This is a genomic window from Pseudoduganella violacea, from assembly GCF_014191875.1.
Taxonomy (GTDB): Bacteria; Pseudomonadota; Gammaproteobacteria; order Burkholderiales; family Burkholderiaceae_D; genus Rugamonas; species Rugamonas violacea_A.
In genome coordinates this window covers 1-115,343 of sequence record NZ_JACHXD010000017.1, presented here as the reverse complement: position 1 = coordinate 115,343, position 115,343 = coordinate 1, and the positions used below count along the sequence as shown (strand labels likewise).

General features: G+C 64.4%; 98 protein-coding genes and 2 pseudogenes (1 of these 100 running past the window's edge). 74 read left to right on the top strand and 26 right to left on the bottom strand.

The annotated features are described in order from the left end of the window. The 14 genes in view from FHS03_RS23080 to FHS03_RS23015 are tightly spaced (at most 4 nt apart) and all read left to right on the top strand, a layout consistent with a single transcriptional unit that may run on beyond the window. A protein-coding gene (locus FHS03_RS23080) for an energy-coupling factor ABC transporter permease (protein WP_229426362.1) crosses the window boundary here: on the top strand, positions 1-309 show its end. Its footprint begins 363 nt before the window's first position; 309 of the gene's 672 nt are visible here — the last part of the coding sequence; the start codon falls outside the window, past its left edge; its stop codon occupies positions 307-309. Continuing rightward, positions 306-668: an energy-coupling factor ABC transporter substrate-binding protein gene (locus FHS03_RS23075; protein ID WP_183443266.1), complete on the top strand. Its 363-nt coding sequence runs from the start codon at positions 306-308 to the stop codon at positions 666-668. The genes FHS03_RS23080 and FHS03_RS23075 overlap by 4 nt, the downstream gene beginning before the upstream one ends. Then, on the top strand, positions 658-1,392 hold the full coding sequence (gene cbiQ / locus FHS03_RS28280; RefSeq protein WP_183443265.1) for a cobalt ECF transporter T component CbiQ: 735 nt from the start codon (positions 658-660) through the stop codon (positions 1,390-1,392). The genes FHS03_RS23075 and cbiQ overlap by 11 nt, the downstream gene beginning before the upstream one ends. After that, positions 1,389-2,252 (top strand): energy-coupling factor ABC transporter ATP-binding protein, encoded by an 864-nt coding sequence (locus FHS03_RS23065; RefSeq protein ID WP_371871761.1) that lies wholly within the window; start codon positions 1,389-1,391, stop codon positions 2,250-2,252. Before cbiQ ends, FHS03_RS23065 begins: the two co-directional genes overlap by 4 nt. After that, the gene (gene cobM / locus FHS03_RS23060) at positions 2,249-3,052 is read left to right on the top strand and encodes a precorrin-4 C(11)-methyltransferase (RefSeq protein ID WP_183443264.1); all 804 of its coding nucleotides are present in this window, start codon (positions 2,249-2,251) and stop codon (positions 3,050-3,052) included. The genes FHS03_RS23065 and cobM overlap by 4 nt, the downstream gene beginning before the upstream one ends. Continuing rightward, a complete protein-coding gene (locus FHS03_RS23055) occupies positions 3,049-4,092 on the top strand; it encodes a sirohydrochlorin chelatase (protein ID WP_229426361.1) in 1,044 nt (347 codons plus the stop codon). The genes cobM and FHS03_RS23055 overlap by 4 nt, the downstream gene beginning before the upstream one ends. Continuing rightward, entirely contained in the window at positions 4,089-4,778 is a 690-nt protein-coding gene (locus FHS03_RS23050) for a precorrin-8X methylmutase (protein ID WP_183443263.1), read from the top strand. Before FHS03_RS23055 ends, FHS03_RS23050 begins: the two co-directional genes overlap by 4 nt. Beyond that, positions 4,775-5,980 carry a cobalt-precorrin-5B (C(1))-methyltransferase gene (locus FHS03_RS23045; protein WP_183443262.1) on the top strand — a complete coding sequence of 402 codons (1,206 nt, stop codon included), beginning with the start codon at positions 4,775-4,777 and terminating at the stop codon, positions 5,978-5,980. Before FHS03_RS23050 ends, FHS03_RS23045 begins: the two co-directional genes overlap by 4 nt. Before the next feature lie 4 nt (positions 5,981-5,984). Beyond that, positions 5,985-7,322, top strand: a complete 1,338-nt coding sequence (gene cbiE, locus FHS03_RS23040; protein WP_183443290.1) for a precorrin-6y C5,15-methyltransferase (decarboxylating) subunit CbiE — start codon at positions 5,985-5,987, stop codon at positions 7,320-7,322. Then, positions 7,315-8,121 (top strand): precorrin-2 C(20)-methyltransferase, encoded by an 807-nt coding sequence (gene cobI, locus FHS03_RS23035; protein ID WP_183443261.1) that lies wholly within the window; start codon positions 7,315-7,317, stop codon positions 8,119-8,121. Before cbiE ends, cobI begins: the two co-directional genes overlap by 8 nt. Next, positions 8,118-8,879, top strand: a complete 762-nt coding sequence (locus FHS03_RS23030; RefSeq protein WP_183443260.1) for a cobalamin biosynthesis central domain-containing protein — start codon at positions 8,118-8,120, stop codon at positions 8,877-8,879. Before cobI ends, FHS03_RS23030 begins: the two co-directional genes overlap by 4 nt. Further along, the gene (locus FHS03_RS23025; RefSeq protein ID WP_183443259.1) at positions 8,876-9,280 is read left to right on the top strand and encodes a cobalamin biosynthesis protein; all 405 of its coding nucleotides are present in this window, start codon (positions 8,876-8,878) and stop codon (positions 9,278-9,280) included. Before FHS03_RS23030 ends, FHS03_RS23025 begins: the two co-directional genes overlap by 4 nt. Further along, a complete protein-coding gene (gene cobJ, locus FHS03_RS23020) occupies positions 9,277-10,278 on the top strand; it encodes a precorrin-3B C(17)-methyltransferase (protein ID WP_183443258.1) in 1,002 nt (333 codons plus the stop codon). Before FHS03_RS23025 ends, cobJ begins: the two co-directional genes overlap by 4 nt. Continuing rightward, complete coding sequence (locus FHS03_RS23015) at positions 10,275-10,646, top strand: (2Fe-2S) ferredoxin domain-containing protein (RefSeq protein WP_183443257.1); 372 nt, start codon at positions 10,275-10,277, stop codon at positions 10,644-10,646. The genes cobJ and FHS03_RS23015 overlap by 4 nt, the downstream gene beginning before the upstream one ends. Positions 10,647-10,702: 56 nt before the next feature. On the opposite strand, the gene FHS03_RS23010 is transcribed toward FHS03_RS23015, so the two are convergent. Further along, positions 10,703-11,551: an AraC family transcriptional regulator gene (locus tag FHS03_RS23010; protein WP_183443256.1), complete on the bottom strand. Its 849-nt coding sequence runs from the start codon at positions 11,549-11,551 to the stop codon at positions 10,703-10,705. A gap of 203 nt (positions 11,552-11,754) precedes the next feature. Between FHS03_RS23010 and FHS03_RS23005 the strand changes: the two genes are divergently transcribed. Next, positions 11,755-13,281, top strand: coding sequence for a jacalin-like lectin (locus FHS03_RS23005; RefSeq protein ID WP_183443255.1), 1,527 nt, complete (start codon positions 11,755-11,757; stop codon positions 13,279-13,281). Between the two features lie 49 nt (positions 13,282-13,330). Further along, on the top strand, positions 13,331-13,924 hold the full coding sequence (locus tag FHS03_RS23000; RefSeq protein WP_183443254.1) for a hypothetical protein: 594 nt from the start codon (positions 13,331-13,333) through the stop codon (positions 13,922-13,924). A 22-nt stretch (positions 13,925-13,946) separates the two neighbouring features. On the opposite strand, the gene FHS03_RS22995 is transcribed toward FHS03_RS23000, so the two are convergent. Together FHS03_RS22995 and FHS03_RS22990 are read right to left on the bottom strand one after the other, a co-directional pair. Then, entirely contained in the window at positions 13,947-14,411 is a 465-nt protein-coding gene (locus FHS03_RS22995) for a DUF2269 family protein (RefSeq protein ID WP_183443289.1), read from the bottom strand. Continuing rightward, on the bottom strand, positions 14,411-15,685 hold the full coding sequence (locus tag FHS03_RS22990) for an SDR family oxidoreductase (RefSeq protein ID WP_183443288.1): 1,275 nt from the start codon (positions 15,683-15,685) through the stop codon (positions 14,411-14,413). The genes FHS03_RS22995 and FHS03_RS22990 overlap by 1 nt, the downstream gene beginning before the upstream one ends. Positions 15,686-15,732: 47 nt before the next feature. Between FHS03_RS22990 and FHS03_RS22985 the strand changes: the two genes are divergently transcribed. The 8 genes from FHS03_RS22985 (at position 15,733) to FHS03_RS22950 (ending at position 25,314) form a co-directional block, all read left to right on the top strand. Next, positions 15,733-16,197 (top strand): hypothetical protein, encoded by a 465-nt coding sequence (locus FHS03_RS22985; protein ID WP_183443253.1) that lies wholly within the window; start codon positions 15,733-15,735, stop codon positions 16,195-16,197. A gap of 100 nt (positions 16,198-16,297) precedes the next feature. Further along, positions 16,298-16,519: a hypothetical protein gene (locus tag FHS03_RS22980; protein ID WP_183443252.1), complete on the top strand. Its 222-nt coding sequence runs from the start codon at positions 16,298-16,300 to the stop codon at positions 16,517-16,519. Between the two features lie 87 nt (positions 16,520-16,606). Next, complete coding sequence (locus tag FHS03_RS22975; RefSeq protein WP_183443251.1) at positions 16,607-18,367, top strand: glycoside hydrolase family 2 protein; 1,761 nt, start codon at positions 16,607-16,609, stop codon at positions 18,365-18,367. Between the two features lie 12 nt (positions 18,368-18,379). Continuing rightward, positions 18,380-22,153: an NAD(P)-binding protein gene (locus FHS03_RS22970; protein ID WP_183443250.1), complete on the top strand. Its 3,774-nt coding sequence runs from the start codon at positions 18,380-18,382 to the stop codon at positions 22,151-22,153. Positions 22,154-22,160: 7 nt separating this feature from the next. After that, the gene (locus FHS03_RS22965) at positions 22,161-22,931 is read left to right on the top strand and encodes an SDR family NAD(P)-dependent oxidoreductase (RefSeq protein ID WP_183443249.1); all 771 of its coding nucleotides are present in this window, start codon (positions 22,161-22,163) and stop codon (positions 22,929-22,931) included. A gap of 24 nt (positions 22,932-22,955) precedes the next feature. After that, the gene (locus FHS03_RS22960; protein ID WP_183443248.1) at positions 22,956-23,834 is read left to right on the top strand and encodes a 2-dehydro-3-deoxygalactonokinase; all 879 of its coding nucleotides are present in this window, start codon (positions 22,956-22,958) and stop codon (positions 23,832-23,834) included. Beyond that, positions 23,834-24,448, top strand: a complete 615-nt coding sequence (locus tag FHS03_RS22955) for a 2-dehydro-3-deoxy-6-phosphogalactonate aldolase (RefSeq protein ID WP_183443247.1) — start codon at positions 23,834-23,836, stop codon at positions 24,446-24,448. Before FHS03_RS22960 ends, FHS03_RS22955 begins: the two co-directional genes overlap by 1 nt. Beyond that, on the top strand, positions 24,445-25,314 hold the full coding sequence (locus tag FHS03_RS22950) for an SMP-30/gluconolactonase/LRE family protein (RefSeq protein WP_183443246.1): 870 nt from the start codon (positions 24,445-24,447) through the stop codon (positions 25,312-25,314). Before FHS03_RS22955 ends, FHS03_RS22950 begins: the two co-directional genes overlap by 4 nt. Positions 25,315-25,326: 12 nt before the next feature. Here the strand turns inward: FHS03_RS22950 and FHS03_RS22945 are convergent, their stop codons facing one another. Next, positions 25,327-25,992, bottom strand: coding sequence for an O-methyltransferase (locus FHS03_RS22945; RefSeq protein WP_183443245.1), 666 nt, complete (start codon positions 25,990-25,992; stop codon positions 25,327-25,329). A gap of 36 nt (positions 25,993-26,028) precedes the next feature. On the opposite strand from FHS03_RS22945, the gene FHS03_RS22940 reads away from it, so the two are divergent. The 6 genes and pseudogenes from FHS03_RS22940 (at position 26,029) to ampC (ending at position 30,554) form a co-directional block, all read left to right on the top strand. Beyond that, on the top strand, positions 26,029-26,706 hold the full coding sequence (locus FHS03_RS22940) for a TetR/AcrR family transcriptional regulator (protein WP_371871760.1): 678 nt from the start codon (positions 26,029-26,031) through the stop codon (positions 26,704-26,706). A gap of 86 nt (positions 26,707-26,792) precedes the next feature. Further along, positions 26,793-27,044, top strand: a complete 252-nt coding sequence (locus FHS03_RS22935; protein WP_183443243.1) for a hypothetical protein — start codon at positions 26,793-26,795, stop codon at positions 27,042-27,044. A 135-nt stretch (positions 27,045-27,179) separates the two neighbouring features. Continuing rightward, positions 27,180-27,563 (top strand): BlaI/MecI/CopY family transcriptional regulator, encoded by a 384-nt coding sequence (locus FHS03_RS22930; protein WP_183443242.1) that lies wholly within the window; start codon positions 27,180-27,182, stop codon positions 27,561-27,563. Further along, positions 27,560-28,462 (top strand): annotated as a pseudogene (locus tag FHS03_RS28680) (M56 family metallopeptidase); the annotation flags it as partial. The gene FHS03_RS22930 and the pseudogene FHS03_RS28680, both read left to right, overlap by 4 nt. A 105-nt stretch (positions 28,463-28,567) precedes the next feature. Beyond that, positions 28,568-29,356: a class D beta-lactamase gene (gene blaOXA / locus FHS03_RS28675; RefSeq protein ID WP_371871763.1), complete on the top strand. Its 789-nt coding sequence runs from the start codon at positions 28,568-28,570 to the stop codon at positions 29,354-29,356. Positions 29,357-29,423: 67 nt separating this feature from the next. Beyond that, positions 29,424-30,554, top strand: a complete 1,131-nt coding sequence (ampC, locus tag FHS03_RS22920; RefSeq protein ID WP_183443287.1) for a class C beta-lactamase — start codon at positions 29,424-29,426, stop codon at positions 30,552-30,554. 119 nt (positions 30,555-30,673) lie between these two features. Here the strand turns inward: ampC and FHS03_RS22915 are convergent, their stop codons facing one another. Further along, on the bottom strand, positions 30,674-30,946 hold the full coding sequence (locus FHS03_RS22915) for a LysR substrate-binding domain-containing protein (protein WP_221208234.1): 273 nt from the start codon (positions 30,944-30,946) through the stop codon (positions 30,674-30,676). Between the two features lie 141 nt (positions 30,947-31,087). On the opposite strand from FHS03_RS22915, the gene FHS03_RS22910 reads away from it, so the two are divergent. Then, positions 31,088-32,005, top strand: a complete 918-nt coding sequence (locus FHS03_RS22910; RefSeq protein ID WP_183443240.1) for a DMT family transporter — start codon at positions 31,088-31,090, stop codon at positions 32,003-32,005. Between the two features lie 18 nt (positions 32,006-32,023). Here the strand turns inward: FHS03_RS22910 and FHS03_RS22905 are convergent, their stop codons facing one another. After that, the gene (locus FHS03_RS22905) at positions 32,024-32,959 is read right to left on the bottom strand and encodes a LysR family transcriptional regulator (protein ID WP_183443286.1); all 936 of its coding nucleotides are present in this window, start codon (positions 32,957-32,959) and stop codon (positions 32,024-32,026) included. Between the two features lie 104 nt (positions 32,960-33,063). Here FHS03_RS22905 and FHS03_RS22900 point away from each other — a divergent pair, with 104 nt between their 5' ends. Both FHS03_RS22900 and FHS03_RS22895 read left to right on the top strand, forming a co-directional pair. Then, on the top strand, positions 33,064-34,245 hold the full coding sequence (locus FHS03_RS22900; protein WP_183443239.1) for an FAD-dependent oxidoreductase: 1,182 nt from the start codon (positions 33,064-33,066) through the stop codon (positions 34,243-34,245). Between the two features lie 62 nt (positions 34,246-34,307). Next, complete coding sequence (locus tag FHS03_RS22895; RefSeq protein WP_183443238.1) at positions 34,308-36,674, top strand: DNA polymerase II; 2,367 nt, start codon at positions 34,308-34,310, stop codon at positions 36,672-36,674. Positions 36,675-36,755: 81 nt separating this feature from the next. On the opposite strand, the gene bcaP is transcribed toward FHS03_RS22895, so the two are convergent. After that, positions 36,756-38,150, bottom strand: a complete 1,395-nt coding sequence (gene bcaP, locus FHS03_RS22890) for a branched-chain amino acid transporter BcaP (RefSeq protein ID WP_371871759.1) — start codon at positions 38,148-38,150, stop codon at positions 36,756-36,758. A 396-nt stretch (positions 38,151-38,546) separates the two neighbouring features. On the opposite strand from bcaP, the gene FHS03_RS22885 reads away from it, so the two are divergent. Genes FHS03_RS22885 through nagZ form a run of 4 tightly spaced genes read left to right on the top strand, consistent with a single transcriptional unit; the run spans position 38,547 to position 44,444 of the window. After that, entirely contained in the window at positions 38,547-39,755 is a 1,209-nt protein-coding gene (locus FHS03_RS22885) for an MFS transporter (RefSeq protein WP_183443237.1), read from the top strand. Positions 39,756-39,797: 42 nt separating this feature from the next. Further along, positions 39,798-41,897 (top strand): GNAT family N-acetyltransferase, encoded by a 2,100-nt coding sequence (locus FHS03_RS22880; protein WP_183443236.1) that lies wholly within the window; start codon positions 39,798-39,800, stop codon positions 41,895-41,897. After that, on the top strand, positions 41,894-42,856 hold the full coding sequence (locus FHS03_RS22875) for a phytanoyl-CoA dioxygenase family protein (RefSeq protein ID WP_183443235.1): 963 nt from the start codon (positions 41,894-41,896) through the stop codon (positions 42,854-42,856). Before FHS03_RS22880 ends, FHS03_RS22875 begins: the two co-directional genes overlap by 4 nt. A 46-nt stretch (positions 42,857-42,902) precedes the next feature. Beyond that, the gene (gene nagZ, locus FHS03_RS22870; protein WP_183443234.1) at positions 42,903-44,444 is read left to right on the top strand and encodes a beta-N-acetylhexosaminidase; all 1,542 of its coding nucleotides are present in this window, start codon (positions 42,903-42,905) and stop codon (positions 44,442-44,444) included. A 206-nt stretch (positions 44,445-44,650) separates the two neighbouring features. On the opposite strand, the gene FHS03_RS22865 is transcribed toward nagZ, so the two are convergent. After that, a complete protein-coding gene (locus FHS03_RS22865; RefSeq protein ID WP_183443233.1) occupies positions 44,651-45,535 on the bottom strand; it encodes a hypothetical protein in 885 nt (294 codons plus the stop codon). A gap of 234 nt (positions 45,536-45,769) precedes the next feature. Here FHS03_RS22865 and FHS03_RS22860 point away from each other — a divergent pair, with 234 nt between their 5' ends. From FHS03_RS22860 to FHS03_RS22800, 13 genes are all read left to right on the top strand, one after another. Then, complete coding sequence (locus tag FHS03_RS22860) at positions 45,770-46,318, top strand: hypothetical protein (protein WP_183443232.1); 549 nt, start codon at positions 45,770-45,772, stop codon at positions 46,316-46,318. Positions 46,319-46,346: 28 nt separating this feature from the next. Continuing rightward, positions 46,347-46,844: a hypothetical protein gene (locus FHS03_RS22855; RefSeq protein WP_183443231.1), complete on the top strand. Its 498-nt coding sequence runs from the start codon at positions 46,347-46,349 to the stop codon at positions 46,842-46,844. Between the two features lie 7 nt (positions 46,845-46,851). Then, positions 46,852-49,173, top strand: a complete 2,322-nt coding sequence (locus FHS03_RS22850) for a secretin GspD/PilQ domain-containing protein (protein WP_183443230.1) — start codon at positions 46,852-46,854, stop codon at positions 49,171-49,173. Next, entirely contained in the window at positions 49,170-49,646 is a 477-nt protein-coding gene (locus FHS03_RS22845) for a type II secretion system protein (protein ID WP_183443229.1), read from the top strand. The genes FHS03_RS22850 and FHS03_RS22845 overlap by 4 nt, the downstream gene beginning before the upstream one ends. Next, a complete protein-coding gene (locus tag FHS03_RS22840) occupies positions 49,633-50,016 on the top strand; it encodes a type II secretion system protein (RefSeq protein ID WP_183443228.1) in 384 nt (127 codons plus the stop codon). The genes FHS03_RS22845 and FHS03_RS22840 overlap by 14 nt, the downstream gene beginning before the upstream one ends. A 5-nt stretch (positions 50,017-50,021) precedes the next feature. Beyond that, positions 50,022-50,474 carry a type II secretion system protein gene (locus FHS03_RS22835; RefSeq protein WP_183443227.1) on the top strand — a complete coding sequence of 151 codons (453 nt, stop codon included), beginning with the start codon at positions 50,022-50,024 and terminating at the stop codon, positions 50,472-50,474. A gap of 8 nt (positions 50,475-50,482) precedes the next feature. Next, positions 50,483-50,923 carry a type II secretion system major pseudopilin GspG gene (gene gspG / locus FHS03_RS22830; protein ID WP_183443226.1) on the top strand — a complete coding sequence of 147 codons (441 nt, stop codon included), beginning with the start codon at positions 50,483-50,485 and terminating at the stop codon, positions 50,921-50,923. An 8-nt stretch (positions 50,924-50,931) separates the two neighbouring features. Beyond that, positions 50,932-52,107, top strand: coding sequence for a type II secretion system F family protein (locus tag FHS03_RS22825; protein WP_183443225.1), 1,176 nt, complete (start codon positions 50,932-50,934; stop codon positions 52,105-52,107). A gap of 5 nt (positions 52,108-52,112) precedes the next feature. Next, complete coding sequence (locus tag FHS03_RS22820) at positions 52,113-53,765, top strand: GspE/PulE family protein (RefSeq protein WP_183443224.1); 1,653 nt, start codon at positions 52,113-52,115, stop codon at positions 53,763-53,765. Continuing rightward, positions 53,746-54,504 (top strand): hypothetical protein, encoded by a 759-nt coding sequence (locus FHS03_RS22815; protein ID WP_183443223.1) that lies wholly within the window; start codon positions 53,746-53,748, stop codon positions 54,502-54,504. Before FHS03_RS22820 ends, FHS03_RS22815 begins: the two co-directional genes overlap by 20 nt. Continuing rightward, positions 54,501-55,109 (top strand): PilN domain-containing protein, encoded by a 609-nt coding sequence (locus FHS03_RS22810; protein ID WP_183443222.1) that lies wholly within the window; start codon positions 54,501-54,503, stop codon positions 55,107-55,109. The genes FHS03_RS22815 and FHS03_RS22810 overlap by 4 nt, the downstream gene beginning before the upstream one ends. 237 nt (positions 55,110-55,346) lie before the next feature. After that, positions 55,347-64,433 carry an NBR1-Ig-like domain-containing protein gene (locus FHS03_RS22805; RefSeq protein WP_183443221.1) on the top strand — a complete coding sequence of 3,029 codons (9,087 nt, stop codon included), beginning with the start codon at positions 55,347-55,349 and terminating at the stop codon, positions 64,431-64,433. A 14-nt stretch (positions 64,434-64,447) separates the two neighbouring features. Further along, complete coding sequence (locus FHS03_RS22800) at positions 64,448-64,750, top strand: DUF5076 domain-containing protein (RefSeq protein ID WP_183443220.1); 303 nt, start codon at positions 64,448-64,450, stop codon at positions 64,748-64,750. A gap of 79 nt (positions 64,751-64,829) precedes the next feature. On the opposite strand, the gene FHS03_RS22795 is transcribed toward FHS03_RS22800, so the two are convergent. The 4 genes from FHS03_RS22795 to FHS03_RS22780 all read right to left on the bottom strand — a co-directional run bounded on the left by FHS03_RS22795 (position 64,830) and on the right by FHS03_RS22780 (position 69,178). After that, positions 64,830-65,453, bottom strand: a complete 624-nt coding sequence (locus FHS03_RS22795) for a PEP-CTERM sorting domain-containing protein (protein ID WP_183443219.1) — start codon at positions 65,451-65,453, stop codon at positions 64,830-64,832. A gap of 15 nt (positions 65,454-65,468) precedes the next feature. After that, on the bottom strand, positions 65,469-68,165 hold the full coding sequence (locus FHS03_RS22790; protein WP_183443218.1) for a phosphocholine-specific phospholipase C: 2,697 nt from the start codon (positions 68,163-68,165) through the stop codon (positions 65,469-65,471). Positions 68,166-68,364: 199 nt separating this feature from the next. After that, a complete protein-coding gene (locus FHS03_RS28560; RefSeq protein WP_183443217.1) occupies positions 68,365-68,925 on the bottom strand; it encodes a BrnA antitoxin family protein in 561 nt (186 codons plus the stop codon). Further along, the gene (locus FHS03_RS22780) at positions 68,906-69,178 is read right to left on the bottom strand and encodes a BrnT family toxin (protein ID WP_183443216.1); all 273 of its coding nucleotides are present in this window, start codon (positions 69,176-69,178) and stop codon (positions 68,906-68,908) included. Before FHS03_RS22780 ends, FHS03_RS28560 begins: the two co-directional genes overlap by 20 nt. Before the next feature lie 178 nt (positions 69,179-69,356). On the opposite strand from FHS03_RS22780, the gene FHS03_RS22775 reads away from it, so the two are divergent. Both FHS03_RS22775 and pbpC read left to right on the top strand, forming a co-directional pair. Continuing rightward, entirely contained in the window at positions 69,357-74,435 is a 5,079-nt protein-coding gene (locus tag FHS03_RS22775) for an alpha-2-macroglobulin family protein (protein WP_183443215.1), read from the top strand. 12 nt (positions 74,436-74,447) lie between these two features. Beyond that, the gene (gene pbpC, locus FHS03_RS22770; RefSeq protein ID WP_371871762.1) at positions 74,448-76,808 is read left to right on the top strand and encodes a penicillin-binding protein 1C; all 2,361 of its coding nucleotides are present in this window, start codon (positions 74,448-74,450) and stop codon (positions 76,806-76,808) included. 132 nt (positions 76,809-76,940) lie between these two features. Here pbpC and FHS03_RS22765 read toward each other — a convergent pair whose 3' ends face one another. From FHS03_RS22765 to FHS03_RS22735, 7 genes are all read right to left on the bottom strand, one after another. Further along, positions 76,941-78,440 (bottom strand): DUF3526 domain-containing protein, encoded by a 1,500-nt coding sequence (locus FHS03_RS22765; protein ID WP_183443213.1) that lies wholly within the window; start codon positions 78,438-78,440, stop codon positions 76,941-76,943. Next, positions 78,437-79,918 carry a DUF3526 domain-containing protein gene (locus FHS03_RS22760; RefSeq protein ID WP_183443212.1) on the bottom strand — a complete coding sequence of 494 codons (1,482 nt, stop codon included), beginning with the start codon at positions 79,916-79,918 and terminating at the stop codon, positions 78,437-78,439. The genes FHS03_RS22765 and FHS03_RS22760 overlap by 4 nt, the downstream gene beginning before the upstream one ends. After that, positions 79,869-80,570 (bottom strand): ABC transporter ATP-binding protein, encoded by a 702-nt coding sequence (locus FHS03_RS22755; RefSeq protein WP_183443211.1) that lies wholly within the window; start codon positions 80,568-80,570, stop codon positions 79,869-79,871. The genes FHS03_RS22760 and FHS03_RS22755 overlap by 50 nt, the downstream gene beginning before the upstream one ends. 9 nt (positions 80,571-80,579) lie before the next feature. Beyond that, the gene (locus tag FHS03_RS22750; protein WP_183443210.1) at positions 80,580-82,883 is read right to left on the bottom strand and encodes a TonB-dependent receptor; all 2,304 of its coding nucleotides are present in this window, start codon (positions 82,881-82,883) and stop codon (positions 80,580-80,582) included. Between the two features lie 146 nt (positions 82,884-83,029). Continuing rightward, positions 83,030-83,464, bottom strand: coding sequence for a Fur family transcriptional regulator (locus tag FHS03_RS22745; RefSeq protein WP_183443209.1), 435 nt, complete (start codon positions 83,462-83,464; stop codon positions 83,030-83,032). Between the two features lie 73 nt (positions 83,465-83,537). Next, positions 83,538-84,908 (bottom strand): amino acid permease, encoded by a 1,371-nt coding sequence (locus tag FHS03_RS22740; protein ID WP_183443208.1) that lies wholly within the window; start codon positions 84,906-84,908, stop codon positions 83,538-83,540. A 160-nt stretch (positions 84,909-85,068) separates the two neighbouring features. Continuing rightward, positions 85,069-86,097, bottom strand: coding sequence for a hypothetical protein (locus FHS03_RS22735; RefSeq protein ID WP_183443207.1), 1,029 nt, complete (start codon positions 86,095-86,097; stop codon positions 85,069-85,071). 299 nt (positions 86,098-86,396) lie between these two features. Between FHS03_RS22735 and nosZ the strand changes: the two genes are divergently transcribed. From nosZ to FHS03_RS22695, 8 genes are all read left to right on the top strand, one after another. Next, positions 86,397-88,334 carry a TAT-dependent nitrous-oxide reductase gene (gene nosZ / locus FHS03_RS22730; RefSeq protein ID WP_183443206.1) on the top strand — a complete coding sequence of 646 codons (1,938 nt, stop codon included), beginning with the start codon at positions 86,397-86,399 and terminating at the stop codon, positions 88,332-88,334. 49 nt (positions 88,335-88,383) lie between these two features. Continuing rightward, on the top strand, positions 88,384-90,603 hold the full coding sequence (locus FHS03_RS22725) for a 4Fe-4S binding protein (protein WP_183443205.1): 2,220 nt from the start codon (positions 88,384-88,386) through the stop codon (positions 90,601-90,603). Further along, positions 90,600-91,895, top strand: coding sequence for a nitrous oxide reductase family maturation protein NosD (locus tag FHS03_RS22720; RefSeq protein WP_183443204.1), 1,296 nt, complete (start codon positions 90,600-90,602; stop codon positions 91,893-91,895). Before FHS03_RS22725 ends, FHS03_RS22720 begins: the two co-directional genes overlap by 4 nt. After that, a complete protein-coding gene (locus tag FHS03_RS22715; protein ID WP_183443203.1) occupies positions 91,876-92,799 on the top strand; it encodes an ABC transporter ATP-binding protein in 924 nt (307 codons plus the stop codon). The genes FHS03_RS22720 and FHS03_RS22715 overlap by 20 nt, the downstream gene beginning before the upstream one ends. Beyond that, a complete protein-coding gene (locus tag FHS03_RS22710) occupies positions 92,783-93,607 on the top strand; it encodes an ABC transporter permease (RefSeq protein WP_221208233.1) in 825 nt (274 codons plus the stop codon). Before FHS03_RS22715 ends, FHS03_RS22710 begins: the two co-directional genes overlap by 17 nt. Next, a complete protein-coding gene (locus tag FHS03_RS22705) occupies positions 93,604-94,116 on the top strand; it encodes a nitrous oxide reductase accessory protein NosL (RefSeq protein ID WP_183443202.1) in 513 nt (170 codons plus the stop codon). The genes FHS03_RS22710 and FHS03_RS22705 overlap by 4 nt, the downstream gene beginning before the upstream one ends. A gap of 93 nt (positions 94,117-94,209) precedes the next feature. Then, entirely contained in the window at positions 94,210-94,518 is a 309-nt protein-coding gene (locus tag FHS03_RS22700) for a c-type cytochrome (RefSeq protein WP_176349893.1), read from the top strand. 182 nt (positions 94,519-94,700) lie between these two features. Next, positions 94,701-95,732 (top strand): FAD:protein FMN transferase, encoded by a 1,032-nt coding sequence (locus FHS03_RS22695; RefSeq protein ID WP_229426359.1) that lies wholly within the window; start codon positions 94,701-94,703, stop codon positions 95,730-95,732. A gap of 2 nt (positions 95,733-95,734) precedes the next feature. Here FHS03_RS22695 and FHS03_RS22690 read toward each other — a convergent pair whose 3' ends face one another. After that, a complete protein-coding gene (locus tag FHS03_RS22690; RefSeq protein ID WP_183443201.1) occupies positions 95,735-96,145 on the bottom strand; it encodes a type II toxin-antitoxin system PemK/MazF family toxin in 411 nt (136 codons plus the stop codon). After that, on the bottom strand, positions 96,142-96,435 hold the full coding sequence (locus tag FHS03_RS22685; RefSeq protein ID WP_183443200.1) for a hypothetical protein: 294 nt from the start codon (positions 96,433-96,435) through the stop codon (positions 96,142-96,144). Before FHS03_RS22685 ends, FHS03_RS22690 begins: the two co-directional genes overlap by 4 nt. Before the next feature lie 272 nt (positions 96,436-96,707). On the opposite strand from FHS03_RS22685, the gene FHS03_RS22680 reads away from it, so the two are divergent. Genes FHS03_RS22680 through FHS03_RS22670 form a run of 3 tightly spaced genes read left to right on the top strand, consistent with a single transcriptional unit; the run spans position 96,708 to position 99,719 of the window. Continuing rightward, positions 96,708-97,730, top strand: a complete 1,023-nt coding sequence (locus FHS03_RS22680) for a phospholipase C/P1 nuclease family protein (protein ID WP_183443199.1) — start codon at positions 96,708-96,710, stop codon at positions 97,728-97,730. 4 nt (positions 97,731-97,734) lie between these two features. Continuing rightward, complete coding sequence (locus tag FHS03_RS22675; protein WP_183443198.1) at positions 97,735-99,138, top strand: peptidylprolyl isomerase; 1,404 nt, start codon at positions 97,735-97,737, stop codon at positions 99,136-99,138. Further along, positions 99,135-99,719: a hypothetical protein gene (locus tag FHS03_RS22670; protein WP_183443197.1), complete on the top strand. Its 585-nt coding sequence runs from the start codon at positions 99,135-99,137 to the stop codon at positions 99,717-99,719. Before FHS03_RS22675 ends, FHS03_RS22670 begins: the two co-directional genes overlap by 4 nt. 16 nt (positions 99,720-99,735) lie before the next feature. On the opposite strand, the gene FHS03_RS22665 is transcribed toward FHS03_RS22670, so the two are convergent. Both FHS03_RS22665 and FHS03_RS22660 read right to left on the bottom strand, forming a co-directional pair. After that, on the bottom strand, positions 99,736-99,987 hold the full coding sequence (locus FHS03_RS22665; RefSeq protein WP_229426358.1) for a hypothetical protein: 252 nt from the start codon (positions 99,985-99,987) through the stop codon (positions 99,736-99,738). Between the two features lie 3 nt (positions 99,988-99,990). Further along, positions 99,991-100,698, bottom strand: coding sequence for a YjjG family noncanonical pyrimidine nucleotidase (locus tag FHS03_RS22660; RefSeq protein WP_183443196.1), 708 nt, complete (start codon positions 100,696-100,698; stop codon positions 99,991-99,993). Positions 100,699-101,226: 528 nt separating this feature from the next. Here FHS03_RS22660 and FHS03_RS22655 point away from each other — a divergent pair. The 5 genes from FHS03_RS22655 (at position 101,227) to FHS03_RS22635 (ending at position 106,973) form a co-directional block, all read left to right on the top strand. Continuing rightward, complete coding sequence (locus FHS03_RS22655; protein WP_221208232.1) at positions 101,227-103,656, top strand: DUF8189 domain-containing protein; 2,430 nt, start codon at positions 101,227-101,229, stop codon at positions 103,654-103,656. Beyond that, a complete protein-coding gene (locus tag FHS03_RS22650) occupies positions 103,653-103,961 on the top strand; it encodes a hypothetical protein (protein ID WP_183443195.1) in 309 nt (102 codons plus the stop codon). Before FHS03_RS22655 ends, FHS03_RS22650 begins: the two co-directional genes overlap by 4 nt. 236 nt (positions 103,962-104,197) lie before the next feature. Beyond that, entirely contained in the window at positions 104,198-104,557 is a 360-nt protein-coding gene (locus FHS03_RS22645) for a hypothetical protein (RefSeq protein WP_183443194.1), read from the top strand. A gap of 58 nt (positions 104,558-104,615) precedes the next feature. Beyond that, positions 104,616-106,121, top strand: coding sequence for an AMP nucleosidase (locus tag FHS03_RS22640; protein WP_183443193.1), 1,506 nt, complete (start codon positions 104,616-104,618; stop codon positions 106,119-106,121). 102 nt (positions 106,122-106,223) lie between these two features. Beyond that, on the top strand, positions 106,224-106,973 hold the full coding sequence (locus FHS03_RS22635) for a transposase (protein ID WP_221208231.1): 750 nt from the start codon (positions 106,224-106,226) through the stop codon (positions 106,971-106,973). A gap of 67 nt (positions 106,974-107,040) precedes the next feature. Here the strand turns inward: FHS03_RS22635 and FHS03_RS22630 are convergent, their stop codons facing one another. Genes FHS03_RS22630 through FHS03_RS28270 form a run of 3 tightly spaced genes read right to left on the bottom strand, consistent with a single transcriptional unit; the run spans position 107,041 to position 109,940 of the window. After that, entirely contained in the window at positions 107,041-107,898 is an 858-nt protein-coding gene (locus FHS03_RS22630) for a PaaX family transcriptional regulator (RefSeq protein ID WP_183443192.1), read from the bottom strand. Beyond that, on the bottom strand, positions 107,892-109,190 hold the full coding sequence (locus FHS03_RS22625) for a permease (RefSeq protein ID WP_183443191.1): 1,299 nt from the start codon (positions 109,188-109,190) through the stop codon (positions 107,892-107,894). Before FHS03_RS22625 ends, FHS03_RS22630 begins: the two co-directional genes overlap by 7 nt. Before the next feature lie 6 nt (positions 109,191-109,196). Further along, positions 109,197-109,940 (bottom strand): hemerythrin domain-containing protein, encoded by a 744-nt coding sequence (locus tag FHS03_RS28270; RefSeq protein WP_229426357.1) that lies wholly within the window; start codon positions 109,938-109,940, stop codon positions 109,197-109,199. Positions 109,941-110,099: 159 nt separating this feature from the next. Between FHS03_RS28270 and ubiU the strand changes: the two genes are divergently transcribed. The 6 genes and pseudogenes from ubiU to FHS03_RS22585 all read left to right on the top strand — a co-directional run. Then, positions 110,100-111,143 carry a ubiquinone anaerobic biosynthesis protein UbiU gene (ubiU, locus tag FHS03_RS22610; protein WP_443094323.1) on the top strand — a complete coding sequence of 348 codons (1,044 nt, stop codon included), beginning with the start codon at positions 110,100-110,102 and terminating at the stop codon, positions 111,141-111,143. Positions 111,144-111,156: 13 nt separating this feature from the next. Beyond that, positions 111,157-112,059, top strand: coding sequence for a U32 family peptidase (locus tag FHS03_RS22605; protein WP_183443190.1), 903 nt, complete (start codon positions 111,157-111,159; stop codon positions 112,057-112,059). Beyond that, positions 112,056-112,514 carry a ubiquinone anaerobic biosynthesis accessory factor UbiT gene (gene ubiT / locus FHS03_RS22600; RefSeq protein WP_183443189.1) on the top strand — a complete coding sequence of 153 codons (459 nt, stop codon included), beginning with the start codon at positions 112,056-112,058 and terminating at the stop codon, positions 112,512-112,514. The genes FHS03_RS22605 and ubiT overlap by 4 nt, the downstream gene beginning before the upstream one ends. A gap of 24 nt (positions 112,515-112,538) precedes the next feature. Further along, positions 112,539-112,940, top strand: coding sequence for a putative zinc-binding protein (locus FHS03_RS22595; protein ID WP_183443188.1), 402 nt, complete (start codon positions 112,539-112,541; stop codon positions 112,938-112,940). 1 nt (position 112,941) lies between these two features. After that, positions 112,942-114,579 (top strand): indolepyruvate/phenylpyruvate decarboxylase, encoded by a 1,638-nt coding sequence (gene ipdC / locus FHS03_RS22590; RefSeq protein ID WP_183443187.1) that lies wholly within the window; start codon positions 112,942-112,944, stop codon positions 114,577-114,579. A gap of 105 nt (positions 114,580-114,684) precedes the next feature. Continuing rightward, positions 114,685-115,250: pseudogene (locus FHS03_RS22585) on the top strand (transposase); the annotation flags it as partial. Positions 115,251-115,343: the final 93 nt, after the last annotated feature.

Genomic DNA, 115,343 nt, shown 5'->3' with positions numbered 1-115,343 from the left:
GGCATATTCCGCATGCTGTCTGCGTTCGGCCTGTCGCGTTCCCTGGCCGTGTTCCTGGCGGCCTGCCTGGGCGATCTGGCGACCTATGTGACTACCTCGCTGCAACTGGCCTGGGCATTTCCCGATCCGGTCGGCGGCATCCAGGTTTCCTTCGCCAAGTTCGCCGGCATTTTCGCCCTGACCCAGGTGCCGATCGCCATCAGCGAAGGTCTGCTGACGGTGCTGGTGGTGAACGCCATGGCACGCTTTAACGAACATGAGCTGCGCGCCTTGCCGGTGATGGCGCTGCGCAAAGGAGAGGGCGCATGAAGGCGCGCACCTGGATGATCTGGGCCGCCATCGTGCTGCTGACCGTACTTCCCCTGTGGCTGGTCAGCGCGCCGCCAGCGGAACCGGGCGCCGAAGCGCCCTCCGTTTTCGGCGGCGCCGACGAGCGCGCGCAGCAGGCAATCGGCAGCATCGCGCCGGATTACAAGCCCTGGTTCTCGCCCGTGGTCGAACCGGCCAGCGGCGAGATCGCTTCGCTGCTGTTTGCCCTGCAGGCGGCGCTCGGCGCTGGCGTGATCGGTTTCTGGCTCGGCATGTCGGTGACGCGCGAACGCGCGCGCCGCGCCGCCACGCCGAACCCGCCGCCGGCCTCCCTGCCTCAGGACCAGCGTGCTGATTGAGACGGCGGCCTACGCCAGCCGCTGGCGCGGCGTAGCGCCCACTGCCAAGGCGCTATTCGCGCTGGCCGGCATTCTTGCGGCCTGGCTGGCGCAAAGTCCCGCCGTGCTGGCCGCTCTTGCCGCCGCGCTGGCGCTGGCCGCGCTGCTGGGCGCGCGCGTGCCGCTGCGTACCTATCTGGCGGTGGCCATGCCGCCGCTGGGTTTTTTACTGCTGTCCTGCCTGACCATGCTGGTCGGCCCCGGCCCGGATGGCGTCTGGCATTGGAGCGCCGCCTTGCTGCCCACGGCCGGGCGTACCGCCCTGCGTTCTCTGACCATACTGGCGGCGCTGCTTGGCCTGGTGCTGACCACGCCCTTGCCGGATCTCTTGAATTTGCTGCGCCGCCTGCGCACGCCGGAGCTGCTGCTCGATCTGATGGTGCTGTGCTACCGCATGCTGTTCGTGCTGCGCCAAGCCTGGGACGAAGGCGTCACCGCGCAGAGCGCGCGCCTCGGCTATCGCGGCTGGCGCCATGCGTGGCGCTCGCTGGGACTGCTGGCGGGCCAGATGGCGGTGCAGGTATGGCAGCGCGCGGCGGCCCTGCAAATGGCGGCCGAGGCGCGCGGCTATCAGGGCACGCTGCGCTTTTTGCCTGCCGCGTATCCGCAGGCGCGTCGGCAGACCGTCTGGGCCGCGCTGGCCGGCGGGCTGCTGCTGGCCGTGGCGGCGGGGGACCGCTGGTGAGCGCTGTGCTGGAATTGCGGGCGGTCGATCATGTCTACCCGGACGGCAGCGCCGGCCTGCGCGATTGCAGCATGGCGCTGGGCCGCGGCCGGCGCCATGGGCTGCTGGGCGCCAACGGCGCGGGCAAGACTACCGTGCTGCAGCACTTGAATGGCTTGCTGCGCCCGACTGCCGGTCAATTGCTGCTGGATGGACAGGCTTTCGACTATGGCCGCGCCGGATTGGTGGAGCTGCGCCGCCGCGTGGGCCTGGTGTTCCAGAATCCGGAGCGCCAATTGTTCTCGGCCCAGGTCGAGGAGGATGTGTCCTTTGGGCCGCTTAACCTGGGCCTGGACGACGCCACCGTGCGCGAACGCGTGGCCGCCGCCCTCGATGCCGTTGGCCTGCGCGGCCATGCGCGGCGCGCTGTGCACCATCTGAGCTTCGGCCAGAAGAAGCGCGTCTGCATCGCTGGCGTGCTGGCGATGGAGCCGGAAGTGCTGCTGCTCGACGAACCGATGGCCGGGCTGGATGCGCCGATGCAGGCCGAATTGGCGGCGCTGCTGGACCGCCTGGCGGCGCGCGGCGTCACGGTGCTGCTGTCCACGCACGATGTCGATTTCGCCTTCCGCTGGGCCGACGATATCCATGTGATGGCGGCGGGCCGCTGCGTCGCTTCCGGTCCTGCGGCGCAATTGGCGGCCCAGACCGAGGTACTGCGCGCGGCTGGCCAGCATCCGCCGCTGGCCTTGACCCTGCATGCCGAGCTGGTAAAGCGCGGCGTGCTGCCGCCAGGACCGGCGCCGCGCAGCACCGACCTATTGCTGGAGGCGCTGCGCGCGCTGCCAGTGCTTGAATACCCAGGAGAGATAAACGTATGACATCCAACCCAGGCGCCGCGTCGCTCGGCAAGGTCTGGTTCGTGGGCGCAGGCCCGGGCGACCCGGAACTGATCACCGTCAAAGGCCAGAAGCTGCTGTCGCAAGCGGGCGCGGTGCTGTTCGCCGGTTCGCTGGTGGACCGCGCCGCCACGCTGTACGCGCCGGCCGGCTGCGAAATCCGCGATTCCAAGGATATGACGCTGGAAGAAATGACCGCGTGGCTGATCGAGCAGACGAGCAAGCACGCCACCGTGGTGCGCTTGCAGACCGGCGATCCGGGCCTGTATGGCGCGCTGATCGAAATGGCGCGTCCGCTGACGGCGGCCGGCATCGAATGGGCCGTGGTGCCGGGCGTGTCCTCGGCCATGGCTTCGATGGCGGCGGCGGGCGAGTCGATGACGCTGCCCGAAGTCACCCAAAGCGTGATCTTCACCCGCGTCGAAGGCCGCACGCCGATGCCCGAGGGCGAGGATCTGGCCAGCCTGGCGGCGCACCGCACCACGCTGTGCATCTTCCTCTCGATCACGCTGATGTACAAGGTGGAAGCCGCGCTGCGCGCCGCCGGATGGCCGGAAGACGCGCCCATGCTGGTGGTGCATAAAGCCAGCTGGCCGGGCGAGGAGAAAATCCTGCGCGGCACCCTGGCCGATATCAAGCAGCGCTGCCGCGAGGCCGGCGTCGCCAGCCAGGCCATGATCGTTGCCAGCCCCACGCTTGGCGCGCTGCACTGGGAAAGCCTGGTGCGTTCCAAACTCTACGACCCTACATTCACTCATCGTTTCAGAAAGGCCAGCGCATGACCCAAACCATCATGATGCCAGCGAGCGACACCATCCTGATCGTCGGACACGGTTCCCGCGAAGATTCCGGCAACCAGGAAATCCGCGAGTTCGCGGCCCAGTGGCGCGCGCAGCGTCCCGGCTGGCGCATCGAGCTGTGCTTCATCGAATTCGCGCCGCCGGAATTGAACGCCTCTTTGCTCAACGCCGCGCGCAGCTCGCGCCGCGTGCTGGTGGTGCCGCTGATTCTGAATGCGGCCGGCCACGTCAAGATGGAGATTCCGGAAGCGGTGGAGCAGGCGCGCGCCGCCTGTCCGCAGACTGAAATCCTGCTGGCGCCGCACCTGACGGCCTGCGATCCTATTCTGGCGATCCTGAAGCGCCGCCTGCGCAAGGCCATGGGCGCGCTCGACATGCCCGATCCGACCACCACCGGCGTGGTGGTGCTGGGACGCGGTTCTTCCGATCGCGGCGCCAACGGCGAAATGGCCAAGATGGCGCGCTGGCTGTTGGAAGAGGGCGATCACGAGCTGGTTGATCTGGCCTTTACCGGCATTACTTGGCCGCGCCTGGAAAAAGTGGTGCAGCGCCAGGTGTTGCTGGGCATGCGCCAGATCGTGGTGCTGCCGTACTACCTGTATACCGGCACGCTGATGCAGCGCATCCACCGCCAGGTCGAGCATCTGCGCGGCCAGTATCCGCAGATACGCTTTACCTGCTCAGAGCATTTCGGCTTCGAGCCGGAGATTTTCGCGCTGATGGACCAGCGTGTGGAAGATTTGCGTGGCGGCGTGCCGGATAGCCGCCTGCCATGCGACGGTTGCAGCTACCGCGAAATCGCCCACGATCTGGGCCACGGCCACTCGCACGCGCACACCCATGACCATGCGCATGATCACGCGCACGGCCATGAACATGGACACGACCACGCTCATGAGCACGCGCATGAGCACGGCCACCACCATGACCACGAGCATGGCCATGCCCACCACCACGATCATCACGATCACGCGCATGACCACGGCCATGCCCACAGCAAAGCGGAGGATCAGCCAGCATGAGCACCGTCAACACCGTCACCGAGCAGCTGACCCGAGCCGGCCAGGTTATCGAGCATGACAGCTTTGCGATCATCGATGCGGAAACCGGTCCGCATGCCTATACCGAGGATCAATGGCCCATCGTGCGCCGCATGATCCATGCCAATGCCGATTTCGACTTCAATGGCCTGACCGACTTCCATTCGGCAGCCGTGGGAGCCGGCATCCAGGCCATGCTGGCTGGTGGCACGCCCGTGGTGGCCGATGTGGAAATGATCTGCTCCGGCCTGTCGCAGCCGCGCCTGGCGCACTTCGGCATGAAGACCCACCAGTTCATCAGCGACGCCGACGTGATCGAAACCGCCAAGGCCGAGGACACCACGCGCGCCGTGCAGGCCATGCGCAAGGCTCACCGCCTGGGATTGCTGGATGGCGCCATCGTCGGCATCGGCAACGCGCCCACCGCGCTGATCGAGCTGGTGCGCCTGATCCGCGAAGAGGGCGTGCGTCCGGCCCTGGTGGTCGGCATGCCGGTCGGTTTCGTCTCGGCCGCCGAATCGAAAGACCTGATGGCGGAAGTGAACGAAGTGCCATGGATCGTGATTCGCGGCCGCAAAGGCGGTTCGACGCTGGTGGTGGCGGCGCTGCACGCGCTGCTGGCGCTGGCCGAAGCACGCCAGAAGACCCAGCAGGCGGAGCGTCCATGAAGGAAAAGGCCGAACGCGGTACGCGTACCGGGTTCAGTACCGGCGCCTGTTCCGCCGCCGCCGCGCGCGCGGCGGTGCTGGGCCTGGCCACCGGCCGCGTGCCGGAGGAAATCGAAAGCCTGCTGGCGAACGGCAGCCGGGTCAACTTCGCCATCCACGATGGGCGTTGCGATGCGCACAGCGCGCACGCCATGGTGGTGAAGTTTGCCGGCGACGATCCGGATTGCACCGACGGCGCCCACCTCACGGTGGACCTGCGCCTGCTGCCCGGCCAGGCGGGCGTCGTGACCTATGTCGCCGGCGACGGCGTCGGCACGGTGACGATGCCGGGCCTGGGCCTGGAAGTCGGCGGCCCGGCCATCAACCCAGTCCCGCGCCGTAATATCGCCGACAACCTGCTCGAAGCCGCGCCCGAACTGCTGGCCGAGCATGGCATCGAAGTCACCATCAGCGTGCCGGACGGCCAGGTGATGGCAAAGAAGACCACCAATGCGCGCCTGGGCATCCTGGGCGGCATCAGCATTCTTGGCACCACCGGCATCGTCAAGCCGTATTCGACGGCGGCCTGGCGCGCCAGCGTGGTGCAGGGCGTCCAGGTGGCGGCCACCGCCGGCCACAATATGGTGGCGCTGACCACCGGCGGACGCACCGAGACCTTTGCCATGACGACGCTGCGCGAAGAGCGTCCGGAACTGCCCGCGGCCTGCTTCGTGCAGATGGGCGACTTCCTTCGCTACGCCCTCGATGAAGTGGTGGCCCAGGGTATCGGCCTGGTGGTCATGGCGGTCATGGTGGGCAAGCTGACCAAGATCGCCCAGGGCGAAACCATCACCCACGCCAACCGCAGCGAGGTCGATACCGACCTGGTGGCGCGGATCGCGCGCCAGATCGGCGCCTCCGAGGAAGACTGCGTCGCTATCGCCGCCGCCGAAACCGCGCGCTTCGGCGCCGAGCTGATGGTCGAGCGCGGGCTGGGCGACGCCTTCCACCATGCGCTGGCCCAAGCCGCGATCGACACCCTGACCGCGCCCGACCGCTATGGTCGCAACTTCCGGCTGCGCGTGCTGGTGTGCGACTTCACCGGCCAGAAGGTGGCCGATGTGTGGTCGGCGCCAGCCTTGCCGCAAGAGCGTCCCGCCAGCGCCGGACGCACCGGCATCGACCATATCGTCGATGTCGATCCAGAACCTGAACCCGAGTGAATCCATGGACACCTGCGTGAAAGATCCCAACCCCTGCCGCGTGATCGGCGTGCTCGATGACGGCGTCGCCAGTCTGAGCCCGACCGCGCTGGCCTATCTGCGCAGCGCCGATGTGGTGATCGGCGGCGCCCGCACGCTGGCCCTGCTGGGCGGCGAATTCAAATCCGGCGCCGCGCGCCATGACCTGACCGGCAAGCTGAAAGAAGTGCCCGAATGGGTGCGCGCCGCGCGCGCCGACCACTTGTCCTGCGTGGTGCTGGCTACCGGCGACCCGCTGTGCCACGGCATCGCGCCCTATCTGGCCCAGCACCTGTGCGTGCAGGCGCTCGATATCCTGCCCAACCTCTCCACGCTGCAACTGGCTTGCGCTCGCATCGGCCTGCCCTGGCAGGATGCGCGCATCGTCTCGGTGCATGCGCGCGATGCGGGCGAATGGATGCGCGGCAGTGCGCCCAGCCACGGCCTGTACGCGCTGGCCCAGGCGGCACGCCAGCATGCGCGCCTGCTGGTGCTGACCAGTCCCGACAACAGTCCCGACCGCATCGCGCGTCTGCTGCTGGCCGAAGGCCTGGGCGAGGACTTCCATATGGCGGTGGCGGAGAACCTGCTGCAGCCGGAGGAGCGCGTGCTGGCCGAACTCAGTCCGCAGGAGGCGGCGGAGATGCGCTTCGCCGAGCTGAATGTGGTGCTGCTGTGGCGCGTGACGCCGGCCCCGCGCCCGGTGCGATTCGGTCTGGCCGACAGCGAATTCGTGCAACGCCAGCCGGAAAAGGGTTTGATCACCAAGCAGGAAGTACGCGCCGTCAGCCTGGCGCGCCTGCAACTGCGCGCCGACAGCGTGGTATGGGATATCGGCGCCGGTTCCGGCTCGGTGGGCCTGGAAGCGGCGCGCCTGTGCCAACAGGGCCACGTCTATGCCATCGAGAAGAATGAGGCCGACCACGCCATCGCGGGCCAGAACCACGCAGCTTTCGGCGTCAGCAACTACAGCCTGTTCCACGGCAAGGCGCCGGAGGGACTGGATGCCTGGCCCGATCCGGACGCCGTCTTTGTCGGCGGTTCGGGCGGCGAGCTGTCCACGCTGATCGAAGGCGTGATGCGCCGCCTGCGACCCAATGGTGCGCTGGTGATGAATTTCGTCACGCTGGAAAACCTGGCCACCGCGACCGCCGCCTTGCAGGCGCTCGAAGGCGAGGGGGTGAGCTGGGACGTGCTGCAATTGCAGGCCGCGCGCAGCAAGCCTATCCTGCACATGCACCGCATGGCGGCCGAGAATCCGGTGTGGATCGTCTGCGCGCGCCGCGATGCGGCCGCGTTGAAAACGGAGGCTGCCGATGCGTGACGCCACCGTACGCGGCACCCTGTGGGGCATCTCGCTCGGTCCGGGCGATCCCGGTCTGATCACGCGCGCCGCCTGGGAAGCCTTGCAGCGCCGCGACGCCGTCTGGGTCTACCCGGCGCGCAGCGGCAAGACGCCAAGCTATGCCTTCGACATCGTGCAGCGCGCCGGACTGGAACCGCCCGAGGAACACGCCTTGCTGCTGTTCCCGATGACGCACGATGGCGAGAAGCTGGCGCGCGCCTGGCTCAAGGCCGCCGAAACCATCTTGCCCTGGCTGCGCGCCGGGCGCGACGTGCTGTTCCTGGTCGAAGGCGACGCCAGCACCTACGCCACCTTCGGCCATCTGGCGCGCACCGTGCGTAGCATCGATGAACACGTTCCGGTGCAGATCATCGCCGGCGTGAACTCGTTCACCGCCGCCTGTGCCGAGGTGCCGATTCCTTTCGCCGAACAGGACGACACCGTCGCCATCGTGCCCGCCGCCTATGGCGTGAGCGCCGTCGACCGCCTGCTGCCCGACTTCGATACCCTGGTGCTGATGAAGGTCAAGCCCATACTCGACGAATTGATCGACTGGCTGGAGCGGCGCGACCTGCTGGCCGGCTCGTATTTCATCGAGCGCGTCGGCGCGCCGGACGAGCGGCGTTTCAGCGCTGCCGAAATCCTGACGCTGCGCGGCACCAAGGTCAGTTATCTGTCGCTGCTGATCGTCAAACACCCGCACCGCATTCGCGGCGAACGCATCAAGGGCTGTCTCAAGAAGAGCGGCCCGCAACCCTTACTAACGGAGACTGAATGAGCAGCGCACCTATCCAAAACCCAGCCAGCCCGCGCCTCTGCCTGGTCGCCATCACCAAGCATGGCGCCGGCTTGGCCGCGCGCCTGGCGGCCGACCTGCCGGAAGCCGATATCTGCACCTCGGCCAAGTTCGCCGCCCACTTTGCCGGTCTGGCCAACACCGTGCGCGCCTATGAAGGCGCCTTGCGCGACGAAATCGGCCCGCTGTTCGAAGGTTACGACCAGATCGTGTTCTTCGTTTCGCTCGGCGCCGTGGTGCGCCTGATCGCCCCGCATCTGCGCAGCAAGGACGAAGACCCGGGCGTGATCGTGGTCGACGACGCCGGCCAGTACGTGATTCCCGTGCTCTCGGGCCACGTCGGCGGCGCCAATGAATGGAGCGAGCGCGTGGCCGATCTGATGGGCGCCGCGCCGGTGCTGACCACCGCCTCCGATGTCGGGCGCACCATCCCGGTCGATATCCTGGGCCGCCACCTGGGCTGGCGCGTGGAAGCGCCGAAGATCAACATCACGCGCGTTTCGGCGCACGTGGTGAACGGCGAACCGATCGCCTTCGTGCAGGAAGCGGGCAGCCCGGATTGGTGGACCCGTCCCACGCCACTGCCCGACAACATCCACCGTTTCAGCCGCTTCGATGAAGTGGATCTGGAGCGCTTTGCTGCCCTGCTGTGGGTGACGCATGCCGACGTGCCGGCCGAGCGCTGGGACGCGCTGCATGAGCGCCTGGTGGTCTACCGCCCGCCGCAGGACGCTGCATGACCACCTTCACCGTAGGCCTGGGCTGCGACCGCGGCGTGCTGCTGGAAACCGTGCGCGAGGCCGTGCAAGCGGCGTTGGCCGAAGCCGGCGCCACGCGCGGGCAAGTGGTGGCCGCCGCCACCATCACGCTGAAAAAGGACGAAGCCGCGCTGCTGGCATTGGCCGAGGAATACGGCTGGCCGCTGCATTTCTATGAAGCGGAGCAGTTGGCCGCTGTGCAGGTGCCGCATCCCTCCGAGACGGTGCTGCGCTATACCGGCACGCCATCGGTGAGCGAAGCGGCCGCGCTGCTGGCCGCCGGACCCGATACGCCGATGAGCGCACTGCTGGTCGAAAAACATAAACTCCGGGGCGCCGATGGCCGCAATGCCACCGTCTCGATCGCAAGGAAAAATCCATGAACGAAGAACTCGAACAAGCCGCCATTGGTGCGGGCAAGATCATGCTGGTGGGGATCGGCCCCGGCAGCGTCGACCACATGACCCAGCGCGCCCGCGCCGCCATCGCCGAAGCCGACGTGGTGATCGGCTACGTCACCTACATCAAGCTGGTGGCCGATCTGATCGAAGGCAAGGAGATCATCCGCAAGTCGATGACCGAAGAACTGGACCGGGCCGTCAGCGCGCTCGAAGCGGCGCGCGCCGGCAAGAAAGTGGCGCTGATTTCCTCCGGCGACGCGGGCGTCTACGGCATGGCCGGCCCCACCTACGAGGTGCTGTTCCAGGCCGGCTGGACGCCGGACGATGCGGTGGCGGTGGAAATCATCCCCGGCGCCTCGGCCCTGAACAGCTGCGCCGCCCTGGTGGGCGCGCCGCTGACCCACGATTTCTGCGCCATCTCGCTGTCGGACCTGCTCACTCCCTGGCCCACCATCGCGCGCCGCCTCGACGCGGTCGCCATGGCGGACTTCGTGGTCGCCCTGTACAACCCCAAGAGCGGCCGCCGCACGCGCCAGATTCTGGAAGCGCAGCGCCTGTTCCTGCGCCACCGCCGTCCCGACACGCCGGTCGCCATCGTGAAGAGCGCCTACCGCCGCCGCGAGAACATCGTCTTCACCACGCTCGACAGCATGGCCGAAGCCGATATCGGCATGCTGAGCACTGTCCTGATCGGCAACAGCAATACCTTTGTGCGCCATGGCCTGATGGTCACGCCGCGCGGCTACGCGAATAAGTACGATATGGAAGAAGGCGGCGCCACCCGCGACGGCGAACGCGCCGGACGCTCCCTGAGCACCGGCCTGCTCGGCTGGCTGGAAACCCTGCAGGCCGAACACGCGGCCGGCGACAGCATCGAGACACTGGCCGCACGGCACCGCCTGCCGGCCGACTATATCCGCGACACCCTGGCCGAGCCGGTGGAGGTCGAAGCAGTCGCCGTAGAGGAAGGTGAAGCATGAGCGCCGCTGACGAAAACGTAGGAAGCGCTGCCACTGAGGTGGTCAAGCCCAAGATCGGCGACTACCGCCGCCACCTGCTGATCTGCACCGGTCCGCGCTGCAGCGCCGACGGCGAGTCGCAAGTGCTGTTCGACAGCCTGGGCGACAAGTTCAAGGCCGCCGGCTTGAATGCCGGCGATCTGCGCGTCAAGCGCAGCCGCGTGGGCTGCTTCGCCGCCTGCAAGGGCGGCCCCATCGTCTGCGTCCAGCCGGACGGCACCTGGTACTACAACGTCACGCCGGAAAACATGGACCGCATCATCGACGAGCACCTGTGCAACGGCCGCCGCGTCGATGATCTGGTGTTCCACCAGGCCGGCGAAGGCTAAGCCAAGGGATTGAAGCACCGCCAAAAACCAAGCCTCGCCGCTTGGTTTTTTTTCGCTCAATTGGCCAGCGAGACATGCAGCTGCATGGCGCGTGCGCGCTGTTCGCCGGCCGGCAAATCCTCGTACAGTTCGAACACGCCCGCCGCGCCGAAGCTTTCGCGCTGGGCGGCGAACCACGACAGCACCCGGCTCCGCAGCCGCGCCCTCCCTGTCCGGCAGCAGCGGTGAAGCGGGAAGACGGCAAAGCGCGACGGTGCGATGTCCAGTTCCAGCCATCCTTCGGGCGTGGCGTGCCCGTTCGCCGGCGCCTCGATGGCGCAGCCATAGCGGATGCGCTGCGGCGGCGTGATGTCCGGATCGTCGTAGATGACGCCGTAGTAGGGCGGCTTGGCGCACTGCGCCAGCCCCGCCAGCTCGCCCTTGAATCCGGCCCAGTGCTCGGGCACGCGCGCGTAAGGGCCGGTGTAGCGCTTGAGCCAGAGCCGCCGCGGCGCGCGCCAATGCACGATGCGCGGCGCGGCAGGCGGCCCGGCGTGGGCAGCGCCCAAGCCCGCATACTGCGCCCTGGCGCTCAGCCGCATGCGCTGCGGCGACACGCCCCAGCGCCGCGTGAAGGCGCGGGTGAACGATTGCTGGCCGCAGTAACCCATGCTGATGGCGACATCGAGCAGGGGCTGGTTGGTCAGGCGCACGTAGGCGGCCGCCGCGTCCAGTCTCTGCGCGGCGATGAATTGCTGCGGACTGATGCCAGTCTCTTTCTTGAACAGGCGCTGCAGCTGAAAGCGGCTCAGCCCGCAGGTCCGCGCCAGCGCCTGGATGGACAGCTCGCCAGCCGGGTCGAGGCAGGACTGGGGGTAGAAGATGCGGTCGATCTTGCCGACCAGTTGCATGACCAGGGGATTCAATTCGGACGCCAGCGCCGCCGCAGGGCGGCCAGTAAAAAATCATGCAATTTTAGCACTGCCGCACAAACGGTAAAAGATAGGCAATGTTATCTCGCTAACATTTGTTGCTGATCCGTACGCGCCATCCACGGCGGGCGGCAGCACAGCCGAGGTGCGCATGCGTGGCCGCCTCCCCCATTACCCCACAATAGAGAAAGCAAGACATGGCAAACCATTCCGCCCCAAGCAGCGCATTCAATATCGGCCAAGGCTATTCCTGTACCCTGGGACCGCTGCAAACGGCCGTCCACACGCAGGTACTCGACACGGCCGGCGGCAACAGCGAGATCGCGGTGTCGCTGTGCTCGGAAGAGGATACGCTCAAGCAGAGCCTGGAGATCAATATCGGCCGCAAGATCGCGGTGGAGGGCATTGGCGGCTACTCGGAAAAATTCAGCCTGTTCCAAAAACTGCGCTTCAGCGAGCACAGCCTTTGCATCGTGGTGAAGGCCAGCGTGGTATCGAAAAGCCACTACTGCCAGGCGGCCCAGCTGCACGACGACATCGCCGCCCCTGCCACGGCGGCCGAGCTGGACCAGTTTTGCAAGCTGTACGGCGACGCCTATGTTTCCGAGCTGGTACGCGGCGCGCAATATTTTGCCGTCTACGCTTACCGCTGCAAGAGCCGCGAGGAAAAGCTGGAACTGAAGGCGCGCATCGAAGCGTCCGGCATCATCGAGAACGTCACCGTGTCGGGCAAGGCCGGCAGCAACTTCTCGCATGCTGTCACGCAGATCAGTCAGAATGTCGAACTGCACCAAACCGTGATCGGTTCCAGCTTCACCATGAGCGGCGAGCAGGACGTCATCCGCACGGCCTACGCCTTCTTCGAGGCGGCCAATAATCTGCCCACCGGTACGGTCGGCTTCAAGACCACCGGTTACGAGCACGTCTTTTCCCACCCGGGAATCGAGGCCGCACTGGCCGCGCTGGCGCACAATCGCCAGCTGTTCAACGGCAGCGGGGCGCAAGAAGGTTTGCTGGCCAGGGAGGCGCGGCTGATCGGCATCAAGGAGCGCCTGGCCAATCTGGAGCACACCATGCGCCGCTACGGCTGCACCCTGGACAGCGCCACGCAGGAACGCCAGCGCCAGATCCAGGCCGACCTGGATGCCTGCAATGAGCTGCGCAACCGTTTCAACCAGTCGCCCACCACGCCGCTGGAAAATCCGTACCTGCCGGCGGCCGCCTATGGCTGGCCCTCGATCCAGTACGAGACCCGGCAAAGCAAGCGCCTGGGCGGCGGCGGCGGCCAGCCCTACCACGATGTGACGACCACCGACTTTCTCGACCGTGGCATGCGGGTCAGCCATATCCGCCTGCGCGGCGGCGCCTATGTCGACCTGATCGAGATCACTTACAAGGACGCCAGCGGACAAACCTGCAAATTCACCCACGGCCAGGAGCAGGGCAACCAGGTCGAGAATATTGCGCTGGGCGACGCCGACTACATCACGGAGATTGCCGTGCCGAGCAGCGAAGGCAATATCTATATCGACTATATCCGCATCAAGACCAATAACTTCCCCCAAGGCGTGGGGGTGGGCGGCAATGACCGCAACCTGGAGCCGATCTTCTCCTATGACGACCGCAACCAGCACATCTTCGTCGGCCTGGTGGGCCGCTGCGAGCGCTGGAACGACGCGGTCAGCGCGCTCTTCCTGCAGATCAAGGGCGTGAGCTGGATGTAAGGTGCAGGCGGCCCGGCGGCGGGCCGCCGCTTGAGACAGAGGAGAAAAAATGAACTTCCCCAACGCATACACAATGAACGGCAAAACCTACGATATGGACGATTTGGCCTTCGTCGGCAAAGGCAGGAATTGCTTTGAATTCGCGTACAACCTGAATTTCAGCGCCCATGAGAAGGACTTCCTGTTCGATTCAGGCGCCGATAACGCATCTGGCTATATCAAGCACAACCTGATTCCCGATTACTACAACGGCAAAATATTCGCGTGCGACGATCCGGCGGCGTTTCAGCCGCTCGACATTGTTATCATCGCCCGTACCAATCACTATGTGGAAGACAAGCCGCTGGTACAGTCCCACCAACTGATTTGCCTGCAAAACCGGAATTTCGACGCCGTTCATTTTGCCGGCATCAATAATGTGTCTACCTTGAAGAATAATGTGGTAATGAACACCTATACCATTCCCGCATCGGGCGTGCAGCTGTTTTCCGTCCCGATCGGCAATACCTGGACGGTGGGTGCGCATCTCAGCGACTTCCTGCAAACGGGAGGTTTGCCTCTGCATGTGTTTCGCTTGCCCGCGGCCGGGGCGTTTCCCTTTGCGCAGGCCAATCATTGGATCTCGCCCAAGCCCAGGCAATAGCGGACCCCGGCCGGCCCGTGCTTTAGGCGGGCTTGGCCACCATCAGGTAGAACACCGCCAGGAAGGCGGCCAGCGCGGGCACGCCGAGCGCAATCCAGCAGCGGAAGTAAGGCCAGAAGCGCGGCGGCAAGGGGGCGTGTTCGCGCGCGGCGGCCAGCGCCAGGTCGCGCAGACGCATCTGAATCCACACCACGGGCAGCCAGCACAACAGGGCCAGCAGGAACAGGCCGATCGACCAGAGCAGCCAGCGGCTGTGCAGGGGATAGCCCGCCAGATGCGCCAGGTAAAAGCCGCTGGCTGGCTGGAACAGCATGGTAAGGCCGGTAAACAGCCAGTCGGTCATGACGAGGATGCGGCTGACGACGGCAATCGCCGCCACATCCCGGCTCAGCACCGTCAGCAGCAAGTACCAGGCCGAGCCGATGCCGGTGCCGAACAGCAGGGTGGCCGACAGGATGTGCAGCCATTTCAGCAGCAGGTAGTCCATCATTTTTTCTCCAGCTGGTACAGCAACACCAACAGCGCCAGGATGGGCAGGTTCTTGCTCAGCGGCCCGTAGGGGTGGAACAGGAATTCGGGCAGGCGCAGCAGGATCACCAGGCTGTAGAAGACGATCAGCCCCGCCTGCGCCAGCCAGAGCCGGGGACGCCAGCGGCGCGGCAGCGCCAGGCAGGCCAGGCCGAACAGCAGGTCGAGCGCCGCCGCGCCGTACAGCAGCAGCGGCGCCAGTGCCGCCGGCACGCCGCTACGCTCCAGCAGCGCATAGCTGGCGGCGGCCGGGTAGAGCCAGGCCGACACGATGGCGGTCCAGATCCACAGCAGAGCCAGGGACAGGCGCAGCAGCGGCAGCAGCCAGTCGAGCTGGGCGTCGCGCCGCGCCTGGTACGGCTGCGCGATGAAGCTGCGCACCGGCCGTGGCGGCCGGCCCAGCAGACATGCCAGCGGCGCCGGATCGGCGCAATTGCCGCGTTCCAGCATGCGCAAGGCTTCGGGGTCGAGCAGGCTGCCCGGCAGCAGGGCCGCGCCGCGCGCCAATGCATGCGCCAGCGGCGTGGGCAGGCGCAGCACAGGCTGCCGGCCCAGTCCCATGGCTTGGCGCAGCTGTGCCAGATAGGCCGGGAACGGCATCGGTTGCGGGCCGGCCAGGGCCAGGCGCGGCGGCACCTCCTGCGCCGGCGGCAGCTCGAGCAGGGCGCAGACGGCGGCGGCCACATCGTCGATGTGCACGGGCTGCACCAGTTGCGCGGCGGTGCCGAAGCGCACGGCGCAGGGCAGGGTGGCCAGCATGCGGAATTGGCGGGCGCTGGCGCCGTCGGCGCCGTACACCAGCGAGGGTTGCAGGATGCAGGCGCGCAGCGGCAGGCGCGCCAGGCAATCGTCGCCCGCTTTCTTGCTGCGGTGATAGGCGCTTTGCGCGCCGGCATCCGCGCCCAGGGCGGAAACGTGCAGCACCAGCGCCACGCCTTCATCGGCGCAGGCGGCGAACAGGGCGCAAGGGGCGTCGCGGTGCAGGGCGGCGAAGCGCTGCGCGCCATGCTCGCGGAAGATGCCGACGGTATTGATGACGGCGTCGATGCCTTTCAGGCGCGCCGCCCATACGGCTTTTTCGGTATCGTGGGCAAAGTCGGCGGCGATAAAGCCGATGCGCGGGTCGCTGCAGGCGCGCCGCCCCGCCGCCAGCACGCGGTGGCCTTTGTCCAGCAAGGCTTGCGCGAGATGGGCGCCGATGAAGCCGGTGGCGCCGGTCAGCAGGACGACCATTTTCACTTCCTCCTCCGTTGGACATTACACGAAAAAGGAAAATCGCCATGGACTCCTGGAATACCACACTCAAACAGGCGGCGCTGCCCGGCGCGCTGGCCAGCCTGGCATCGGCCGCGGCGCTGGCCCTATGCGGCCGGCGCGAAAGCGGCAGCATGTTTGCCGGCGTAAACGCCATCAGCCACTGGCTGTGGGGCGACCAGGCCGTGCGCCAGGACCGGCCTACGCTCAAGCACACGCTGGCCGGCTATCTGATCCACCACGCCAGTTCCATGTTTTGGGCCGCGCTGTTCGAGCGCAGCTGCAAGGCGCAGCTGGCAAAGCAGCAGGCGGCGCGCACGCTGGCGCTGGCCGGCGCCGCCACCGCGGTGGCCTGCGTCACCGATTTCCAGTTGACGCCGCCGCGCCTGCGGCCCGGTTTCGAACAGCGCTTGTCGCGTCCTTCGCTGGCGCTGGTGTACGGCGCCTTCTGCGTCGGCCTGGCGGCAGGCGCCCTGTTGAACCGGCGCTAGCAGCGTCCCCGGCGGCGCGCCGCGGCTTGGCATTTGCCGCCGGGCGGACTAGCATGAATTGACAAGTTTTTTTTGCGCCGGTGCGCGGATGGAGATGACCATGGCGATGCATGACTACAGCAATCAGCGGCGCGATGTGCACACCGCGGCGTCCATCGATCACGGCCTGGCGGTGCAGGCCATCGCCGGACCGGCGGCGGCATTGCTGTACCTGCAGCAGCAGCGCGTGCCGTCCGCCATCATCAAGCGCGTGCTGGCCAGCCCGAACGGGCGGCGCCAATTGGGGGCCATCAACAGCGGGCCTTTTCCGCCGCTCTTTTAGCATTGCTGCGCCGTATCGTAAGCGCCTCGCGCCGGGTGCGCTGTTACGATGGTCTTCGTCTTTTTCCCTTCCTGCGAGAAGAATACGATGAGCCAGTTCGAGTATCCGCGGCCGCAGCTCGTGCGCGATGCGTGGCAGTCGCTGAACGGCGCCTGGGAGTTTGAATTCGATCCCGAACGGCGCTACCGCCTGCCCAGCGATCCGATCCCGTGGTCGCGCCGCATCGCGGTGCCGTTCGCGCCCGAGTGCAGCCTGAGCGGCATCGGCGATACCGGCTACCATCCCATCTGCTGGTACCGGCGCCGCTTCACGCTGGCGCACCGCGGCGAGCGCACCATGCTGCACTTCGGCGCCGTCGATTATTGCGCCAGGGTGTGGCTCAACGGCCATCTGGTGGCCGAGCATGAGGGCGGCCATACCGCGTTTGCCGCCGACGTCACGGATGTGCTGCTGGCCGGTGCCGAGCAGGTGCTGGTGGTGCAGGCCGAGGACGATCCGGCCGATCTGGCCAAGCCGCGCGGCAAGCAGGATTGGCAACTGGAACCGCACTCGATCTGGTACCCGCGCACCAGCGGCATCTGGCAGACGGTGTGGCTGGAACCGCTGGCCGACACCTATCTGGCGCGGCTGCGCTGGACCCCGATTTTCGAAGGCTATGAACTGGGGTGCGAAGTGCTGGCCGGCGGCGCGGTGCGCCAGGATCTGACCGTGGAGGTGAAGATCCGGCATGGCGACAAGCTGCTGGCCGCCGACCGCTATCTGCTGGTGGGACAGGAGGCCAACCGCAAGATCGTGCTGTCCGATCCCGGCATCGACGATTCGCGCAATGAGCTGCTGTGGAGTCCGGAGCGTCCCATCCTGCTCGACGCCGAACTGACGCTGTATGGCGGCGGCAAGGTACTGGACCGGGTGCGCTCCTACACGGCGCTGCGCTCGGCCGCCATCAACCGCGACCGCTTCATGCTCAACGGCCGGCCCTATCCCTTGCGCCTGGTGCTGGACCAGGGTTACTGGCCGCACAGCCTGATGACCGCGCCCAGCGACGACGCCTTGCGCACCGATGTGGAACTGACCAAGGCCATGGGCTTCAACGGCGTGCGCAAGCACCAGAAGATCGAAGATCCGCGCTATCTGTACTGGGCCGACCGTCTGGGCCTGCTGGTGTGGGAAGAGATGCCGTCCGCCTATGCCTTCAGCGCGCGCGCCATGACGCGCCTGCTGAAGGAATGGACCGAGGCCATCGAGCGCGACTACAGTCACCCCTGCATCATCGTCTGGGTGCCGTTCAACGAATCCTGGGGCGTGCCGAACCTGACGGCGATCCAGGCCCACCGCAACGCGGTCGAGGCGCTCTACCACCTGACCCGCATGCTCGATTCGACCCGGCCTGTGATCGGCAACGACGGCTGGGAAGCTTCGGCCACCGACATCCTCGGCATCCACGACTACGATGCCGATCCGGAACGCCTGCGCCAGCGCTATGAGGTGAGCGATCCGGTGCGCACGCTGTTCGACCAGCGCCGGCCGGGCGGGCGGCTGCTGACCTTGGACGGTTTTCCGCATCGCGGCCAGCCGGTCGTGCTGACCGAATTCGGCGGCATCGCCTTCGATCCCCAGGTTGGCGACGCGCCAACCTGGGGCTATGCCCGCGTCAGCACGGCGCCCGGCTTGCTGCAGCAATACCGCAACCTGCTCAAGGTGGTCAACGAAACCCTGATGTTCAGCGGCTTTTGCTATACCCAGTTCGCCGATACCTTCCAGGAAGTGAACGGCTTGCTGCAGGCCGACCGCACGCCCAAGCTGCCGCTGGCCCAGATCAGCGCGGCCACGCGCAATGTCCCGCAGTGAGCGGAGAATCCGATGCCGCCGTCCAGCGCACCCTTTACCTCGTTCTGGCAGGCCGGCTATGAAGGCGCCGACCATGTCAACCACGCCGGGCAGGCGCTGGACATGAACCGCGCCACCGGCCACCTGCAGCGCGCCCACGCCGACTACGCCATGCTGGCCCAGTTCGGCATCCGCACGGTGCGCGAATCGATCGGCTGGCGCCTGGTGGAGCAGGGCGGCCAATTCGACTTCAGCCTGCTGCTGCCGCGCCTGGAAGCGGCGCGCATGTGGGGACTGCAGCAATGCTGGACTTTCTGCCATTACGGCTGGCCGGCCGACGTGGATATTTTCGGTCCCGACTTCGTGCCGCGCTTTGCGCGCTTTTGCCGCGCCGCCGCCCGTTTTCTGGCGCGCTATCTGGGCGAGGAACCGGTTTATTCCCCGGTCAACGAGATCTCGTTTACCGCCTGGGGCTTGTCGGTGCACATGTTCCATTGCCGGAATATGTACCACGAACAGGCGGGCGCACTGGGCAAGCGCCAGCTGGTGCGCGCCAGCATCGCCGGCTGCGACGCCATCCGCGAGGTGGCGCCCGGCGCGCGCTTCCTGCAATGCGATCCGCTGATCCACGTCATCGCCCCGGACGACCGGCCCGACTGGGCGGTGCAGGCGGCCGGCTGGACCGCTTCCCAGTTCGAAGCCTGGGACATGCTGTGCGGCCGCGTCGAACCCGAGCTGGGCGGGCAGCCGCGCTACCTCGATCTGGTGGGCGGCAACTACTACCACAGCAACCAGTGGGAAAGCGGCAGCAATCTGCGGCTGTGGTGGCATCTGGCCGATCCGCGCCGCCGTCCGCTGCACCAGATCCTGCTCGATCTGCAGCGGCGCTATGACCGTCCCGTGCTGCTGGCCGAAACCAGCCACGTGGGCAGCGGGCGCGGCGCCTGGATCGCCGAGATGGCGCAGCAGGCCGCGCTGGCGCGCCAGCATGGCGCCGCGCTCAACGGCGTCTGCCTGTACCCCGCGATCGACCGTCCCGACTGGGACAACGCCGACCATTGGCACCGCAGCGGCCTGTGGGATGTCGCCCCGGACGGCGAGCGCCTGTTATGCGCGCCGTACGCCGCCGCGCTGCGTGCAGCAATACGCCTGACAGACCGTCTGTGCGGCGAACTTGAGGAGAACTCCATGCCAACCCTGATTGTGTTTTGCCACCTGCGCTGGGACTTCGTCTATCAGCGGCCGCAGCATCTGATGACGCGGCTAGCGCAGCACTACCACGTGCTCTTTGTCGAAGAACCCGTGTATGAGACCGGGGCGCCGCGCATGGTGTGCTCGCAGCCGGCGCCCAATGTCACGGTGTGCCAGCCGCATACCCCGGTGGCCGCGCCCGGCTTTCATGACGAGCAGATTCCCATGTTGCGGCCGCTCATCGCGGCCCTGGCGCCGGACGGCGGCGAGGTGCTGGCCTGGTTTTACACGCCGATGGCCTTGCCGCTGCTGCAAGCCCTGCGTCCCTCCCTGGTGGTCTACGACTGCATGGATGAGCTGAGCGCTTTCGCCAATGCGCCGCGCCAGCTGCTGCAGCGCGAAGCGGCCTTGCTGAACGTGGCCGATCTGGTGTTTACCGGCGGTCCCAGCCTGTACGAGGCCAAGCGCGCGCGCCACGCCAGCGCCCACTGCTTCCCGTCCAGCGTCGACGCCGTGCATTTCGAGCAGGCGCTGGACCGCGGCAACAGCCATCCGCTGCACCAGCAATTGCCGCGGCCGCGCCTGGGTTTTTACGGCGTGATCGACGAGCGCTTCGATGCCGCCCTGATCGCGGTGCTGGCCGACGCCCATCCCGAGTGGCAGATCGTGCTGGTCGGCCCCATCGTGAAAATCGATCCAGCCGCGCTGCCGCAGCGGCAGAATGTGCATTACCTCGGCCAGCAGCCCTACCAGGCCTTGCCGCATTTCCTGGCCGGCTGGGACGTCTGCCTGCTGCCGTTTGCGCTGAACGAGGCCACCCGCTTCATCAGCCCGACCAAGGTGCTGGAATATATGGCGGCGCGGCTGCCCATCGTCAGCACCGCCATCCGCGATGTCGAACAGCCCTTCGGCGGCCTGGTCGCCATCGGCCATAGCCATGCGGAATTCCTCAGCCACTGCGAGGCGGCGCTGGCGCAGGATGCGGCGCAGCGCGCCGACATGGCGGCGCGCATGGGTGAAGTGGTGGCCGCCACCTCCTGGGAAAGCACGGTGGCGCGCATGGTGGCACTGATGGCGGCCCCGCCGCCGCGCGCGCATGGCGTGGCCGCGCCGCAGGCGGAGCGCGAACCGGATGCGCCGGCCAAGGGCGGCGAGGGCGCCAGCGTCAACCCGCTGCGGCCGCAGGCGCCGCCGCGCTTTGCCAGCATCGTGATCGGCGCCGGGCCGACCGGCTTGTCGGCCGCCTACCATGCGGGGCCGGGCAATCTGCTGTTGGAGCGCAATGCCACGGTGGGCGGCTGGTGCCGCTCCGTCGAGCAGGACGGCTTCACCTTCGACCATGCCGGCCATATCATGTTTTCCAATGACCCTTATGTGCTCAAGCTGTACGATGTGCTGCTGGGCGAGAACCAGCATTGGCAGATGCGCGAGGCCTGGATCTACAGCAAGCAGGTGTATACGCGCTATCCCTTCCAGGGCGCGCTGTACGGCTTGCCACCCGAAGTGGTCAAGGAGTGCATCCTCGGCGCCATCGAGGCGCGCTACGGCCAGGCCGGCGCGCCGGCCTGCGGGCTGGCTGATGACGTGGAGGATTGCTGCGCCGACGGCGCCGTGGCGGCGGCCGGCGCGAACACCCCGGCGCGCGCCGGCGAGAGCCAGAATTTTGAGCAGTTCATCTACCAGGTCTGGGGCAAGGGCATCGCCCGCCATTTCGCCATTCCCTACAACCGCAAGCTGTGGACCGTGCCACTCGATGAGATGGAAACGTCCTGGCTGGGCGGGCGCGTGCCCCTGCCGGAATTGAGCGACATCATCGATGGGGCGCTGCGTCCGGTGTCGCGCCCCATGGGACCGAACGCCCGCTTCGGCTATCCGCGCCGCGGCGGCTTCCAGGCGCTGATGAACGGCTTCCTGCCGCATCTCCGCGGCCAGCTGGAAATGAACGCGGAGGTGGCGCAGGTGCTGCCGCTTGAGCATATAGTGGCGCTGGCCGACGGGCGCCGCTTCCGCTACGGCCAGCTGGCCAGCACCATGCCGCTGCCGCAGCTGGTACGCCTGATCGGCGAGGCCGCGCCGCCCGGCGTGCAGCTGGCCGCGCGCGGCCTGCGCCATGTCTCGGTGCGCTGCGTGAACCTGGGCGTGCGGCGCGCCGATGTGAGCGACAAGCACTGGATCTACTACCCGGAAGACACCATCTTCCACCGCATCTTCGTGCAGAGCAACGCCAGCCGCGAATGCAGCCCGCCCGGCACCTTCGGCTTTACCTGCGAGATTTCCTATTCGCCCAGCAAGCCCTTGCCGCTGGAGGGCGAAGCGCTGGTGCGGCGCTGCATCGACGACGCCATCCGCGTCGGCTTCATCCGCGCCGACGATGACGTGGTGCTGAGCAACCAGCTCGACCTGCCCGTGGCGTATGTGGTGTACGACCACCGCCGCGCGCGCAATGTGGACATCGTGCGCGACTGGCTGGCGCGGCACGACATCCTGCTGGCGGGACGCTACAGCGAATGGGAGTACTACAACTCCGACCATGCTTTCCTGGCCGGCAAACGCGTCGCCGAACAGATGGCGGCGCGCGGCGGCGGACCGGTGCAGGCAGCGGCCGGCGAGATGTGAGGCCGTCATGGCAACGCGCCTGGCCAGCTATCCCAGCCTGCGGGACAAATGCGTTTTCGTGACCGGCGGCGCCACCGGCATCGGGGCGGAACTGGTGTCGGCCTTTGCGCGCCAGGGCGCGCGGGTCGCTTTCGTGGACGTGGCGCAGGCCGCCGGCGAGGAACTGGTGCGGCGCCTGGCGTGCGAGGGCGGCGCGCCGCCCTTGTTCCTGGGCTGCGACCTGGGCGATTTGGCGGCGCTGGCCGGCGCCATGGACGCGGTGGCGGCGCAGCTGGGCGCTATCGAAGTGCTGGTCAATAACGCCGCCAACGACCAGCGCCACACGCTGGCGCAGTTGCAGCCGGACGACTGGGACCGCCTGCTGGCGCTCAATCTGCGCCCCATGTTCTTCGCCTGCCAGGCCGTGGCGCCGGCCATGCGCCGCCATGGCGCGGGCGTCATCGTCAATCTCAGTTCGATCTGCTGGCATATCAAAAGCGCCGGCTATCCGGCTTACGCCAGCGCCAAGGCGGCGGTGCACGGCCTGACGCGCGGCCTGGCGCGCGAGCTGGGCGCGGACGGCATCCGCATCGTGACGGTGTCGCCGGGCTGGGTGATGACGGAGCGCCAGCTGGCCCTATGGGTCGATGCGGCGGCGGTGGAGGAGATCCGGCGCAGCCAATGCCTGCGCGGCAGGTTGAATCCGGCCGACGTCGCGGCCATGGTGCTGTTCCTGGCCGCCGACGATGGCGCCATGTGCACGGCGCAGGAATACATCGTGGACGCGGGCTGGAGTTGAGATGGACGGCGGCGGAGGCGCATCATGGTAGCGGCCTTGCTCGGCATCGACTGGGGCACGAGCAACCGGCGCGCCTGGCTGGTCGGCGCGGGCGGCGTCTGCCTGCGCCGTTATGCGGACGAGGAGGGCGCACTGGCGGCGCGCGGCCGTTATGCGGCCTCGCTGCAGGCGCTATGCCGCGCCATGCAGGTTGCCGACGGCACGCCCATCGTCATGTCGGGCGCGATCGGCAGCGCCCAGGGCTGGCAGGAGGTGGCTTACCTCGATTGCAGCGTGCCGCTGGAGCGTCTGCCGCAGTCGCTGGTGCCGCTGCGGGACGGACCGGCCGCCTGCTTCCTGGTGCCGGGCTATTGCCAGCTGGCCGGCGGCGAGGCCGATGTGATGCGCGGCGAGGAAACGCAGCTGCTGGGCGCCCTGGCCCTGGGCCATGGCGACGGCTGGTACGTGCTGCCCGGCACGCACAGCAAATGGGTGCTGCTGGGCGACGGCTGCGTGCGGCATCTGGTGTCTTATCTGACGGGCGAACTGTTTGCGTTGCTGCGCCAGGGCGGCACGCTGGCCCCGCTGATGATGGGCGGCCACAGCGGCCAGGGCTTGCTGGCCGGGGCGCTGCGCGCGACCCAAAAGCCCGTACTCACGCAAGCCCTGTTCGCGGCGCGCGCGCGCGCGGTGGCCGGCCTGGCAGACCCGCAGCAGACCTACTCCTATGTCAGCGGTCTGCTGGTGGGGACGGAATTTGCGGCGCGGCCGCAGATGGACAAGCACTGCCTGCAGCTGCTGGGCGCGCCGGAACTGTGCGCCACCTATGCCAGCGTGGGCGCGGCGCTGGGCTTCAATTGCAGCTGGATCGATGCCGCGCAAGCGCATTGCGCCGCGCTGGGACGTTTTCTGGAGCAGATGTGATGGATATCCGCGATTGCTATCCCCCCTTGATCGCCATCTTGCGCGGCTTGCCGGCGGCCCAGGCGCGTGAAGTGGGGGACGTTTTGTTCGATGCCGGCTTCGCCGTGCTGGAAGTGCCGCTCAACCGCCCGCAAGCGCTGGAGTCCATCCGCATCCTGCAATCCATGCGCCCCGCTCATGCGCTGATCGGCGGCGGCACCGTGCTCAATGCGGCCGATGCCGACGCGCTGCACGCGGCGGGCGGCGCACTGATGGTGGCGCCCAATGTCAACCCCGCCGTGCTGGCGCGCTGCCGCGAGCTGGGTCTGCAGGCCATGCCGGGCGTTGCCACGCCGACCGAGGCGTTGGCCGCGCTGGAGGCCGGCGCCGCCGCGCTGAAATGGTTTCCCGCCGAGAGCCTGGGCCAGGCCGGACTGAAGTCGGTGCTGACCGTGCTGCCGCCGGACACCCAGGTCTGGCCGGTGGGCGGCGTCGGATTGGACAATGCGGCGCGGTGGCGCCAGGCCGGCGCCGCCGGCTTGGGCATCGGCGGCCAGCTGTACCAGCCTGGCATGCAGATGGCCGTCCTGCAAGCCCGCGCGCGCGCCTTCATCGCAGCCTGGGAGGGGCAATGAAGCTGGCGGTCGACGCCCGCAATGCGCTAGGCGAATGCATTCTTTGGTGCGGGCGCAGCGGCCGCCTGCTGTGGACCGATATCCTGGGGCGCGAACTGTGGGCCTACGCGCCGGCCAGCGGTTTGCTGCGGCAATGGCCGATGCCGGCGCGCTTAGCTTGCTTTGCCCTGACGGAAGATCCGCAGCGCCTGCTGTTGGGGCTGGAGCACGGCCTGGCCTGGTTCGACTGGGCCAGCGGCGCGGTCGCGCCCATTATGCCGGTGGAGGCGGAACTGGGCACCACCCGCCTGAACGACGGCCGCTGCGACCGCCAGGGCCGCTTCGTGTTCGGCACGCTGAACGAAGCCAGTCCGCGCGAGGCCATCGGCAGCTTTTACCGGCTTGGCCCTGACCTGCAGCTGGAGAAGCTGCCCTTGCCGCCCGTGGCCATCGCCAACAGCATCTGCTTCAGTCCCGGCGGCGACACCATGTACTACTGCGACTCGCTGTGCGGCGTCATTTGTTGCTGCGACTACGGCCGACAGCCGGCCAATCCGCGCGTTTTCACCCGGCTAAATGCGGAGGCGGGCGAACCGGATGGCTCCATCACCGACGCCGCCGGCTATCTGTGGAACGCGGAATGGGGCGCCGCGCGCGTGGTGCGCTATGCGCCGGACGGCAGCGTGGAGCGGACCTTGCCCCTGCCGGTCAGCCAGCCCACCTGTCCCGCCTTCGGCGGGCCGGACCTGGACACGCTCTACGTCAGCAGCGCGGCCACCGGCTTGCTGGCTCCCGAGCCGCAGGCCGGTGGCGTCTTCGCCGGCACGCCGGGCGACGTGCGCGGGTTGCCCGAGCCGCTTTTTGTGCTGGCCCGGACCTGGCGCTAGGCCGCGCCGCCGTCAGCCCAGCCGGATCGACAGTTCGACGTCCTCGGCGAACGGCGTGGACAGATAGCCGCTGGCCGGCGCGCGCACACGCTCCAGGTAGGCGGGACTGTCGTCGGCGTTGTCGGCGACGATGAGCGCGCCCGGACGCAAGCGGCTTTCCACCAGATCCAGGATATCCGGATACAGCGCCTTGGCGCCGTCGAGCAGCAGCAGGTCGATCTTTTCTGGCAGGTCGCGGCCCAGGGTTTGCAGCGCGTCGCCGGCGCGGATTTCCACCAGATCATCCAGCCCGCCCGCCTGCAGATTCTCCCGCGCCCGCGCCACCTTGGATGGCTCGAATTCGCTGGTGATCAGCAAGCCGCCGCCGTTGTCGCGCAGGGCGGCGGCCAGGTGCAGGGTGGAGATGCCGAAGGAGGTGCCGAATTCCACCACCACATGGGCGCGCATGCTGCGCGCCAGCATATACAGCAGGCTGCCGGTGGCGCGCGACACCGGCAGCGCGGCGTCTTTCAGCCGGCCGTACAAATCGGCATAGTCGGTTTTACTCTGCATCATGCGCTGCAACTGCGCCTCGGAGAGTTCCGCCACGGCCGGAATGGCCATCGGATTCACGGTGTCGGCTTCCTCGAACAGGCGGTTCAGCAGCGTGGCCAGGGGAGCGGAGGTCAGGGTCGTCATAAGGGTATTTCCTTTTGTTTTGGGAGAGGTAATAATATGAAGAATCCTTCATGTTTCATATTCGCTTTCCGGAACCCCGCCATGACCGACCACGAAAACGCCCCGATCTCCTCGCGCAGAAAGCCGAAACAGGCCCGTTCCACGGAGCTGGTTGCGGCGATTCTGGAGGCGGCTATTCAGGTTTTGGCGAAAGAGGGTGTGCGGCGCTTCACCACCACGCGGGTGGCGGAACGCGCCGGCGTCAGTATCGGATCGGTGTACCAGTACTTCCCGAACAAGGCTTCCATCCTGTTCCGCCTGCAGAGCGACGAGTGGCGGGAAACCGGCGCCATGCTGTGGGATATTCTCGGCGATGCCGCCACGCCGCCGCTGGAAAGGCTGCGCCGCATGGTGCATGCCTTCATCCAGTCCGAATGCGACGAGGCGGCGGTGCGGCGCGCGCTGGATGATGCCGCGCCGCTGTACCGCGACGCGCCGGAAGCCAAGGCGGCGAAAGCCGAGGGCGAAGAGAATATCGCCCTGTTCATGCGCGAGCTGCTGCCGTCCGTGGACGAGGCGGAGCGCGCCGTCGCCACGGATATGATCGTCACCACGATGAGTGCGGTCGGCAAGCAGTTCTCGGAAACGCCGCGCACGGCGGAGGAAGTCGAAACCTATGCCGAGGCGATGAACGCCATGTTCCGCGCCTATCTCAAAAGTCTGGAGCCGGCGTGAATTATGGTAGAGTGACGGGCTTGAACAAATCGCCGCTAGCCGGCGATTTTTCATTTCCGGCCTACTGCAATATTGTCGATAATCCCATGAGTCACGAAGTCAAAACCATCAAGGAAATCTGTGCCCTGACGCTGCGCGTCTGGCGCGAGGCGGCGGCGCTCTTCATGAGCATCGAAGTCTGGCTGCTGATGCTGGTGGCGGTGTCCCTGGTGGCGGGCCTCTTCCTTGCCTTCATGGGAGAAGCCAGCAGCTTGCTGGCCTTCGGCTTCTCCTTCGCCTACCTGATCGCGCGCCCGGTGCTGCATGCAAAGGGCATCCTCAAGTGGCCCTTCATCTGAGCATTCCAGACCTCCTCTTGTAGAGTGGGATCAGCTTCGCCGGCGCTTTGCCGGCGCGCTGTTGCGTGCGCTTCTTGACAGTATTGTGACAAATGTCGCATACTCGCCATCATCGTCACAATTCAGGAAATTCCCATGGCTGTCCCCTCGACCACTGAACTCTGCGTGCTGAAAGCACTGTGGAAGCGCCACCCGCTCAGCGCGCGCGAGATCCATCTGGAAGTTGAGCGAGAACTTGGCTGGTCCTTCTCCTCGACCCGCAAGACGCTGGAGCGCATGCTGGAAAAGGAGATGGTGGAGCAGGAGGTGCGCCACGGCGTACAGGTCTACGCGGCGCGCCTGGAAAAAGTCGGCACCCTGGCCGCCTTCGCGCGCGACTTCGGCCGGCGCGTGATGGAAATGGATACGCCGCTGCCCGTGAATATGTTCACCGGCAGTAAGCTGGTGGATGCGCAGGAACTGGCGCAGCTGGAACAGATGCTGAACGCGTGGCCGGACGATGAGGAGCCGCAGCAGTGACTTCCTTCGACCTTGTGCTGCTGCGCTTCCTGCTGGCCAGCCTGGGCTGCCTGCTGGCGGGCCTGAGCGTGTGGGGACTGAGCGCGCTGCTGCGCCGCTATCTGCCCGCGCTGGCTGCCCAGCGCTCGATCTGGCTGCTGGGACAACTGACCGTGATCGGCACCTTTGTACTGATCCTGCTGCCGCACAGCGAGCGGGTACGCCTGCTGCTGCCGATCGAAGGCGCGACCGAGACGGTTTCGCATTACCTGGCGCCCGCCGCGCCGGCAGCCGTGCCGTCGCAGCCCGTGGCGCCGCTGACCCAGACGCAGCGCGATGAACGCCCCTGGCTGAATCTGGCCGCCTATGCCTGGCTGGCGGTCTATCTGCTTGGCCTGGTGTATACCTTGGGCCGCCTGCTGCATGGCCAGCGCATGCTGAACCGGCTTGCTGGCAGCGGCCATGGCTTGCCGGATTGCGCCGCGCACGCAGGCTTCGGCAGCGAGCTGGCGCGCGCCAACCGCGCCCAGGTCATCGAGGTGGATGCGCCGATCTCGCCCATGCTGCTGGGTCCCATGCGTCCACGCCTGCTGTTGCCGCGCCATTTGCGTGAATTCGATCCCATGCAGCAGCAGATGATCGTCGAGCACGAGCTGACGCATTTGCGCCGCCGCGACCTGCAGTGGATGACGCTGGGCCTCGTGCTGCAAACCCTGTTGTGGTTCAACCCCTTTATGCGTCTGCTGCGCGCCAGCTTGGGCTGGGCGCAGGAGCTGGGCTGCGACCGCGACGTGCTGCGCGGTCGTCCCGCGGCGCAGCGCAAGGTGTATGCCGCCGCGCTGCTGGCCCAGCTCAAGCTGCAAGCGCGTCCACCGGAAATGGCGCTGGCCTTCGGCAGCATCGACGCGGCCACGCTGGCCTCGCGCCTGGCCTTGATCCGCCAGCCGGGCAGCGTGTTGCGCAGCCGCTGGACGCGTTGGGCTGGCGTGGCCGCGCTGGCGGGGCTGGCAGCGGGCAACTTCGCCCTGCAATCTGCGCTGGCCGGCAATGTCGCGCCGGATCTGGCGGCGCTGAATACCATCCGCTGCATACAGCTGATGGATGCGGCCAGCGGCCGCGTGCTGCAGCGCGAAGGGCAGTGCGAAGCGCGCGTGACGCCTGCTTCCACCTTCAATATCGCCGTCAGCCTGATGGGCTATGACAGCGGTTTCCTGCGCGACGCGCATACGCCCGTGCTGCCGTTCAAGGAAGGTTATCCAGCCTGGATTCCCGAATGGCGCCAGGATCTCGACCCCACCGGCTGGATCAAGTACTCGTCCGTCTGGTATGCGCAGCAGGTGACGCGGCAGCTGGGCGCGGCGCGCTTCCAGCGCTATATCGAAGCCTTCGGCTACGGCAACCGCGACGTCTCCGGCGACGCCGGCGCGGACAATGGCCTGGGCTACGCCTGGATCAACTCCTCTCTCAAAATTTCGGGAGACGAGCAGATTGCCTTCCTGCGCCGCATGGCACGGCGTGAGCTGCCGTTGCAGCCGCAGGCCTATGAAATGAGCGCCCGCCTGCTGAAGCTGGCCTCCTTCTCCAACGGTTGGGAAGTGTATGGCAAGACCGGCACCGGCTACCCGGTCAAGGCCGACGGCAAGGAAGACAAGACGCGCGCCTACGGCTGGTTTGTGGGCTGGGCCGCCAAGGGCAGCCGCACGATCGTATTCGCCTATCTGGTTCAGGACCAGAAGGAGGAGGAAGGAGCAGCCGGCCCGCGCCTGCGCGCCGCCGTGCTGAATCAATTGCCAGCGCAGCTGGAAACGCTTTAAGCACATGTTTTAACGCACTAGAAAGGACCATATCTTGAAACTCCGTTCCTGCAAGACCTTCGCCCTCATGGCCGCCTGCCTGCTGCCCGCCAGCAGCTGGGCCGACGACCAGGCCGCGCAGATCCGCGCCATCGTCGATAGCGCCATCCGCCCCGTGATGGCAGAATTCGACGTTCCCGGCATGGCGGTCGCCGTGACCATCGGCGGCCAGCCGGTCTTCATCAACTACGGCCTGGCTTCGCGCGAGCAGAACACGCCGGTCACGGAGAACACCCTGTTCGAGCTGGGTTCCATCAGCAAGACCTTTACCGGCACACTGGGAGCTTACGCCCAGGCGCAGGGCAAGCTGTCCTTCGACGAGCACCCGGGAAAATACCTGCACGATCTGAAAGGCAGCGCGGTCGACAAGGCCAGCCTGCTGCACCTGGCCACCTATACCGCCGGCGGCCTGCCTTTGCAGTTCCCCGACAAATTCGACAGCAGGAACCAGGAAACGGCCTACTTCAAGCAGTGGAAGCCCGATGCCGCGCCCGGCGTGCAGCGCAACTATTCCAATCCCAGCATCGGCCTGTTCGGCCATGCCGTAGCGGCCGCGCTGAAGAGCGATTACGCCGACGCCATGGAAAAGCAGCTCCTGCCCAAGCTTGGTCTGCGCTCCACCTATATCCATGTGCCGGATGCGGCCAAGGCCAGCTATGCCTGGGGCTACAACAAGGACAACAAGCCGGTGCGCGTGAACCCCGGCGCCTTCGACGCTGAAGCCTACGGCATCAAATCGACGGCGGCCGATATGATCCGCTACCTGCAGGCCAATATCGATCCAAGCCAGCTGGATGCGGCGGCGCGGCGCGCGGTGGATGGCACCCACGTCGGCTATTTCGAAGCTGGCGCCATGGTGCAGGGTCTGGGATGGGAACAGTATCCCTATCCGGTGAGCCTGGAACGTCTGTTGGACGGCAATTCCAGCGCCATGGTGCGCGAAGCCAAGCCGGTCAAGCGCATTGCGTCGCCTGCCGTGGCGCCAGCCATGACCCTGTTCAACAAGACCGGTTCCACCGGCGGCTTTGGTGCATACGCGCTGTTCGTGCCGGGTAAAAAAATCGGCATCGTGATGCTGGCGAATAAGGTGTACCCGAATCCGGCCCGCATCAAGGCCGCGCATGCGATCCTGGAACAGCTCGCGCCGATGGCGAAATAAACTTCTTTGCGCCAGCGGGACTTAAACAGGTTCCCGCTCCGGCGCAAACTCGTTGCGGGCAGTGCGCGCTTGCGCCGTCAGCCATTGATGGAAGCGGCGCTTGTGCGGCTGCACCAGGGCTACGCCGCGCCCCGCCACGGCCGCTTCGATCGCGCCATTGGAATTGACAAACACCGTGCCGCTGGCGGCGTCGGCACCTGTCGCGCCGGCCGCGCGCAGCCATATGGCCCAGTCGGCGCGGTGCTCATCATGCCGTCCAGCAGCAGATTGACCAGACGGTTGGTGCTGTTGATGCGCACGTCCACCTCCGGCTCGCGCACCTCGAAATCGGCAAGGCGCGGCATCAGCCATTGCATGGCAAAGCCGCTGGTGCAGCTCAAGGTCACGATCATGCGATAAGTTAGAAATCCTAAAGCTGGAAAGCATTTATCGTTTGCGCGGTGCGGGGTGTCATGCTGAAATCATGTTAACAGAAAACACAGACCGACAGCGCTGGATGCGGCGCCGTCGGCATTCATGATGAAAGAGCGCCGATGAAACCGAGCGACTATGCCCGCCTGTTCCTGCTTGCCGCCATCTGGGGCGGCAGTTTCCTGTTCATGCGCATTGTCGCACCGGTGCTTGGCGCGCTGCCCACCGCCTTCTTCCGCGTGCTTTTGAGCTCCCTCGGCCTGGTCGTGATTTTGGCGGCCTTGCGCCAAAGCTGGGACTTCAAGAACAAGTTCGGCGCCGCGCTGGCGCTGGGCGTCATCAACTCCGGCGTGCCTTTCCTGATGTACGGCCTGGCCGCCAGCCTGCTGCCGGCCGGGTATTCCGCCATCTTCAACGCCACCACGCCGCTGATGGGTGTCGTGATCGGAGCGCTCTTCTTTGGCGAGGCGATCAGCGTCAGAAAGGGGCTGGGCGTCGCGGCCGGACTGGCCGGCGTGGCCTTGCTGGCGGCGGTGGGGCCGATTGCCTTCAGCGCCGCGATCTTGCTGGGCGCCTTGGCCTGCCTGGTGGCGACAGCCTGCTACGGCATGGCGGGCTTCCTGACCAAGCGCTGGATTACCGAGCGTGGCGGACTCGATCCGAAGCTGGTCGCCTGCGGCAGCCAACTGGGCGCCTGCCTGGTTCTGATGCCTTTCTTCGGCGTCTCGGCCGCCTTCTCGCCGCCAGCCAGCTGGGGCGGCGACATGGTCTGGCTGGCGCTGGCGGCGCTGGGCCTGATCTGTACCGCCTGGGCCTATATCATCTACTTCCGGCTCATCGCCGACATCGGTCCATTGCGCTCGCTGACGGTGACTTTCCTGATTCCGCCATTCGGCGTGCTGTGGGGCGTGCTGTTCCTGGGCGAGCAGATCTCGTGGGCGCATCTGGGCGGCGGCAGTCTGATTGCGCTGGCCCTGTGGCTGGTGCTGGGACAGGGTGCGCAGCCGGCCGCCGTGCCAGGACGGACGCCGGTACGGTGAGCTGCAGCTGCGGCCTGCCTATGCCGGCTGCGGGCCTTGCACCAGCGCGCCGGTCGTCGCCAGGCGCCGCTGCATCAAATCCAGCAAGGCGCGGATTTTTGCGCTGACATAGTGGCGGCTGGTGTAGGCCGCCAGCAGATCCAGCGGCGCGGGACGCAGCTCCAGTGGCACGCGCAGCAAGCGGCCGTCCGCCAGCGCCGCCTGGCAGGCCGTTTCGGCCAAAATCGCAAAGCCCAGTCCTTGCAGCGCCGCGTTGCCCGCCATTTCTCCGCTGTTGACGCGGTAACGGCTTTTGACGGCGAGCTTGCGCAGGCCCCCCTGGCCATCCTCAAACTGCCACGGCTGTCCTTTCAGGGCGCTGAGTGTGGTGATGCAGGGCAGCTCCTTGAGCTGCTGCGTGGTAGTCGGAAGGCCGTATTGCGCTACCAGCTGCGGCGCGGCTACGACCGCACTGGGCAGGCGGGCCAAGGACCGTAGGATCAAGCTGCTGTCGTCGAGCTGCCCACGGCTGACGACAATGGCCAGGTCGATATCTCCGCGCAGCGCATCCACGCCGCTCAAGCTGGTATCGCAACTGATGTCGATATGCGGATGCAGGCTGGCAAATTCCGCCACCACGGCACCCAGCAGGCGCGGTCCCATCTCGCTGGGCAGGCAAAGCTTGAGCGGGCCGCGCAACTCGCTTTGCTGCTGGCTCAATTCGGCGGCGGTCAGTTCCAGCGTATCGAGCATGGGACTGGCGCGCTGGTGCAGCAGCCTGCCCGCTTCGGTCATGCGCAGCTGGCGCGTGCTGCGTTCCAGCAGGCGCGCGCCGAGACTGGCCTCCAGTTGCGCCACATGGCGGCTGACGTTCGATGCAGGTAGATCCAGCTTGCGCGCCGCGCCGGCAAAACTGCCCTGATCGACCACGGTCACAAAGACCCGCACCGTATTCAAATCGAGCTTCGCGCGCATCATCATCCCATTTTTGGTAATAAAGAATGCCAGTTTTGCATATTAATGCCATTTAAGGTCGTAATTTATGATCCGGGCCTGCACATTTTTTCAAGGAGAGGCAAATGGATATTGCAATTCTGGGCGCTGGCGTAGCCGGCGCGAGCGCTGCGCTGATGCTGTCGCGGCAAGGCCACCGGGTCCGCGTGTATGAGCGCAGGCCTGGCCCGGCGACCATGGGGGCCGGTGTGGTGCTGTGGCCGAACGCCAGCTTTGTATTGGCGGAATTGGGACTGCTGCCAAGGGTGGCGGCGCTGGGCGGCCGCTTGAACCGCATGTATCGCAGCGACCAGGCAGGCATGTCCCTGGGTCACGTCGATATCGAACCACTGGCGCAGTTGATGGGCTATCCGGCCTACGCAATTCTGCGCCATGATTTGCAGGCGCTGTTGCTGGAACAATTGGCCGCGCGCGGGATCGAGGTGGCTTATGGCTGCGATGCCGTGCGGATCGAGGACGGCGCCAATGGCCGGGCTACGGTGCACTTTGCCAATGGCCAGAGCACTTGCCCCGATCTGGTGATCGGCGCCGATGGCCGTAAAAATTCGGTGGCCCGGCTGTATGTGGCTGGCGAGAATGCGCCCGTGTACCAGGGCTTTGTGAACTGGATTGGCGTGGCCGAAGCCAGCTCGCCCCTGGTCGATGAAATCGCCGTTTTCGACTATTGGGGGCAGGGCGAACGCTTTGGCTGCGTGACCGTGAACCGGAACAAGGTGTATTGGGCCGGGGCGCAGGTGCAGGCCGTGGCGGAGGAGGATGGTCCTATTGCGCGCGAGTTTGTCGAGCAGTGTTTTCAGGCTTGGCCATCGCAGGTGGGCAGGATTATCCGCAGCACGCCGGCAAATGGCATCCGCAAAATCCATGTGTACGACCATGATCCGCTGCCGGTCTGGCACCGCGGCACGGTGCTGCTGATCGGCGACGCCGCCCACGCTCCCTTGCCGACCTCGGGCCAGGGCGCCTGCCAGGCGCTGGAAGATGCCTGGCACCTGGCGGCATACCTGCCGGCCACGCAAGACGATCTGGCATCGGCGTTGGCAGTGTTCACCCAGGCGCGCAGCGCCAAGACCGCTGCGATTACCAACCAGGGCCGCGTCTTTGCGCGCGCCCTGTTCGACACCGATGCCGAGGCTTGCCGTCTCCGCAACGAAAGGGCGGGCAAAGAGCTGGGCGACGCGGGGGCGTTGGCCGCCGCCTGGGGCGCGGGTTTGCCGCTGGCGGCGTTGGGTGGGCAGGCTAGCGGCTAGCGCAACACGCGCAGTGGCAAGGAGCTATAAAATAGCGGCCGACACAGACTCAGAGGCCGCACTTGGTTCAAGCACAGCAAGGTTTTCTTTTGACCCGCCATTGGCGCGATACGTCCGCCGGCACGCAGGTCGAGTTCTGGCTAGCTACAGACCAGGGGCCGCGCCACGTCCGTTTGCCGCCGCAAACGTCGGTGGCCTTCATCCCTGCCGAGCAGCAGGAGGCGGCGCAAGCCTTGTTGCGCGGCGAGCGCGGATGCGAGCTGCGGCCGCTGGCGCTGAGCGACTTCCAGCACCGGCCGGTGCTGGGCCTTTACTGCGCCAAGTACCGCCATCTGCTGAAGCTGGAAAAGCGCTTGCGCCAGGCCGGCATCGACGTTTACGAGGCCGATATCCGGCCGCCGGAGCGCTATCTGATGGAGCGCTTCATTACGGCCCCGGTCAGCTTCGAAGGCGAGGCCGGCGACGATGGCGCCATCGCGCTGCAGGCGCCGCTCAAGCCATCGCCGGATTACCGTCCCACCTTGCGCCTGGTGTCGCTCGATATCGAGACTTCGCCCCATGGCAGCCTGTATTCGATCGCGCTGGAAGGCTGCGGCCAGCGCCAGGTGTATATGCTGGGCCAGCGCGCCGAGAATGCGGAGGAGGTGGATTTCGATCTCGAATACTGCAGCAGCCACGCGCAGATGCTGGAGCGCCTGAACGCCTGGATGGCGCGCCACGATCCAGACGCCATCATCGGCTGGAATCTGGTGCAGTTCGATTTGCGCGTGCTGCTGCGTCACGCCGAGCAGGTGAAGGTGCCGCTGCTGCTGGGCCGCGACGGCGGCGAATTGGAATGGCGCGAGCACGCGCGCCACGAGCATTTCTTCGCGGCGGCGGCGGGCCGCCTGATCATCGACGGCATCGAGGCGCTGCGCTCGGCCACCTGGAATTTCCCGTCCTTCAGCCTGGAATCGGTGGCGCAAACCCTGCTGGGCGAGGGCAAGTCCATCGACAATCCCTACCAGCGCATGGCCGAGATCGAGCGCCGCTTCCACCACGATAAGCCGGCCCTGGCTCGCTACAACCTGAAGGACTGCGAGCTGGTGACGCGCATCTTCGCCAAGACCGAGTTGCTGTCCTTCCTGCTGGAGCGCGCCAGCATGACCGGGCTGGCGGCCGACCGCATGGGCGGTTCGGTGGCCGCATTCGAGCATCTGTACATGCCGATGATGCACCGCCTGGGCCATGTGGCGCCGAATCTGGGCGATGTGGTGGGCGAAAACAGTCCAGGTGGTTTCGTCATGGACTCGCGTTCCGGCCTGTACGACTCGGTGCTGGTGCTCGACTATAAAAGCCTGTACCCCTCCATCATCCGTACCTTCCTGATTGACCCGGTGGGGTTGGTGGAAGGCCTGCGCGATACCGATCCCGCCGCGACGGTGCCGGGTTTTCGCGGCGCCCGTTTCTCGCGCGAGAAGCATTGCTTGCCCGCTATCGTGCGCCAGATCTGGCAGGGGCGCGACGCCGCCAAGCGCGAAAAGAACGCGCCCTTGTCGCAGGCGCTGAAAATCATCATGAACGCATTTTACGGCGTGCTGGGATCGAGCGGTTGCCGCTTCTTCGATCCGCGCCTGGCCTCGTCGATCACCATGCGCGGCCACGAAATCATGCACCGCACGCGCGAGCTGATCGAGGCGCAGGGCTACCAGGTGATTTACGGCGATACCGACTCCACTTTCGTCTGGCTTAAATCGGCGCATGAAGAAGCCGAGGCGGAAAAAATCGGCCACCAGCTGGTGCGCCATGTGAACGGCTGGTGGGACCAGCACCTGCGTGAGGAGTTCGGCCTGGAGAATGCGCTGGAGCTGGAGTACGAGGCGCATTACCGGCGCTTCCTCATGCCCACCATCCGCGGTTCGGAAGAGGGCAGCAAGAAGCGCTACGCGGGCCTGATCGCGCGCGCCGACGGCAGCGACGACATCGTCTACAAGGGACTGGAAACGGTGCGCACCGACTGGACGCCGCTGGCCCAGCAATTCCAGCGCGATCTGTACGAGCGCATCTTCAAGGGCGAACCATACCGTGACTATGTGCGCGATTACGTGGAACGCACCGTGTCCGGCGAATTCGACGAGATGCTGGTCTACCGCAAGCGCCTGCGCCGGCCGCTGGAAGAGTATCAGCGCAATGTGCCGCCCCATGTGCGCGCCGCCCGCATCGCCGACGAGTTCAATCAGCGCCAGGGCCGGCCGCTGCAATACCAGAACGGCGGCTGGATACGTTATGTGATCACCACCGCCGGGCCGGAGCCGCTGGAAACCCGGCGCTCGCCCATCGACTACGAACATTATCTGAGTCGCCAGTTGCAGCCGGTGGCCGATGCCATCCTGCCTTTCCTGCGCGACGATTTCAGTGCGCTGGTCAGCCGCCAGCGCACCTTGTTTTAAAACTGCCGTCAAAACCGCGGAGCTAAAAAAAGCCCACGCCGGTGGCGTGGGCTTGTGCGGGCGGGGTAAGCCGCTCGGGAATCAGGACTTATTCAGCAGCGAGCGATGGCGCGCGTAGCCGAAGTAGACCACCAGGCCGATCGCCAGCCAGATGCCAAAGGCGATCCAGGTGGTCAAGCTCAGGTAGGCCATCAGCACGAAGCAGAAGGCCACGGCCAGCAGCGGAATCACCGGTACGGCCGGGCAGCGGAAGCCGCGCTTCAGGTCGGGACGCTTCTTGCGCAGCACGATCACGGCGATCGACACCAGGCTGAAAGCGGCCAGGGTGCCGATATTGATCAGCTCACTGAGCACGTTCAGCGGCACCACGGCGGCGATCAGGCCGAAGATGATGCCGACCACCCAGGTGGCGAAGTAAGGGGTGCTGTGCGTCGGATGGATGGAGGACAGCTTGCGCGGCAGCAGGCCGTCGCGCGACATGGCGAAAATGATGCGGGTCTGGCCATACGCCATCACCAGGATCACAGTGGTCATGCCCAGGATCGCGCCCAGGTCGACGAAGCCGGCCACCCAGTTTTCGCCCGCGTACTTCAGGGCCAGCGAGACCGGATGGTCGACGCCGAGGAATTTCTGGTAAGGCACGATGCCGGTCATGATGGCCGACACGATCACGTACAGCACGGTGCAGGCGCCCAGCGAGCCGATGATGCCGATCGGCAGATCGCGTTCCGGGCGCTTCACTTCTTCCGCCGCCGAGGTCACGGCGTCGAAGCCGATGAAGGCGAAGAAGACCACGGCCGCGGCGCTCAGCACGCCGGTATAGCCGAAGGGCATGAAGGGCTGCCAGTTGACCGGCTGCACATGGCGCGCGCCGACCACGATGAACAGCAGCACCACGCCGACCTTGATCGCCACCATGACGTTGTTCATGCGCGCCGATTCGCGGATGCCCCAGGACAGCATGGCCGTCAGCACCATCATGATGAGGAAGGCGGGCAGGTTGAACAGGGTGTGCACGCCGGGCACCGAGCCTGGCGCGGCGGTCAGCTCGGGCGGCAGGTGCAGGCCGAAGCCGGCGATCAGGGATTGGAAGTAGCCCGACCAGCCGACCGAAACGGCCGAGGTGGCGAGGCCGTATTCGAGCATCAGGTCCCAGCCGATCATCCAGGCCACCAGTTCGCCCATGGTGGCATAGCTATAGGTGTAAATCGAACCGGCCACCGGCACGCTGGAAGCGAATTCCGCGTAGCACAGGGCGGCAAAGCCGCAGGCGAGGGCGGCGACGACGAAGGAAATGGTCAGGGCGGGGCCGGCCGTCAGGGCGCCGGTGCCGGTCAGGACGAAAATCCCCGTACCGACAATGGCGCCGATGCCCATCAAAATCAGGTCCATGGGACCGAGCACTTTTTTCAAACCGCCAGGGTGGCGGCTTGCCGCGACCATATCGTCTAGGTTCTTCGTTCTGAAAATACTCACTGGTTTCTCTCCGTTCTATTCAGGCGTGAAGTTTGATTTTTATTGTTCCTCGGCAATAACGCAGGGCCGGGCAGCCGGAAGGCTGCCGAATACTAGCATACGGGATGGGGGATGCAGACCACTTCTGTACGGCGGCAGGTGCTTTTGCAGAGGCAATATTGCTAATTTTCCACACCTGTCTATTTCTTAAAAACATGACATTTACAGAACACGGTTTATCCCTTAGGAAACACCTTTTCGTTTCTGTCAGAGCACGGAAATATCTTGTAACAATCTTGTTTATTTTCTACTGAAAAACAATACCAATTCGAGTCCACTTAAGCTAGTATTGAGGCCAGTTTAAGACCAGAAGGCAACAGACCTGCGCCGTTCAATAAAATCCTTGAGGTGGACGAGATGTTTGAAAAAAGAAGGCCGCTGCTGTATTTCTCCCTGTTTTTCATCCTGTACGAGCTGACGATCTATCTGTCCAACGACATGATCATGCCGGCCATGCTGCAGGTGGTGAAGGACTACCAGGGCGCGCCGCGCCATATCGCGCTCTCGCTGAGCCTGTACATCCTGGGCGGCGCCAGCCTGCAGATCTTCCTCGGCCCGATCGCCGACCGCGTCGGCAAGCGCAAGGTCATGCTGGCCGGGAATGCCTTGTTTGCCCTGGCCACGCTGGCCATTCCATTCACGCAGACCATCGGCGAATTCCTGGCCGCGCGCTTCTTCCAGGGCATGGGCACCTGCTTCATCTTCATCGGCTACGCCATGATCCACGAGCTGTTCGAGGACAAGGAAGCGGTCAAGCTGACGGCCATCCTGTCCAATACCGGCATCTTCGCGCCCCTGATCGGGCCCGTGGTGGGTAGCGGCATCATCAGTGTCCTGCACTGGAAATACATCTTCCTGATCTCGCTGGCGCTGGCCGTCGTCACCTGGCTGGGCCTCTACCGCACCATGCCGCAAGGGCAGATCGAGGCCCCGCGTTTCGACTTTGCCGCCGTGCGGCGCAGCTATCTGAATATTTTCCGCAACCGCCAGTTCATGTTCGGCATCTTCATCGCCGGCATCGCCATCACGCCGCTGACGGCCTGGATCGGCCTGTCGCCGGCCATTGTGCTGGGCCATATGCATGAATCCTACGGCACCTATATCGCCTACCAGTGCGTGATCTTCTCCGGCTTCATTCTGAGCACGGTGATGATCCAGCGGCTGGACAAGAACTTCTCGATGAACCGCCTGATCCGCCAGGGCGGGGCGCTGGCGCTGTTCGGTTTTCTCGGCGCGGGGCTGGCGCGCGAAAACGGTCTGCTGTTCATCGCCTGCATGTTCGTGTTCTCGGCCGGCTTTGGCCTGTTCAACGGCGCCCTGGTGCGCATCTCGCTGACGGCCACCGGCGAGTCCATGAGCCTGACCTCGTCGGCCATGAGCCTGTTGTACTGCATCTATATCTCGGCCGGGTTGGAGGTCTACAACCTGGTGTGCGAGAAGTTCAATTATTCGCTCTCGTCCTATGCGCTGTTCAATGTGCCGCTGGGATTGGTCATCTATATCGGTTTGCTGTTGTTTGTAAGGAGGCATGAGGCCCGGCAGCCTGCGCCGGCTTATGCCAGTTGATGTGCAGTAGGCAGTGGAAGAATTGAGTGAGGCGAGAAGCGAATGACAAATTTCGATCTTGAGTATGAAATTCTGATCAAAAACCTGAAGTCGGAGTTCTTGAGCTGCAAGCGCTGGGAGCTGTATTGCGCGACCAATAATATCGATATGGCGAGCGACGTCGCCTGGCTGAGGACGCAACAGGATAACTACCGCGAGCATCTGCAGGATCTGCGGCGCTTCGTGCGCTCCAATTTCCGCCTGTTCGATGCGCGCAGCATTTCCTCGCTGGCCGGCATTCCGACCCAGCTGATGGACGATGACGAGCGGCTGATGCACCGCATCTGGATGGGCGGCCCGCTGCCCTCGATCGCCGTCAGCGCCATCGAGCAGTGGCAGGGCGCCATCGACGAGGTGGAGGCGGCCAACGCCTTCCGCTACCAGGTGGTGCTGTGGGTGTGGGATGCCGGGCAGCTGCGCGCCGATCCCTTGTTCGCGGCCGAGCCGGAAGAGGCGCCCTATGCGCTGGGCAGCTACGCCATCGGCGAGCGGCGCTACCCGGTGCGCAGCCTGCGCGCCCTGGCCGCCAGCCACAGTGCCGAGCATCTGGCCTACCTCGAAGAGCTGCACGAAAAGCGCTATTACGTGAATCTGGCCGACTTCTTCCGCCTGCTGATCCTGCGCGAATACGGCGGTGTGTACCTGGACGTGGACACCATCCCGTACAAATCGGCCACCATCTTCCTGACCAAGCCCGAAGTACCGGACTACCTGGACTTCCGCATCGAAGCGGCATCGGGCGAAATCCGCCAGTACGCCGTCAGCTGGCTGAACCTGTTCAAGGATGAAAACGGCATGCTGGTGGCGAAGAAGGGCAATGCCTCGGTGCGCAAGATGGTGCGCGAGATGACGGCCAATTTCAGCATCATCAGCGGCAATATCCCCGACAAGGCCTCGGTGCGTTCCAAGGACTACGCTTCGGCCCTGCACGACGCCACATATGGCGTATGGCAGAAGGAGATCGGCCACGCCTTCCTCAGCTACGGCGAGATGGAGGCGCACCATTCGGTGCTGTACGACGAGCGCCAGGAAAGCACCATCTGTGGCTTGCTCGGCATGCGCCTGGTGCTCGATGCGATCACCTGCGCCCCCATGCCGCTCAGCGCCGAAGAGCAGGCCGGCTACGACAGCTGCATGCATGCCCTGCGGCAGCGCGACTGGATACTGGACGATATCCTGGAGCTGGAGCAGCTCGGCCAGGTGACGTATATCGAGGAAGTGCCGCGCATGGCTTACGCGCCGCAGTTGCGCGCCCAGCCCGAAACCTGCCATTACTATTCCTTCCTCTCGCACGACCGCAAGCTGGACAAGGTCAACACCCTGTTTTCCGCCTACTTGATGGCGAAAAATGGCGCGGCGATACGGCGCGGCGACTTCTGGCGCGCCACGCGCGGCCAGTCGCGCCTGGGCGAGGAGGCGGTGCCCACCACCCAGCTAGCCGGCCTGCTGGCATGCGGCGAATCCTCGGCGCGCATCGCCACGCCCCTGCTCAAAACCAGCAACGGCGCCAACTTCGTGCCGGGCAGCGTGGTGGCGGAAAAGCACAAGAACCGCATGGCGGCCCTGCTGTTTTCCACCAGCTACCTGGAATACTGCTCCTTCAACAATAAACTGAACCTGCCCCTGGTCGAGTTGCAAAGGCGGCAGAATATCGACCAGTACATCGAGCATGTCCACGGCATGTTCGACTATGAGCAGAACTTCACCGGCTTTTTCACCGGCGGCACCATCGCCGAATTCAACCAGGTGAAGGCCGTGTCCTACTACCGCGATGAAATGAAGCCGATGGACGAGGCCTACGATGAATTTATCAGCCGTAATTCCGACGAATCGGACTATTTCGTCGCCAGCCTGGCGCTGGAAAGCGAATACCGCGGCAAGGGCCTGTTTAACACCATGTTCGCCGAGATCGAGCGCTTGGCGCGCGAGAAGGGCAGCCAGCGCATCATCCTCACGGTATGGGAGCAGAGCGAGGCGCTGCGCATCTATCTGAAGAAGGGCTTCAAGGTGTGCGGCCGCTTTGAGTATGCCTACAACCTGTTCTTCGACCGTCTGAATTTCCTTGAATACGATGTCCGCAAAGACCCCCGGAGGAGCGTATGAAAAGCATCGAAGCAATCAATAAAAACAGTATCGGCGAGCGTAATCTGTCCACCATCGGCGAGCAAAGCTTCCGCCTCAATGACCGTGCCAACGGCGAGCCGCTGCGCGTGCTGAGCGAAGCCGATTGGCGCTTCTGGCGCGAGAACGGCTATATCGTCATCAAGCAGGCCATCGATGGCGCCCATGCCGACCGCCTGCAAAAGCTGATGTGGGAGTTCGAGGAGATGGACCCGGCCGACCCGTCGACCTGGTACCCGCCGCTCAAATCCCAGCTGCGCAAGACGGAGCTGAGCTTTAACGCCGGCATGATCGAACTGTATAATCACCAGTATCTATGGGATGCGCGCCAGACCCCGCGCGTGCACCAGGCCTTTGCCGATGTGTGGGGAACCGAGAAGCTGTGGGTTTCCATCGACCGCATGAATTTCAATCTGCCGCCCGAACCGGGTTTTGTCTTCAAGAGCTTCATGCACTGGGACTACGATCCCGATACCGACCCGCAGAACGTGCAGGGCGTGCTGGCCGTGAACGACCAGCTGGACGAGGAGGTGGGCGGCTTTGTCTGTGTGCCCGAGCTGTACCGCAATTACGCCGAATGGCGGCGCGAGCAGCCGGACAACTGGGACTGGTATCGTCCCGACGTCAGCGAATTCCAGTTCGTGAACGTGTATCTGGCCAAGGGCGACCTGCTGATCTTCAACAGCAAGCTATGCCACGGCATCCGCCAGAACAAGTCCAAGGACAAGGTGCGGCTGGCACAATACATCTCCATGATGCCTGCGCGGGAAGAGAACCAGGCCTTGCGCGACTGGCGCATCCGCTCCTGGAGCGAGCGCCTGGCGCCGGAAGGCTATAGCCTGCACGGCGACCCGCGCAACTGGGAACAAACCAAGTACCGGCGCGCGGTCCTGACCGCGCTGGGCGAAAAACTGCTGGGACTCAGTCCCTGGCAAGAGTAAGACCAAATTCAGCAAACATAGTGGGACAAAACGGAGGAAAGAAAGAATGGAGCAGGGATTGCGGGAAAAAGTAGGCCAGCTGTTCATGGTGGGCTTCGATGCGCTGGAAGCCAATGACGGCATCAAGCGGCTGATTCGGGAAAAGAAAGTGGGCGGGGTCATCCTGTTCCGCCGCAATGTGCACACGCCGGAGCAGCTCTCCGCCCTGTGCCGGGAACTGCAGGACATCAATGCTGAAGTGAGCGACGAACCGCTGCTGATCGCCCTCGACCAGGAGGGCGGCATGGTGATGCGCATCGAGCAGGGCGTGACGCCGATCCCGGCCGCCATGGCCTTCCAGGAGGCCGGCTCGGTCCAGTACTGCGAGCAGCTGACCCAGATCAGCGCCGACGAAATGCGCCAGATCGGCATCAATATGTTGCTGGCGCCCGTGCTGGACGTGAACAACAACCGCCTGAATCCCGTGATCGGCGTGCGCTCCTACGGCGAAGAGCCGGCCACCGTCATCGAATACGGCCTGGCCGCCGTGCGCGGCGTGAGATCGGCGGGCATCGCCGCCACCGCCAAGCACTTCCCCGGCCACGGCGACACCGCCATCGACTCGCACTACGCCATGGCCCTGGTGCCGCACGATAAGGAGCGCCTGCGCGCCGTCGAGCTGGCGCCCTTCCGCGCAGCGATCGCCCAAGGCGTCGACGCCATCATGACCGCCCACGTGGTCTTCCCCGCGTTCGAAGCCGACACCTCGGTGCCGGCGACGCTGTCCAAAGCCGTGCTGACCGACCTGCTGCGCGGCGAAATGGGCTATCAAGGCACGGTGATTTCCGACTGCCTGGAAATGGCGGCGATTTCGGAAGGCGTGGGCATTCCGCAAGGCGCCATCTCGACCCTGCTGGCCGGCACCGACATCGTGCTGATCTCGCACCGCGAAGCGCAGCAGCATGCCGCCATCGACGCCGTGCTGGAAGCGGTGGAGCAGGGCCGCATCCCGCTGGCGCGCATCGACGAAGCCGCGCGCCGCGTGCAGGAACTGAAAAAAGTGAAGGCCGTGCAGCAGTGGCGCGAACGTCCCGTCAAGCCGCAAGGCCTGATGCAGCCTGAAGCAATGGCCCTGGCCCGCAAGGTGCAGGCCGAAGCCCTGCGCGTGCAAGGCGACTTCCGTCCGCTCGACCCGGCGCAGCCGGTCGTGCTGCTGACCATCGAAGTGCGCTCGCGCAGCGAGATCGACGAAGTGGCCCTGGCACGCAATAAAGAGCCGCGCAGCTCCATGCTGCCGGCCTTGCAGGAAGCTGGCCTGAACGTGCGCGAATACGCCCTGTCGGCCGAGGCGAAGGAAGAGGAAGTGGCCGAAGCCATCGCCTTTGCCAAAGGCGCGGCGCAGATCGTGGTCCAGACCTACAACGCCATGCTGGTCGACGGTCAGCAAAAACTGCTGGCCGCGCTGCCGCACGACAAGCTGTGGCTCGTTGCCGGCCGCATGCCCTACGACCTGGATCTGGCCCCCGGCGCCGCCGGTCGCCTGGCCGCCTACGGCTGCCGTCCCGCCGCCTTGGTGCCCGTGGTGGCCAAGCTGGCCGGGCGCAGCTGAGCGCAGCGGCTTCCATGCAATGAAAAAAGGTGCTGTGGCGCCTTTTTTCATTGTTGTTTCATGTCAGCGCACAAACAGCGCAATCAGAATCACGATCGGTAGCGGAATGCCGAGCAGCAGAAGCAAAATGGAACGCATTTTCTTTCCTTTCTTGTCGAGGGAATGTTTTAGGTGGAGCGTCTACGCGGGGCGCCTAGGCGGGGCGCCTAGGCGGAGCGCTCCATAACCCGCTCATGGTCGCGGTTACGGCCGCCGAAGGTGGCGCTCAAGCTGGCGACAAAGGCGCCGGCCAGCAGGGCGACGAACATCCACAGCGCCGAATGGGCGGCCGCCTTGCGCGCCTCGTTGGCCTTTTGCAGGGCTTTGGCCTTGGCGCTGGCAGTGGCGCTGGCGGCGCGGGTGTAGATGTCATCGGCATGCCGCTCCGCTTCGGCCTGCGGCAGGGCGGAGCGTCGGGCGATGATCTGGGCCAGATAGCTGCGGTCAGCCGGCGGCAGGCCGCCGCCGGCAATGGCGGAGCCGATGAGGCGTGCAATCTCGGCACGTTCGCTATCGGTGGGCGGCGCGCTGCCAGCCGAACGCATTGCCATATCGGTGTAGTAGTCGAGAATGCCGGAGGATGGACCGTTGCGGTCCTTGGCGTTGCCGGCAGCCATGGCGGCCGCGCCTACCGTGCCGACGGCCGTGGCGCTATCGGCGGCGTCGTGCAGGACGGCGCGCATGCCGCCCGCCATCAGACTGGCCGTCAGCAGTGTGGCGACCGCCCAGGCCAGCAGGCCATGCGCGGTATCGCGGAAATGCACCTCGTCGCCGTGCACGCCGCCCCATTTCACGCGCAGCCTGCCGGCCACATAGCCGCCGATGGCCGATGCCGCCAGCTGCATAAAGATGACCCAGCCGATGGTCGTGGCGGCCAGCGGCGCATCGTTGTATGAGTAGGGCGAAATCGCAGACAGGCCGAGTCCGAGACCGAGCAGCAGCAGAATGAACGAGAGCGCCGCCGCCGCCGCGGCGCCGCCAAAGATGGCGCCCCAGGATACGCCGGATGCGCTGCTGTCAGCGAGGACCGGGGATAACGATGTTGATTGCATGAGCCTCTCCTTATGAATGTTGGACCTGGTAGCAGGTGGAAAGGATCATGCGCCGTGCCAGGGGCCGCGTATGTACGGGAACGTACGCTGCGCCGACGGGGCAGGGCGTTGGCCAGCGTTTTTATTGGCGTGGCGTGCCGGGCACAATTGTTGAAAACATAAGTGCAACCAAGAAATTATTCGTGTATGCTTGCCTAATTGATAATTTCATGCCGCTTTGAGTACCAGTTCGCTATGGCTCCATCATTTCTGGCTCGACTTCAATTCTATGCGCGCGGAGCGCTGCGTTCGAACCCGGTGCTGGTCGGCGCGCTGCTCCTGGCCAGCCTGCTGGTCGTGGCGGCGGCGCTCCTGTTTGCGGCATACCACCACGAGGCGCGGCAGGCCGCGCTGCGCCTGCAGGCCTTGCGCGCCGCGCCGCGGACTGCGGCACGCCCGGTGTCGGCGCTGCAGTCCACGGCGAGCCAGCCGCCATTGCCGGATTTCGACAGCGCGGAGCTGGTGCGCAAGCTGCACGGCATTGCGGCGCAATCCGAATTGCCTGTCGATGAAGTGGCGTATGTGCTGGAAAAGGGCAGCCGCCAGCCCTATCTGCGCTACAAAGTCACCCTGACGGTCAGCGCCGGCTATCCGGCAGTGCGCAATTTCGTGAAAGAGATCAGCAGCGGCTTGCCGAACGCCGCCCTGGATAGCGTCCGCTGCCGCCGGTCCGACGCCCCAGCCAGTCCGCTGGCCTGCGATCTTGCATTCTCCGCCTTTTACCGGAAGGGCATGCGTGGATAAGCGGAGCCGGTTGCGCTGGACGGTGCTTTTGAGTGCCTTATCGGGGACGGTGGCGGCCATGTATTGGCCGGTGGAAGAAAAAGGGAGCGCGGCCATCGCCAGCGCCGAGTCCCGGCCCGGATCCCCGCGCATGGCGCCGCCGGCCGATAGCGGCGCGCCGATGGCAGGCCAGACCGGCGAGGAAGGGCTATGGGAGCCGGCCAAAAACGATCCTTTCGCGCCGCGCGGCTGGCAAGCAGCCGCGCCGGTGCCCGCCGCCGCGGCAATGCCGGTCCAAACCTTGCCGGCGGCCGCGCCGCCGCCCGCCGGGCCACCGGCCTTGCCTTTCCAGTTCGTCGGCCAGTTCATGGATGGCGACCAGCAGCTGGTTTATCTCGGCCACGGCGAGCAGATGCTGATCGCGAAAAACGGCGAGGTGCTGGAGCAGACCTATAAGGTGCTGAACGTGGGACAGACGCAGATCGAGTTCGAACACTTGCCGACAGGGGTCAGGCAGCTGATGCCGCTGCCGGCGCAGGAGCATTAAGCCAGAGATGAGTGCCACCATTCCTCCCATTCTGTCCCGCGCCGCGCTGCTGGCGTCCTTGCTGCTGGCAGGCTGCGCAGCGCAAACCCACCATCGTGAAGGCTTGCAGGCCATGGAGCAGCGCAACTATGCCAGCGCGCTCGATGCCTTGGGCAAGGCCAGCGCGCTGCAGCCGGATAACGTCGAGTACCGCAAGGACTGGCTGCGCGGCCGCGAGCTGGCCACCGACCGGCTGCTGGCGTTGGCCGCCGCGGCGCAGGCGGAAAGCCGCTTCGCCGACGCCGAACAAGGCTACCGCGCCATTCTCGACTTCGACCGCGATAACGCGCGGGCGCAGGCCGGCCTGGAACAGTTGCGCAAGACCCAGCAGGCGGCGCAGGACGCCAAGGAGGCGCGCGAAGCCCTGGATGCGGGCGACCATGCGCGCGCGGCCCTGCTGGCGGGGCGGGCATTGCAAGGCGCGCCCGGCTTGCCGGCGGCGCGCGAGGTGCAGCGCGCCTTGTCCGTCCTGCAGGCCAAAGAGGCGCTGCAGATGCCCAATCTGGGCGTCATGTACCGCAAGCCCATCAACCTGGAGTTTCGCGACGCCAGCCTGAAATTCGTGTTCGATGCGCTGTCGCGCACCACCGGCATCAATTTCATCTTCGACCGCGACGTCAAGCCGGAACAGCGCGTCACGGTGTCGCTGAAACAGACGGCATTGGACGATGCGATCGACGTCCTGCTGTCGACCAGCCAGCTGGAGAAAAAAATCCTGAACAGCACCAGTGTGCTGATCTATCCGAACACGCCGGCCAAGCTGCGCGAATACCAGGATCTGATGGTCCGGGCGTTCTATCTGGCGAATGTGGAGGCCAAGCAGGCCGCCAATATGCTGAAGACGGTCCTCAAGCTGAAGGACGTGTATGTGGACGATAAATACAATCTGCTGATTCTGCGCGAAAGCCCGGAAACCATCGTGCTGGCGGAAAAGCTGATCAGCCTTCAGGATCTGGAAGAACCGGAGGTGATGCTGGAAGTGGAGGTGCTGGAGCTGAACCGCTCGCGCCTGTTGAACCTGGGCGTGCAATGGCCGGGACAGTTGACGGTGGCACCTTTGCAGGTCAACCCCAGCACGGGCACCGGCACTGGAACGCCCGGCGGCACCGGCAGCACGCCGGCCACCATGAAGATCAGCGACCTGAAATCGCTGAATTCCAATGTACTGGGCATTACCGTGCCGACGGCGGTGCTGAACGCCCAGAAAACCGATGGCGACGCCAATCTGCTGGCCAATCCGCGCATCCGCGTGCGCGACCGCGAAAAAGCGAAGATCCTGATCGGCGACAAGGTGCCGGTCGTGACCACCACCAGCAGCGCCAACTTCGTGTCGGAGAACATCCAATACCTGGACGTGGGACTGAAGCTGGAAGTGGAGCCGGATATCCATCTGCGCGATGAAGTGGGATTGAAGCTGGCGCTGGAAGTCAGTTCCCTGGTCTCATCGGTCAAAACCAGCAGCGGCTCGCTGGCCTACCAGATCGGCACCCGCAATTTCAACAGCGCCCTGCGCATGAAGGATGGCGAAACGCAGATTTTGGCGGGCCTGATCAACGACCAGGACCGCTCCTCGGCCAACAAGGTCCCGCTGGTGGGCGAGTTGCCGGTGCTGGGGCGCCTGTTTGGCAGCCAGAGCGACTCGCGCAACAAGACCGAGATTGTGCTTTCGATCACGCCCCATCTGATCCGCAATATCCAGCGCAAGGAACCGGCTGCCGAAGCTTTCTGGTCCGGCACCGAAGCGACGCTGCGCCACCGCCCATTGCAGCTGCGCGGCGTGGAAACGCAGCCGGCGACGGCAGCGTCGGCAGCGGGCGCCGGCATGGCGCCGCTGGCCGCCGCGCCGGACAGCGTGGTCTCGCCGCCGAGCGCGCCGAATGCGCCCGTGCTGCAATGGGAAGGGGCGAACCAGGCCAAGGTCGGCAGCGCGGCGGCCCTGACCTTGAAGATCGACGCGCCCGAGCTGCTGCGCGCGGTTTCCCTGCAGCTGGCGTACAATCCGGCCGAACTGGAGATTCTCGCCGTGGAGGATGGCGAATACTTCGGCAAGGAAGGGAAGGCCACCTTCAGCAAGGCGGTCGATGCGGCCGGCGGGCGCATCTCGGTCAGCGCCAGCACCAGCGGCGGCGGCGTCAAAGGCGGCGGCCGGCTGCTGACGCTGAGCTACCGGCCGCGCGCGGCGGCGACCGACAGCGGCATCAGCGTCATCAGCGCCACGCCGATCGGCAGCCAGCTGGCCATCGGCCGTCCGGGACTGCCGCAGGTGCACCGCCTGGGGATCGCGCCATGAGGTCCGGCCAGCGCGGTTTCAGCCTGATCGAGCTGCTGGCGTCGGCCGCCATTCTAGGGGTGCTGGCTTCGGTGGCCGTGCCGGTAGTGGAGACCACGGTGCGGCGGCAAAAGGAGCGCGAGCTGCGCACCGCCTTGCGCGATCTCCGCGCCGCCATCGACGCTTATAAACAAGCCTCGGCCGGCGGCCATATTCCAGTGCCGAAGGGGCATTCGGGTTATCCGCCGGACCTGGCGTCGCTGATGAACGGCGTGCCGGATGAGATGGACCCCAAGAAGCGCATGCTGTACTTCCTGCGCAGGATACCGCGCGATCCTTTCCATCCTGACCAGGCGCAAAAGCCGCTGGCGATGTGGGGCTTGCGCAGCTCCACCTCGCCGTCCACCGCACCCTTGCCGGGCGACGATGTCTTCGACATCTATTCGCGCTCCGGCCAGACTGGGTTGAACAAGGTGCCTTATGCGGAATGGTAAGCGGCGCGGCGGCTTTACCCTGATCGAGCTGCTGGTGGCGCTGGCCATTGTCGGCCTGATCGTCAGCCTGGCCGCGCCGCGTTATTTCAGCAATCTGGACCGCGCCAAGGAGGATGTGCTGCGCGAGGATCTGTACGTGCTGCGCGATGCCATCGACAAGTACTACACCGACCGCAACCACTATCCCAATGAGTTGGCCGATCTGGTCAAAGCGCGTTATCTGCGCAAGATGCCGGTCGATCCTTTCACGCAAAGCGCCAAGAGCTGGGTGGTGATCGCCCCGGAAGACCCCACCCTGGGGGCGGTGGCCAATGTGCGCAGCGGCGCGCCGAATACCGCGCGCGACGGCAGTTTGCTGAGCGATTGGTAGTCCGCATGCGCCGCCAACAGGGGTTCAGCTATCTGATCGTGATGTTCCTGGTCGCCACGCTGACGCTGGCCTCCGTACGCGCCTTGCAGATCACCCTGGTGAACGAGCAAAGAGAGCGCGAAGCCGAGCTGCTGTTGACCGGCATGGCCTACCGCAACGCGATCCGCAGCTACTACTTCAATCTGAGCGGGACGGCCAAAGAGCTGCCCAAGGATATGGACGTGCTGCTGGCCGACGGCCGCGGGCAGCGCAAGGTACCGCATCTGCGCAAGCGTTTCCGCGACCCGATGACCACGGGGGCATGGGAAGAGATCAAGGATGATGATGGTTTCCTGGTTGGCGTGGTGTCGCGCTCCGGCAAAGCGCCGATCAAGAAGGACGGCTTCCCACCGGAGCTTGCGCATTTCGTCCAGGCGCAGACCTACCGCGACTGGAAATTCATTTTCAAACCGGAATGAATGCAGACATGAAGACCGCAAGGCGCGCGCTCGGCTCCACTGGGAGAAACGGCTTCACTTTGCTGGAGCTGCTGGTGGTGATCGCGATTCTCGGACTGCTGGCCGCCTATGCCGGACCGAAGTTTTTTGCGCAGATCGGCAAGTCGCGCGCGCAGATAGCCCAGGCCCAGATCGACCTGCTGCAAAAGGCGCTGGAGCAGTACCGCATCGATACCGGCCACTATCCGGCCGAGGCGATGGGGCTGGCAGTGCTCAATGTGCAGCCGCAGAATGAGCCGGACTGGCATGGCCCCTATCTGAAGAAACGCATACCGCCCGATCCCTGGGGCTTTGGCTACCGCTATCGGATGCCTGGGACCGAGGGGAGGGAATACGAAGTCGTATCTTTCGGCGGCGACGGTACGGAAGGCGGCGAGGGGGAAAACGCTGATGTGCGCAGTTGGGATTGAGGGAGCCTATGCGATTTGAAATCAAGATGGTGAACGCCGCGCTGCAGGTTGAAACCGTGGTGATGGAAGCGGCCAGCGAAACCGAGGCGCGACAGCTGGTGGGAAGCTCCGGCGCGCGCATTCTGGAACTGCGTGGCTTGAGGAGCGGATTGCAGCGGCAGGCCAAATTCAATCTGGCGGTCTTCAACCAGCAGCTCTGCTCCCTGCTCGAAGCGGGACAGACCTTGGTCGACGCCATCGACATCCTGGGCCGTAACGACCAGCGCGGCCAGCACCGCGCCGTGTACGACAGCCTGCTGCAAAGCCTGCAGCAGGGCAAGCAGCTGTCCGATGCCATGGCGGCCCTGCCATCGGTTTTCCCCCAGCTGTATATGACCATGGTGCGCGCCAGCGAAACCACCGGTACCGTGCGCATGGCGATCACCCGCTTCATGCACTACCAGCGCCAGATCGACGAGATGCGCGCCAAGCTGGCGGCGGCCGCCACCTATCCCGCCATCCTGCTGGGCGTCGGCTCGCTGGTGATCGCCTTTCTCATGCTGTACATCCTGCCCAGCTTCAGCGCCGTCTACGAGGACGCCGCCACCCTGGGACGCGGCGGGCATGGCTTCGTCCAGTGGTGGGGCAGTTTTGTGCGCAATAACACGGTGCTGGCCTGGTCCACCTTGTTCGGCGCGATTGGCCTGCTGGCTTTTCTGGCGCTGCATCGCGGCATGCGCGCCGCCGCCTTCCGCAAGTTGCTGGCCACACCCTGGATCGGTGAACGCATGTGGATTTTGCAGTTGGCGCGGCTGTACCGCACCCTGGGCATGCTGCTGCGCAGCGGCGTCAGCGTGCTGGCCGCCATGCGCATGACGCAAGCCTCACTGCCGGATGCCATGCGCGGCCATCTGGCGCAGGCGATTCAAGCGGTTAGCGAAGGCCGGCCGATGTCGGCCGTGATGCGCGACTGCCGCCTCAGTACCGAGGTCGCGCAGCGCCTGCTGCTGGCCGGCGAATCGTCCGGAAATCTGGACGAGATGATGGAGCGCATCGCCGATTTCTATGACCAGGAAACCGCCGTCTGGGTGGACACGGCCGGGCGCCTGCTGGAGCCGGCGCTCATGCTGGGCATCGGCCTGGTGGTGGGCGCCATTGTCCTGATGCTGTATAGCCCGATCTTCGATCTGGCCAATATCGTATAGAGCTTATGGAACAAATTGCACTGTCTTTTAATGACCTGGCCCGCATCGGCCGCCAGTCCGGCGCCGCATGGCTGCGCGAACTGAGCGCGCACCTGTCGCAGCCACCGAGGCAGGCGCTGATGGCGGCTGCCAGCCTGCTGGCCTACGACGTGCTGGCGGAAGACGCATTAGGTGCGCTGGCGCCCGACTTCGAGGCCGCCGCCTACGCCGATATGTCGGGCCGCCTGGTGCTGCTCGGCGCCGACGGCGAGGGCAGGCGCCTGGCGGTGCTTGGCCTGCCGTTCGAAGAAGGCCTGGGCTTGTGGTTGGCGCGGCTGCAGCCGGCCCAGGTTTTCCTGGCCGATCCGGAAGCGCTGCGCGCCAAGCTCGATAGCCACGAATCGAGCTTCAGCGCCGTGGCCGACGCCGTGGGCGACGATGCGGAAAGCGAAATCGTGCGCGACGCCAGCGGCGACCTCACATTGTCGTCCATCCAGGGCGAAGCCAGTCCTGCCGTCAAACTAATCAACTCCACCGTCTTCGACGCCTTGAGGCTGGAAGCGAGCGACATCCACTTGGAGTCCCAGCCGCAAGGCCTGGTCATCAAGTTCCGTATCGACGGCGTGCTGAATCGCATCGCCAGCGTGAACAACCCGGCGCTGGCGGAACAGGCGATCGCCCGCATCAAGGTGCTGGCCGAACTCGATATCGGCGAAAAACGCATTCCGCAGGACGGGCGCTTCCGCGTTGCATCGAAAGGGCGCGACATCGATATCCGCGTCTCGATCATGCCCAGCATCCACGGCGAGGACGCGGTGCTGCGTGTGCTCGACAAGAAAGCCCTGATCGACAGCGTGCAGCGCCTGACCCTCGATTCACTGGGCTTCGACGCCGTCACCATCCAGCTGCTGCGCCGCCTGGCGGCCGAACCCTACGGCATGATGCTGGTGACAGGACCGACCGGCAGCGGCAAGACCACCACCCTGTACGCGGCGCTGACCGAGATCAATCAGGGTGAAGACAAGTTCATCACCATCGAAGACCCGGTGGAATACCAGCTGCCCGGCGTGCTGCAGATTCCGGTCAATGAAAAAAAGGGCTTGAGTTTCGCCGTCGGCCTGCGCTCCATTCTGCGCCACGATCCGGACAAGATCCTGGTCGGCGAAATCCGCGACCCCGAAACGGCGCAGATCGCGGTGCAGTCCGCGCTGACGGGACATATGGTGTTCACCTCGGTCCACGCCAACAATACCTTCGACGTGATCGGACGCTTCATGCACATGGGTGTGGACCCATACAACTTTGTCTCCTCGCTGACCGGCGTGGTGGCGCAGCGCCTGTTGCGCCAGAACTGCGTACATTGCAACGCGCCGGTGGAGCCGGACGCGCGGCTGCTGGAGGAGTCGGGCATCCGCGATCCGGAAAATTACCGCTTTCATGCGGGACGTGGCTGCGCGCACTGCCGCAATACCGGCTACAAGGGCCGGCGCGCCATCGCCGAAGTGCTGCGCCTGACCGATGAAATCCGCGAAATGATCATTGCGCGCGCCTCGATCCGCGCCCTGAAGGAACAGGCGCGCCGCGAGGGCACGCGCTTTCTGCGTGATGTGGCGCTGGAACTGGTGCGCGACGGGCACACTACTTTGCAGGAGGTGAACCGTGTTACGTTTGTGGCCTGAGCGCGTAAGGATCGGCTGGTTCCCGGGCCGCTGCCTGCTGGCGGGCGGCGAACAGGCAGCCGTGGAGCTGGACAGCGGCATGACGCCATCTTCTTTGCTGGCCGGTATGGACGCGCTGCTGGCCATGCGCAAGCCCGGGCCGCGTCGCCGCGCCATCCTCGATATCGTGCTGTCCGACAGCGCAGCGGAACTGGTACGCCTGCCTTGGCAGCCCACCGTGCAAGGGCCGCAGGCGCTGCGCATGTACGCGATGGCAGCGTTTTCGCGCCAGGGCCAGGCCATCGGCGAGGCGCATGCGGTACAGACGGCGTATCGCTACTACGGCATGGACGGCATCGCCTACGCCGTTCCCAGCGAATGGCTGGAGGCGCTGGCGCAGGGACTGCTGGCGCAAGGCCTGGAGTTGGGTTCCGTACTTCCGCTCTCGGTCGATACGTATTGGCGACGCAAGACCGCCATCGCCGGCCGCACCCTGGTGCTGCTGCAGGAACCGAATCGCCTCACCCTGCACACCTACCAAGGCCGGCAACTGCTGATGCTCGACGCCGAAGCCGTGGCCGGGCCGGCTGAGCAGGCATGCCTGCGCCTGCTGCGCCGCGCCGCCATCGCCGAGGCGGCAGATAGCGAGATTTGCTATTGGCCGGCGGGGACGCTGCCGGATCTGGCAGCACCAATCCAGTCCTGCTTGGACGGTATCGCCATGCGCCGCCTTTCCTGGCACAGCCGGAGCTGGGCATGAAGAAGAGCGAACGATACCTGGTGCCGCCCTCGCCGGTGCGGCCGGTTGCTGTGGCGGCGCTGGTTCTGCTTCTGGTTTCGGGCAGCTGGCTGGCGCGGGCCGCCTATGAACGCTGGCAAGAGGCGCAGGAGCTGCAAGGCAGGGCAGAGCGTATGGCAAGCAGGCAGGAAAAGCCCGTGGTGAATCTGCCCGATCCGGCGCAGGCCGAGATTCAGAAGCATTGGCGCGCCTTGCAGGCGGAGCGTGACTTTGCCTGGTATCCCGTATTCGCCGCCGTGGAAAACGCAGTCGGCGACGATATTGAATTGATGGAGTTCGAGCCGGACAAGGTCAATCTGCAAATCGCGCTCAGGGGCTATGCCCGCGATAGCGAAACGCTGCAGGAATTTATCCGGGAACTGGTGCTGCAGCCGGCGCTGCTGGATGTTCATCTCACACATCAGAAAAACGTGCTGCGCAGTGCTGCGAAAGTCCTGCATTTTGAAGTGAAGGCCGAGATACATAAGCCCAGCAAGGCAGATCATCCAAGTCGTATCAGCGTTGCTGATACGACACGTTTTGCCGCTGATCCATCCCTATTTTTCATAGCAAGTGACTATTGGTGAGATTTATCTGACTAGCTATTGCCATAATTTCATTGGTTTTTTGCAAATATAGTAAAAGCTGCCGCAGGTCAGGGCGTCTTCAGCAGGTGCAGTAAATGCATTGGTAAGAAGGGCGGGCGCTGGGCTCGTCTGGCCACACCGTGCCGTTCGGCACATCGGGACTTCCTTGCTTCAAATTAAGCCACGTTTGTCGGCAGGGGAGAGTTTTGCCTATTAAAAACAGAATAAGCATCCCCCATGATGATTGCGCGCACCTTCCAAGTCCTATTCGCCCTGCTGATCTTCATCTTCGCAGGCCCGGTCCAGGCTGTCAGCCAGACCTGTCTGAGCCAGACTCCCGCCAGCGGTACCTATACCGCCACCCGCTCCGGCGGTTCCTTATGGGGAACGCAGCAGTTCGGGTATACGACAGATTCGAATGTGGGCATGGCACTACTGCATGCCGGCCTGGTGGCGGAAGGCGCCAGCGCCAATGTCACCATTACGCCGCTCGATACCAAGAGCAATTTCCCTGGCAGTACGGCCAACGGCGTGACGTCGGCGAGCTATGCGCCGTCCTGGTGCGCGATGAAGCTTGCGGTCAGCAGCAGCAACGCTACGCCGCCGGTCAGAACCGGTACCAACGGCGCTGAATTCGTTTCGCAGTCGGTGCCCTCGACCATGGTGGCGGGCCAGCGCTACTCGATCACGGTGGCGATGCGCAACTCCGGCACGTCGACCTGGACGGCGGAGCGCAAGCACCTTCTCGGTTCGCAGAATCCGCAGGATAACAAAAACTGGGGTAACGGCCGTGTCGACCTGCCTGGGGCGGTGGCGCCGGGCCAAACGGCCAGCTTTACTTTCGACGTGACCGCGCCAACCACGCCGGGTAGCTACAATATGCAGTGGCGCATGCTGGAGGAGTATTGGGAGTGGTTCGGTGCCTCGACGCCGAACGTGGCCGTGACGGTCACTCCGCGCAGCGACGAATGCACGGCCAAGCTTCCGGCCAACGGTACTTATACCGGTAGCCGCAGCGGCGGCACGGTCTGGGGTACCAAGGAATTCGGCTACACCACCGATTCGAATATCCCTGCCTTGCTGGTGCATTCCGGCCTGCTGGCCGACGGCGAGAGCGGTGTCGTCACCTTCAGCTCCCAGGGCACCAAGAGCAACTTCCCCGGTACCACCGCCAATGGCGTGACTTCATCCAGCTATGCGTCCTCCTGGTGCGCGATGGGCGTCTCTGTAGCGCCGGTCCCGCGGGGCGTGAATCAGGCCGAATTCGTCAGCCAGTCGGTGCCGGCGTCGATGCTGATCGGCCAGACCTATACCGTGTCGGTGACGATGAAGAACACCGGCACTTCCACCTGGACTGCGGCGCGCAAGCATCTTCTCGGTTCGCAGAATCCTCAGGACAATCAGACCTGGCGCTCGCCGGACCGGGTGGCGCTGCCTTCGTCCGTGGCGCCGGGCCAGACGGCCACCTTCTCCTTCGAAGTGAAAGCGCCGAAAACGCCTGGCGCTTACAACTTCCAGTGGCGTATGCTGGAAGAATTCGTGGAGTGGTTTGGTGCCGTCACGCCGAATGTGAGCGTCAATGTGGCGGCCAGTTCCACCGGGAACGGCGCGACTTTCGTCTCGCAAAGCGTGCCGCTGGCGATGCGTGCCGGCCAGCCCTACAACGTGACGGTAACGATGCTCAATACCGGCACGAGCACCTGGAGCGAAGGCCAAGCCTATCGCCTGGGTGGACAGAATCCGCAGGATGCGCGGACCTGGCAGGTGGTATCGCGAGCTTACCTGAGCGGTTCCGTGGCGCCGGGCGAGCGGGGCACGTTCACGATTCCGATCACGGCGCCGCAGAAGCCGGGCACTTACAACTTCCAGTGGCGCATGCTGCGCGAATCCTATGAATGGTTCGGCGATACGACGCCCAATCTGTCGATCGCGGTGGCAAATGGCGCCGGACCGACGGCCACGCTGAAGGCTACGCCCACCAATGTGCGCGTGAGCGGCGCGGCGAGCGCCACAATCACGGTCGAAGGCAATGGCAGCGGCTCCTCGGTCACGCTGCTGGAATTGTTCGTCGATAGTGGCAAGGGCTATGGCGCCGCCGTGCGCTCGGCTGCGGGTTCTTCGTCTTCCCTGAATCTGAATGCGACGGTGAGTTTGCCGGCCGGCGTGCACCATCTCAAATTGCGCAGCACCGACAGTTCGGGCGTGCAGACCGACTCGCTGCCGGTCACGGTGAACGTGACCAACAGCGCCTTGCTGGGCGCGATCAGCGGCATCCGCATCAACGCAGCGAACAGGCCGGAATTGTTTGGCTGGACCTGCCAGGCGGGTGTGGCCGCAGGACTGAACTATCAGGTGCTGTTGGATGACCCGACGCCGCAGGCGGGCGGCCAATTGCTGACCTCCGGCGTGGCCAATGTAAGCAGCGAAGCCGATAACGCAGCGGTCCAGGCGCAGTGCGGCACGCCAGGGGCGGCCCACCATTTCGTGGTTGACCTGTCGAGCTACGTGAGCCAATACGCGGGGCGGCCGCTGTATGTATACGCGCTCAATGCCGGCGGTGACGTGAGCGCATCCCTGCCTTGCCCGGACAATAGCTGCACAATGCCGGGCAGCATGCGCATCGGTATCAGCACGCCCAATGAGGGTGACCGTTATCCGGCGCCAGCCACCGTCTTCATGCGTGCGGTGATCAGCGCCGGCGACGGCAGCTATGACGAAGTAGCCTTCAATTTCAATGGCGAATGGATCGCGGCTGCGCCCGATTCGGCGGCCGGCGCCTATTATGTAAACAAGACCAATGTGCCGGCTGGTACTTACACCATCTATGCCAAGGTCAGGGACGGCAACACCACGCTGTATACGGCTAAACGCCAGATAGCGGTGGGTTCCTCCGGCGTCGCGCTGGCCCTGAATAGCCCAAGCAACGGCGGTAGCGGAAGTACCAACAGCGCCGTGTCCCTGCGCGCCACCGCGTCGGGAGCCACGGCCAGCGTCAAGAGCGTGAAGTTCTACGCCAATGGCGCCCAGGTCGCCACCGGCACGGCCAGCGGCGATATCTGGAGCGCCAGCTGGACGCCATTGCAGGCCAACAGCTATCAGGTGGTGGCGCAGGCTTTCGACGGCAGCGGCATCAAGCTGGCGGAATCGGCGGCGGCCACGGTGACCATCAGCAGCGGCGGCTCCAGTTCGAGCCAGCCCTTGCCAGTGAGCGTGGACGTGCCCCACCTGGGTAATCCCGATGCCGGCAGCCTGCCAGGCAGCCTGCACGTCGGCAATGACGGCAGCGCGCAATATACGATGGCGTTGCCTGTTCCGCCGGGTACGGCGGGCATGGCGCCGGCCTTGTCGCTGACTTATTCCAGCACCGCGGGCAATGGCCTGGTGGGATTGGGCTGGAGCCTGCAAGGCTTGTCGCAGATTCACCGCTGCGCCAAATTCATCGCCCGCGATGGCGTGGCTGGCCGCGTCAATTTCAGCCTGTCCGACCGCCTGTGCCTCGACGGACAGCGACTGCTGCGCGCCGATGGCGGCAACCCGGGTGGCGGTCTGGATGCGCAGGACGGCGCCTACTGGGCCGCCGGCGCCGTGTACCGCACCGAACAGGAAAGCTTTGTGCGCGTGACACGCCTGGGCAATGGCGGTTTCAAAGCCGAGCATAAGGACGGCCGCATCAGCTACTACGGCATCGACGCGGGCAGCGCGATCGCCGCGCAGGGCCGCAGCGACGGCCAGCCCTTGTTGTGGGCCTTGGCGCGGACCGAAGACCGCCTGGGCAACTACATCAGCATGGACTACAACCAGGACGCGGGCAGCGGCGAGTTCACGCCGCGCCAGATCCGCTATGGCGGCAACAGCGCCGCCGGCCTGGCGCCCGATCTGGCCGTGCGTTTCAGCTACGAAGGCCGGGGCGACGTGCAGCTGCTGTACACGGGCGGTTCGCGCGCCGACTTGCGCTCGCGCCTGAGCCATGTGCAGACCTACATCGGCACCGCCGCCGACGGCAGCGGCGGCACCCTGGTGCGCGACCATCAAATCCATTACGTGGAGAGCAGCGGCAGCGGCCGCAGCCTGGTGGATTGGATGCAGGCCAGTGCCACCAACCCGGTGACGGGGGTATTGGAATACCTGCCCAAGACGGTGTTCGAATCGGGCGCCGCCGCCGTCCCGGCATTTGCGCCGGTGCCTGGCATTGCTCCCTTTGCCTTGCCGGCCATCGGCCGGGTCGATGCCGATCAGCTGCAAGGCGATTTTGACGGCAGCGGCCGCACCAGCTTTATCGCGGTCAAAGGCCAGGGCTGCGGCCAGCCGGGCGAACCGAATTGTGTGGCCTTCCCCAATCAAGTGGATGGACGCCTCACCGGCGAGTTGCGCATCCGCCAATCCGATGGTCGCATTTATGACCGCAAGCTGAATATCGCGGCCATGAATATCACCACCAATCTGGTCAATGGCATCTCGGGCATGATGGTGGCCGATCTGAACGGCGATGGCCGCGAGGACTTGGTGGTGCAGAATGCCGCGCGCTCGCAATGGGGCGTATGCCTGAGCCAACCGATGGGGGATGGCAGCATTGACTTCAATTGCATGCCCGGTGGTAGCGATGTCCCGAGCTTGGTTGACCTGCGCAATGACCGGCGCACGCACCTGATCACGAAGTTCGATGCCTCGGGCCGGGCCAACGATTGCTTCCATGAGGGCAGTGGCATTCGCTGCCAGCCCCTGGTCTTGAAAGAACTGCCGCCGCTGCCCGATGGGAATGGCCGTCTGCTGACCCTGGACTTCTTCAAGCCCAAGGGCATCAATCTGAGCCGGGAGGGCGTGTCCGACCTGTACTCCACCTGGGAAACCATGGTCCCGGCGGCCAATCCGTCCAACCCCTATACGCAGCAATGCGATGGCGGCCGTTGCTGGCCGGTGGACCAGATCACCGGCGCGACCGTCTGTTTCAACGGCCAGAGCGAGTTTGCCTGCCAGTCGCTCTTCCAGTCCCGCAGTGTCGGCCACGATAATTCCTGGATCGATTCCGGAATCGGCATTGGCGACGTGAATGGCGATGGTTTGACGGACTTCATCTATGGGCGCGGCGGTGCCGCGTCCGGTACCTACCTCTGCCTGAGCAAGGAAACTGGCGCGGATTGCCGTCTGGACGGTTCGCTGAATGCTTATCTCGATCCGGCCTGGCCCGATGTCACCAACTTGGTGCATGCCAAGATCGGCGACTTCCTTGGCGATGGCACGAGCCGCCTGCTGGTGAGCCTGTACCCAAGCTATCGCTGGCCCAACGATCCAGCGGTGAAAGATCCGAAAGCCATGTTGTGCCGCTACACCGGCAGCGGTTTCACGTGCCAGCGCTTTGCCTACAGCGAGGCGGCGGACCGCAAGAGCCAGGCGGTCTTCCTGAACAACAGCGGCGTTCCCATGTTCCTGGTGAAGACGGGCACCAAGGTGGATGGCAAGGATGTCCTGTCGGCGGTTACGCTGGCGGTGGCGCCAAGCCAGGACCGGCTGGTGCGTGTCACCAATGGCCTGGGCCAGGTCGAAGAGGTGGACTATGCGCGCGGTGACGATGCCGCCGTCTATGCCCGCACGGCGCAGGTGGATGGCCGCGCCATCGTGCCGGTTTATCCGCAGGTGGGCGCGGTGACCGGCGCCATGGTCAAGCAGCTGCGCAGCGCGAATGGGCAGGGTGGCTGGCTGCGCAACAACTACCGCTACGAAGGTGGCATGGCGGATGCTTGGGGCCGTGGCGCGCTTGGCTTTACCAAGGTGCAGGACATCGACGGCCAGAGCCAGATGTCCACCACGTCGGTCATGCTGCAAACTTTCCCGTTCATCGGCCGCGTCGATCGCACCCAGGTTGTCTCCAGTGCCGGTGTGATGGTGAGCGATATTCGCAACAGCTATGCCCAGACGCCGATGAGCTTCACCAGCGGAAGCAATGGCGTCTTCGTTTATCCCGATGCCAGCACCGTGATCCGCAAGGATCTGGATGGCAGCGAGATCAGCACCGTCGGCACCAACAGCTATTACACCGACGGCTGGGGCAACCTGACGCGGCAGACCGTGCTTTCCAGTGCCGGCGGCCGCAGTTACGGTACGACGACCGTCAACACCTATAAAAATGACAGCAATGCCTGGCTGCTTGGCCTGCTGGAAACCAGCAATGTCACGAAGAGCAATCCAGCCGGGGCCAATGTGACGCACGCGCTGCTGCTGGAATATGACGGCAATGGCTTGCTCAAGAAGGAAACCATAGAGCCGAACACGCCGCTGCAAGTGGTGATTACCCTGGACCGCAGCGGCAATGCCTTCGGCCTGGTGAACAAGCGTCTGCAATCCTGGCAGGATCCGCAGGCCGGCGCCGCCACGCGGACCCTGCTCAACGTCGGCTATGATCCGCGCGGCCGTTTTGCCCTCAGCACCAGCAACGCCCTTGGACATAGCGAAACGCGCAGTTTCTTCCCAGGCACGGGCGTGCAAAGCAGTTTGAAGGATGCCAACCAGCTGCAAACCCGCTGGACGGCGGACGGCTTTGGCCGCGTGACCAGCGAGGTGCGCCCGGATGGCAATGAAAGCCGCTATTACTACAAAGCTTGCCAGGGCGGTTGCCCGCGCGGCGCGGCCACCGCATCCATCGTCGAAAGCTACCATGGTGCGGACCGCATCTCGACCCCGGTCGTGTCCTATGCCGACAGCGCCGGCCGTGAAGTGCGGAAGTTGAACTGGGGTTTCGACGGCCGTCAAATTATTCTGGAGCGCCGCTTTGACGAGCGGGGGCGCCTGTACGAATCGGATCAGCCGCGCTACGGCAACGATCCGGCATACCTGGACAGCCGCTGGCTCTACGATGATTTGGACCGCACAAAAGAGCAGACTACTCTGGACGAAAGCGGCCGTGAGCTGAAGTCCAGCGCGCAGTACCAGGGCCGCGTGCGCACCTTCGTCAACGCCAAGAACCAGCGCCGCGTCGAAACGCGCGATGCGCTTGGCCTGCTGGAAAAGGTGGAAGATGCGGGGCGTGGCGTCACCAGCTACACCTACGACGGTTTTGGCAATCTGCTGACGACCACCGACCCGAACCAGAACGTGATCACGGTCGAATACGACCGTCTTGGCCGCAAGACCGATCTGCGCGATCCGGATCTGGGCTGGATTCATTACGACGTGGACCCGGTAGGCCGGGTGTGGAAGCAGACTTCGCCCGTGCAGCGCGCCAAGGGCCAGACCACGCGCTTCGAGTTCGACGCCATCGACCGCACCACGGGCCGTTATGAACCCGATCTGGAAAGCCATTGGACCTATGACAGCGGCAACAAGGCCATTGGCCGGCTGTCCGAAGCCTATACGCTCAGGGCGGGCAATAAGGATTACCGCCGCCTGCATAGCTATGATAGCCTGGGCCGTTCCGCCGGCGTGACCACGGTGCTGGGCGATGCCAACTACGTCGCGAATGTCGAGTACGATGCTTGGAGCCGGGCGATCCGCCACAGCTACCAGCGCGGCAGCGGTCCGCTGAAGAGCTACGATCTGCGCTATAACAACAAGGATTACCTGGCCCGGGTCGAGCGCTCCGGACTGGTTCTGTGGCAGGTGGAGGAGCAGGACGCGGCGCAGCGCCTTTTGAGCGAACGTCTGGGCAATGGCCTGGTGCAGAGCCATGGCTACGATCCGCGCACCGCGCGGCTGCGCGATGGCGTGCTGAAAACCGCCGCACAGCAGGTGCGGGTGCAGGACAGCTATCAATACGATGCGTTGGGTAATGTCAAGCAGCGTACCCAGTATTGGGATACGGACGGCTTCATCGAGGACTTCGATTACGATGATCTGAACCGCCTGAAATCAAGCCAGGTGGCTGGCCGCGCGCAGCAAGTCTTCGGCTATGACAACGCGGGCGGTAACCTGAGCAGCAAAACGGGGCTGGGCAACTACCAGTATCCGCCGCAAGGCAGCGGTTCCACGCGGCCGCATGCCGTGCAAAGCATCAGCGGCGTGCCCGGCACTTTCAGCTACGATATCAACGGCAACCTGCTGAGCGGCGCCGGCAAGCAGTACACCTGGTCCAGCTTCGACAAGCCGAACACCATCAGCAAGGGCGGCATCACCAGCACCTTCGCCTACGGTGCGGAACAGCAGCGCACGCGGCAGGACCGCAGCGATGGCCTGGTGATCACCTATGGCGGCGCGCAGGAGAGCGAAAACCGCAATGGCAGCGTGACCGTCAAGACCTATTGGCCGCATGGCCTGGGTCTGGAACTCGACCGCCCGGACGGCTCCACCGAGCTGCTATGGACGCATGAGGACCGGCTGGGCAGCATTGTCGCCCTGTCGAATGTGGACGGTGTGCTGAAGGAGAAACTGGCCTACGACGCCTGGGGCAAGCGCCGCCAGCTCGATGGCTCGGCCACGCCGGACAACCTGGATGGCCAGCTCGACGAGCGCGGTTTCACCGGCCATGAAATGCTGGACCAGCAGGATCTGGTGCACATGAATGGCCGCGTGTACGATCCCTTCACCGCACGCTTTGCCAGCGCCGACCCGCATCTGCAAGACCCGCAGGATGGGCAGAACTACAACCGCTACAGCTATGTGCTGAACAATCCGACCAATCTGGTGGATCCGAGCGGATATGACGCCATCGTTTTCGTCTACGGTATGCGCATGCCGAGCAATCTGAGCGTCATCGGTGCCATGCAGCAGGGTATGCAGCAGTCGATCGGCATGATGATGGATACGGTGCGCATGGCGCCGCAGACCATGCAGACGGTGTATGTCACCACCAAGCGCGTGGTCAAGACATACGGCCCGGTGGTGGCGCGCCATGTCGGTAAACATGCCTTGCGTGGGGCGGCGGCAAGCTGGGTGCCGGTGGTGGGCGAAGTCGTTGTGATTGGCCTTGGCGTATATGGCGTATATGATGCCTACGGCGAGATCCGCGCGATCCATGCCGCCAACAAGAAAAATCCGCTGGCGTCCGATGGCAGCACGACAGATCAGGCTACCGCGGATGCGCCAAAGCCGGGCAGCAAAGAATCGGATAAGGGCTGTATCTATTGCGTTCCCGGCGATAAGACTAGTTCAGGGGATGACTACATCGGCACTACCGACAATATGGATCAGCGTAAGCGCGATAAGTCAGATGGGCGCGATCGGGAAGGGGCGCAAATTATAGGCGAGTACAATAAGGGTAATCGTGAAGAGCGCCGTAACAAGGAGCAGCAGGCCATCAATGATCATGGCGGCGTGGGGAATCTCGATAACAGAAGGAATGAAGTGAGAGAAACCAAATGGCCTGCCAATGGTATTCAGCCTCCCCCTAAACCTTAAAGATAAATCTTACTATGAATGAACGCCCAATTCCCCCTGCCGCCCTCCGCGACGGCAATGCGGTTGAGATGCTGCGAGTATGGATAGCGGAGCAGAGGTTGCACTGCTCAATGAAGGTCGGGATGTACCGCGAGTCGATGGGTATTCCTGAGGAGGAGGCATGGGGCGTCATTCTGGCGGATGCCGCTCGTCATCTGGCGCAGGCGCTACAGGAAAAATATGGGGAAGATCAGCAAGACGCTATTGAGAAGATCAAAAATAGCTTCCTAACCGAGCTTGCGAAACCCACGTCGAAAGCCGAAGGCGGTTTTGTTTAAAAAGCCGAGTCCTTGCCCGCATTGGGAGTAGACCCCAATCGAACGGGACGGCCATCCGGCGGACTCGGCTGTGGAAGTTTCAGGACTGGCGGCGGCGCAGGAAGGCTAGCAGACTCAGGCCGGTTAGCAGTAGGGCGGGCGTGGCGGGTTCGGGGACGGCGCTGACATTACCCAGCGTGACGTCGGTGATGCCGGCCAGATAGCCGTCGCCCTGGCTGCGCAGTTCGAAGCCGGTGAAGTACTCGCCTGCGGTGGCGCGGAAGCCGAGGAAACCGAAGCTGCTGCTGCCATCGGGCAGGGCCAGGCCTTTGAAGTGGTAGCGGGCCAGGTTGGTCGTGATGCTCAGGTCCACCGTGCCGGCGCTGACGGCGGCGTCGAAGCCGAACAGGGTGTAGGACTGGGCGATGCTGCCGCTGATGGGCGACCAGTATTCGTTGCTCATCACGGGGCGCAGGCTGCCGATGCCATGCGCCGCGCCGCTGCCCACGATCAGGTTTTCATCCGAGACATAGCTCACATCGCCGCGCGTAAAACCGTAGCCGGGATAGTTGTAGCTGCCCGTGAAGTCGTCGAAGTTGCTGCTTTGGCTGATTTTGCCGAGCTGATTGAAGCCGCTGCGCTGCTCGATGCGCTGCACATCCGCCTGGGCGCTGGCGGCGCACAGCAGCAGGGCGAGGGCGGCGGTCTTGAAGTATGTCATCATGTTGAATTGTCCAGATCAGGTGATGGTGAAGGCGACTGGGCCGCCCAGGACGCTGTAGCCGTCGTTGTAGAGCAGCCAGGCGGTATAGCTGCCGGGCGTCAGCGTGCTGGTGTCGAAGCGCGCGCCGCCGCTGGTTTGGGTGACGTATTGCCATAGCAGGGAGCCGGTGGCGCCAGGCGCGCTGCCGGCGCGGTACAGGCCGATCCAGTTCTTGACGCTGGCGCGCGATGCCGGAATGGCAAAGTCGAAGACCGCTTGCGTGCCGCGCGCCGCCGATGGCGTGGTGGTGACGAAATGGGTGACGCCGAAATTGACCGCGTCGCCCAGCGCCGTGTAGCCGCCGCGATGGAAATACCAGGCCGTGTATTCGCCCACCGCCAGGGCGGCGGTGTTGAAATTCAGGCTGCCGCTGGCGCCAGGTGCATAAGCCGAGAGCAGGGCGGGCTTGGCGGCGCTGGGCGTGGCGCCGGCCGCGTAGATGCCGATCCAGTTTTGCGCGTCGGCCTTGCCGCCGGGTGCGGCGTAGTTCATGGTCAGTGTTGCGCCGCGCTGCACGATCTGCGCGCTGGCGCTGAGGGCGATGCGGCGGCTGTTGGTGCCGATTACCGGATCGGTGCGCGAAGCCATGCCGGTTTCCACATGGCCCGCCACGCGGCGCATGAACTGCGCATCGGTGTCGCAAGTGATACTGTAGTCGTACCAGCCAAAGCTGCTGGAGAGGATGCAACTGAGGCGCAATTGCTGGCCCGCTGCCACCGGGTAGCTGGCGGTCGCCGCGCCGTAGGCATTGTCGCTGAGGGTGAAGGTGCAGCCTTTGCCGCCTTCCAGATTGGACAGCGTGATTTCGATATTGCCCTTGGCGCTGTCGTAGTTGACCTGCACTTCCGGCTTGGCGCTGCCGGCGGCGAGGAAGCCGCCCGCCAGTTCGCGCAGATAGCCGTTCGGCCCCGTCACCGCCAGGTGGTAGGCGTTGCCGCTCCAGTTCCACACCTCCTTCTCGATTTTTTTGCCCGCTTCCACAGTGTAGTGCCAAGGGCCGTCCGTGCGCAGCCGCGAATACACGGCGAAGGCGGCGCCGGCCTGGCCCTGGTTGATGAAGGACAGTTCCACCTGGCGGCTGCCAATGACCCGGGCCGGCGAGTGCAGCGCGTAGGGCAGGGCGCAGGCATATTTGGTGCGCGTGACGGTGCGGCAGGGCTCCTGCAGCGGCAGGCTTTGCACGGCGGGCGGCATGGGATAGGGCTTGCCCGACACCAGCTGGTACTCGGTGTTTTTCGGCACGCTGGCCGGCCAGCTGCTGTTCGGCGTGCGGAAATCGAAGGCCGACGTCATATCGCCGCAGACGGCGCGGCGCCATGGCGAGATATGTTCGGCGGTAACGGCGGCGCGGTTCTTCTTCAAGCCCACCGTCAGCCACTCTTCGAGGAAGCGCAGCTTGGAGGTATGGTCGAACAGTTGCGAGCACACGCGGCCGCCCTTGCTCCACGGAGAAATCACCAGCATCGGCACGCGCGGGCCAAGGCCGACCGGCACGCCATTATAGTTTTCATACGCGCCGATGTCGGCCAGGGTGGTGCGGCCCATATTCGAATTCAGCGGCGCGACGGGCGGCGGCATATGGTCGAAGAAGCCGTCGTTCTCGTCGTAGGTCAGCAGGAAGACGGTCTTGGACCATACCTCGGGATTGGCCACCAGCGCCGCCAACAGGCGCGCCGTCAGGTTCTCGCCCGCGTTCGGCGAATTCGGCGAATGCTCGGTAAAGTCGTTGGGCGCGCAGATCCATGATACCTGCGGCAGGCGGTTGTTGCGCACATCCTCGGCGAACTCGTTGACCAGCCACTGGCCCTTGGTGCCGCGCGAATTGGCTTCGTTGGACCCGGCGGCCAGGGCGCGGCCCTTGCGGTAGAGCGGGCTGTCCGGCGACAGACGGCTGCCGTCCGGATTGACGCGGAAGTTCTTGAAGTAGGCCAGGTAGTTGTCGCCGTAGTTGTCCCACTCCTGGTAGACCTTCCAGCTCACATTGTTCGCTTCCAGCACCTCGGCATAGGTGCGCCAGGTCGGCGCGCTGGCCGTGACGGCGGAGGAGATATTGTCGCGCGCCGGATCGTTGTTGTAGTAGCCGGCGCTGCTGATGTTATACAGGCTGCCCATCGCGCCCAGCCAGTTGCGGTTGGTGCCGCTCAGCGAATACATGCGGTTTGGATCGGTGGCGCCGAAGATCGAGCAGTGATAGGCGTCGCAGATGGTGAAGGCGTCGGCCAGCGCGTAATAGAAGGGGATGTCGCCGCGGTCGAAATAGCCCATGCACTGCGGGGTTTTCTTCGGCACCCAGGCATCCCAGTTCTGCCAGGTCTGCTGCGAGCCTTTCCAGGAATGGTCGGTGCCGAGCGACAGCGCGCTGGTGTTCTTGGCGTCGAAGTGGAAGGGCAGCACCGGGCTGCCGCCGGCGTCGGGCTGGAACCAGACCGGCTTCCCGCTGGGCAGGGTGATGGCGCGCGGATCGTCGTAGCCGCGCACGCCCGGCAGACAGCCGAAGTAGTGATCGAAAGAGCGATTCTCCTGCATGAAGATCACCACATGCTCGACGTCGGCCAGGGTGCCGGTGACGTTATTCGCGGGGACGGCGAGCGCTTCGCGGATCAGGTCGGGAAATAGGGTGCTGGCGGCGCTGGCTGAGGCCAAGCTGAGGAACTTGCGGCGGCTGGTGGACATCACTCTTCCTTGGATTGCGGTGGGCGGGAGCATCCTTCCGCGCCGCGCATAGCGATTTGCTAGCCAGCCCGGAAAGTTGTCGCAATCATATCGGCGGAATATGACGGGGATATTTCATCGTCAATCGTGCGCCGAGGCGGAAAAGTGTTAGTTCAAGCTTTTTGGGGACTTCTTCAGGCGCGGCTGTTGTTCCGAAAAATCAGCAAACCAGCGGCAGGCCATCTACCATGCCGCTTCCCATATCTACGGTGTACACATGGCCGCGTGCATCGTTGTCACGCCCCTCGGCGCGTAAATGGCGCTTGACCTTTTCTTTGGCGGCGCCATCGTCTTGCGCCAGCACCATGCACTCATACACGGTGAGTTGTTCGTTCTCAGGCTTTTGCACGGTGGCGTGGTAGTGGCGTAGCATGACCTTATGCTTGACTGCCCATTCGCGCAGTACTTCGTTCATGCGGGTCTGCCAGCCATCGCCCATGGCCTTGAATGACTCCAGCAGCACAAAATCCAGACGTAGACTGACTGGCACTTTGGTAATACTTTGTGCCGGCCTGCCGCGCCCACGGCGGGCCGGTTTAAACTGCGCCAGCTGTGCATCTGTCAATGGCGGATTGTCCGGGTCGGCAAGTGCGGCAGCCGTGATGGCCTTGTCCTCCTCTTCGCTCGGCCTGATGGCGGCAAGCGCCTTGAGCCTACGCGCTTGGCGAGCATCGTCCGGTTCCTGCGACACTGCTTTCTCCTTATCGATTCGCTTCAACATAGTAGTTCACCTCCCTGGCATTCGCCTTTCTCAGACTGAAGATCCTGCGGCTATCCTGACGGTCTACATACACCACACAATAGAGCCGGGCGCCGATGAAGCCGAGGCCAATGTATCTGTCCTCGTGATAGTCCGCCCGGTCATACAGTTGTTCCAGTGCCGTATCCCATTCGATCCGTTCCGCCTCTACCAGCGAAACACCATGTTTCTGCTGGTTGATACGGTCTTTTTTCGGATCAAAGGAAAGGTCCATTTAATTATTGTATATGCAGAAATTGGATTTTCAATGATTTGTGTATTTACGGTAAATATGCGGTGACAGGTGCGCACGGGAGAATTTGAGATGGTTTCCCCTAAGCATTTCTTGTATGATTTGCAGCTATTGCGAACACCTTAATAATGGTGAGCGCACCAAGAAATGGGGAATTCTAATGGTTAGCATCAAACAAAAAGGCGTGGCCTGGTTGCTGCTGGTGGTGGCTTTGGCCGCCGCCGCGGCGGGCGGCACATGGTGGTATAAGAAGCAGCGCGCGCCGCGTGGCGCGGTGGCGGGCAGCGCGGTGCTGCCGAATCCGAACCTGCCGTTTGCCGTGAACAGCTGCGTGGCGCGCCTGTATGAGGACAAGCCGGCGCTGGCCCTGACTTTCAGCGATGCGGTCAAGAGCGATCAGCAGCTGGAACAGGTGATCGAGGTGTCGGATATGGGCGACTCGAAAGCGCCACCCGTTCCGGCTACGCCGGGCGCCGATGGCAAGCCGGCCAAGCCTGCGGGCACGCTGCTGAAAGGCGCCTGGGTGGTGTCGGACAATCCCCATGTCCTGCTCTTCCCATACGTGAAGCCTGGCCACCGCTACAGCATCAAGGTGAATACCGCGCTGGCTGCGGAAGGCGGCCGCAAGCTGGCCCAGGCCCACCAGTGCGAGGTGCTGAGCGACCAGATGTCGCCGTCCTTCTTCTTCGCCAGCAAAGGCACGGTGCTGCCGGCTGGGCTGAACGGCGGCCTGCCCATCGTCACCGTGAATATCCCCGAAGTGGATGTCGAGTTCCTGCGCGTTTCGCCGCAGAAGATGCCGAAGTTTATGGAGATGGTGCTGGGCATTCGCCAGCAGAACAACGAGGAGGGCGAGTACGACGGCTATTACGACCGCACCTCCTTCAAAGGCCAGGTCGGCGGCTGGCAGCTGAATTCCCTGCAAGGCATTGCCGACAGCGTGTACAGCAACCGCTTCACCACCAGCGAGGAGAAGAATAGCCGCAAGGTGACCTTCCTGCCGGTGGAAAAAGTCGCCGAGCTGAAAGAGCCAGGTGTGTATATCGCCGTGATGCGCCGTCCCGGTTTCTTCGACGGCGAATACCAGGTCACGTATTTCTACACCAGCGATATCGGCCTGCATGTGCGCCGCCAGGTCAAACAGACCGACGTCTTCACCACCTCGCTCAAGAGCGGCAAGTTGCAAAGCGGCGTGGAACTAGAAGTGCTGGGCGAGGGCGGCAAGGTGCTCTTGCGCGGCAAGACCGACGGCGACGGCCATGGCGTGCTGCCAGGCCTGCCCGATACGGCCCGCCTGCTGATGGCGCGGCGCGACAAGGAAATGTCGGTCGTGGCGCTGCGCGAACCTGGCCTGGACCTGGCCGAATTCGATATCGGCGGCCACCTGTCGCGCGATGTGAAGCTGTTTGCCTATTCGGGCCGCGATGTGTACCGCCCCGGCGAGAAATTCACCGTGTCGCTGCTGGCGCGCACGGCCGACGGCACGGCGCTGCCGCCGGCGCCGGTCAAGGTCGAACTGAAAAAGCCGGACGGCGATGTGGTCAGCGCCTCGCTGTGGCAGCCGAACGCGAAGACGCCGGGCTATATGCAGCAGCGCATCGACCTGCCGGTCGATGCCGCCACCGGTAAATGGAGTCTGGAATTCCGCGCCGATCCGACGGCCAAGCGGGCCGACGCCATCTATTCCTTCCAGGTCGAAGAATTCCTGCCCGAGCGCATGAAACTGACCCTGAACAGCGACGCCGCGCCGATGACGGCGGACGCCACCAGCTTCAAGGTCGCGGTGCAGGGCGATTATCTGTACGGCGCGCCCGCTTCGGGCAACCGCCTGCTGGGCAGCGTGGCGCAGGAACGCGCGCGCAATCCGTTGCCGAAGGAGTGGCCGGGCTTCATCTTCGGCGACTTCGCCGACGACAAAGAGAAGAGCCGCGCCGAATTGCCGGAAACCGAACTGGATGAAAACGGCAAGACCAGCCTGCAGGTGCCGGTCAAGGCCGAGGCCAGGTCGGCCATGCGGGTGCGTGCTTCCCTGAGCCTGCTGGAATCGGGGGGCCGTCCCGTGGTGCGTTCGGTGGAGCGCCTGTGGTGGCCAGCGCCGGCCATGATCGCCGTGCGTCCCGCTTTCGACAGCGATGTGACGCGCGAAGGCAGCATGGCGGAGTTTGAATTGATCCGCGTGAATGCGGCCGGCAAGTTCGATCCGATCAAGGAGGCGCCATTCCGCCTGGTGCGCGAAGACCGTCAATACTACTGGCGCTACGACGCCGACCGTGGCTGGCATTCCGGCTATACCGAGGCCGAGGAAGCCGTGCATGCTGGCGTGCTGTCGCTGAAGGAAAGGGCCAAGCTGGCCGTGCCGGTGCAGTGGGGCACGTACCGCCTGGAAGTGACCGATCCGTCCACCAAGCTGGTGACACGCTACCGCTTCTACGCGGGCTGGAATGCGCAGGATGCCGAGAGCATCGGCAACCGTCCCGACCGCGTGAAGCTGCAACTGGAAGGCGCGCCCGCCAAAGCCGGCAGCGACGTCAAACTGAAGATCGTGCCGCCGCATGACGGCGAGGCGCTGGTGATGGTGGAGGCGGACAAGGTCTTGTGGAGCACCCGTGTTTCGGTGAGCACCCAGGGCACCAGCCTGACCATCCCTATCGACAAGAACTGGAACCGTTCGGATATGTATATCTCGACGGTGGTCTTCCGCCCAGGCAGCCAAGGCGACCGCGTGACGCCGGCGCGTGCCGTGGGCATGACCTGGCTGCCGATGGCGCGCGAATCGCGCAAGCTGAAGGTGAGCCTGACCGCGCCAACCCAGGTGGTGCCGGACAAGCGCATGGTGGCGAAGGTGAAGGTGGATGGCGCGGCCGGCAAAACGGCCATGGTGACGCTGTCGGCGGTGGACGTGGGCATTCTGAATATCACCAGCTTCAAGTCGCCCGATCCGTTCGATTTCTTCTTCGGTAAACACCGTTTCGGTGCTGAGCTGAGCGATATCTACGGCAAGCTGATCGAGCGTATGGACGGCACGCCGGGCAAGATCAAATGGGGCGGCGACGCGGGCAAGCGCGATACGCGCAGCATGCCGAAAAAGGTCAAGCTGGTGGACCTGTTCTCCGGCCCGGTGCAACTGAACGCCAAGGGCGAGGCCGAGATTCCGCTCGATATCCCTGACTTCAACGGCACGCTGCGCCTGATGGCGGTGGCCTCGACCGCCGATTCCTACGGCAGCGCCGACCGCGAGGTGGTGGTGTCCGCGCCTATCGTGGCCGAGATTTCGCTGCCGCGCTTCATCGGTCCTGGCGACAAATCGACGGTGGCGCTGGACGTCAGCAATATGATGCCGGGCGAGCAGGATATCGATATCCGCCTGAGCAGCGACCGTCTGCTGCGCATCGGCGACGGCGAACAGAAGCTGCGTCTGGCGCCGCGTCAGCGCAAGGTGCTGCGCTTCAGCGTGGAGCCGAGCGAGCCGTATGGCCTGGCGCGCCTGGTGCTGGACGTGAAAACGGGCGGCGCCAAGCCGGTCGAAATCCACCGCGAATTCGCGCTGCAGATCCAGCCGCCGGTGGCGCGCGAACAGGATTCGGTGCGCGTGCGTCTGGAACCTGGCGCGACGCATAAGATCGATCCGGCCGCGGTGGAACGCTTCTTCCGCGGTTCGGCGGCGCTCAATGTGACGGTGTCGAACCGTCCGCCGCTGAATGTGCGCAGCATCGTCAAGGGCTTGCTGGATTATCCATACGGCTGCCTGGAACAGACCACCAGCGCCGCCTATCCGCATATCTATATCGATGAAGAAAGCGCCAAGGCGGTTGGCCTGGAGCCGCGCACCCGCGAGCAGCGCGCCAAATTCATCGAAGGCGCGATCGGCCGCATCGCCGGCATGCAGGGTTCTGCCGGCGGCTTCCGCCTGTGGGGCGGCGATAATGGCCAGTACGAGAACTGGCTCACGCCGTATGTCGCCAGCTTCCTGATGGATGCGCGCGAAGCCGGTTTCAATGTGCCGGAAGAGATGGGCAAACGCGCGCAGCAATGGATGGTGGACCGCCTGAATGGCGCCTCCAGCCAGTTCTCGCCATTCCCGGCCAGCGTCAAGCCGGATGCGCAAGGCCGCTTCGAATGGCGTGACTATGAGCTGGTGCGCAACAGCCACCAGCGCTTCGCCGAACTGGCCCACATCGGCTATATGCTGGCGCGCGAGCAGAAAGCCTCGCTGGCTTCGCTGCGCCTGCTGCACGACCAGTACCGCGAACGCGCCCGGTCGCCGCTGCCGCTGGTGCATCTGGGGATCGCCTTGTCCCTGATGGGCGACACCAAGCGCGCCGAAGCCGCGATTGCGGAAGCGATGGTCAAGCCTTACGGCATCCGTCCGGATTCGGATTGGGAGTGGATGGGCGACTACGGCAGCCCGGTGCGCGACAACGCCATGGCATACGCGCTGCTGCTGCGCCATAAGATCAGCCATCCGCAGCGCGAAACCCTGCTGAACAATCTGGGCGAGCGTCTGGCAAGGGGGCATATGTACTACTCGACGCAGGAGCGTATCGCCTTGTTCCTGGCGGCGCGCGCCGCTGGCGGCAGCAATGGCGAGCCATGGCAGGCGGTGTTGCATACGCCGGACGGCAACACGGCGCTGTCTTCGCGTAATGGCGAAACGCGCAGCCTCGATCCGGCGCAAGCGGCCAAAGGCATCACGCTGGAGAACAAGGGCAGCAACGCGGTGTGGGTGGAGGTGGAGGCCAGCGGCTTCCCGCTGAAGCTGACCGCGAACAGCGACAAGATGTCGGTGGAGCGCCGCTGGTTCACCACCCAAGGCACGCCCTGGAAGGGCGGCGCGCTGAAAGTGGGCGATATGCTGCTGGTGCGCGTCACGGCGCGTTCCAAGCAGACCGTCGAGGATGCGCTGATCGTCGACCATATTCCGGCCGGTCTGGAAGTGGAGAACCTGAACCTGTCGCAAGGTCCGCAGGCGGGCGAGTTCAATATCGAGGGCGTGAACCTGGCTTCGGCCATGTCCGACTCTCGCATCAAGCATAAGGAATACCGCGACGACCGCTTCGTGGCGGCGGCACGCCTGGACGGCAATCCGCTCAACCTGTTCTATATGCTGCGGGTGGTGACGCCGGGCCGCTTCAGCGTGCCGGGCACGTTTGCCGAGGATATGTACCGTCCAAGCATCCGGACCTATGGTCCTGCAGGCGAGCCGGTAACGGTGGTCGATCCGAAGGCGCCGGCAAAGTAAGGTAGTTTTATGTTGTCTTTTGCTGTTGCAAGAGCGTGGGCGCGCAGGCATCCTGTGCGCGCCGCGCTGGCGGCTTCGCTGTCGCTGATCCTGCTGCTGGACCTCCTGTTTCCGCCGCCGCTGCCGCAGGATGCCCCCGGCATGCTGGTGGTGGCGCGCGACGGTTCGCCGCTGCGCGGCTGGCCGGATGCCGATGGCGTCTGGCGCATTCCGGTCAAGCCGGAGCAGGTGTCGCCGCTGTATCTGGACGCCTTGCTGACCTATGAGGACCGCTGGTTTTACTGGCACCCCGGCTTCAATCCAGCCGCCATGCTGCGCGCGGGCTGGCAATGGATGACGCAGGGCCGCATCGTTTCCGGCGGCTCCACGCTGAGCATGCAGGTGGCGCGGGCGCTGGAGCCGGTGCCGCGCAGCATGGCGGGCAAGCTGCGCCAGCTGCTGCGCGCCATGCAGATCGAGATGCGCCTGTCCAAGCGCGAAATCCTGACCCTGTATTTGAACCACGCGCCTATGGGCGGCATCGTGGAAGGCGTGGAAATGGCCAGCCGCAGCTATCTGGGCAAGAGTTCCAGCCAACTGTCGGCGGCCGAAGCGGCGCTGCTGGTGGTGCTGCCGCAGGCGCCTTCGCGCCTGCGGCCCGACCGCCATCCGGCGCGCGCCCAGCAAGCGCGCGACAAGGTCGTGCAGCGCATGGTGGACCTGGGCCATTGGACGCGCGCCGAGGCCGACGATGCCATGATCGAAAAGGTCGGCGCCAATCCGCCGCGCCTGGCGTGGTTGGCGCCATTGGCGGCCGAGCGCCTGCACCAGGCGGCGCGGCGCGAGGCGCGCGCGGGCAAGGGCGGCAACGCGGCTACGGTGGTGCATTCGACGCTGGACCGCGATATGCAGACCACGCTGGAGCGCATGCTGGCCGACCGCGTGGCCCAGTTGCCGCGCTTTGTCTCGATGGCGGCGCTGGTGATGGATAGCCGCACGATGGAAATCCTGGCCTATGCAGGTTCGGCCGATTTCGCCGACGCGCGCCGTTTCAGCCATGTGGACATGGTGCGCGGCATCCGCTCGCCCGGCTCCACGCTGAAACCCTTCCTGTACGCGATGGCGCTGGACGACGGCATCATCCATTCCGAAAGCCTGCTGGCCGATACGCCGCAATCGTTCGGCGGCTACGATCCCGGCAACTTCCAGGCCAGCTTCTCCGGTCCGGTCAGCGTGGCGGAAGCCTTGCAGCGTTCATTGAATGTGCCCGCCGTCGATCTATTGGACCGCGTGGGACCGGTGCGCTTCGCGGCGCGCCTGTCCAGCGCCGGCCTGCGTCTGTGCCTGCCGCGCGACGCCGAGCCGAATCTGAGCGTAATCCTGGGCGGGGCCGGCACCAGCCTGGAAGAACTGGTTGGCGCCTACCGCTCGCTTTCCATGGGCGGCATGGCGGGCGTGCCGCGCATCACTTCCAACGCGCCGGTGCGCGAGGCGCGCATGATGAGCGCGGGCAGCGCCTACATCATCCGCAATATCCTGGAAACCGGCGGCCACCCCGACCAGCCTTTCGTCGAAGGCGATGAGGGTGGCGTGCGCCTAGCGTGGAAGACAGGCACCAGCTACGGCTTCCGCGATGCCTGGGCGGTTGGCGTCAGCGGCCGCTATACGCTGGGTGTCTGGGTGGGGCGGCCGGACGGCACGCCCAATCCCGGCTTCTTCGGCGCGAATGTGGCCGCGCCCCTGCTGCATCAGATCGCGTCGGCCTTGCCGCGCAGCGAGGAACTGGGCCGCGCGCGGCCGAAGGAAGTCTCGGTGGCGCAAATCTGCTGGCCGCTGGGAACTTCGGCCAGCGGCACCGCGCCGGAGCATTGCCATGCCAAGCGCAGCGCCTGGGTACTCAACGACACCATCCCGCCGACCTTGCCCGACCGTCTGCGCGCGCGCGGCCTGCTGGAAACGGTGTGGATCGATCCGCAGAGTGGCTTGCGCAGCATGCCGTCCTGCACGCCGTACGCCAAGCCGCGCGAAGTGGCGCGCTGGCCCGCGCTGCTGGAAGCCTGGCTGCCCGCCGCGCAGCGCGAACAACTGGGGCTGGCCGGCTGGTCGCCCGACTGTCCGCAGCAGAACAGCGCGGCCAGCATCCGCCTCACCGGCTTGCGCAGCGGCAGCCGCTTGCGCGCCGCGCCCGGCCAGCAGCAGGTGGTGCTGACGCTGGATGCGGTGGGCGGCGTCGGCCGCCACTACTGGCTGGTAGACGGCCAGACCGTGGCTGCCGCCACCGGCCCGGCCAGGCGGCAAAGCTTCACGCTGAATACGGCCGGCCAGCACAGTATCGCCGTCATCGACTCGGCCGGCCATTACGACAGCCTGCAGTTCCGCGTCGACGGCCTGTGAGCCGGGGGCGCGTTGTGCCGCCCATGGCCCTTGCCGTTGCGCCGTGCCGCGCTGGCACCATGTAGGCATCCCAACGGGCGGCGGCGGAACAGGGCTGTGCGGGCAAGTGGATGCGGTGTTTTCGTGCCATGGCTAGTGGCCTTTCCCACGGCGCACGCCGGTCAGCAGTACGGCCAAAACCAGCAGCGCCAGTGTCCACGCGGGCAGGGCGGCCAGCCGTGTGCCCGGCGTTCCTGCTTCCGCCAGTGCCATCGAGGCGCGGAAGCGCGGTACGCTGTCGAAGTCGCGGAAGCCGTAGCCGCCCAGGCAGGTTTTGGCGCAGGGCTGGCGCTCGTCGCCCAGCGCCGCTTCCTGGATGGCGCGCTGGAAGAAGTCGCGCAACTGTGCCTGGTGCTGCGCTACCTCGGCCAGGAAGTGCTGCTGGCGCGCCTTGTCCTTGCCGGCCAGCGTCGCTAGCGACTGGTAGGCCAGCGTCACGGGGCTGAAAATTTGCAGGCTGTCGAACCACCTATCCTGCTTCTGACGCGCCTCGGCATGGTGCCGCTCCACGCCGCGCATGGCCGCTTCCAGTTCCTGGGCGCGCTGGATACGGCTCACGCTCGACGATACCTTGTCCAGCGATGTGCGGTTCGGCTTCCATTCCGGATGGCTGTCGTAGAAGCGCGCCAGGCTGGCCAGTTTGTTGGCGTTGACTTCGTCGTTGGCGTCGCGCATGGCCTGCACATACAGCTCGCGCGCCGGGACGGGCGCCAGCAGGCGCACGGCCGCCGTCTGCGCGCCGGGTAGGAGCACGGCCAGCAGAATCCAGCAGCCGAAGGCGGCGAACGACGCTGTCATGCGACTGTGGCAGACGGCGCATACCGCTGCCGCTACCGCGCCCCAGAAGACGGAGTACAGCAGCACGACGCCGCCCCACGCCGCCAGTGCGGCAAAGCCATCCGCGCTGACGGCCAGCGTGCCGGATAGCAGCGCTGCCATGCCGCACGCTGCTACCAGCGCCACGCTGGCCAGCAGTACGCGCGCCATGATCTGTGCCAGCAGTAGCCTTCCCAAGCCAACGCCTTGCAGCAGCAGGGCGCGTATGCGCTTGCTTTCGCGGTCCTGGGTCAGCACCGATACGCTGAGCGCAAGCAGAAAGAGCGGCCATAGATAGACCACGAAGAACAGCAGGTCGAAGCGGCCCGCCGCCAGCCGGCCCGGATGCTCGATCTCGCTGGCGGTACGTACCGATTCCATCGACTCGGCGCGCACGCGGACGTAGGCGGGCAGCAGGTCGGCCTGGCCGATTGCCAGCGCCGCGCCGGGCAGGGCGGGCTTGACCGCGAAGCCCACATGCTCGCGGAAGGCGTAGCCGCGTACATCGATGGGCGTGCGATACCACTGCAGGTGCGCGAACTCCGGCTTGTCCGGATTGTCGAAGTAGCTGTTGGCGAGCGCATTGGCTTTCACGCGCGCCGTGCTTTCCTGGCTGGCTGCATCGGCCACTGCACGACGCTGGGTGGATTCGAAGCGCGCGCTTTCGAACAGGCCGAGCAGGGCCAGAAGCAGGGCTGCCAGCAGCAGGAACAGGGTGCCGCGCTCGCGCAACTGGCTGCGCAGGTCGTAGCGGATCAGGGTAAAAATTTGGTTCATTTCAGACTCCCGCTGCGCAGATGGCGCAGACCAAGGGCGCACAGGCCCAGACTTGCAAGGAATACCGCCAGCAGGGGCAGGATCTGCTGGCCGAATAAGCTGCCCATATCCAGGCGGTCGAAGTGGAAGCGGAAGGGCGGTACGCTGTTCCACAAATCCTCGCCGCCGTCATAGCGCTTGCCGTCCTTTTCGGGGTGGCGGGCAATTGCCTCGTTCATCACCTTCTGGATCACGCGTCGCTGTACTTCGGCCGCATTGACGAACTGGATATGGTGGCCCGTATCGCTGGCTGCGGCGGCGGTGGAAAGACCCGCCACGGCCACCGTGGGCGAGAGCCATCCGGCCAGCGCCGCCGCATCGCTCTGTTTTTGCAAGGCGGCGTACAGGCGGCCATAGTGCGTGTCGAAGATCTTGTCGCCATGCTCCTCGCCGCGCTGCAGGCTGATGCCCGCCCAGTTCACCGGCAAGTCTCTCACATCGCTGACGCCGTGCTCGCGCAATAGCGCCTGTTTATGGCGTTCCGCTTCTTCCGGATCGTCGGGCATGCCGAGCGAACCATCCAGCTCTTCGCGGAACTGCTGCATCGACGGCAGGGGCGCGGCGTGCTGCGAGAATTCCACGGCAAGGCGCGGCAGCACCAGCGCCGTCGCGGCCCAGATGGCAATCAGCGCGGCAAGGCTGGCGCGCAGGCTGGCCGCCCGGGCCGACACGGCGGCGATCAACACTGCCCAGGTGGCAAGATACAGCAGATAGCCGCCGCCGAAGACGGCCAGGCGCAGGGCGCCGTCCAGGAAAGGATCGGGCGCGTTGGATAGCCATTTCATCAGCATCACGGCGGCGCAAGCCGGCAAGGCCAGGCTGAGCGCGAGACAGAGCAGCACCGCACCACGCGCGACGGCCAGTGCGCTCAGCGGCGCGGCATTCACGCGCAGCGCCGCCAGCGTACCGCGTTCGCGTTCCCCGGCGAACATGCCGAAGCCGAGGAAAATCATGGACATCGGCGCCAGCACCTGCAGCACGAAGGCTGGCGTCAGGCGGAACTGGCGCGTGCTGCCCGCTTCGTCGGCGGCCGGCCGGTAGACCAATTCATTCTGCTTGTGCGCTTCCAGCCATACGCTGGAGCCGACATAGTTTTCCACGCCCGGTTCCAGCGCCGCCAGCAAGGGCAGGGGCTTGAATACATAGACGCCATAGTGCGCCGCCGAGTGCGGATATTTCTTGCCCTGCTGCGACCAGCGCCGCTGCTCGGCCTGGGCGGCGCTGGCGCGCGCATCGAGCGTGGCCTGCAGCTCGATGGCCGTCAGCGGCGCCGCGCACAGCGCAAGCGCCAGGCCGAGGCCCAGCAGCAGCCACACGCGCCAGTCGCGCCGCCGCTCGCGCCAGTCGGCCTGCCAGGCGCCGTGGCAGGCGCGCCACCAGCGGCCGCGTTCAGACGCCGGCCAGGGTGCTGAGGTAATTGCGTTCAAGTTCGCCTGCATTCAATTCTCCTAAAGTCCATTCGCCCACCAGATGTCCCGCCACCAGCATGCCGCAGCGATGCGCCAGTTCCTGGGCGCGGAACAGATCGTGGGTCGCCATCAGCACCGCCGCGCCATCCCGCGCCAGCTCGCGTATCGATTCGCCGAAAGTCACGCTGGCCTCGGGATCGAGTCCCGACGTCGGCTCGTCCAGCACCAGCACTTGAGCGCCCTTGGCCAGCGCCATCACAATGCCGACCTTCTGCCGCATGCCCTTGGAATAGCCGCTCGCCTGCCTGCGCCAGGCATGCTCCGGCAGTCCGGCCCTTTTCAGCAGCGCCTCGATCTCGCCCGCGCGCGGCTTGCGGCCGAGAAGACGCATGAAGAATTCCACGTTCTCGATGCCGGTCAGCTTTTCGTACAGCGCCACGTTTTCGGCGATATAGGCGGCGTGGCGCACCGCCGCTTCGGCCGGCGGTAAAGGCGATCCGGCCAGTTGAATGCGTCCGCCATCCGGTTTGACGAAGCCCAGCAGACAGCCGATGGTGGTGGATTTTCCGGCACCGTTCGGTCCCAGCAGGGCATAGATTTCGCCGGGGTTCACGCGCAGATTCAGCGCGTGCACCACGGTGCGTCCTTCATACTGCTTGTGCAGTTGTTCGATATGGATCATCTTTCGTCCTCAAAAGGCGTAGCGCACTTCGGCAAACAGGGTGCGCCCGGGGAAGGGATGGTATTGATAGGCGAGATAATTGTTCAGGTTATCGATGCCGATGGCGACCTCGGTGCGGGCGGCGGGTTTCAGCAGCAGTCGCAGGTCGAGCTGCTTTTGCCGCGACAGGCCGCCGTAGACGTCGGGATTGATGTCGCTATTGTTGATTTCATTGAACTGGCGGCCCGAGTAGCGCCAGGTGGCGGCCAGACTCCAGTTCTGCCGCGGCGCATACAGCAGGGTGGTGGTGGAGCGTACCTGCGGAATGCGCGCCCAGCGCTTGCCCACCGACGGCAGGTAGTTGTCGTTTTCCAGGATGATGGCGCGGCTGTAGCCGATATTCGCCTCCAGGCTCAGGCCGCGCAGGCCCAGTTCGTCGATGGCGCCGGCCAGTTCCACGCCGCGCGTGCGCACCCGGCCCACGTTCTGCGTATTCGTGATGCTGGGGAAGACCGAAAGATTGAGCTGCGACCAGATGGTGTTGCGCACATCGTCCTGGAACAGCGAGGCGCGCAGCTTGCCGGCGTCGAAGCGCTGTTCGGCCGAGAGTTCCAGCGCGGTGGAGCGCTCCGGTTTCAGATTCGGATCGCTGACAGTCAGCGAGGCTCCCGCCAGCGAGCCCTGGAACAGTTCGGACACGGTGGCGAAGCGGGTGCCGCGTCCCGCCGAGAACTGCAGGTCCAGCCCCGGCGCGGCGTCCCAGCCCAGGGACAGCTTGGGCGAGAGCGCGTGCTCGCTGCGCTCGCGGTAGTTCTCAGTCGGGCCGGGACGGAAGCGCTGGATGCCGTCGAAGGATTTCCAGGACTCGGCGCGCAAGCCCATCGTGGCCCGCCATTGCGGCGCAAAGCGCCACACGTCCTGCCCATAGAGTGCCAGCAGGCGCGTCTTGCCGCCCACGAACTGGGTTTCGTCGCCGCTCGCGATGCGCCAATCGGCCAGGCTGCGCGTGGTCTGCCTCAAGGTGTAGTCGCTGGCATGCAGGCCGAAGGTGAGGGCGTGCGCGCCGCCGGTCCAGTCGCCCGGCGTGGGGGTATAGGCGCCGCGCAGCTCCAGCGTGCGGAAGCCGGTGCCGCCGCGCTGCACGGCGCTGCCTGCGCCGCCGCCCGCCGCCAGGGGATCGGGCAGCGAAGCGTTGCGCTGGGTGTCGCGCTGGATTTCGTAGCGGCTGACGCTGAGCGAGGTATTCCAGCCGGTACGGTGGCGCGTCTTCAGCGTCAGCCCGCCCTGCACATGTCGCTCCTCGCGGGTATAGGGGGCGAAGGCGTTCTGCGGAATCTGGAACACATTGCCGTTCTGGCTGACGCGCCCCGACCATACGGCATTGCCGGCCGCGTCGCGCAGGAAGCTCTGGTTGCTCGTCTTCGTGTCGTTACTCCACCAGGCCAGGAAACCGTCCGCGCTCAGCTCCGGCGTAAAGTCATAGCCCATGGTCAGCTTCACGGTGTTCTGGCGCGTGTGGTCGATGGCGCCAGCGTTCGGGCCGAAGATGGCGCGCCGCTGGCCGGTGGGGGCTATGTCGTAGACGATGCCGCGTACCGGCGTGACGGGCGCCGTACCCTTGGGCGGCGCGAACACGCCGTCGTCGCCCGCCGTCACGCTGTAGTACTGCATCGGTTCGCTGGTGGAATCCTGGCGGTTGACCATCAGCTTGTACCACAGGCCGGAAGCCAGGCGGTCGCCCAGCAGCAGCGAGACCTGGTAGTTGCGGTAGCGGTCTTTCAGGCCATAGTTATCGTATTCCTGCACCTGTCCCGCTACGCGCACCGCGCCGCTGAATTTATCCGGACGGCTCGTGGCGATTTCGATGGTGGTGCCGATCGAGTTGCCGGGGTAGAGGGCGGAGAAGGGACCGTACAGCGCTTCTACGCTGGTGATTTCTTCCGGCGCCAGCATATTCCAGCGCGGCGCGTCGAAGCGGCCCATCAGATTCGACAGCAGATAGCCGTCCATATACACCAGGGCGCGCGGTGCCTGCGAGGGGGCGAAGCTGCGGCCGCCGATCAGGGCATTGCGGTCGCCGCTATAGCGTTTGCGGATGGTCATGCTGGGCAGGTCGCGCAGCGCATCCTCGGGATTGAACACATTCTGCAACTGGCGCAATTCTTCCGCCGTGCGCGTGGCGCTGGACAGGGCGCCATGCCCCGTCGCGCGTTCGCCGCTGATGGTGACGGTACTCATGGCTGCCGCCTCGTCGTCGGCAAAAGCAGGGGACAGCCAGCCACTGGCGCAGGCGAGCGCAATCGCGCCCGTCATCGGCCTTAAAGTCGATTTCATTGATGCTCCGCTTGATTGGGGAATTTGTTAATGCAACTGAGTTGCTATAATAAAGCGGCAAAATTGTTAACGCAACATAGTTGCATTAAAAAATAAAAGCCCACGCGGCGACAGAGCGCGGCGCGGGCCGATGCGGAAGAGGGGAGTTATTTGCCGCCGGAGCAGCGCGGGCAGGTGCCCTTGATGAGGAAGTCGACTTCCTGGCTGACAAAGCCGGCCGGCAGCTTGACCTTGCGCGGCAGATTGATATCGGTGAAGCAGGTCACGCTTTCGCAGCTGGTGCATTGGAAATGGGCGTGTTCATGACCATGTTGGGCGGCGCCCGCGTTGAAGCGCCAGACCTGGTCGGCCCCGGCGATGCGGTGGATCATGCCATGTTCGGTCAGCCATTCCAGCACGCGGTAGAGGGTGACGGAGTCCAGCACATCGCCCGGCAGGCGCTCCTGGATTTCATGGTGGGTCAGCGGTTCGTCCTGCTGCAGCAGGAAGGCCAGCACGCGCGAACGCGGCTTGGTCAGGCGCGCGCCGGTCTCCCGGATCAGGGATTCAGCGCGGTGTTCGGTGGATTTCGTTATATTCATGATACTGGCATAAGCTAGGCCTAATGCTAGCACGAAAGCTTATGCCTCGTATCCCGCCTGCGGTGGCGGGTTCTCAGGCCTTGGCGGCAGCGGCGGCCGCGCCGCGCTGTTTGCTCCAGTAGCCGACGCCCAGCACGGCCAGCCATACCGGAATCAGGTAGACCGACAGGCGCAGGCCCGGCGTCATGAACATCACCACCAGGATCGCGGCCAGGAAGACCAGGCACAGATAATTGGTCAGCGGGTAGCCCAGGCTGCGGAAGACCGTGGTCTTGCCCTCGGCCGCCTTCTGCGCGCGGAAGCGCAGGTGGATCCAGCTGATCATGGCCCAGTTGATGATCAGGGCCGATACCACGAGGCCCATCAGCATCCCCAGTGCCTTTTCCGGCGCCAGGTAGTTGATCATGACGCAGATCGCGGTGGCCACGGCCGACACGCCCAGCGCCGTTAGCGGCACGCCGCGGCGGTTCACTTTAAGCAGGGAGCGCGGCGCATTGCCCTGGATCGCCAGACCGTACAGCATGCGGCTGTTGCAGTACACGCAGCTGTTATACACCGACAGCGCCGCCGTCAGCACCACGATATTCAGCACCGTCGCCACCGCCTCGCTGTTCAGCGCGTGGAAGATCAGCACGAAGGGGCTGCCGCCGGTGACGACTTTCTGCCATGGGTAGAGCGAGAGCAGCACGCCCAGCGCGCCGATATAGAAGATCAGGATGCGGTAGATGGCCTGGTTGGTGGCGCTTGGAATGGTCTTGGACGGATTGTCCGCCTCGGCCGCCGTGATGCCGACCAGTTCCAGGCCGCCGAAGGAAAACATGATGACGGCCATGGCCATCACCAAGCCGCCCACGCCGTTCGGGAAGAAGCCGCCGTGCTGCCACAGATTGGCGACCGCCGCTTCCGGCCCGGCCTTGCCCGAAGCGAGCAGATAGCCGCCGAACACGATCATGCCGACGATGGCCACGACCTTGATGATGGCGAACCAGAATTCCATCTCGCCGAAGGCTTTCACGTTCAGCAGGCTGATGGAATTGATGATGACGAAGAAGCCCAACGCCGAGACCCAGGTCGGTATCGCCGGCCACCAGTATTGTATATAGATGCCCACGGCCGACAGCTCGGCCATGCTGACCAGCACATACAACACCCAGTAATTCCAGCCCGAGAGGAAGCCGGCCAGGTGGCCGCAGTATTTATCGGCGAAGTAGCTGAAGGAGCCGACCACCGGCTCATCGACCACCATCTCGCCCAGCTGGCGCATGATCAAGAAAGCAATGAAGCCCGCCGCCGCATAGCCCAGCAGCACCGAGGGCCCGGCCATCTGGATGGTTTGGGCGATGCCCAGAAACAGCCCGGTGCCGATGGCGCCGCCGAGCGCGATCAGCTGAATGTGGCGGCTTTTGAGTCCTCGTTTTAGCTCGTTCTTTTCATCTGCAATCATGTCTCCGGTCCTTGGACTCTGATAAAGGCAATGATTCTAAAGCAAATGAGATTTTTTGCAATTTCGGCGCGTTATGCAATATTTAATTTCGATATACGATAAGGCGCCTACTTTTGTTTTGTCTGTATCGATTTTTCCTTTGGTTTTGATCAATGCTGTATCAACTGGTTTCCTCCTGCATGCAACCCTTGATGTAGCTGTTGATCTCGATAGAGAATTTTTTCAGCTCTTTTTTGTAGAGCGGGTCGGAGCGCAGATCCTTGAAGAAGTAGTAGAAGGGGATCTGGTCCAACAGATTGTTCAGGGCGTAGTAGCTGTAGATTTCGGCCACCCCTTTCAGGATGTAAGCCTGGCCCTGGGGATCGAAGATGCAGATGTTCGGATCAATATTGTTGACCGCGGCTTCCAGTTGCAGGAATTTAGGGTTCTCCGGAACTTCGAGTTCGTGACGGCCCGGCCCCAAAAGATAGGAGAAGAAGGAAGTCTGGGCGCCGTGCCGGATCAGCGCGTATTCCGAAGCGCGCAGGCGGGCCTCGGGTGTCGCGGCCAGCGAAGCCGTTACCCGGTTCTTGCGCTCCTTGTCTTCATTCAGGATGGCGCTGTTGAAGGCGTCGATGGCGCTGGCTTCGTCCGGCGTGCCGGCCAGGATGCGGTTGCAGCGGCCGTGGGAGAATTTCAGCAGATCGTGCATATCATAGTCGCCGGTGAAAAAGCCGCTCAGGTCTTGCACTGACCTTGCCTCCTGAATGGGCATCCTCTGGATGCCGTTCGCATTCTTGATGGCCCAGATGCCTTCCAGCGGACCGCTCTGCTTCTCGGGATAAGCGACCGGATAGCCGACCAGGCCTCGAAACTGCGCGAAATCGTCCTCGCTTAGACCTTCATAGCTGTATTGGATGGCATCGCCCTGCGCGCGGACAGGCTTGATGGACTTGGTCATGATTTTGTGACCCTTGCAGGGATTGCCCTGATTGATGCGGTACAGGGTGTGCTCGCCCGCGGTGCGGAAGGAAATCGCATAATGGCTCTTCCGGCAAACCACGCGAATGACCTTCGCATCCTGGGCGCGCACAAAGAAGGCGGCTTCCAGCTCCGCGTCTTCCCTTGGCGCCAGGTTGCCGGGGAGGGGGATGCCATATTTCGCGGCCATCATTGACTTGACCCTGGCTTTCATTTCTTTGATAGACATGCTGCGTTCCTCCACTTGCTTGCCTACTCTGCGCAGTTTTCGGCGACCCTGATGCTGCTGGGGCCATTGTGCGAATCCGCCCGCCGCCAAGCCATTCGGCAAATGCGGTAGCCCGTCCGCCGGCGGTTTTGCGCGCCTAGTTATTTCGACCTAGTCGGGTTACTACCAGAGGAAAAGCTTGATCCACATCATTTGTCTTTCTCGGGGGCACGACCACAATACGGCCGTCGATGGGGTGGTCCGCATTGCAGCTGCACCATCCCTTGAATCGGCATTTCCAGAAACAAGGGAGAAGAAAAATGAGCAGCAGGGATGATAAGCAAAACGCCGAAGAGGGTATCCTGACCGGACGCCGTGGTTTCCTCGGTAAGAGCGCGGCACTGGGTTTGGCCGGTGTCTCGATGGGGCTGGTGGCGTGCAAGGATAACGGCGCCAACGCAGCGAAACCGGCCGCCGGCGCGGCGCCCGCAGCCAAAGGCGGCGGCGCGCACAGCATTGAAGTGCCACCGGGCCAGCTGGACGAGTACTATTCCTTCATCAGTGCCGGCCACGCCGGCGAAGCGCGCATCATCGGCATGCCTTCGGGCCGCACGCTGAAGCGCATTCCGGTGTTTAACACCGACTGCATGGTCGGTTGGGGCATCACTAACGAGTCCCGTGCCATTCTCGGCACCAAGGCCGACGGTTCGCTGAAGTACACCACCGGCGACACCCACCACGTCCACGGCAGCTACAAGGACGGCACCTATGACGGCCGCTGGCTGTTCATCAACGACAAACTGCATGGCCGTCTGGCGCGCATCCGCATGGACATCATGGAGTGCGACAAGATCACCGACATTCCGAATATCCAGGGCTTCCACGGCCTGTTCCCGGACAAGCGCGACCCGGTCGACGAGAAGATCAACTACACCACCCGCGTATTCTGCGGCGCCGAATTCCACATCCCCTTCGGTAACGACGGCAAGGACGTGAATGATCCCACCAAATGGGGCACCCTGTTCACCTGCGTGAACGCGGAAACCATGGAAGTGAAATGGCAGTGCCGCGTGGACGGCAATATGGACCTGGTGGCCACCACCTACGACGGCAAGTTCGCCGCTTCCAACCAGTACAACACCGAAAACGGCTACGACCTGGCCGGCATGATGTCGGCCGAACGCGACGCCTGCGCCTTCTTCCACATCGAGCGTATCGAGAAAGCCGTCAAGGAAGGCAAGTTCACCACCATCGGCACCTCCAAAGTGCCTGTGGTCGATGGCCGCGCCGCTTCCAACCCCGATCCGAAATCCGCGCTGGTCTGCTACGTGCCAGTGGCGAAAAACCCGCACGGCGTGAACGCCAGCCCGGACGGCAAGTACTTCGTCTGCTCCGGCAAGCTGTCGCCAACCGCCACCGTGATCCAGCTGGATCTGGTTGCCAAGTGGTTCAACGGCGAGCTGAAAGAGCCGCGCGACGCCGTGGTGGCCGAGCCTGAAGTGGGCCTGGGCCCGCTGCACACCGCCTTCGACGGTCGCGGCAATGCCTACACCTCGCTGTTCCTGGACAGCCAGTGCGTGAAATGGAATGTGGACGCCGCCATCGCCCAGTACAAGGGCGACAAGAACGTCAAGGTCGTGCTGGAAAAAATGGACGTGCATTACCAGCCTGGCCACATCTACTCCTCCATGGGTGAAACCAAGGAAGCCGACGGCAAGCTGCTCAACTCGGGCAACAAGTTCTCGAAAGACCGCTTCCTGCCGGTAGGCCCGCTGCACGTGGAAACCGAGCAGCTGATCGACATCAGCGGCGATAAACTGCGCCTGCTGGCCGACCACACCGCCTACTCCGAGCCGCACGACGGCATCATCGTGCGCCGCGATATCGTGAAAACCGTCCAGGTGCAGAATATGGACGACTTCCCGAACGCGGTGAAACCGGAAACCGCCGGCATCACCCGCCAAGGCAACAAGGTGCATGTGCGCCTGATGTCCCAGGCACCGTCCTACAGCATGCCTGAGATCAAGGTGAAGAAGGGCGACGAAGTCACCATCACGCTGACCAACCATGACAAGGTGGAAGACCTGACCCACGGTTGCGCCATCCCGACCTACAACATCAACTTCATCGTCAACCCGCAGGCAACCAAATCGGTTACCTTCAAGGCCGATCATGCTGGTGTGTTCTGGATGTATTGCACCCACTTCTGCCACGCTTTGCACCTTGAAATGCGCAGCCGCTTCATCGTTGAAGCTTAAGTAAGCCAGCCGCGCGCCCCGGCGCGCGGCTGTTTTGTATCGCCATCATATGAAACCGATCAAACCAAGCCGCACGGCATGGCAGCAGACGCTAGCCTTGCTGTCGCTGGTGCTCGCCCTTATCATCCTGCTGCTGCCGCAGCCGGGCCGCGCCGCCACCTACGAAGCCGAACTTCCCGAACAACTGATGCATGGCCCCGATTTATGCGGCTTTGCTCCCTGCCGCGACGTGATGCCGCAGGCCACCCGATTCTCGCAGCGCAAAGGCTCGCCCACCTATGTGGAAGCCTTTGGCGCAGGCAAGGACGGCAAGGAAGAAATCGTCGGCTACGTCTTCCTCTCCACCGACGTGGTGGACATTCCCGCTTACTCCGGCAAACCGGTCGTCACCCTGATCGGCATGGATAAGAAGGGCATTATCAGCGGCGTGCGCGTGCTGAAACACTCCGAGCCGATTCTGCTGGCCGGCATTCCCGAATCCGTGCTGCTGGACTTCGTCAAGCAATACGTCGGCAAAAGCGGCGACGCCAAGCTGGAAATCGGCCATGGTGGTTCCGCCACCGGCGCCGGCCTGGACGCCATCAGCGGCGCCACCGTCACCGCCATCGCCGAAAACCAGGTCATTTCGCGCAGCGCCTACGAGATCGGCCGCCAGGTCGGCATCTTCACCGTGGAAGCGCGGCCGCCGGCCCGCTTCACGGCTGTCGACGAGCGCCTGAACTGGGACCAGCTGGCCGCCGAGGGCAGCATCCAGCACATGGTGGTGAAAGCCTCCGAAGTGGGCGGCGACAATAGCGCCGGTCCGTATATGGACTTGTATTTCGGTTACCTGAACACGCCGACCATCGGCAAGAGCATCCTCGGCGAGCAGGGCTACCGCCGCCTGATGGAAGACCTGAAGCCGACCGACCACGCGCTGTTCATCATCGCCAAGGGCCAGGCTTCGTTCAAGGGTTCGGGCTTCGTGCGCGGCGGCATCTACGACCGCATCCAGGTGCGCCAGGACGCGTTGAGCTTCACCTTCCGCGACACCGACTACCTCAACCTGTACCGCCTGGTGCCCGGCGATACGCCGGAATTCAAGGAATCGGCCATCTTCATCGTGCGCTCGGCCCAGTTCAATCCGGCCTGGCCATGGCAACTGACGCTGCTGGCCAATAAACAGGACAACAAGACCAACCAGCGCAGCTTCATCCACTTCGACCAGGAATACTGGCTGCCCGCGCGCTACCTGGAAGGCGGCCATCCCAAGGTCGTGAAACCGGAAGCGCTGTGGAAGGGCATCTGGTCCAGCCGCATTCCAGAGATCGTGCTGTTCGTGGCCCTGCTGGCCGCGACCGTGATCCTGTACTCGCAGCGCGACCGCCTGGTGCGCATGTCGAACCGCAAGAGCAAGCCTTGGATCAGCCGTCCGCGCACCTTCCTGTGGATCGCCAGCGTCGGCTTCTTCGGCTTCTACCTGAAGGCACAGCCCAGCATCACCCAGGTCATGACCTGGTTCCACTCCCTGCTCAACCAGTGGAAGTGGGAGCTGTTCCTGTCCGACCCCTTCATCTTCATCTTCTGGTGGTTCATCATCGCCAGCGTGCTGCTGTGGGGCCGTGGCCTGTTCTGCGGCTGGCTGTGCCCCTTCGGTTCCCTGCAGCACCTGACCTTCAAGCTCGGTGAAATCATCGGCCTGAAACGCTACCAGCGCCTGCTGCCCAAAGCACTGCACGACAAGCTGCGCTGGGTCAAATACGGCGTGTTCGCGGTGCTGGTCGGCGTGTCGCTGTACTCGATGGAACTGGCCGAGCACCTGGCCGAGATCGAACCGTTCAAGACCACCTTCCTGGTCGGCGTGTGGAACCGCACCTGGCCGTTCTGGGTCTTCATCGGCGCGATCATGGGTTTCTCCCTGATTAGCGAACGCCCATACTGCAAATACATCTGCCCGCTGGGCGCCGGTCTGGCCATTCCCGGCCGCTTCCGCCTGTTCGGCCTGAAACGCAAGGCCGAATGCGAAACCTGCCACGCCTGCGCCTCCGGCTGCGGCTCGCACGCCATCGACGCCAAGGGCAAGATCGACCAGATGGAATGCCTGCTCTGCCTCGATTGCATGGTGATGTATTACGACGATCACGCCTGCCCGCCGCTGGTCAAGGAACGCAAGCGCCGCAGCAATGCGGGCGAAGCGCTGACCCGCATCGGCGCCGACGGCTACTTCGTCTCGCTGGACAGCCTGCGCGGCACCCTGAAATCCGCCAAGGCGGACAAGGAGTCCGCATGAAAGAACCTGGCTTAATACGCGCCGGGAAGGGCGCCGCTGCGGCGGCGCTGTCGATCACCGTCCTGCTGGCCGACATCGGTAGCGCGGCGGCGGCCACTCTGGTGGTTAAACCCGGCATGTCCATCGCGGAGGCGGTGCAGCGCGCCCACTCCGGCGACACAGTGGTGGTGGAACGCGGGATGTACCGCGAAAATCTGCTGCTGGACAAACCCATCACCCTGCAAGGCAAGGACAAGCCCACCATCAGCGGCGGCGGCAAGGGCGACGTGATCCGCATCACGGCCAGTGACGTCACGCTGCAAGGGCTGATCGTGCGCGACAGCGGCATCGACCAGGGCAAGCAGAACTCCGGCGTCTATGTGGTGCCGAAGGCGCACCGCTTTACCATCGCCGATTGCGACATCATCTACACCCTGTTCGGCATCTGGCTGGAACAATCCGATGATTCCAAGGTGCTGCGCAACCTGATCGTGGGCCGGCGCGACCTGATGTCGGTCCATCGCGGCAACGGCATCCAGGTGTACAACACGCGCCGCTCCGAGATCATCGACAACCAGGTCAGCTACACGCGCGACGGCATCTATGTGGACGTGTCTTCGCATGCGGTGTTCCGGGGCAACCGCATCCACCACGTACGCTACGGTACCCACTATATGAACACCCACCACAGCCTGTGGGAGAACAATGAGTCCTACCTGAATCGTGGCGGCCTGGCCCTGATGGAAGTGCGTGACCTGATCGTGCGCAACAACAAGGCCTGGGGCAATGAGGACCACGGCATCATGCTGCGCACCATCCAGGACTCGGTGGTGGAGAACAATGTGGTGGCCGGCAACGACCGCGGCTTCTTCATCTACGACGCCGAGTTCAATATCCTGCGCAACAACCTGGTGGTGCGCAACCGCACCGGCGTCCACCTGTCGGCCGGCTCGTCCAACAATGAGGTGGGTGGCAACGACTTTATCGGCAACGAGGAACAGGTCAAATTCGTCGCCTCGCGCGACGTGGAATGGGGCCGCAAGTCGGGCAATTACTGGAGCAACTACAGCGGCTGGGACCAGGACGGCGACCAGGTCGGCGACATTCCCTATGAGGCCAACGATCTGGTGGACCGCCTAAACTGGCAGTACCCGCTGATGAAGCTTCTGCTCTCCAGTCCATCGCTGCAGACCCTGCGTTTCGTGGCGCGCCAGTTCCCCGTGCTGCGCGCGCCCAGCGTGATCGACCGTCATCCGCGCACGCGTCCCCTGAACCCGAATTGGAAAAAATGGAATGACTTATCCCCCCATTGAACTGAAGAGCGTGAGCAAGCAGTTCGGCGCCTTGCAGGCGCTGAAGGAAGTCTCGCTCAACGTGAACAAGGGCGAAATGGTTGGCCTGATCGGCCATAACGGCGCCGGCAAGAGCACCCTGTTCAAGCTGATGCTGGGATTGATCCCGGCCAGCTCCGGCAGCATCCGCGTGCATGGCGCCGATACGTCCGGCCCAGGCTTTCGCCAGGCGCGCCGCCGCATCGGCTACCTGCCCGAGAGCTTTGTCACCTACGACAATCTGAGCGGCCTGGAAGTGCTGCAACTGTTCGCCGACCTGAAAAAAGTTCCGCGTTCGGCCTGTGCCGGCACGCTGGAATTGGTGGGCCTGCAGCACGCCGCCGGCCGCCGCGTCGGCACGTATTCGAAAGGCATGCGCCAGCGTCTGGGCTTTGCGCAAGCCTTGCTGGGCGAACCGGACCTGCTCTTCCTCGATGAGCCGACCAATGGCCTCGATCCGGAAGGCATCGCCGATTTCTACGCCACCCTGCGCAAGGTGAAGGCGCGCGGCGCGACCATCGTCATCACCTCGCACATCCTGGCCGAGATCCAGCAGCGCGTGGACCGGCTGTTCATCATGAAATCGGGCCAGCTGGCCGCGCAAGGCACGCTCGACGAGCTGCGCGCCGGCATGTCGCTGCCGCTGCTGGTGGAGGCAGCGATGGCCGACCAGGAAGCGGCGGGCGCGGGTCTGCAGACGCTGCAAGGCCTGCCTGGCGTGAAAGCCAGCGCCGAAGGCGGCAAGCTGACGGTCAGCTGCGAACGTGAACGCAAGATGGCGGTGCTGTCGGCCTTGTCGGCCACGGCGCTCGACATCGTGATTCACGAACCCACGCTGGAAGAATTGTTCCTTGGTTATGGAGGCGCCCATGTCCGCGCGCATTGAATGGACCCAGGTCCGCGTGATTGCGGCCAAAGAATGGCGTGACCGCATCCGCAACCGCTGGGTGCTGGCGGTGGCCGTGCTGTTTGCCCTGTTCGCGCTGGCGATCGCCTTGTTCGGCACCGCCCAGCAGGGCGAAGTGGGCTTCCACGGCATCGAATCGACCGTGGCGAGCCTGGTCAGCCTGGTCATCTACCTAGTGCCGCTGATCGCCCTGATCCTCGGCTACGACGCCATCGTCGGCGAGAAGGAGCGGGGGGCGCTGGAGCTGCTGCTGTCCATGCCGATCACGCGGCTGGAAATCCTGCTCGGCAAATACCTCGGCCTGGCGGCGGCGCTGGCCAGTTCCACCGTGATCGGCTTCGGCGCCGGCCTGCTGCCGCTGGCGGCGCAGCTCAGCCCCAACGACGCCTTCCACTACGCCGGCTTTGTGCTGAGCGCCATCCTGATGGGCATGGCCTTCCTCAGCATCTCGATGCTGGTGTCGGTGCTTGCCAGCGACCGCGTGCGCGCCAGCGGCGCGGCCGTCGGCCTGTGGTTCTTTTTTGTGCTGATCTTCGATCTGGTGCTGATGGGCGCCCTGGTGCTGAGCCAGGGCAGCTTGGGCAACGCGGTCTTCGCCGGGATTCTGATGCTGAATCCGGCCGACATCTTCCGCCTGCTGAACATCTTCAGCTCCGAACAGGTTCAGAACATGTATGGCCTGTCCACCGTGATGCCGGAAGGCCTTACCAATCCGGCGGTACTGATGGCCATCATGCTGGCCTGGATCGTACTGCCCTTTATCTTTGCAATCAGGAGATTCCGATGAAATTAAGTATTCCAACCGTGCTGGCGGCCCTGCTGCTCACCGCATGCAGCCAGAGCGCGACCGACATCTCCGCCAAAGAGCCGGACGCCGGCGCCAGCTGTTCGCTGGACGGCATGGTGCTGAAGGACTTCCCCGGCTCGAAAGCCCAAGTGCGCTACGCCGACGGCAAGACCGACTACTACTGCGACGTGATGGAGCTGTTCGGCACCGTCTTCGCGCCGGAGCAGAAGCGCGTCGTGGGCGCGCTCTACGTGCAGGACATGGGTAAGGCCAACTGGGACCAGCCGAGCGGCAACTGGATCGATGCGCGCAAAGCCGTCTACGTCATCGGCAGCAAGAAGCACGGTTCCATGGGCCCGACCATTGTGCCTTTCGCCAACGCCAATGAAGCGCAAGCCTTCGCCGCCAAGGAAGGCGGCTCGGTGCTCAACTTCAGCGACGTCAAGCCGGACATGGTGAAGATGGGCGGCGGCGCCGCCCACGATTCCGGCATGGGCGGAGGCCACTAAACGCAGTACCTGATTCGGCGGCAGTCTTGAAAACTGCCGTCTTTCCGCTGTTCGCAGCATTTTTCCGTTTCTCAGACCTAGAAAGAGACCACTATGAAAATCACCGTATCCGCACTGTTCCTGGCCATCGCCTCGTTCGCCAGCGCATCCGCCGGCGCCGCCGACGCGGCACTGGGCGAAAAAATCTTCAAAGCCACCTGCCAATCCTGCCACGGCGCAGGCGTGCTGGGCGCCCCGAAAGCCGGCGACAAAGCCGCCTGGCAGCCGCGCGTCGCCAAAGGCAAAAAAGCCGTGTACGACAACGCCATCAAGGGCTTCAAAATGATGCCGCCAAAAGGTGGTAACGCTGGCCTGAAAGATGACGAAGTCAAAGCCGCCGTCGATTACATGATGCCGAAGTAAACCGTTTTTACCGCCCGCGTGGAGCTCTGTCATGGGTGGCTCCGCGCGGCGCGGTTTTTTGAGTCTTTTTAAAATGACCATGGCGTCGTTGCTAGCGCCTCGCCGTGCAAATGCACTGTCTTCGGCGCTGCGCCTAGCCCTGGCCAATTTAAAAAAACTCATCATTTGGAAGGGAACCTGCCATGCGCAAGGCCATCGTACTACTCGCCGCCATGGCCGCAGCCACGCTGCTGCTTCTGGGCGGATGCAGCCGTCAAGAGAAAATCGTCAAGACCCAGGGCCATGTATTCGGCACCACGGTTGAAATCAGCGTCTACGGCGAATCCGAAGCGCGTGCCAATGAATTGGGCGCCCAGGTACTCAAGGAATTCGACCGCCTGCACCACAAATACCATGCCTGGCAGCCCAGCATGCTGACGTCGCTGAACGATGCCATCGCGCGCGGCGAGCCATTCCAGGCCGACGAAGAGATGGTCAGCCTGCTGCAATCGGCAGCCGAGTTGTCGGCCCGTTCCGATTACCTCTTCAACCCCACCATCGGCCACCTGATACGGTTGTGGGGCTTCCAGAAAAACGACATTACCGCGCAAGGCCCGTCGCCAGCCGAGATCAAACGCTGGGTCGACGCCGATCCGCGCCTGTCCGACCTGCGCTACCAGGGCACGCTGGTGTCCAGCGTGAATCCTGCCGTGATGATCGACCTGGGCGGCTACGCCAAGGGCTATGCGCTGGACCGCGCCGCCGCCATCCTGCGCGGCGCAAACGTGAAAGCGGCGCTGGTCAATGTGGGCGGCAATGTGATCGCCATCGGCCAGCCGGGGGCGCGCCCATGGCAGGTCGGCATCCGCGATCCGCGCGGGGAGGGCGCCATCGCCACCGTTTCCCTGCACGACAATGAAGCCGTCGGCACCAGCGGCGACTACGAGCGCTACTTCATGAAGGACGGCAAACGCCATCCCCACATCGTCGATCCGCGCACGGGCCAGACCATCGACCTGGTGGCTTCCGTCACCATCGTCATTTCCGGCGGCCGCGACGTGGGCCTACGCTCTGACGGCAACTCCAAGCCGCTGTTCATCACCGGCGCCGAAGGCTGGGAAGCCATGGCCAAGCGCCTTGGCCTGAACGAAGTGATGATGGTCGACGCCCAGCGCAACATCCTGATGACGCCCGCCATGCGGGCGAGGATGGATACCGGCTCTGCGCCGAGATAGGCTTAGCTGCGAATTGCGCGCCACGCCGCTTGGACGGCATGCACCAAAGACGGATGCAGGCTGCCCAGTTTAGGGTGTGGCCCAAATGGTGCACCAGGCGGAACCGAAAACCAGTCGTTTGAATAGGGAAGCTCCACACGCTGGCGCAAGTCGAATTTGGTGTCGTAACTAAGACCGGCCATTTCAAACGCCGCGGCATTGCGCTGGCGCGAGAGCGCAAACTCGCCGCCATGAAGCTCAGTGTTGTGTTTACTAGTGCCATAGGCGACTTGCACATAAAAGTGCGGCGCCTCGTCATCAAATACAGCAAGGATCAAGGCTGGCCGAGGTTTAGGGCGGGGGTGTATTTGATCGGGGAAATGGCACCAGACGATATCTCCTGCATCGGGTTCCGGCCACCATAGGGGCTTCATGCCGCCTCGGCATCGTCACTGAGAAGCGTGGAGCGCACGGAACGAAGTACAGGGCAATTGGCTTGCTGTTTGATCTGCTCAAGTTGGAAATCGTTTAGAGGGCCGTCGTCCTTTTCGTATTGAGGTAAAACCCGGCGTGCCAGTTCGTATAGCGCATGATGGATAATCTGCGTTTCGCTCATGCCCAAATGCTTAGCCAAGCGCTGGGCGGTCTCTCGAGATATACCTGTCGCGCTATCGACGCGATGGTACTGAAAGGCTATCTCATCGTCTTTCTCTCGCTTGCTCATAAAAGTGATACCTCCCTGTGAGCGGTACTTTCACCATATCTACGCAACGATCAGCCGTCAAGTGAATGAATTCAACCGACCTACGGGCTAGGCTGTTTTTATTTACACTTCGCTCGATATAAATTTCCACATGGAAATAAACTATCAAAGTCAAGTGAAATAAGTGGTATTATCGTTGCCGCACGGCAACAATTTTCTTGTGATTTCAAAAACCGTTTCCTTATAATTGTTTTCACAAATAGCACGACCGTGCGACTACTGAGGGAGAAACTATGAAGTCTACTTTGATAGCAGGCAGTCTGGCCCTGGCCTTCCTGGCAAGCGCTCCTGCGCAAGCCTGGCAGCAGGACACCCACCGTCGAATCGTGCTCGACGCGGTGGAATACATGAAGAACAATCCGTCCAGCACCAACTACAACAAGCTGCTGGCCGGCGTCACGCGCGCCGGTTACACCATCGACCAGTTCGCGCAGGCGATGGGGCAGGGCGCTTACGATGTGGATGATTTCGCCGACACCTATCTGTGCGGCGCCAGCACCGGCAACTGCCAGCAGGCGCCGGTGTGGGGCGCGGGCGCCAGCATCGTCAAGTACACCTCGTACTGGCACTTCCAGAACCATGGCGCGGGCGCCGACGTGCACGGCAACCCCTTCGGCGGCTATAACTATGCCAAGCTGACCGTGGCCGGCGACGTCGACAATATGGCGGCCGCCTGGCTGAAAGGCGATTACCTGGACGATGGCCCCGGCGGCCTGAAAGGCTGGTTCGGCGACAGCAGCAAATACAATAGCTACGGCGTTACCGAAGCCCACTATCGCCACGGCGGCAGCTCCACGCCGGAACAGTACGCGGACTTCGAAACCGCCCCGTTCCAGCCGATCGACAATCTGGGCCAGTACTGGTGGCAGCAATTCCTGGCGCAGCCGACCGCGCAGAGCCTGGGCTTCGTGCTGCACACCACCGACTTGCTGCAACCGCACCACACCTGGACCAGCTCCGCCCACGACCACGGCGGCTGGGAGCAGTGGGTGCAGGACTATTATGATAAAGAGAAGCTGAACGATCCGGCCCTGGTGACGGCGGCCCTGGCCGATTTCACGCCGGTAGCGCCCAGCGCGACCGACATCCGTCCGCTGCTGACCCAAGGCGGCAGCTACTCGTACGCGAACGGCGGCATCGTGCTCTCGTCCAAGGACCACGGCGACCGCCGCAACGTGGGCAAGCAGATGATTCCGCATTCCATCGCCATGGTGGTGCATGTGCTGAACCGCGCCGCCGAACGTCTGGGGAATTAAAAGCATGAAAACGCTGTCCTTCAATCCGCGTCCGCTCCTGCATGGTGTATTTGCCGTGCTGGCCGGAAGTGGCGCCTTCCTGCCGGCTTTGCAGCCGCCGGCGCAGGCCGTCACCGAATTCAAGTTGAACGAACCGACTCTGGCCGCGCGCGTCGACGGCGCGCCGGTGCAGGCGTTCAGCGTGGAGACCATGTGGCAGCTGGCGCGCTTGAAGGACAGCCGGGCCAGCCGCACGGAGGCGCTGGAAAACATCGTCGCCAATCGTCTGCTGGCCGCATCGGCGCGCAAAACCCATGGCGAAGCCGCGCTGCACGCCAACCAGCGCGTAGCCTTCTCGCGCGAGGTGACGCTGGACGAGCTGCTGCTCTCCACCCTGCGTGCCGTATATGGCAAGGAACTGGACCAGGCCGTGCAGCGTCAGCCCGGCGGCAAGCTCGATGCGCTGATCGCGGCCCAGAGCGAGCCGGATGGGGCGGCTCTGGATGCCGTCTTCGGCAAGTCCGACACGCTGCGCCTGGAGCATGTGCTGAACCCCGCCCAGCAGGAACGCGCGAAGAAGATAACGCTGCTGCGCTACCAATTGCCGCAGGGAGCGGCGGGAAGCATCAGTCTTTACGACGTCTATCAGCGCCAGAATGTGCAGGGCAGGGTAGCCCTGCTCACCCGCCAGCCCGGCTTCGCATTGCAGCAGGCCAGGCAGCATCTGGCCTCGATCTTCGTTCAGCACTGGGCGCGCCAGAAGTTCGGCGAGGCCGCCTTGGCCGATCTGCGCCAGGTATTGTCGGAACAGCAGGAAGTAGTGGCCTTGCAGCAGATGCACGGCATCGGCGCCGACACCGACTCGGCCAGCCCCGTGGTCGATCAGTTGGCCAAGCAGGTCAAACCGGCGCAAATCGCGGCCTACTACCGCAAGCACCGCGAAGAATTCGAACGTATCGAAAAAGTCAAAGCACGCCATATCCGCCTGGCCGACGAAGCGGCGGCACAGTCGGTTGCCAAGGCATTGGCATCCGGCGGCGACTTTGCCACGCTGGCCAAGCGCCACTCCAGCGCGGCGGATGCCGCCAGCGGTGGTGATCTAGGCTGGATACGCCACGAGGCCAAACTCGATTGGCTGTCTCAGATGGCGTTCGCCCAGCCGGAAGGACAAGTCTCCAAACCGATCCGCATGCCCGCTGGCCCGCATGACAAGGCTTCCTGGGAAATCGTATTGGTTGAAAAACGTGTCAACGGCTATCAGGCGCCTGAATCTGAATCGGTGCGCTACGTCGCCAGCCAGGCCATTGCGCGCGACGCGGCAGTCGAGCAGTTGACGGCGCTGCGCCTCCGCCTGCTGCGCGAAGCGCGCATCGACATCAACCGCAGTCTGCTCGATAAACCGGCCAGCCTGCTGGAGAACAAATCATGAAAGCGCCATACGCCATCGCCGTTCTTGCCGCAGCCAGCCTCGCCACGTGGTTGCTGTGGCCTGAACCCGATCGCGCAGCCCCTGCAATCGCCAGCACCGCATCACCAAGCGACGCGGCGCGGCAGCCGGCCGGCAGCGGCGATACGCAAGGCAATCAATGGTTCGGCGCCATGCCGCAAGGAGAGAAGAGGGAATTGAAGCGCGTCCCGCTGGCGCCGGTCGACAGCAGCGGTTCAGCGTGGCTCAGCATGGCGCAAGCACGCGAGCATGGCGATGCGCGCACCCCGCCCATCGTGCGCGACACCGAAACGCAGGCAACGCCCGACGCTAATCAGCTGGCCGATCACAATGCCTATCAAAAATTCGAAGGAAGCCAGCATGCCCGCCTGCTGGCTTCTTATGTCGCCGCAGCTGAAACCGAACTACCGCGCCTGCGCGCCGACGTTGAACGCGCCCGCGCCGCCGGCATTCCGGAGCAGGAAATCGCCAAAGTGGTGGAAAAAATCCGGCTGATCGAGCAGACGCGCAAGGAAATCCTACAGCGAAATCAGCAAGCTATGGCTGGGGGAAATCGGCAATAGCTACGCAAACATTGTCTTATAGCTCCAGGATTTCAACGGACTGGCTATGCGCAAGCGCCACATCTATGAAGCGGCGCAACGCCACGGAGGCGACCGCGCCATCCACCAGATGGTCGATGAAATAGAAGCCGTCCGGCTCAATTGCGTAGTTGTAGATTTCCATCATCTTCTCTCTTGCAATTGGGCTGGGCAGCTTTTCGAACAGTCCTGATGGGTTGAAGTCGGAGGGGGCCGCAAACTTGATCTTGTACTCAATTCCCATATTCATGCCTTAATCATGTGCGGCTGCGGGTTCCCGCAGCGAGGGCAAAATATCGTGCAGGCTGGCGGCTTCATAGGTGGGCAGCGCTTCCGATTCGTTGGCCAGGCGGCCAGGATTGAACCAGCAGCTTTCTATGCCAAACCGGTTGGCGCCGAGGATGTCGGCATCCAGGCGGTCGCCGACGATGATGGTTTCTTCCTTCACGAAGGAGCGCGCCATCTGCGTCGCGTACTCGAAGAAGCGGACGTCCGGCTTGGCGTAGCCGGAGGACTCCGACGTCGCCACGAAGGAAATGTGCTTGCCGAGTCCCGAGCTGGCGATGCGGCGGCTCTGGATGGATTCGACGCCATTGGTGATGATGCCCACTTCGCCGATGCCGGCCAGGGTTGCGCATAGATGTTCGGCGCCGTCGATCAGGACCACCGTCTCCGGCAGCGATTCCAGATAGCGGCGGCTTGCGGCCTCGGGGTCCAGCGCGATGCCTTTGCTTTGGAAGGTTTGGCGGAAGCGCTCGACTTTCAGGAAATCTTTGCTGACCTCTCCCATTTCAAAGCTTTTCCAGAGCGCCGTATTGATCGCCTGGTATTGCAGGAAAAGCTCGTCCATCCCGTCGGGCAGGCCAAGCTCCCGCATGGTGCGCACGAAAGAGAGTTTTTCGGAGGCTTTGAAGTCGAGCAGGGTGTCGTCTAAGTCAAAAAGGAACAGTCTATGCTTCATGGTGCTTCGGGAGGTGAGTCAAGCTCGCATCCTAGCATGTATGGACGAGCTGCTTGGGCATAGTGTCGGCGAGCAGGTGCGCGCGCTTGCCCGCTGCAGCAGCGCGCACCGCCTGCCCGTCGAACTCGGCGCCATGGTTGAGCGGTGAAGAGTTCGCAGTATCGCCTAAATGAGAATTATTATCAACAAGGTTGGGCGCATGGAATGGTACGGGGGGCTTTAGCGCCCGGCTATCGGCGTAGAAAAGGGGATCGGAATATATTCGGCGGCCGTGATTATTGGCGAGAATCGGCCGCTGCCGGTGCGCTACGCTACCTGTGGTCCCCGGCTCAAGCTTTGCAGTTTGAGCATGCGGGCGGCAAGTTCTGCTGCCGTCCGCCGGCCGCTGCCGATGGCGCGAACGCCTCGTTCGAAGGTGCGTGCCGGCATGCTACTCGACACCCACTCGGGAACCTTCTTCAGCGGTCCAGGATCGAACACCGGCAGGACAAGAAAGCTCACACAGTTGGCACTCATTGAGGAGGCAACATGAAAGCGAAACAGTCCAAGGGGGTGGCAGGGAAGGGAGACGATTGCGGCTGCGGCGCCAGCGAAGGCGCGGCGGCGGCCAACGGTAGCGCGGACTATGCCATGCCGCACGACGAGGCGCTGGCCGCGGCCGGGCCAGGCGACGGCGGCATGCCGGGCTTGCAGCGCGTGGTGCGCAGCGCGGCCGGCGGCATGCCGAGCGCGCGCGGCATGGATGGCGAGGAGCAGGGCGACGATAGCGGCATGCCGGGCGGGAACGGCATGGGCGGCGATGGCTTTGGCAGCGGTGGCGCCGGCGGAGGAGGCGGCGGGGCCGGTGGGCGCGACAATGACGCGCCTGCCGTGCGCCGGTGCGGCACCATGGACGTGCACCGCCGTCTGCTCTCGACCGTGCCCGAGTATGCACGCGCGCGCGACGAGATCGAAATTCAGACCGAACAGTTCGAGCGCAATGGCGCCGTCTCGGCGCGCAGCGGCATCACCCGCATTCCGGTGGTGGTGCATGTGGTGTGGAACACCGCCGCGCAGAATATCAGCGACGCCCAGATCGCCAGCCAGATCGAGGTGCTGAACCGCGACTTCCGCCGCACCAATCCCGATGTGGCGCTGACGCCGGCGCCGTTTCTGCCCCTGGCCGCCGATTCGCGCATTGAATTCGCGCTAGCCACCACCGACCCGGGCGGCGCGCCCACCACCGGCATCGAGCGGCGCCAGACTACGGTGACCAGCTTTACCGACAACGACGCGGTGAAGGCGAATGCGAGCGGCGGTCTGAACGCCTGGCCCTCGGCACGCTATCTGAATATCTGGGTTTGCCCGCTGGCGGGCGGCTTGCTTGGCTACGCCCAGTTCCCCGGCGGCCCGGCCGCCACCGACGGCGTGGTGATCCGCCAGTCGGCCTTCGGCACCACGGGCACGGCGGCCGCCCCTTTCAACCTGGGGCGCACGGCCACCCATGAAATCGGCCACTGGCTCAACCTCAACCATATCTGGGGCGACGACGGCACCGGCTGCGCCGGCACCGACAATGTGGCGGACACGCCGAACCAGGGCGGCGCCAACACCGGCACGCCGACCTTCCCGCGCGTCTCCTGCAGCAACGGGCCGAACGGCGATCTGTTCATGAACTATATGGATTATGTGGACGACCGCGCCATGTTCATGTTTACCGCCGGCCAGGTGGCGCGCATGCAAGCCTGCCTTGATGGCGTGCGCAGCAGCATCGGCACTGAAGGCGTGGGCGCCATCCGGCGCAGCTCCTCGCCGGTGGTGGCCTGGGGGCCGAACCGGCTCGACACCTTCGTGCTCGGCACCAACCGCGCGCTCTATCACAAATGGTGGAACGGTTCGGCCTGGGGACCGTCGGTTACGGGCTATGAAAACCAGGGCGGCATCTGCACCAGCGTGCCGCAAGCCGTGTCCTGGGGCGCCAACCGGCTCGACGTCTTCGTCACCGGCACGGACAGCGCGCTGTACCACAAATGGTGGAATGGCTCGGCCTGGGGACCATCGCTGACCGGCTACGAAAACATGGGCGGCATCTGCGTCGGCGACCCGCGCATCGTCTCCTGGGACACCAACCGGCTCGACGTCTTCGTGCTCGGCACCAACCGCGCGCTGTACCACAAATGGTGGAACGGCTCGTCCTGGGGACCGTCGCTGACCGGCTATGAAAACATGGGCGGCATCTGCGTCGGCCAGCCGGAAGTGGTGTCCTGGGGCCCGAACCGGCTCGACATCTTCGTCATCGGTACCGACCGCGCGCTCTACCACAAATGGTGGGACGGCTCGGCCTGGGGGCCGTCGACCACCGGCTATGAGCGCCTGGGCGGGGTGTGCACCTCGGCGCCGCACGCCGTGGCCTGGGGGCCGAACCGCCTCGACATCTTCGTCACCGGCACCGATGGCGCGCTGTACCATAAATGGTGGAATGGCTCGGCCTGGGGGCCGTCGCAAAACGGCTTCGAACGGCTGGGCGGGGTGTGCGTCGGCGAACCGGAAGTGGTGGCCTGGGGCCCGAACCGGCTCGACATCTTCGTGCAGGGCACGGACAGCGCGTTGTACCACAAATGGTGGGATGGCACGAATTGGGGGCCGTCGGCCACCGGCTTCGAGTTCATGGGTGGCATCCTTACTTCGCAGCCGCGCGTGGCCTCGTGGGGACCGAACCGGCTCGACGTCTTCGTCACCGGCACCGACAGCGCGCTGTACCACAAGGCCTGGAACGGCAGCGCCTGGCTACCCTCGGTCACCGGCTACGAGAACCTGGGCGGCGTGATCTCGGCCTTCCGCGAAGCACCGCAGGCGCCGCCGCAAGGGGCGCTGCTGCAGCCGCAGGACGTGGCGCCCGACCTGCAAACCCTGACCTTGCCGGCCGGCGCCTCCTTGCAGCGTGAGCTGCGCCAACCTTTGGGGAGCATGAACCCGTGATGAACCTGACTGGCAGCTGGACCCATTCCTTCGAGGAGGATGAAGGCAGTGTCCAAGTGTTCCGCCCGACGCAATCGTTCGATTTTCCACCGGCCCGGCGCGGCCGCGAAACGGTGGATTTCGGCATGGGCGGGGGACCGGTGGTGCGCGGCATGCCGGGGGCGGACGACCGCCAGCAGCATAGCCATGTCAACCTGACGGCCCTGGGCATGAACCGCTTCCGGCTGGAAGGCCCCGGCATGCCGGGCCAGGTGTTCGAACTGGTGGAGGCGCGATCCGATGTGCTGAAGCTGCGCCAGGATTGATCCCGCCCGGCCGTCAACCGGCCCAAAGCCCGCGAGCAATCGCGGGCTTTTTAGTGCAGCGGTATTTTCAAGCATCGTGCGGACCTTCATCGCAAGAAACATTGAGCGATGCATAAGAGGAAAGTGCAACAATTGGAGAGATTTTTTAAGGCTGAGTGAGCACAGCAGGGCGGATTCTGGTACTATTTCCTTTAGATAACAAAAATTGTTATTAGGAAATATTTGCGAGGTCCCCCATGGAAGCCGACAAACCCGCCACCGACAGCATGTTCTTTGCCTGTGCCATGATTTTCCTGGTTGCGACCGTCATGGCCAGCGGCTGGGGCGCCCACCTGGTCTGGGGTGGGTTGTGCGCCCTCTACACCCTGGGCGGCCTGATCGCGCGTCAGCGCGCCCGCCGCCAAGAGGCGCAGGCTCAGGTGCGAGCCGAGCTTGCCGTTGCCGCGGCCGCCGCATCGGCTGCCGCCGCGGCCGTGGTTGCGCCGCTTGCCGCGGTTGCGGCGCCATCCTTCAGCCTGACGCGTGCCGTCCCGGCGGGCGTCATGCACCCCGTCGCGGCCAACACCGCGCGTCGCGCCCCCGCCGTCTTCGGCTGAGTCACGCGGCCGGGCGGCCGATGGTACCATTGTGTAAGTCAACAAGGAGTCTTACACAATGTCCAGCCGCCCCTTCGCCGCTCCCCAGCAATTCACCGATCCCGCCGCCGCCCTGGCCCAGGTCCAGGCGCTCTACGATGGCAGCATCCGCCATCTGCGCGAATCGCTGCAGCGCTTTGTCGAAGGCGACACCCCGGCCGAACATGTGCGCGCCTGCTATCCCTATGTGCGCATCCAGACCGAAACCGTGGCGCGCGCCGACTCGCGCCTGTCCTACGGCTTCGTGGCCGGCCCCGGCGTCTTTGAAACCACGCTGACCCGGCCCGACCTGTTCGCGCGCTACTACCTCGAACAATTCCGCCTGCTGCTGAACAACCATGGCCAGCACAAGCCGGTCCAGCTCGAAGTGGGCCTGAGCGCCCAGCCAATACCGATCCACTTCTCGTTTGCCGAGCACGACCACATCGAAGGCAGCATGGCTGCCGAACGCCGCCTGCTGATGCGCGATGTCTTCGACCTGCCTGACCTGGCGGCCATGGACGACGGCATCCCGAATGGCACCTTCGAACCGGCGCCCGGCGAAGCCCAGCCGCTGGCCCTGTTCACCGCGCCGCGCGTCGACTACTCGCTGCAGCGCCTGCGCCACTACACCGGCACCTCGCCCGAGCACTTCCAGAACTTCGTCCTGTTCACCAACTACCAGTTCTACATCGACGAATTCGTGCGTCTCGGCCACGACATCATGCGCCAGCCGGCCGACAGCCAGCAAGCCAATGGCTATATCGCCTTTGTCGAACCGGGCAATATCGTCACGCGCCGCGTCGGCCAAGCCATGCAGGCCGGCGACGCGCTCGGCAGCCAGCCGCCGCGCCTGCCGCAGATGCCGGGCTACCACCTGATCCGCGCCGACGGCAGCGGCATCAGCATGGTCAATATCGGCGTCGGCCCCGCCAATGCCAAGACCATCACCGACCACATTGCCGTGCTGCGCCCGCACGCCTGGCTCATGCTCGGCCACTGCGCCGGCCTGCGCAACACCCAGCAGCTGGGCGACTACGTGCTGGCCCACGGTTATGTGCGCGAAGACCATGTGCTCGACGAAGACTTGCCGCTGTGGGTGCCGATCCCGCCGCTGGCCGAAGTCCAGGTCGCCATCGAACAAGCCGTGGCCGACGTCACCCAACTGCAAGGCCACGACCTCAAGCGCGTGATGCGCACCGGCACTGTCGCCAGCACCGACAACCGCAACTGGGAGCTGCTGCCGCAGCGCACGCCCGAGCGCCGCTTCAGCCAAAGCCGCGCCGTCGCGCTCGACATGGAAAGCGCCACCATAGCCGCCAACGGCTTCCGCTTCCGCGTCCCCTACGGCACGCTGCTGTGCGTCAGCGACAAGCCCATGCACGGCGAAATCAAGCTGCCCGGCATGGCCAACCAGTTCTACCGCGAACGCGTCGACCAGCACCTGCGCATCGGCGTCCGCGCCCTCGAACTGCTGCGCGCCCTCGGCACCGACAAGCTCCACAGCCGCAAACTGCGCAGCTTCGCCGAAGTCGCCTTCCAATAAGCCCCGCGCCATAGTCCAGCCCGTGTCCACCTTGGTGCCTGGCACCAAGGTGGACACGGGCTCGGCTGTTGCATTTGCTTCCATGGTTTGATTTAAGTCTGCATGGAAGGTATTGGGCCGCTCTACAGTGTGGTCATGGGCCGACTTGCACGCATTGAATTTCCGGGGGCGCTATACCATGTGACAGCGCGAGGGAATCGCCGTAGCCTGATATATCTGGATGAGCGTGATTACCTGATCTGGCAGGACTTGCTGGCCGAAACGGTCAAGCGTTTTCATCTGCTTGTCCATGGTTTTTGCCAGATGCCGAACCACTACCATTTGCTGGCCGAAACGCCCGATGGGAATTTATCGGCGGGCATGCATTTCCTGAACGGGGTATACGCCAAGCATTTCAATGCCCGGCATGAGCTTGTGGGCCATGTGATTCAAGGGCGCTATCATGGTGAGCTAGTACACAAGCAAAGCCATTTGCTGGAATTGGCCAGGTATATTTCGCTGAATCCCGTGCGCGCGGAGCTGGTGGCCGATCCGGCCGAGTGGCGTTGGAGCAGCCATCGCGCCATGCTATATCCGATGTCCGCGCCCAGCTGGCTATCGACCACATGGTTGCTCAGCCAGTTTGGTTCGAGTGAGCCGGAAGCCGCTTACCGGGACTTCGTCCAAGCTGGCTGCAGCAATGGTAGGCCGGCGGCTCAGTCCTTGGATGGCTATGCAAACGATGGAAGAAACCGCGATGCAGCGGTGATTTCCGCCTACCAGTCCGGCATCTTCTCCATGCGTGAGCTGGCACGGCACTTTGGTATTTCCACCAAAACTGTCAGTCGACTTCTTCGTCACCACAAAATCTAATTGAAAAGGCTGAGCCCGTGTCCACCTTGGTGCCAGGCACCAAGGTGGACACGGGCTGGACTGTGGCTCAGTGGGCGGTGACGACGCTGCGCCAGTATTGGCTGGCGGTGTCGGCGGTGCTGCCGTCGAGCTCGTGCAGCAGCTGGTAGGCTTGCATGGCGGGCCAGGATTCGGGCAGGAATTCGGCCGGCAGCAGCGGGTCGCACAGGCGCGCCTTGCAATACGAGTGCACGGCCAGCATGCGGATCAGGAAGGCCGTTTCGGGATTGGGCTTTTCGCCTTGCGCCAGCAGCTCGTGCAGGCCGTCGAACTGGGTCAGGAAGCGTTCGTAGTTCATGCGCGGCGTGGCCAGGTTCCACGCGTCCTGGGCCAGGCGGCGCAGCGGTGGCAGCTCGGCCATCTGGGTGCCGTTCAGGCGGATCACCGGCACCTGGCTGTCCAGCGACGGGCTGCCCGCGTCGATGGCCGGCGTGCCGCAGTCGGCCACGGGACGCGCCAGCACGTTCGGCGCCAGCACGCCATAGCCTTGGCGCACCAGGGCGCTGCGCAGCTGGGCCGCGGGCAGGGCGCCGTCGTCGGCCGGGGCGTTAATCACCAGGGTCCATTCGCCTTTCCACGGCCATTGCGGCGAGGCGGCGGTGCAGCGCCATGGCGCGGCGGCCTGCTCGCCGATGCTCGAGGCGATGGCGTAGGCGGCGTGGCGGCCCTGGCGGCGCGGCGTCAGCCAGCCTTGCTGCACCAGGCGCGAGACGCTGGTGCGCGTCAGGCGTTCGCTGAAGCGGAATGGCTTCATGAGCGCGATCAGGTCGCGCAGCCAGATGGTTTGTCCCTGCGCCAGCTGCTGGTCGCCAAAGGCGAGCCGCAGCAGGGCAGTGGAACTGGGCGCGCTGCGCGCCATATATCGTTCAATCCAGTCGTTCAGCATGTTGATGTCCCCGCAGGCAATGGGCGAAGGCGCCGGTAAAGGCGTATCGCGGTAAATAAATTAAACAGTAGGCCCAGCGCCGATGCGGCCAGCGCAATGGCGGCAACGCGCGCCAACGCGTCCGGCCACCAGGCGGCGCCGAGCAAAAGAATGAGGGCCAGCGCGTGCAGCCAGAATTGCACTGTGGCGCGGCCCTGTGGAATGACCTGGTTCACGCCAGGCACGGTGACACCGTGTACGCGCACTTCCTGCAGGTGGTACCAGACCAGGAAAGGGACGATTTTGTACAGCATGCCGTTTACCGTGGAGTAGGCGAAACCGACGATGAACAGCAGGCCGATGGCCAGCGGCTTGGCCAGCGGATCCTGCGGCAGCAGCCACAAAACACCGCAGCCGATCAGGCTGACCATGGCGGCGCGCCAGAACAGCGTGGTGGGATCGGCCTTGGGCCGCTTGCGCCGCGCCAGCAGATACAAGGTCACGCCGGCAAAGCAGAGATACGCCGCCAGCACCGGCCAGGCCGGCGCCGCATGCGGCCGTCCCGCCTCGTCGTGCAGGAAGCCGGTGCTGACCGACCACACCAGCAGCAGCAGGAAGAGGGCGGTGCCCAGCATGCGCGTGAGCGGTTTGGGATACAGCTCCGTCACCTGGAACATGGGAATGACCTGGTAAGCGACGCCGATCACGATCAGCCCCACCCAGCCCAGCAAGCCCCACATCGCATGCAGGTCGGTCAGCTGCAGCACGCGCAGCGGCAGATGGCCGGGCCAGGCGAAGGCGCAAGCCAGCAGGGCGCCCAGCACCACGGTGATGCCGAGCGCGCCGAGCGAGAGGCGGATGGCCGCCACCGTGGCCGCCGCTCCGCTGCTGTGCTGCTGCCACAGCGCCACCGTGCAGATGCCGAGGAAGGACAGCAGGGCTGCCAGCAGAAGCAGCATGGCGGGCGGGAACAGCAGCGGCCATTGGCCGAGGAAGGCCGCCGCCAGCAGCAGCGTGCCGCCGCACAGCAGGCCATGCACCACGCGCGCCAGCTGGCCCGCATTGGGCAGGGAAATGCCCGCCACCACCGGCAGCATCTGGATCAGGGCGCCGACGATGGCCGCGCTCAGGCTGCCCAGGGTCAGCAAATGCGTCAAGGCCAGCGTCGACGGTCCCCAGCGCGTTGCCAGCGCCGCGTCGCCCTGCCATAGCAGGAGCAGGGCGGCCAGCGTGGCGAACAGCGGTACGCTCAGGAAGAAGCGCATCGGCGCCATCAGCGGCGGATTGTGGTCGAAAGATAAAGCGCGCTGCATGAACGGTCAGAATGCCGGTGGACGCGGGGCCGCTTGCGCGCCCGTTTTGTCGGCCTGCTCCCAGATCAGCACATCGAACAAGAAGTCCGCGCGCGGCTCGGTGCGATGCTCATAGCCGTAGTTTTCGAGGATGCGATAGAGCGGATGCGGCTCGCGGTCGATCAGCACGCGCAGCTTCTCCTGCTGGCCCAGGCGGCTCAGCGCGTCGAGCACGCGTACCATCGGTTCCGGCGCTTCCAGGCCCGTCACGTCGAGCGCCTGCTCGCTCCAGCCGCCGTCGGCCTGGCCGGCTTCCTCGGTTTTGTGTTCGCCGAAGGCCAGCGCTTCCATCGCCGCCAGGATGCAGGCCTGCTCCTCGCCCAGCACGCGCTCGGCCATCGGATACAGGATGCTTTCCTCCTTCAGATTATGCTGGCGCAGCAGCATGCGCAGGGTGTCGGCGTCGTCGAAGAAGGCGTCGGTACCGCGCTGGGCGATCGATTCGCTCATGCGGCCGACGATCTGGCGCAGCTGCTGGTGCTCGCTGCGCATCACCGAAGTCGGCCCGTAATTGCTGCCGATCGCCGCCTCCAGCGCGGGGAACATGATTTGCTCTTCCATCTGCATATGCTGCTCCAGCACCTTGGCGAAGGCGGCGAAGTCCAGTTCCGCCGCCGCCCAGTTGCCGCTGCCCGCATGTGCCTCGGCCAACAGATACTGTTCGTCGCAATCCTGATGGTCCTGGCCGAGAAAACTGCCGATCGTGTCCATGTGAAAAAATCCTTCCTGTGTAAGCAGGCTGCATTGTCACATTTGGTCAAGATCAAAATCTTTGACACAGATCAAAGATTTATCGAGTCGTGGCGCGTTACAGTTCGGCCTCATCAAAAGGAAAGACGGCTCCTATCTATAAAGAGCTAAGCCCACACTATGAATCAAACAAACCCGATCCCCATGGATGCCGCCCTGCCGCCCCAGATCGAGCTGGTCTGCCCCGCCGGCAGCCTGCCGGCGCTGAAGGCGGCCATCGACAATGGCGCCGACACGGTCTATCTCGGCTTCCGCGACGCCACCAACGCGCGCAACTTCGCCGGCCTGAATTTCGATGACGCGGCCATTGCCCAGGGCATCGACTACGCCCACCGCAGGGGCCGCAAGGTGCTGGTGGCCCTGAACACCTACCCGCAGCCGGGCGCCACGGACCTGTGGCGCCGCGCCATCGCGCGCGCCGCCGATGTCGGCGTCGACGCTGTCATCCTCTGCGATCCGGGCCTGATGCGCTACGCCACCGATAACTTCCCCGACCTGCGCCTGCACCTGTCGGTGCAAGGCTCGGCCACCAACTACGAAGCGATCAACTTCTATCACAAGCATTTCAATATCGCCCGCGCCGTGCTGCCGCGCGTCTTGTCGATGGCCCAGGTCGAACTGGTCAAGCGCAATACCTCGGTCGATATCGAAGTGTTTGCCTTCGGCAGCCTGTGCGTGATGGTGGAAGGGCGCTGCGCGCTGTCCTCCTACGTGACGGGCGAATCGCCCAACACCCACGGCGTCTGCTCCCCGGCCAAGGCCGTGCGCTGGCAGCAAACACCGAAAGGCCTGGAGTCGCGCCTGAACGGCGTGCTGATCGACCGCTACAGCGAAGACGAAAACGCCAGCTACCCCACGCTGTGCAAGGGCCGCTTCGACGTCGGCGACGAAAACTACTACGCTATCGAAGAGCCGACCAGCCTGAACACCCTGGAACTGCTGCCCAAACTGATCGACATTGGCATCAGCGCGGTGAAGATCGAAGGCCGCCAGCGCAGCCCGGCTTATGCGGCCCAGGTCACGCGCGTGTGGCGCGAGGCGATCGACCACTGCATGCGCAATCCGGCGCGCTTCTCGGTGCGCCCGGACTGGATGTCGGAATTGAACAAGGTAGCGGAAGGCCAGCAGCACACGCTGGGCGCCTATCACCGCTCATGGAAATAAGGTTGGAGAAAGCATGTTGAAACTATCCCTCGGGCCCATTCTGTACTACTGGCCGCGCGATACGGTCATGAAGTTTTATGAAGACGTGGCGAAAAGCCAGGTCGATATCGTCTACCTGGGCGAAACCGTGTGCTCGCGCCGCCATGAGCTGCGCCAGGGCGACTGGCTGGCCCTGGCTGAGCTGCTGGCCAGCGCCGGCAAGCAGGCCGTGCTCTCTACCCAGGCCTTGCTGGAATCGACGGCCGACGTCACCACCCTGCGCCGCGTGGCAGAAAACGGCCGCTTCATGGTTGAAGCCAACGATATGGGCGCGGTGCACTGCCTGTCGGGCAATACGCCCTTCGTCGCCGGTCCGCACCTGAACGTGTACAACCCGGACACCCTGGGCCTGCTGCACGATCTGGGCGCCAGCCGCTGGGTCATGCCGCTGGAGATGGGCAAGCTCGGTCTGGAGCTGATGCTCAAATCGCGCCCGGCCGGCCTGGAGACCGAAGTCTTCGCCTACGGCCGCATGCCGCTGGCCTTCTCGGCGCGCTGCTTCACCGCGCGCAACCGCAACCTGCCCAAGGATAACTGCCAGTTCAGCTGCATCGACCATCCGGACGGCTTGCTGATGCAGACCCGCGAAAGCGAATCCTTCCTGGTGCTGAACGGTATCCAGACCCAATCGGCCCTGGTCTACAACCTGGCGGCGGAACTGGGCGGCATGCAAGCCATGGGCGTGGACGTGGTGCGCATCAGCCCACAGTCCCTGCACACCGAACGCGTGATCGCCGCCTTCGACGCGGTGCGCCGCGATCCGACGCAAGCCTGCGAAGCGGCCGAGTCGCTGCGCGAATGGATGCCGGCCGATCCCTGCGACGGCTACTGGCACGGCAAACCCGGTCTGGAACAAAGCACGGAGAAGGCAGCATGAAAGCACCAGTAAACTTCCGCCTGCCCGCGCCGGTCGCGGCCTTGCTGGGCCGCCTGCCACCTTATCCCGGTTCGCTGCTCTTCGTCGGCGCCCTGAACCTGGTGCTGCTGCGCCATCTGCCCGAGGACGTGCGCCAGCAGCTGGATGGCCGCCGCCTGCGCATCGGCGTCAGCGATGCCGGTGTCGCCTTCGACTTCATGTGGCAAGGCTCGCGCTTCCAGGCCTGCCAGCCGGGCGGCGTGATTGACCTGCTGATCGCCGCCAGCGTGCATGACTTCCTGGTGCTGGCGCAGCGTCGCGAAGACCCGGACACCCTGTTCTTCAGCCGCCGCCTGCAAATGGAAGGCAATACGGAATTGGGCCTGCTGGTGAAAAACACCCTGGACGCCATCGACGCCCCACTGTTCGATCCGGCACGTCTGCATCCCTCGCGCCTGTTCGAGCGCCGTCCTTAAGGGCAGAAGGCAGGGATCCGCGCCATGGCCGCCAGAAACCGGAACCTGCCTTTAGTCTATTCCTGCTCCGGTTGTTCCAGCGCGGCGCAGACGGCCAACGCCGTGGCGATCCGCCTGGACCGCCTGGGCGTGGCCGAAATGTCCTGCATCGCCGGGGTAGGGGGCGACGTGCCCTCCCTGGTCAAACTGGCCAAATCGGGCCGCCCCATCGTTGCCATCGACGGCTGCCCCCTGGCCTGCACCCGCCAATGCCTGGAGCGGCATGGCGTACAGGCCACGCACCACATCCTGCTCAATGAAATGGGCATACGCAAGCGCTTCCACACCGACTTCGACGCGGAACAGGTGGACGCGATTGCCGTCAATCTCGCGGCAGCACTGCCGCCGCCTTCCACCACCATCGAAAACATAGAAAAGAAAGAGTGAAATGAATCTCTCCACCGCATTGCTGCACGCCCTGAAAGACCACGGCGCGCGCGCCGTCTTCGGCCTGCCCGGCGACTTTGTGCTGCCTTTCTTCAAGCAGCTCGAAGACTCGGCCATCCTGCCGCTCTACACCCTGAGCCATGAGCCGGGCGTGGGCTTCGCGGCCGATGCCTCGGCGCGCTTCTCGCATGGCCTGGGCGTGGCGGCCGTGACTTACGGCGCGGGTGCGCTGAATATGGTCAACGCGGTGGCAGCATCCTATGCCGAGAAAGTGCCGATGGTGGTGATCTCCGGCGCGCCCGGCGCCAATGAGCGCCGCAACGGCTTCCTGCTGCACCACCAGACCCGCTCCCTCGATTCGCAGATGGCCATGTTCCGCGAAATCACCTGCGACCAGGTGGTGCTGGACGATCCTGCCCGCGCCCCCGAGCAGATCGCCCGCGTGCTGGGCAACTGCCTGGCGCAATCGCGTCCTGTGTATATCGAGCTGCCGCGCGATATGGTGGCCGCGCCGTGCGCCCCGGTGCCGAAGCTGCCCGCGCCGAGCTGGGACCCGGAAGCGCTGCAAGCCTGCGTCACCGAGCTGCTGGCCCGCCTGGCGACGGCCGAACGGCCGATGCTGCTGGCCGGGATCGAAATCCGCCGCTTCGGCATCGAAGAGAAGGTCGCCAAGCTGGCGCGCCTGCTGCATCTACCGGTCACCACCTCAATCATGGGACGCGGCCTGCTGGCCAATGCCGAAGCGCCGCTGCTGGGCACCTATCTGGGCGTGGCGGGCGATCCGCAGATCACGCATGCGGTGGAAGGCTCGGACGCCTTGCTGATGCTGGGCGTGATCGTCTCCGACACCAATTTCGGCGTCTCCGAAAAGACCATCGATATGCGCAAAGCCATCCTTGCGCTGGATGGACAGGTCGAGATGGGCCATCACATCTACCCGAATATTCCGCTGGAAGCTCTGGTCGATGGCTTGCTGGAACGCGGCCACAGCATCGCCTGCACGCCGCCGCCATGCCGCCGCGCCGAATATCCCTATGGCCTGGTGGCCGACAGCGCGCCGCTGGCGCCGATGGACATTGCACGCGCCGTGAACGACTTGATGAAGCAGCGCGGCAGCTTCCCCATCGTCTCCGACATCGGCGACTGCTTCTTCACCGCCCTCGATATCGAACACACCGACCTGCTGGCGCCCGGCTACTACGCCACCATGGGCTACGGCGTGCCGGCTGGCCTGGGCCTGCAGGCCGACAGCGGCCAGCGCCCCATCATCCTGGTCGGCGATGGTGCCTTCCAGATGACAGGCTGGGAACTGGGCAACTGCCAGCGCTATGGCTGGGATCCCATCGTCATCGTCTTCAACAACTGCAGCTGGGAGATGCTGCGCACCTTCCAGCCCGAATCGAGCTTCAATAATCTGAGCGACTGGCACTTCGCCGACATGGCCAAGCCCATGGGCGGCGAAGGCTACCGCGTCAGCACCCGCGCCGAACTGCTGGCCGCCCTCGACCACGCCGTCGAAATGCGCGGCCGCTTCCAGCTGATCGAAGCCATGATCCCGCGCGGCGTGCTGTCCGATACACTAAACCGCTTCGTGGCGGGCGTGCGCCGCCTGCAAGCCGGTAGCGGGGCCGGTTGCTGAAACGCGATGTAAATTGAAGGAGAGAGGCGGGGACGTGTAGTTGTAGTGGTTTAATGTTCCCGGACACTGATTTAGGCGAGAATACTCGCCATGGAGAGGTGTTTGATGAGCAAGCAACGACGTACGTTTTCCCCCGAGTTTAAACAGCAGGCGGCATGCCTGGTGCTGGATCAAGGATATAGCCACCTAGAGGCAAGCCGGTCGGTCGGCATCGGCGAATCGGTGCTGCGCCGCTGGGTGCAGCAGCTTCAGTTGGAGCGACAAGGCGTCACCCCTCAGGGTAAGGCTATAACGCCTGATCAACAGCGAATACAGGAACTCGAAGCGCGCATTGAGCGTCTCGAGCGGGAGAAATCCATATTAAAAAAGGCTACCGCGCTCTTGATGTCGGAAGGGATCGAACGTACGAGGTAATCGATCGGATTTGCGGTGACGAATCGATCGAGTTGATCTGTGCGGTGTTTGACGTAGCACGGTCATGCCTCTATGCCCATCGGGAGCGCACTCGACAGATTGATGTTGAGCGCATGGCATTGCGCAGCCGCGTGCACGAGCTGTTCATCGAGAGCCGTAGTTCGGCGGGAAGCCGCAGCATCATGGGCATGATGCGCGAGGAAGGCATGGCAATTGGCCGCTTCAAAGTCAGTCGTTTGATGGAGGAGTTGGGGCTGTGCCGTGGTCTAATTTGCCCGGACACCTCAATAGGTGGAAAATCCACTATCTGAGGAGTTAAAGCATGACGACAAGAAAACGTAAAACATTTG

Bases quoted from the DNA above. Each gene is read 5' to 3' on its own strand.
- FHS03_RS22990 (WP_183443288.1), bottom strand. From the start codon at position 15,685: ATGGTCGTCCTGCTGACCGGCGCCACCGGCTTCATCGGCGCCCATCTC.
- cobJ (WP_183443258.1), top strand. From the start codon at position 9,277: ATGAACGAAGAACTCGAACAAGCCGCCATTGGTGCGGGCAAGATCATG.
- FHS03_RS22995 (WP_183443289.1), bottom strand. From the start codon at position 14,411: ATGGACTACCTGCTGCTGAAATGGCTGCACATCCTGTCGGCCACCCTG.
- FHS03_RS23055 (WP_229426361.1), top strand. From the start codon at position 3,049: ATGACCCAAACCATCATGATGCCAGCGAGCGACACCATCCTGATCGTC.
- FHS03_RS22885 (WP_183443237.1), top strand. From the start codon at position 38,547: ATGTTTGAAAAAAGAAGGCCGCTGCTGTATTTCTCCCTGTTTTTCATC.
- nosZ (WP_183443206.1), top strand. From the start codon at position 86,397: ATGAGCAGCAGGGATGATAAGCAAAACGCCGAAGAGGGTATCCTGACC.
- FHS03_RS22670 (WP_183443197.1), top strand. From the start codon at position 99,135: ATGAAAGCGCCATACGCCATCGCCGTTCTTGCCGCAGCCAGCCTCGCC.
- FHS03_RS22810 (WP_183443222.1), top strand. From the start codon at position 54,501: ATGAAGAAGAGCGAACGATACCTGGTGCCGCCCTCGCCGGTGCGGCCG.
- FHS03_RS22835 (WP_183443227.1), top strand. From the start codon at position 50,022: ATGCGCCGCCAACAGGGGTTCAGCTATCTGATCGTGATGTTCCTGGTC.
- FHS03_RS22950 (WP_183443246.1), top strand. From the start codon at position 24,445: ATGAAGCTGGCGGTCGACGCCCGCAATGCGCTAGGCGAATGCATTCTT.
- FHS03_RS22945 (WP_183443245.1), bottom strand. From the start codon at position 25,992: ATGACGACCCTGACCTCCGCTCCCCTGGCCACGCTGCTGAACCGCCTG.
- FHS03_RS22765 (WP_183443213.1), bottom strand. From the start codon at position 78,440: ATGAACCAAATTTTTACCCTGATCCGCTACGACCTGCGCAGCCAGTTG.
- ubiU (WP_443094323.1), top strand. From the start codon at position 110,100: ATGAATCAAACAAACCCGATCCCCATGGATGCCGCCCTGCCGCCCCAG.
- FHS03_RS23075 (WP_183443266.1), top strand. From the start codon at position 306: ATGAAGGCGCGCACCTGGATGATCTGGGCCGCCATCGTGCTGCTGACC.
- FHS03_RS22985 (WP_183443253.1), top strand. From the start codon at position 15,733: ATGGACTCCTGGAATACCACACTCAAACAGGCGGCGCTGCCCGGCGCG.
- cbiE (WP_183443290.1), top strand. From the start codon at position 5,985: ATGGACACCTGCGTGAAAGATCCCAACCCCTGCCGCGTGATCGGCGTG.
- FHS03_RS22645 (WP_183443194.1), top strand. From the start codon at position 104,198: ATGGAAGCCGACAAACCCGCCACCGACAGCATGTTCTTTGCCTGTGCC.
- FHS03_RS22800 (WP_183443220.1), top strand. From the start codon at position 64,448: ATGAATGAACGCCCAATTCCCCCTGCCGCCCTCCGCGACGGCAATGCG.
- ubiT (WP_183443189.1), top strand. From the start codon at position 112,056: ATGAAAGCACCAGTAAACTTCCGCCTGCCCGCGCCGGTCGCGGCCTTG.
- cobM (WP_183443264.1), top strand. From the start codon at position 2,249: ATGACATCCAACCCAGGCGCCGCGTCGCTCGGCAAGGTCTGGTTCGTG.
- FHS03_RS23000 (WP_183443254.1), top strand. From the start codon at position 13,331: ATGAACTTCCCCAACGCATACACAATGAACGGCAAAACCTACGATATG.
- nagZ (WP_183443234.1), top strand. From the start codon at position 42,903: ATGGAGCAGGGATTGCGGGAAAAAGTAGGCCAGCTGTTCATGGTGGGC.
- ipdC (WP_183443187.1), top strand. From the start codon at position 112,942: ATGAATCTCTCCACCGCATTGCTGCACGCCCTGAAAGACCACGGCGCG.
- FHS03_RS22705 (WP_183443202.1), top strand. From the start codon at position 93,604: ATGAAATTAAGTATTCCAACCGTGCTGGCGGCCCTGCTGCTCACCGCA.
- FHS03_RS22960 (WP_183443248.1), top strand. From the start codon at position 22,956: ATGGTAGCGGCCTTGCTCGGCATCGACTGGGGCACGAGCAACCGGCGC.
- FHS03_RS22780 (WP_183443216.1), bottom strand. From the start codon at position 69,178: ATGGACCTTTCCTTTGATCCGAAAAAAGACCGTATCAACCAGCAGAAA.
- FHS03_RS22880 (WP_183443236.1), top strand. From the start codon at position 39,798: ATGACAAATTTCGATCTTGAGTATGAAATTCTGATCAAAAACCTGAAG.
- FHS03_RS22625 (WP_183443191.1), bottom strand. From the start codon at position 109,190: ATGCAGCGCGCTTTATCTTTCGACCACAATCCGCCGCTGATGGCGCCG.
- cobI (WP_183443261.1), top strand. From the start codon at position 7,315: ATGCGTGACGCCACCGTACGCGGCACCCTGTGGGGCATCTCGCTCGGT.
- FHS03_RS22980 (WP_183443252.1), top strand. From the start codon at position 16,298: ATGGCGATGCATGACTACAGCAATCAGCGGCGCGATGTGCACACCGCG.
- FHS03_RS22795 (WP_183443219.1), bottom strand. From the start codon at position 65,453: ATGATGACATACTTCAAGACCGCCGCCCTCGCCCTGCTGCTGTGCGCC.
- FHS03_RS22905 (WP_183443286.1), bottom strand. From the start codon at position 32,959: ATGCGCGCGAAGCTCGATTTGAATACGGTGCGGGTCTTTGTGACCGTG.
- FHS03_RS22865 (WP_183443233.1), bottom strand. From the start codon at position 45,535: ATGCAATCAACATCGTTATCCCCGGTCCTCGCTGACAGCAGCGCATCC.
- FHS03_RS22685 (WP_183443200.1), bottom strand. From the start codon at position 96,435: ATGAGCAAGCGAGAGAAAGACGATGAGATAGCCTTTCAGTACCATCGC.
- FHS03_RS22695 (WP_229426359.1), top strand. From the start codon at position 94,701: ATGCGCAAGGCCATCGTACTACTCGCCGCCATGGCCGCAGCCACGCTG.
- FHS03_RS22760 (WP_183443212.1), bottom strand. From the start codon at position 79,918: ATGCAGGCGAACTTGAACGCAATTACCTCAGCACCCTGGCCGGCGTCT.
- FHS03_RS22605 (WP_183443190.1), top strand. From the start codon at position 111,157: ATGTTGAAACTATCCCTCGGGCCCATTCTGTACTACTGGCCGCGCGAT.
- FHS03_RS22840 (WP_183443228.1), top strand. From the start codon at position 49,633: ATGCGGAATGGTAAGCGGCGCGGCGGCTTTACCCTGATCGAGCTGCTG.
- FHS03_RS22750 (WP_183443210.1), bottom strand. From the start codon at position 82,883: ATGAAATCGACTTTAAGGCCGATGACGGGCGCGATTGCGCTCGCCTGC.
- FHS03_RS22860 (WP_183443232.1), top strand. From the start codon at position 45,770: ATGGCTCCATCATTTCTGGCTCGACTTCAATTCTATGCGCGCGGAGCG.
- FHS03_RS23025 (WP_183443259.1), top strand. From the start codon at position 8,876: ATGACCACCTTCACCGTAGGCCTGGGCTGCGACCGCGGCGTGCTGCTG.
- FHS03_RS22690 (WP_183443201.1), bottom strand. From the start codon at position 96,145: ATGAAGCCCCTATGGTGGCCGGAACCCGATGCAGGAGATATCGTCTGG.
- FHS03_RS23045 (WP_183443262.1), top strand. From the start codon at position 4,775: ATGAAGGAAAAGGCCGAACGCGGTACGCGTACCGGGTTCAGTACCGGC.
- FHS03_RS22825 (WP_183443225.1), top strand. From the start codon at position 50,932: ATGCGATTTGAAATCAAGATGGTGAACGCCGCGCTGCAGGTTGAAACC.
- FHS03_RS22875 (WP_183443235.1), top strand. From the start codon at position 41,894: ATGAAAAGCATCGAAGCAATCAATAAAAACAGTATCGGCGAGCGTAAT.
- FHS03_RS22910 (WP_183443240.1), top strand. From the start codon at position 31,088: ATGAAACCGAGCGACTATGCCCGCCTGTTCCTGCTTGCCGCCATCTGG.
- FHS03_RS23005 (WP_183443255.1), top strand. From the start codon at position 11,755: ATGGCAAACCATTCCGCCCCAAGCAGCGCATTCAATATCGGCCAAGGC.
- FHS03_RS22940 (WP_371871760.1), top strand. From the start codon at position 26,029: ATGAAGAATCCTTCATGTTTCATATTCGCTTTCCGGAACCCCGCCATG.
- FHS03_RS22660 (WP_183443196.1), bottom strand. From the start codon at position 100,698: ATGAAGCATAGACTGTTCCTTTTTGACTTAGACGACACCCTGCTCGAC.
- FHS03_RS22845 (WP_183443229.1), top strand. From the start codon at position 49,170: ATGAGGTCCGGCCAGCGCGGTTTCAGCCTGATCGAGCTGCTGGCGTCG.
- FHS03_RS22595 (WP_183443188.1), top strand. From the start codon at position 112,539: ATGGCCGCCAGAAACCGGAACCTGCCTTTAGTCTATTCCTGCTCCGGT.
- FHS03_RS22975 (WP_183443251.1), top strand. From the start codon at position 16,607: ATGAGCCAGTTCGAGTATCCGCGGCCGCAGCTCGTGCGCGATGCGTGG.
- FHS03_RS22675 (WP_183443198.1), top strand. From the start codon at position 97,735: ATGAAAACGCTGTCCTTCAATCCGCGTCCGCTCCTGCATGGTGTATTT.
- FHS03_RS22725 (WP_183443205.1), top strand. From the start codon at position 88,384: ATGAAACCGATCAAACCAAGCCGCACGGCATGGCAGCAGACGCTAGCC.
- FHS03_RS22850 (WP_183443230.1), top strand. From the start codon at position 46,852: ATGAGTGCCACCATTCCTCCCATTCTGTCCCGCGCCGCGCTGCTGGCG.
- FHS03_RS22965 (WP_183443249.1), top strand. From the start codon at position 22,161: ATGGCAACGCGCCTGGCCAGCTATCCCAGCCTGCGGGACAAATGCGTT.
- FHS03_RS22665 (WP_229426358.1), bottom strand. From the start codon at position 99,987: ATGAATATGGGAATTGAGTACAAGATCAAGTTTGCGGCCCCCTCCGAC.
- FHS03_RS22805 (WP_183443221.1), top strand. From the start codon at position 55,347: ATGATGATTGCGCGCACCTTCCAAGTCCTATTCGCCCTGCTGATCTTC.
- FHS03_RS22720 (WP_183443204.1), top strand. From the start codon at position 90,600: ATGAAAGAACCTGGCTTAATACGCGCCGGGAAGGGCGCCGCTGCGGCG.
- FHS03_RS22635 (WP_221208231.1), top strand. From the start codon at position 106,224: ATGGAAGGTATTGGGCCGCTCTACAGTGTGGTCATGGGCCGACTTGCA.
- FHS03_RS23030 (WP_183443260.1), top strand. From the start codon at position 8,118: ATGAGCAGCGCACCTATCCAAAACCCAGCCAGCCCGCGCCTCTGCCTG.
- FHS03_RS22935 (WP_183443243.1), top strand. From the start codon at position 26,793: ATGAGTCACGAAGTCAAAACCATCAAGGAAATCTGTGCCCTGACGCTG.
- FHS03_RS22775 (WP_183443215.1), top strand. From the start codon at position 69,357: ATGGTTAGCATCAAACAAAAAGGCGTGGCCTGGTTGCTGCTGGTGGTG.
- FHS03_RS22715 (WP_183443203.1), top strand. From the start codon at position 91,876: ATGACTTATCCCCCCATTGAACTGAAGAGCGTGAGCAAGCAGTTCGGC.
- FHS03_RS22955 (WP_183443247.1), top strand. From the start codon at position 23,834: ATGGATATCCGCGATTGCTATCCCCCCTTGATCGCCATCTTGCGCGGC.
- FHS03_RS22700 (WP_176349893.1), top strand. From the start codon at position 94,210: ATGAAAATCACCGTATCCGCACTGTTCCTGGCCATCGCCTCGTTCGCC.
- gspG (WP_183443226.1), top strand. From the start codon at position 50,483: ATGAAGACCGCAAGGCGCGCGCTCGGCTCCACTGGGAGAAACGGCTTC.
- ampC (WP_183443287.1), top strand. From the start codon at position 29,424: ATGGCCGCCTGCCTGCTGCCCGCCAGCAGCTGGGCCGACGACCAGGCC.
- FHS03_RS22820 (WP_183443224.1), top strand. From the start codon at position 52,113: ATGGAACAAATTGCACTGTCTTTTAATGACCTGGCCCGCATCGGCCGC.
- FHS03_RS28270 (WP_229426357.1), bottom strand. From the start codon at position 109,940: ATGGACACGATCGGCAGTTTTCTCGGCCAGGACCATCAGGATTGCGAC.
- FHS03_RS22900 (WP_183443239.1), top strand. From the start codon at position 33,064: ATGGATATTGCAATTCTGGGCGCTGGCGTAGCCGGCGCGAGCGCTGCG.
- FHS03_RS22930 (WP_183443242.1), top strand. From the start codon at position 27,180: ATGGCTGTCCCCTCGACCACTGAACTCTGCGTGCTGAAAGCACTGTGG.
- FHS03_RS22655 (WP_221208232.1), top strand. From the start codon at position 101,227: ATGAAAGCGAAACAGTCCAAGGGGGTGGCAGGGAAGGGAGACGATTGC.
- FHS03_RS22640 (WP_183443193.1), top strand. From the start codon at position 104,616: ATGTCCAGCCGCCCCTTCGCCGCTCCCCAGCAATTCACCGATCCCGCC.
- FHS03_RS22735 (WP_183443207.1), bottom strand. From the start codon at position 86,097: ATGTCTATCAAAGAAATGAAAGCCAGGGTCAAGTCAATGATGGCCGCG.
- FHS03_RS22745 (WP_183443209.1), bottom strand. From the start codon at position 83,464: ATGAATATAACGAAATCCACCGAACACCGCGCTGAATCCCTGATCCGG.
- FHS03_RS22970 (WP_183443250.1), top strand. From the start codon at position 18,380: ATGCCGCCGTCCAGCGCACCCTTTACCTCGTTCTGGCAGGCCGGCTAT.
- FHS03_RS22790 (WP_183443218.1), bottom strand. From the start codon at position 68,165: ATGTCCACCAGCCGCCGCAAGTTCCTCAGCTTGGCCTCAGCCAGCGCC.
- FHS03_RS22915 (WP_221208234.1), bottom strand. From the start codon at position 30,946: ATGATCGTGACCTTGAGCTGCACCAGCGGCTTTGCCATGCAATGGCTG.
- FHS03_RS23015 (WP_183443257.1), top strand. From the start codon at position 10,275: ATGAGCGCCGCTGACGAAAACGTAGGAAGCGCTGCCACTGAGGTGGTC.
- FHS03_RS22755 (WP_183443211.1), bottom strand. From the start codon at position 80,570: ATGATCCATATCGAACAACTGCACAAGCAGTATGAAGGACGCACCGTG.
- FHS03_RS28560 (WP_183443217.1), bottom strand. From the start codon at position 68,925: ATGTTGAAGCGAATCGATAAGGAGAAAGCAGTGTCGCAGGAACCGGAC.
- FHS03_RS22710 (WP_221208233.1), top strand. From the start codon at position 92,783: ATGTCCGCGCGCATTGAATGGACCCAGGTCCGCGTGATTGCGGCCAAA.
- FHS03_RS22680 (WP_183443199.1), top strand. From the start codon at position 96,708: ATGAAGTCTACTTTGATAGCAGGCAGTCTGGCCCTGGCCTTCCTGGCA.
- FHS03_RS22740 (WP_183443208.1), bottom strand. From the start codon at position 84,908: ATGATTGCAGATGAAAAGAACGAGCTAAAACGAGGACTCAAAAGCCGC.
- FHS03_RS22630 (WP_183443192.1), bottom strand. From the start codon at position 107,898: ATGCTGAACGACTGGATTGAACGATATATGGCGCGCAGCGCGCCCAGT.
- FHS03_RS23050 (WP_183443263.1), top strand. From the start codon at position 4,089: ATGAGCACCGTCAACACCGTCACCGAGCAGCTGACCCGAGCCGGCCAG.